At 33.4% G+C, this 115,343-nt stretch carries 101 protein-coding genes and 1 tRNA gene (2 of these 102 cut by a window edge); 52 read left to right on the top strand and 50 right to left on the bottom strand.

Annotated elements, in window-relative coordinates:
* From C8N41_RS07225 to C8N41_RS07190, 8 genes are all read right to left on the bottom strand, one after another.
* Positions 1-645: the 5' end (the start) of a TolC family protein gene (locus tag C8N41_RS07225; protein WP_115838718.1), read on the bottom strand. 777 nt of this gene lie to the left of the window's left edge; 645 of the gene's 1,422 nt are visible here — the first part of the coding sequence; it begins with the start codon at positions 643-645; the stop codon falls past the left edge of the window.
* Positions 646-709: 64 nt separating this feature from the next.
* The gene (locus C8N41_RS07220) at positions 710-1,381 is read right to left on the bottom strand and encodes an ABC transporter ATP-binding protein (RefSeq protein ID WP_115838717.1); all 672 of its coding nucleotides are present in this window, start codon (positions 1,379-1,381) and stop codon (positions 710-712) included.
* Positions 1,382-1,399: 18 nt separating this feature from the next.
* Positions 1,400-3,751 (bottom strand): ABC transporter permease, encoded by a 2,352-nt coding sequence (locus C8N41_RS07215; RefSeq protein ID WP_115838716.1) that lies wholly within the window; start codon positions 3,749-3,751, stop codon positions 1,400-1,402.
* Between the two features lie 150 nt (positions 3,752-3,901).
* Complete coding sequence (locus C8N41_RS07210; RefSeq protein WP_115838715.1) at positions 3,902-6,349, bottom strand: ABC transporter permease; 2,448 nt, start codon at positions 6,347-6,349, stop codon at positions 3,902-3,904.
* 59 nt (positions 6,350-6,408) lie between these two features.
* Positions 6,409-8,826, bottom strand: a complete 2,418-nt coding sequence (locus C8N41_RS07205) for an FtsX-like permease family protein (protein ID WP_115838714.1) — start codon at positions 8,824-8,826, stop codon at positions 6,409-6,411.
* Positions 8,827-8,850: 24 nt separating this feature from the next.
* Positions 8,851-11,250, bottom strand: coding sequence for an ABC transporter permease (locus C8N41_RS07200; protein WP_115838713.1), 2,400 nt, complete (start codon positions 11,248-11,250; stop codon positions 8,851-8,853).
* A gap of 168 nt (positions 11,251-11,418) precedes the next feature.
* A complete protein-coding gene (locus C8N41_RS07195; protein WP_115838712.1) occupies positions 11,419-12,096 on the bottom strand; it encodes an ABC transporter ATP-binding protein in 678 nt (225 codons plus the stop codon).
* A 106-nt stretch (positions 12,097-12,202) separates the two neighbouring features.
* Positions 12,203-13,453: an efflux RND transporter periplasmic adaptor subunit gene (locus C8N41_RS07190; RefSeq protein WP_115838816.1), complete on the bottom strand. Its 1,251-nt coding sequence runs from the start codon at positions 13,451-13,453 to the stop codon at positions 12,203-12,205.
* A 299-nt stretch (positions 13,454-13,752) separates the two neighbouring features.
* Here C8N41_RS07190 and C8N41_RS07185 point away from each other — a divergent pair, with 299 nt between their 5' ends.
* The gene (locus tag C8N41_RS07185) at positions 13,753-15,105 is read left to right on the top strand and encodes a sigma-54-dependent transcriptional regulator (RefSeq protein ID WP_115838711.1); all 1,353 of its coding nucleotides are present in this window, start codon (positions 13,753-13,755) and stop codon (positions 15,103-15,105) included.
* Entirely contained in the window at positions 15,095-16,438 is a 1,344-nt protein-coding gene (locus C8N41_RS07180; RefSeq protein WP_115838710.1) for a sensor histidine kinase, read from the top strand. Before C8N41_RS07185 ends, C8N41_RS07180 begins: the two co-directional genes overlap by 11 nt.
* Here the strand turns inward: C8N41_RS07180 and C8N41_RS07175 are convergent.
* The 3 genes from C8N41_RS07175 to C8N41_RS07165 form a co-directional block, all read right to left on the bottom strand.
* Positions 16,435-18,831 carry a protein-disulfide reductase DsbD family protein gene (locus tag C8N41_RS07175; RefSeq protein WP_249033248.1) on the bottom strand — a complete coding sequence of 799 codons (2,397 nt, stop codon included), beginning with the start codon at positions 18,829-18,831 and terminating at the stop codon, positions 16,435-16,437. The genes C8N41_RS07180 and C8N41_RS07175 overlap by 4 nt on opposite strands.
* A 144-nt stretch (positions 18,832-18,975) precedes the next feature.
* On the bottom strand, positions 18,976-19,386 hold the full coding sequence (locus tag C8N41_RS07170) for a rhodanese-like domain-containing protein (RefSeq protein ID WP_092444362.1): 411 nt from the start codon (positions 19,384-19,386) through the stop codon (positions 18,976-18,978).
* 14 nt (positions 19,387-19,400) lie between these two features.
* Complete coding sequence (locus tag C8N41_RS07165) at positions 19,401-19,718, bottom strand: rhodanese-like domain-containing protein (protein ID WP_092444364.1); 318 nt, start codon at positions 19,716-19,718, stop codon at positions 19,401-19,403.
* A 261-nt stretch (positions 19,719-19,979) separates the two neighbouring features.
* Between C8N41_RS07165 and C8N41_RS07160 the strand changes: the two genes are divergently transcribed.
* The 11 genes from C8N41_RS07160 (at position 19,980) to C8N41_RS07110 (ending at position 30,007) form a co-directional block, all read left to right on the top strand.
* A complete protein-coding gene (locus C8N41_RS07160) occupies positions 19,980-20,438 on the top strand; it encodes a MarR family winged helix-turn-helix transcriptional regulator (RefSeq protein ID WP_092444366.1) in 459 nt (152 codons plus the stop codon).
* A gap of 2 nt (positions 20,439-20,440) precedes the next feature.
* Positions 20,441-21,010: a YceI family protein gene (locus C8N41_RS07155; protein ID WP_115838708.1), complete on the top strand. Its 570-nt coding sequence runs from the start codon at positions 20,441-20,443 to the stop codon at positions 21,008-21,010.
* 319 nt (positions 21,011-21,329) lie between these two features.
* On the top strand, positions 21,330-22,730 hold the full coding sequence (locus C8N41_RS07150) for an anthranilate synthase component I family protein (protein ID WP_115838707.1): 1,401 nt from the start codon (positions 21,330-21,332) through the stop codon (positions 22,728-22,730).
* An 87-nt stretch (positions 22,731-22,817) separates the two neighbouring features.
* Positions 22,818-23,384 (top strand): anthranilate synthase component II, encoded by a 567-nt coding sequence (locus C8N41_RS07145; protein ID WP_115838706.1) that lies wholly within the window; start codon positions 22,818-22,820, stop codon positions 23,382-23,384.
* A gap of 118 nt (positions 23,385-23,502) precedes the next feature.
* Positions 23,503-24,495: an anthranilate phosphoribosyltransferase gene (gene trpD, locus C8N41_RS07140; RefSeq protein WP_115838705.1), complete on the top strand. Its 993-nt coding sequence runs from the start codon at positions 23,503-23,505 to the stop codon at positions 24,493-24,495.
* A complete protein-coding gene (trpC, locus tag C8N41_RS07135; protein WP_115838704.1) occupies positions 24,492-25,277 on the top strand; it encodes an indole-3-glycerol phosphate synthase TrpC in 786 nt (261 codons plus the stop codon). Before trpD ends, trpC begins: the two co-directional genes overlap by 4 nt.
* A 175-nt stretch (positions 25,278-25,452) precedes the next feature.
* Complete coding sequence (locus tag C8N41_RS07130) at positions 25,453-26,073, top strand: phosphoribosylanthranilate isomerase (protein WP_115838703.1); 621 nt, start codon at positions 25,453-25,455, stop codon at positions 26,071-26,073.
* Positions 26,074-26,139: 66 nt separating this feature from the next.
* The gene (gene trpB, locus C8N41_RS07125) at positions 26,140-27,327 is read left to right on the top strand and encodes a tryptophan synthase subunit beta (RefSeq protein WP_115838702.1); all 1,188 of its coding nucleotides are present in this window, start codon (positions 26,140-26,142) and stop codon (positions 27,325-27,327) included.
* A gap of 130 nt (positions 27,328-27,457) precedes the next feature.
* Positions 27,458-28,141: a cell division ATP-binding protein FtsE gene (locus tag C8N41_RS07120; RefSeq protein WP_092444382.1), complete on the top strand. Its 684-nt coding sequence runs from the start codon at positions 27,458-27,460 to the stop codon at positions 28,139-28,141.
* Positions 28,142-28,190: 49 nt separating this feature from the next.
* Positions 28,191-29,087, top strand: coding sequence for a glycosyltransferase family 2 protein (locus C8N41_RS07115; RefSeq protein WP_115838701.1), 897 nt, complete (start codon positions 28,191-28,193; stop codon positions 29,085-29,087).
* Positions 29,087-30,007, top strand: coding sequence for a glycosyltransferase family 2 protein (locus C8N41_RS07110; RefSeq protein ID WP_115838700.1), 921 nt, complete (start codon positions 29,087-29,089; stop codon positions 30,005-30,007). Before C8N41_RS07115 ends, C8N41_RS07110 begins: the two co-directional genes overlap by 1 nt.
* Here C8N41_RS07110 and C8N41_RS07105 read toward each other — a convergent pair.
* Both C8N41_RS07105 and C8N41_RS07100 read right to left on the bottom strand, forming a co-directional pair.
* Positions 29,992-30,399, bottom strand: coding sequence for a sugar 3,4-ketoisomerase (locus tag C8N41_RS07105; RefSeq protein ID WP_092444388.1), 408 nt, complete (start codon positions 30,397-30,399; stop codon positions 29,992-29,994). The genes C8N41_RS07110 and C8N41_RS07105 overlap by 16 nt on opposite strands.
* A 9-nt stretch (positions 30,400-30,408) precedes the next feature.
* Entirely contained in the window at positions 30,409-31,491 is a 1,083-nt protein-coding gene (locus C8N41_RS07100) for a glycosyltransferase (protein ID WP_115838815.1), read from the bottom strand.
* Between the two features lie 121 nt (positions 31,492-31,612).
* Between C8N41_RS07100 and C8N41_RS07095 the strand changes: the two genes are divergently transcribed.
* The gene (locus C8N41_RS07095; protein ID WP_115838699.1) at positions 31,613-32,746 is read left to right on the top strand and encodes a glycosyltransferase family protein; all 1,134 of its coding nucleotides are present in this window, start codon (positions 31,613-31,615) and stop codon (positions 32,744-32,746) included.
* Here the strand turns inward: C8N41_RS07095 and C8N41_RS07090 are convergent.
* The 6 genes from C8N41_RS07090 to typA all read right to left on the bottom strand — a co-directional run bounded on the left by C8N41_RS07090 (position 32,743) and on the right by typA (position 40,439).
* Positions 32,743-33,576: a phytanoyl-CoA dioxygenase family protein gene (locus tag C8N41_RS07090; RefSeq protein ID WP_092447714.1), complete on the bottom strand. Its 834-nt coding sequence runs from the start codon at positions 33,574-33,576 to the stop codon at positions 32,743-32,745. The two genes, C8N41_RS07095 and C8N41_RS07090, sit on opposite strands and share 4 nt — an antisense overlap.
* A complete protein-coding gene (locus C8N41_RS07085; protein ID WP_092444392.1) occupies positions 33,560-34,864 on the bottom strand; it encodes an O-antigen translocase in 1,305 nt (434 codons plus the stop codon). Before C8N41_RS07085 ends, C8N41_RS07090 begins: the two co-directional genes overlap by 17 nt.
* Before the next feature lie 10 nt (positions 34,865-34,874).
* Complete coding sequence (locus C8N41_RS07080; protein WP_092444394.1) at positions 34,875-36,185, bottom strand: O-antigen translocase; 1,311 nt, start codon at positions 36,183-36,185, stop codon at positions 34,875-34,877.
* A complete protein-coding gene (locus C8N41_RS07075; RefSeq protein ID WP_115838698.1) occupies positions 36,186-37,286 on the bottom strand; it encodes a DegT/DnrJ/EryC1/StrS family aminotransferase in 1,101 nt (366 codons plus the stop codon).
* Between the two features lie 178 nt (positions 37,287-37,464).
* On the bottom strand, positions 37,465-38,337 hold the full coding sequence (locus tag C8N41_RS07070; protein WP_115838697.1) for a GNAT family N-acetyltransferase: 873 nt from the start codon (positions 38,335-38,337) through the stop codon (positions 37,465-37,467).
* Positions 38,338-38,639: 302 nt separating this feature from the next.
* Entirely contained in the window at positions 38,640-40,439 is a 1,800-nt protein-coding gene (gene typA / locus C8N41_RS07065; RefSeq protein ID WP_115838696.1) for a translational GTPase TypA, read from the bottom strand.
* A gap of 209 nt (positions 40,440-40,648) precedes the next feature.
* On the opposite strand from typA, the gene C8N41_RS07060 reads away from it, so the two are divergent.
* The 4 genes from C8N41_RS07060 to C8N41_RS07045 all read left to right on the top strand — a co-directional run bounded on the left by C8N41_RS07060 (position 40,649) and on the right by C8N41_RS07045 (position 43,103).
* Complete coding sequence (locus tag C8N41_RS07060; protein ID WP_170137096.1) at positions 40,649-41,008, top strand: hypothetical protein; 360 nt, start codon at positions 40,649-40,651, stop codon at positions 41,006-41,008.
* Between the two features lie 159 nt (positions 41,009-41,167).
* Positions 41,168-41,713, top strand: a complete 546-nt coding sequence (locus tag C8N41_RS07055; RefSeq protein ID WP_092444402.1) for a hypothetical protein — start codon at positions 41,168-41,170, stop codon at positions 41,711-41,713.
* Positions 41,714-41,804: 91 nt separating this feature from the next.
* On the top strand, positions 41,805-42,623 hold the full coding sequence (kdsA, locus tag C8N41_RS07050) for a 3-deoxy-8-phosphooctulonate synthase (RefSeq protein ID WP_092444404.1): 819 nt from the start codon (positions 41,805-41,807) through the stop codon (positions 42,621-42,623).
* Between the two features lie 6 nt (positions 42,624-42,629).
* The gene (locus C8N41_RS07045) at positions 42,630-43,103 is read left to right on the top strand and encodes a GNAT family N-acetyltransferase (protein WP_115838695.1); all 474 of its coding nucleotides are present in this window, start codon (positions 42,630-42,632) and stop codon (positions 43,101-43,103) included.
* A gap of 70 nt (positions 43,104-43,173) precedes the next feature.
* Here the strand turns inward: C8N41_RS07045 and C8N41_RS07040 are convergent, their stop codons facing one another.
* Positions 43,174-43,773 (bottom strand): DUF1684 domain-containing protein, encoded by a 600-nt coding sequence (locus tag C8N41_RS07040; protein WP_092444408.1) that lies wholly within the window; start codon positions 43,771-43,773, stop codon positions 43,174-43,176.
* 436 nt (positions 43,774-44,209) lie between these two features.
* Between C8N41_RS07040 and C8N41_RS07035 the strand changes: the two genes are divergently transcribed.
* The gene (locus C8N41_RS07035) at positions 44,210-44,587 is read left to right on the top strand and encodes a VOC family protein (RefSeq protein ID WP_115838694.1); all 378 of its coding nucleotides are present in this window, start codon (positions 44,210-44,212) and stop codon (positions 44,585-44,587) included.
* A 9-nt stretch (positions 44,588-44,596) separates the two neighbouring features.
* A complete protein-coding gene (locus tag C8N41_RS07030) occupies positions 44,597-45,571 on the top strand; it encodes a YpdA family putative bacillithiol disulfide reductase (RefSeq protein ID WP_115838693.1) in 975 nt (324 codons plus the stop codon).
* A 43-nt stretch (positions 45,572-45,614) separates the two neighbouring features.
* On the opposite strand, the gene C8N41_RS07025 is transcribed toward C8N41_RS07030, so the two are convergent.
* Positions 45,615-46,058, bottom strand: coding sequence for an Lrp/AsnC family transcriptional regulator (locus C8N41_RS07025; protein WP_092444413.1), 444 nt, complete (start codon positions 46,056-46,058; stop codon positions 45,615-45,617).
* Positions 46,059-46,175: 117 nt separating this feature from the next.
* Here C8N41_RS07025 and C8N41_RS07020 point away from each other — a divergent pair, with 117 nt between their 5' ends.
* Positions 46,176-46,571, top strand: a complete 396-nt coding sequence (locus C8N41_RS07020; protein WP_092444415.1) for a hypothetical protein — start codon at positions 46,176-46,178, stop codon at positions 46,569-46,571.
* A gap of 1 nt (position 46,572) precedes the next feature.
* On the opposite strand, the gene C8N41_RS07015 is transcribed toward C8N41_RS07020, so the two are convergent.
* The 3 genes from C8N41_RS07015 to C8N41_RS07005 all read right to left on the bottom strand — a co-directional run bounded on the left by C8N41_RS07015 (position 46,573) and on the right by C8N41_RS07005 (position 51,492).
* Entirely contained in the window at positions 46,573-47,190 is a 618-nt protein-coding gene (locus C8N41_RS07015; protein ID WP_092444418.1) for a DEAD/DEAH box helicase, read from the bottom strand.
* Between the two features lie 55 nt (positions 47,191-47,245).
* Positions 47,246-47,785 (bottom strand): sigma-70 family RNA polymerase sigma factor, encoded by a 540-nt coding sequence (locus C8N41_RS07010; RefSeq protein WP_115838692.1) that lies wholly within the window; start codon positions 47,783-47,785, stop codon positions 47,246-47,248.
* Positions 47,786-48,075: 290 nt separating this feature from the next.
* Positions 48,076-51,492 (bottom strand): methylmalonyl-CoA mutase family protein, encoded by a 3,417-nt coding sequence (locus C8N41_RS07005; protein ID WP_115838691.1) that lies wholly within the window; start codon positions 51,490-51,492, stop codon positions 48,076-48,078.
* A 145-nt stretch (positions 51,493-51,637) separates the two neighbouring features.
* Here C8N41_RS07005 and purU point away from each other — a divergent pair, with 145 nt between their 5' ends.
* The 4 genes from purU to C8N41_RS06985 all read left to right on the top strand — a co-directional run bounded on the left by purU (position 51,638) and on the right by C8N41_RS06985 (position 56,832).
* Positions 51,638-52,492: a formyltetrahydrofolate deformylase gene (gene purU / locus C8N41_RS07000; protein WP_115838690.1), complete on the top strand. Its 855-nt coding sequence runs from the start codon at positions 51,638-51,640 to the stop codon at positions 52,490-52,492.
* A gap of 466 nt (positions 52,493-52,958) precedes the next feature.
* The gene (locus C8N41_RS06995; RefSeq protein ID WP_170137095.1) at positions 52,959-55,646 is read left to right on the top strand and encodes a T9SS type B sorting domain-containing protein; all 2,688 of its coding nucleotides are present in this window, start codon (positions 52,959-52,961) and stop codon (positions 55,644-55,646) included.
* Positions 55,647-55,812: 166 nt separating this feature from the next.
* Positions 55,813-56,523: a DUF4197 domain-containing protein gene (locus C8N41_RS06990; RefSeq protein ID WP_092444427.1), complete on the top strand. Its 711-nt coding sequence runs from the start codon at positions 55,813-55,815 to the stop codon at positions 56,521-56,523.
* A 111-nt stretch (positions 56,524-56,634) separates the two neighbouring features.
* On the top strand, positions 56,635-56,832 hold the full coding sequence (locus C8N41_RS06985; protein WP_115838688.1) for a Lacal_2735 family protein: 198 nt from the start codon (positions 56,635-56,637) through the stop codon (positions 56,830-56,832).
* 156 nt (positions 56,833-56,988) lie between these two features.
* Here C8N41_RS06985 and C8N41_RS06980 read toward each other — a convergent pair whose 3' ends face one another.
* The 3 genes from C8N41_RS06980 to prfA are packed head-to-tail and all read right to left on the bottom strand — an operon-like array spanning position 56,989 to position 59,717.
* Positions 56,989-57,777, bottom strand: a complete 789-nt coding sequence (locus C8N41_RS06980) for an ABC transporter substrate-binding protein (RefSeq protein ID WP_092444433.1) — start codon at positions 57,775-57,777, stop codon at positions 56,989-56,991.
* Between the two features lie 19 nt (positions 57,778-57,796).
* Positions 57,797-58,606, bottom strand: a complete 810-nt coding sequence (gene pyrF, locus C8N41_RS06975) for an orotidine-5'-phosphate decarboxylase (protein ID WP_092444435.1) — start codon at positions 58,604-58,606, stop codon at positions 57,797-57,799.
* Between the two features lie 34 nt (positions 58,607-58,640).
* The gene (gene prfA, locus C8N41_RS06970; RefSeq protein WP_115838687.1) at positions 58,641-59,717 is read right to left on the bottom strand and encodes a peptide chain release factor 1; all 1,077 of its coding nucleotides are present in this window, start codon (positions 59,715-59,717) and stop codon (positions 58,641-58,643) included.
* A 517-nt stretch (positions 59,718-60,234) separates the two neighbouring features.
* Here prfA and C8N41_RS06960 point away from each other — a divergent pair.
* Positions 60,235-60,894, top strand: a complete 660-nt coding sequence (locus tag C8N41_RS06960) for an ATP-binding cassette domain-containing protein (RefSeq protein WP_115838685.1) — start codon at positions 60,235-60,237, stop codon at positions 60,892-60,894.
* A gap of 4 nt (positions 60,895-60,898) precedes the next feature.
* Here the strand turns inward: C8N41_RS06960 and C8N41_RS06955 are convergent, their stop codons facing one another.
* The 4 genes from C8N41_RS06955 to C8N41_RS06940 form a co-directional block, all read right to left on the bottom strand.
* Entirely contained in the window at positions 60,899-61,903 is a 1,005-nt protein-coding gene (locus tag C8N41_RS06955) for a DUF3078 domain-containing protein (RefSeq protein WP_115838684.1), read from the bottom strand.
* A 10-nt stretch (positions 61,904-61,913) separates the two neighbouring features.
* Positions 61,914-63,092 carry an AIR synthase related protein gene (locus C8N41_RS06950; RefSeq protein ID WP_092444445.1) on the bottom strand — a complete coding sequence of 393 codons (1,179 nt, stop codon included), beginning with the start codon at positions 63,090-63,092 and terminating at the stop codon, positions 61,914-61,916.
* A gap of 423 nt (positions 63,093-63,515) precedes the next feature.
* Complete coding sequence (locus C8N41_RS16915) at positions 63,516-63,659, bottom strand: hypothetical protein (protein WP_157723991.1); 144 nt, start codon at positions 63,657-63,659, stop codon at positions 63,516-63,518.
* Positions 63,660-63,884: 225 nt separating this feature from the next.
* The gene (locus tag C8N41_RS06940; RefSeq protein ID WP_115838683.1) at positions 63,885-66,071 is read right to left on the bottom strand and encodes a glutamine synthetase III family protein; all 2,187 of its coding nucleotides are present in this window, start codon (positions 66,069-66,071) and stop codon (positions 63,885-63,887) included.
* A 180-nt stretch (positions 66,072-66,251) separates the two neighbouring features.
* Here C8N41_RS06940 and C8N41_RS06935 point away from each other — a divergent pair, with 180 nt between their 5' ends.
* Positions 66,252-67,265, top strand: a complete 1,014-nt coding sequence (locus tag C8N41_RS06935) for a glutamine synthetase beta-grasp domain-containing protein (protein ID WP_092444451.1) — start codon at positions 66,252-66,254, stop codon at positions 67,263-67,265.
* A 346-nt stretch (positions 67,266-67,611) separates the two neighbouring features.
* A complete protein-coding gene (locus C8N41_RS06930) occupies positions 67,612-69,450 on the top strand; it encodes a T9SS type A sorting domain-containing protein (RefSeq protein WP_115838682.1) in 1,839 nt (612 codons plus the stop codon).
* 305 nt (positions 69,451-69,755) lie between these two features.
* On the opposite strand, the gene C8N41_RS06925 is transcribed toward C8N41_RS06930, so the two are convergent.
* A complete protein-coding gene (locus C8N41_RS06925; protein ID WP_115838681.1) occupies positions 69,756-70,706 on the bottom strand; it encodes a calcium/sodium antiporter in 951 nt (316 codons plus the stop codon).
* 172 nt (positions 70,707-70,878) lie between these two features.
* On the opposite strand from C8N41_RS06925, the gene C8N41_RS06920 reads away from it, so the two are divergent.
* On the top strand, positions 70,879-71,238 hold the full coding sequence (locus tag C8N41_RS06920) for a BlaI/MecI/CopY family transcriptional regulator (protein ID WP_115838680.1): 360 nt from the start codon (positions 70,879-70,881) through the stop codon (positions 71,236-71,238).
* Positions 71,239-71,240: 2 nt separating this feature from the next.
* On the top strand, positions 71,241-73,343 hold the full coding sequence (locus tag C8N41_RS06915) for a M56 family metallopeptidase (protein ID WP_115838679.1): 2,103 nt from the start codon (positions 71,241-71,243) through the stop codon (positions 73,341-73,343).
* Positions 73,344-73,415: 72 nt separating this feature from the next.
* On the opposite strand, the gene C8N41_RS06910 is transcribed toward C8N41_RS06915, so the two are convergent.
* The gene (locus C8N41_RS06910) at positions 73,416-75,380 is read right to left on the bottom strand and encodes an endonuclease (protein ID WP_317124568.1); all 1,965 of its coding nucleotides are present in this window, start codon (positions 75,378-75,380) and stop codon (positions 73,416-73,418) included.
* Positions 75,381-75,935: 555 nt separating this feature from the next.
* On the opposite strand from C8N41_RS06910, the gene C8N41_RS06905 reads away from it, so the two are divergent.
* A complete protein-coding gene (locus C8N41_RS06905) occupies positions 75,936-76,088 on the top strand; it encodes an SsrA-binding protein (protein WP_092444463.1) in 153 nt (50 codons plus the stop codon).
* Between the two features lie 292 nt (positions 76,089-76,380).
* Here C8N41_RS06905 and C8N41_RS06900 read toward each other — a convergent pair.
* Positions 76,381-76,454, bottom strand: a tRNA-Arg gene (locus tag C8N41_RS06900).
* A gap of 85 nt (positions 76,455-76,539) precedes the next feature.
* Here C8N41_RS06900 and C8N41_RS06895 point away from each other — a divergent pair.
* From C8N41_RS06895 to C8N41_RS06870, 6 genes are all read left to right on the top strand, one after another.
* Positions 76,540-77,175, top strand: coding sequence for a Crp/Fnr family transcriptional regulator (locus tag C8N41_RS06895; protein WP_092444465.1), 636 nt, complete (start codon positions 76,540-76,542; stop codon positions 77,173-77,175).
* Between the two features lie 57 nt (positions 77,176-77,232).
* Positions 77,233-77,790 (top strand): YeeE/YedE family protein, encoded by a 558-nt coding sequence (locus C8N41_RS06890; RefSeq protein ID WP_115838814.1) that lies wholly within the window; start codon positions 77,233-77,235, stop codon positions 77,788-77,790.
* Between the two features lie 2 nt (positions 77,791-77,792).
* Positions 77,793-78,209, top strand: coding sequence for a DUF6691 family protein (locus C8N41_RS06885; RefSeq protein WP_092444469.1), 417 nt, complete (start codon positions 77,793-77,795; stop codon positions 78,207-78,209).
* Between the two features lies 1 nt (position 78,210).
* Complete coding sequence (locus tag C8N41_RS06880; protein ID WP_092444470.1) at positions 78,211-79,017, top strand: sulfite exporter TauE/SafE family protein; 807 nt, start codon at positions 78,211-78,213, stop codon at positions 79,015-79,017.
* A 70-nt stretch (positions 79,018-79,087) separates the two neighbouring features.
* Positions 79,088-80,494, top strand: coding sequence for an MBL fold metallo-hydrolase (locus tag C8N41_RS06875; protein ID WP_115838677.1), 1,407 nt, complete (start codon positions 79,088-79,090; stop codon positions 80,492-80,494).
* A 12-nt stretch (positions 80,495-80,506) separates the two neighbouring features.
* Entirely contained in the window at positions 80,507-80,797 is a 291-nt protein-coding gene (locus tag C8N41_RS06870) for a heavy-metal-associated domain-containing protein (RefSeq protein ID WP_115838676.1), read from the top strand.
* A gap of 53 nt (positions 80,798-80,850) precedes the next feature.
* Here the strand turns inward: C8N41_RS06870 and C8N41_RS06865 are convergent, their stop codons facing one another.
* Entirely contained in the window at positions 80,851-81,123 is a 273-nt protein-coding gene (locus tag C8N41_RS06865) for an ATP-dependent Clp protease adaptor ClpS (protein WP_092444475.1), read from the bottom strand.
* 62 nt (positions 81,124-81,185) lie between these two features.
* Entirely contained in the window at positions 81,186-82,019 is an 834-nt protein-coding gene (prmA, locus tag C8N41_RS06860; RefSeq protein ID WP_115838675.1) for a 50S ribosomal protein L11 methyltransferase, read from the bottom strand.
* A 68-nt stretch (positions 82,020-82,087) separates the two neighbouring features.
* On the opposite strand from prmA, the gene C8N41_RS06855 reads away from it, so the two are divergent.
* Positions 82,088-83,290, top strand: a complete 1,203-nt coding sequence (locus C8N41_RS06855) for a porin (RefSeq protein WP_115838674.1) — start codon at positions 82,088-82,090, stop codon at positions 83,288-83,290.
* Between the two features lie 59 nt (positions 83,291-83,349).
* Here the strand turns inward: C8N41_RS06855 and tpiA are convergent, their stop codons facing one another.
* From tpiA to C8N41_RS06835, 4 genes are all read right to left on the bottom strand, one after another.
* Positions 83,350-84,099 (bottom strand): triose-phosphate isomerase, encoded by a 750-nt coding sequence (tpiA, locus tag C8N41_RS06850; protein WP_115838673.1) that lies wholly within the window; start codon positions 84,097-84,099, stop codon positions 83,350-83,352.
* An 85-nt stretch (positions 84,100-84,184) separates the two neighbouring features.
* On the bottom strand, positions 84,185-85,258 hold the full coding sequence (locus C8N41_RS06845) for an ABC transporter permease (RefSeq protein WP_115838672.1): 1,074 nt from the start codon (positions 85,256-85,258) through the stop codon (positions 84,185-84,187).
* A 63-nt stretch (positions 85,259-85,321) separates the two neighbouring features.
* A complete protein-coding gene (locus C8N41_RS06840; RefSeq protein WP_092444484.1) occupies positions 85,322-86,416 on the bottom strand; it encodes a BT_3928 family protein in 1,095 nt (364 codons plus the stop codon).
* A 105-nt stretch (positions 86,417-86,521) separates the two neighbouring features.
* Positions 86,522-87,064 carry a DUF1599 domain-containing protein gene (locus C8N41_RS06835; protein ID WP_092444486.1) on the bottom strand — a complete coding sequence of 181 codons (543 nt, stop codon included), beginning with the start codon at positions 87,062-87,064 and terminating at the stop codon, positions 86,522-86,524.
* 95 nt (positions 87,065-87,159) lie between these two features.
* Here C8N41_RS06835 and folP point away from each other — a divergent pair, with 95 nt between their 5' ends.
* The 5 genes from folP (at position 87,160) to C8N41_RS06810 (ending at position 91,303) form a co-directional block, all read left to right on the top strand.
* Complete coding sequence (gene folP / locus C8N41_RS06830; RefSeq protein WP_115838671.1) at positions 87,160-87,984, top strand: dihydropteroate synthase; 825 nt, start codon at positions 87,160-87,162, stop codon at positions 87,982-87,984.
* Positions 87,985-88,046: 62 nt separating this feature from the next.
* A complete protein-coding gene (locus C8N41_RS06825; RefSeq protein WP_115838670.1) occupies positions 88,047-88,748 on the top strand; it encodes a hypothetical protein in 702 nt (233 codons plus the stop codon).
* Positions 88,749-88,946: 198 nt separating this feature from the next.
* Positions 88,947-89,729, top strand: coding sequence for a diadenylate cyclase CdaA (gene cdaA / locus C8N41_RS06820; protein ID WP_092444492.1), 783 nt, complete (start codon positions 88,947-88,949; stop codon positions 89,727-89,729).
* Positions 89,729-90,517, top strand: coding sequence for a DUF3667 domain-containing protein (locus tag C8N41_RS06815; protein ID WP_115838669.1), 789 nt, complete (start codon positions 89,729-89,731; stop codon positions 90,515-90,517). The genes cdaA and C8N41_RS06815 overlap by 1 nt, the downstream gene beginning before the upstream one ends.
* 3 nt (positions 90,518-90,520) lie before the next feature.
* Positions 90,521-91,303, top strand: coding sequence for a DUF3667 domain-containing protein (locus tag C8N41_RS06810; protein ID WP_092444496.1), 783 nt, complete (start codon positions 90,521-90,523; stop codon positions 91,301-91,303).
* Between the two features lie 8 nt (positions 91,304-91,311).
* Here the strand turns inward: C8N41_RS06810 and C8N41_RS06805 are convergent, their stop codons facing one another.
* Together C8N41_RS06805 and truA are read right to left on the bottom strand one after the other, a co-directional pair.
* The gene (locus C8N41_RS06805; RefSeq protein ID WP_115838668.1) at positions 91,312-93,081 is read right to left on the bottom strand and encodes an ABC transporter ATP-binding protein; all 1,770 of its coding nucleotides are present in this window, start codon (positions 93,079-93,081) and stop codon (positions 91,312-91,314) included.
* A gap of 36 nt (positions 93,082-93,117) precedes the next feature.
* A complete protein-coding gene (gene truA, locus C8N41_RS06800; RefSeq protein WP_115838667.1) occupies positions 93,118-93,867 on the bottom strand; it encodes a tRNA pseudouridine(38-40) synthase TruA in 750 nt (249 codons plus the stop codon).
* 100 nt (positions 93,868-93,967) lie between these two features.
* Between truA and C8N41_RS06795 the strand changes: the two genes are divergently transcribed.
* Positions 93,968-94,462 (top strand): metallophosphoesterase family protein, encoded by a 495-nt coding sequence (locus C8N41_RS06795; RefSeq protein ID WP_115838666.1) that lies wholly within the window; start codon positions 93,968-93,970, stop codon positions 94,460-94,462.
* A 237-nt stretch (positions 94,463-94,699) separates the two neighbouring features.
* Here the strand turns inward: C8N41_RS06795 and C8N41_RS06790 are convergent, their stop codons facing one another.
* Positions 94,700-95,110: a DUF4293 domain-containing protein gene (locus C8N41_RS06790; RefSeq protein WP_115838665.1), complete on the bottom strand. Its 411-nt coding sequence runs from the start codon at positions 95,108-95,110 to the stop codon at positions 94,700-94,702.
* A 216-nt stretch (positions 95,111-95,326) separates the two neighbouring features.
* Between C8N41_RS06790 and rho the strand changes: the two genes are divergently transcribed.
* A complete protein-coding gene (rho, locus tag C8N41_RS06785) occupies positions 95,327-96,994 on the top strand; it encodes a transcription termination factor Rho (RefSeq protein ID WP_092444505.1) in 1,668 nt (555 codons plus the stop codon).
* A gap of 76 nt (positions 96,995-97,070) precedes the next feature.
* On the opposite strand, the gene C8N41_RS06780 is transcribed toward rho, so the two are convergent.
* The 7 genes from C8N41_RS06780 to C8N41_RS06755 form a co-directional block, all read right to left on the bottom strand.
* The gene (locus C8N41_RS06780) at positions 97,071-97,529 is read right to left on the bottom strand and encodes an RNA methyltransferase (protein WP_092444507.1); all 459 of its coding nucleotides are present in this window, start codon (positions 97,527-97,529) and stop codon (positions 97,071-97,073) included.
* 125 nt (positions 97,530-97,654) lie between these two features.
* Positions 97,655-98,671 (bottom strand): helix-turn-helix domain-containing protein, encoded by a 1,017-nt coding sequence (locus C8N41_RS06775; protein ID WP_115838664.1) that lies wholly within the window; start codon positions 98,669-98,671, stop codon positions 97,655-97,657.
* 509 nt (positions 98,672-99,180) lie between these two features.
* Positions 99,181-99,321 (bottom strand): DUF5670 family protein, encoded by a 141-nt coding sequence (locus tag C8N41_RS17135; protein ID WP_249033247.1) that lies wholly within the window; start codon positions 99,319-99,321, stop codon positions 99,181-99,183.
* A 184-nt stretch (positions 99,322-99,505) separates the two neighbouring features.
* Positions 99,506-101,284, bottom strand: coding sequence for a CHASE3 domain-containing protein (locus C8N41_RS06770; RefSeq protein ID WP_115838663.1), 1,779 nt, complete (start codon positions 101,282-101,284; stop codon positions 99,506-99,508).
* 3 nt (positions 101,285-101,287) lie between these two features.
* Entirely contained in the window at positions 101,288-101,734 is a 447-nt protein-coding gene (locus tag C8N41_RS06765; protein ID WP_115838662.1) for a response regulator, read from the bottom strand.
* A gap of 21 nt (positions 101,735-101,755) precedes the next feature.
* Positions 101,756-102,304, bottom strand: a complete 549-nt coding sequence (locus C8N41_RS06760; RefSeq protein WP_092447716.1) for a helix-turn-helix domain-containing protein — start codon at positions 102,302-102,304, stop codon at positions 101,756-101,758.
* 209 nt (positions 102,305-102,513) lie between these two features.
* Positions 102,514-103,044, bottom strand: coding sequence for a lipid-binding SYLF domain-containing protein (locus C8N41_RS06755; RefSeq protein ID WP_115838661.1), 531 nt, complete (start codon positions 103,042-103,044; stop codon positions 102,514-102,516).
* Between the two features lie 303 nt (positions 103,045-103,347).
* Here C8N41_RS06755 and C8N41_RS06750 point away from each other — a divergent pair, with 303 nt between their 5' ends.
* The 7 genes from C8N41_RS06750 to C8N41_RS06720 all read left to right on the top strand — a co-directional run.
* Positions 103,348-104,937, top strand: a complete 1,590-nt coding sequence (locus tag C8N41_RS06750) for a DUF6377 domain-containing protein (protein WP_115838660.1) — start codon at positions 103,348-103,350, stop codon at positions 104,935-104,937.
* A gap of 277 nt (positions 104,938-105,214) precedes the next feature.
* Positions 105,215-108,163, top strand: coding sequence for a SusC/RagA family TonB-linked outer membrane protein (locus tag C8N41_RS06745; RefSeq protein WP_115838659.1), 2,949 nt, complete (start codon positions 105,215-105,217; stop codon positions 108,161-108,163).
* Positions 108,164-108,180: 17 nt separating this feature from the next.
* Positions 108,181-109,656 carry a RagB/SusD family nutrient uptake outer membrane protein gene (locus tag C8N41_RS06740; protein ID WP_115838658.1) on the top strand — a complete coding sequence of 492 codons (1,476 nt, stop codon included), beginning with the start codon at positions 108,181-108,183 and terminating at the stop codon, positions 109,654-109,656.
* 9 nt (positions 109,657-109,665) lie between these two features.
* Positions 109,666-111,405 (top strand): SusE domain-containing protein, encoded by a 1,740-nt coding sequence (locus C8N41_RS06735; RefSeq protein WP_115838657.1) that lies wholly within the window; start codon positions 109,666-109,668, stop codon positions 111,403-111,405.
* A 42-nt stretch (positions 111,406-111,447) separates the two neighbouring features.
* Positions 111,448-112,866, top strand: a complete 1,419-nt coding sequence (locus tag C8N41_RS06730) for a glycoside hydrolase family 30 protein (protein WP_115838813.1) — start codon at positions 111,448-111,450, stop codon at positions 112,864-112,866.
* A gap of 17 nt (positions 112,867-112,883) precedes the next feature.
* Positions 112,884-114,368 carry a glycoside hydrolase family 30 protein gene (locus tag C8N41_RS06725; RefSeq protein ID WP_249033246.1) on the top strand — a complete coding sequence of 495 codons (1,485 nt, stop codon included), beginning with the start codon at positions 112,884-112,886 and terminating at the stop codon, positions 114,366-114,368.
* 18 nt (positions 114,369-114,386) lie between these two features.
* On the top strand, positions 114,387-115,343 hold the 5' portion of the coding sequence (locus tag C8N41_RS06720; protein WP_115838656.1) for a T9SS type A sorting domain-containing protein. 36 nt of this gene lie beyond the right edge of the window; the window shows 957 of its 993 coding nt (coding positions 1-957); its start codon is at positions 114,387-114,389; the stop codon falls past the right edge of the window.

Here is a 115,343-nt window from a genome sequence, read left to right as displayed (position 1 = left end):
ACTTATTTTGGCATTATTTAAGCTGCTTTCAGCTACTAAGACACTGGTTTCATCGCTTGCCACTTGTCCTAGAATATCAGCGTAATCTGCAGGATTTCCTGATTCGTTATCGTAAAAATCTTGTTGAATTTTAAGCTGTTGTTTTGTTGTTTCTAATCGGGATTTAGCCAACTCTAATACATCTTTTGCATTTAAAACTTGAAGATAGGCCAAGGTGATATTCAATATTAAATCTTGTTGCGCTGCTTCAATTTCTAAGTCGGAAGCTTTTTTATTCAATCGATTTTGTTTGGCAGCATTTAATAATCGAAAACCATTAAAAATGATCATATCTAAACTCAATCCTAAGTTAGAAAAGGTTAATTCTTGATTGATATAAGCGTTGGTAAATGGGTCGATACTTCTGCCATCATTAACACCCAAATTAAAACTACCATTAAGACTTGGTAACACATCGGCTTTGGATTGTTGGTAATTTACTTTTGCTGAATTGGCTTGTAAATTGGTTGATTTTAAATCGAGGTTGTGCTCTAAAGCGATAGCAATACAATCGTCTAAAGTATAACTTTTGTTCGTTGTATTTTGAGCAAAACCAGCCCAACTCATCATTACAATGATGATTAATAGTATGAGTTTATGTATCATGATTATTGTATAATTTTATAAAACACCCCTAAAGTCCACTCAAGAGAAAATTTCAGTTAAATATTTATACTATTTTTCCATCAAGTAGATTAATAATTCTAGAACCATAAGCAGCATTACTTTCAGAATGTGTGGCTTGTATTATGGTGACTCCTTCTTTATTTAACTGAGCAAAGAGTTCCATGATTTCCTCGCTTTGTTTAGAGTTGAGATTACCAGTTGGTTCGTCTGCTAAAATGAGCTTTGGTTGTCCTATTAAGGCTCTGGCAATCCCAACGAGTTGTTGTTGCCCTCCACTTAATTGTATTGGGAATAAATCTTTCTTTCCTACGATATTAAATCGGTCTAGCATATCAGCAACCATCGCTTTACGTTCAGAAGATTTTACGTTTTTATAAAGTAATGGTGTTTCTATATTTTCGTAAACGGTGAGTTCATCAATAAGATGATACGCCTGAAACACAAAACCGATATATTCTTTGTAGAGTTTAGAGCGGTTTTTTTCTTTCATACTATGCACAGGTTCACCTAAAAAGGTATAACCTCCACCTGTAAAATTATCTAACATACCAATACAATTCAACAAAGTAGATTTCCCAGAACCAGAAGGTCCCATAAGTGAAATGAATTCACCTTCCTCTACATTAAAATTAATATTATCTAGTAATGTGACTTTATTGCTTCCTGAATTGACTGTTCTTGTGGCTTCGTTTAAGCTTACTAATATATTTTGCATTTTGATTGATGATTTTATTTATTCGGTTTTTAAACTATCCACAGGATTTGCAATTGCCGCTTTAATCGCCTGAAAACTTACCGTCACCATTGCAATTACAATAGCAACTATTCCAGCTATGACAAAAATCCATCCATTGATTTCTATGCGGTAGGCATAATTCCCAAGCCAATTATCCATAACATACCAAGCCACAGGAATAGCAATTACAATGGCAAGACCAACGAGTTTTAAAAAGTCTTTAGATAATAATTTTACAATACCAGAAACACTTGCTCCTAAAACTTTACGAACTCCAATTTCTTTGCTACGCTGTTCTGCGGTGTATGCTGCCAATCCAAAAAGTCCCAAACATGAAATAAGAATGGCCAATAAGGCAAAAAGCTGAGATAGCTTCCCAACGAGTTGTTCACTTTTAAATTTAGCGTTAAACGCATCATCTACAAAACTGTATTCAAAAGGAAATGCTGGGTTGTGTTTTTTCATTACTGCTTCAATTTTAGACAACACATCGCTAGTTCCTATTTTAGGATTTGTTTTTAAATACATATAACTCGCTTCACCATGGTAGTTAAAAAACATCACAGGATCACTTTGTCCATACATGTCATCAAAAAGGTAATCTTTTACAACACCAACAACCGTATACACATCTCCTCGATCTATCTTCTTACCAATTGCACTGCCTTGTCCCATCAGTTTAGCAAAGGATTCTGTAATTAAAACACTCGTACTGTCTTTTGCCATGTTTTCATAAAACCCACGACCTTCAACGAGTTCCATACCTGCAGTTTCCAAGAAATCGGAACTAATATATCTAAAGAAAATTAAGACGTCTTCTGTGTTTGTTCCGCCTGTCCACGTTAAGTTAGAACCATTATTACCTCCATTTAAAATCCCAGAATTATTTAAACCGACGCTTGAAACCGCACCTGTTTGAATTAAATCTTGTTTAATGACATCAAATTTTTGGATCATAGTTCCATTGACATTCAACGAAATCAATTGGTCTTTATCAAAACCTAAGTCTCTATTTTTTATATGTTGAAGTTGTTGATAGACTAAAATGGTACAAATAATAAATACGATTGAAATTGTAAACTGACCAACAACGAGTCCTTTCCGGATATAATTTGCAGAACCGTGTGTAACTTTTAGTCCTTTTAAAACCTCAACAGGCTTAAACGACGATAGATAAAAAGCAGGATACAGTCCTGCGATGATGCCGCACACCAAGGTAATTCCTAATAAAAATACAATGTGAAATGGTTGCGACAATCCTAAAACTAAATCTTTTTCTATAAGTAAATTGAATTGCGGCAACAACACAAACAGGAACAGTACACTCACTAAACTAGCTATAAAAGCCAGAATCAAAGCTTCTGAAATAAATTGAAAAATTAATCTTGTGCGACCAGAACCCATCGCTTTTCTGACTCCAACTTCGTTTGCTCGTTTTTCGCTTCGTGCTGTGGATAAATTCATAAAATTAATACACGCAATTAATAAGATAATTAAAGCAATGATAGTAAATAGTCTCACCGAATCTATGCGTCCACCAACTTGCTTTCCATTTTCAAAATGAGCTCTTAAGTGCCAATCTTTTATAGAATGTAAAAAAGCTTTTGAGTCACTATCTCCTGTTTTCTTCTCTAATAAACCTCTTACTTGTGCATCAACATCATTAAAATCGGCTTCTGGTGATAATTCTACAAAGGTATCGGCGAAAAAACTACCATAACCATTGGTCCATTCTTTGTCTCCACTCCAACGCTCAAATGGTGCAATCCAATTGATGGGAAATGTGACGTTTTTTGGAAGATTTTCAATCACTCCAGAAATTAAATAGTTCTCAGTATTATCTACTTTGAGTACTTTACCAATGGCCTTTGCATTTTTGCCATACAACTGTTCTGCCGTTTCTTGCGTAATAACGATGGCTTCAGGATTATTAAAAGCCTCTTTAGCATTACCTTCAACAAATTTTAAGCTAAATATTGTTATAAAATCTTCATCTACAAAACGTCCACCACTATTAATGGCATTATCATTTACAGAAAATAATAAATCTCTATGTTTAGTGCGTGATGCTTTAACAATTCCTGGAATTTCCGTTTTCATAGCTTCCGCAAATGGTCCTGGTGTAGAATTGAACGTTCGCCATTCTCCATCATATTCTTGATGCGTTGGCACATAATACACTTGATCTTGCTTTTCAAATTCCGAATCGAAACTCAACTCATCTTCAACCCATAGAAAGATTAAACTGGCACAGGTAATTCCGATGGCTAATCCGAAAATATTCAGAAAGCTATACCCTTTATTTTTACGTAACGTCCGGAATGCTATTTTTATATAATTTAAAATCATATTCTTTTTTTGACTGAATTAATTATTACTACTTATTATGTAGTGAAGATGATGCCAAAACCACAAAACACTAAAAATCAATTAATTAATTTTTATTTTAAAATCCATAGTGTTCGTTTTTGATACACATCTTGTTCGTAAATGAACAGTTTATTCTGAGCGTAAAGAATCCACAGGATTAGCATTTGCCGCCTGAAGCGTCTTTAGACTGATGACTAATAAGGCAAAGACAATCATAGCCAAACCACTCACTAAAAACACCCAGAAACTTATACTTGTTTTGTATGCAAAATCTTGTAACCAATTGTGAATGCCGTAATATGCAATTGGTGCAGCAATAACAAAAGCAATCGCTACCAAGATTAAAAACTCCTTACATAAGAGTGCATTAATCTGTAACAATGACGCTCCCAAAACTTTACGCACTCCTATTTCTTTTACACGACGGTTAGTGGTATAAATCACAAGTCCGAGCAATCCTAAACAGCTAATGAGAATTGACAAGCTTGTTGCCCAATTTAAAAGTTTGGACATCTTTTGCTCCCGATTATAAAACCGCTGAATGGTTTCATCTAAAAACTCTACGCGATAATCGTCTGTTTCTGAATAAACCGATTTATAAACATTTTCAATTTTTGAAAGTGTTCCTTTAAAATCCGCTGATGATTCATTTTGAAATGCGATATGAACAGCTTGAAACTGACTCCAATCTTGTTGATACCAGTCTCCTCTATATGCCATGGGTTTAATAGGGCTTCGCAAGGAACGTTGGAAAAAATCTGCCATAACTCCGACTATAGGCACACTTTGATCACCGAATAAAACTGTTTTTCCAATAGCTTCGTCGGGACTTTTAAACCCAAGTCTTTTTCGGCATGTCTCATTAATTACTAACTCTTTAACAGTATCATTTCTGATGGTTCGTCCTGCTATAAGATCTAACTCAAATACCTCAGCGTAATTGACGTCACCAAAAATAAATTGTAAGTCTATATTAACCTCATTGTCACCATTATTATAAGTAACTGAAGAACTATTCGTTGAAATAGATGCAGGTGCATGGCTTCCAATACTAATCGACTTAATTTCCGGAATAGCTCTTAATTTTTGGGCATAAAGCTCTTTTTTAGAAATTTCACGTTCCGCTCTAGGGCTATAAACAGACACAATAGCATCCGTTTTAAAACCCATATCTGTTTCTAAAAGAAAATTAATTTGTTGACCAACCAACAACGTAGCAATTACAAATACTTGAGCAATAGAAAACTGAAAAACCGTTAAGAATTTACGAAGTTTCACCTTTTTATTTCCGACAGCTAAATGATTTTTTAAAACGGCAACCGTGTTAAATTTTGAAAGTACTAATGCTGGATAAAAACCAGATAAAAATGTCACTAATAGTAATAGAATAGCGATACCAAGAATAATTATGGGTGATTTCATCAACTCATAACTTAAACCTTCTGGCACAAAATCTGAAAACACATTAATCAACCATCTAGAAAGCAATAGCGATAATACTGCAGACACTAAAACCAATAAAAAGGTTTCACCCATAAATTGACCTATCAGCTGTTTTCTAGAGCTTCCTAATGTTTTACGGATTCCTATTTCTTTAGCACGCTGAGAAGCTTGCGCTGTATTTAGATTGATAAAATTGATACAACCTAAAAGCAATAGAAATATCGCCACTAAAGCGAGATTTATAAGTAGCGATTTACTGGCCTGACCTTTAGACCAATCGTAAATACCATACTTTTCGTTGAAGTGAATATCTCCTAATGGTTGAAGTGTAAACTTTTGTTCATCACCATATTTTTTAGATTCCTCATCTTGGTGCTCCTTTGCTAAATCATCCAAACGATTTTGTATGGCTGATAAGTCGGCATTTGAAGTCACCTTTACAAATAGCTGAGACGCATCGTTGGTATTGTTCCAATTTTTATTAAGGAAATCGTCTCGCAATCGTGTTTGCAAAATTGTTGAATGCGAGATAAATTCTTCAAACACAAAATCTGTTCGTTCTTTAAAATTCTCAACAATTCCTGTAACTGTTATATGAAGTGAATCATTGTAAACCAAGGTTTTTCCAATAATATCTGAAGGTTTTGTATTTGGAAAATAATCAGCTGCTCGATTTTCGGTAAGAATAACATTATTTGGACTTGCTAAAATTTCAGATGTATTACCAGCTAAAAATTTATAATTGAAAATCTTAAAATAATTAGCATCTGCAAAAATGACGAAGTTGGGCCATTTAAATTCGGAATTTAATACTCTATTTTCAACTTTTGAAGGCCGTTCAATATAAAACCCACTAACGGTTTCAAAATTTGAATTCTCGGAAATAGCATCCTCCAATGCTAAAGTGACTCCTGGAATTGAAAAATTAGCTTCAGGACTCGTTAAATCGGTAACTACTCTATAAATACGATCCTTATCTTTATGAAATGTATCAAAGGTAGCATCGTAATAAATCATTAAACCAATCACAAAAGAGGCACTTAAACCAATGGTTAATCCAATAATATTTATTAGAGAAAACACCTTATGCTTCATAAGGTTCCTCCATGCTATTTTGAAATAATTTTTAATCATGATGTGTTGTTTTATAGCAAAATCCACAAGGTTTTAAACACCTGGCAGGTTGATGATGATTATTCCGTTCTTAAAGATTCTACAGGATTAGAGGTTGCCGCTTTTATTGTTTTTACAGCTATGGTTAACATGGCAATCACTACTGCGATGCCGCCTGCACCTAAAAACATCCAAATATTAAGTTCTATACGATACGCATAATTCTGTAACCAATTATGCATTGCCCACCATGCTATTGGCGACGCGATTAAAAAAGCGATAACGACTAATTTTAAAAAGTCTTTAGTCAGTAATATTGTAATAGCCGAGACACTGGCACCGACTATTTTACGAACTCCAATTTCCTTTTTTCGCTGTGCTACAATAAGCAAAGACATGGCAAATAAACCGATACAACTTAAGATTATAGCTAAAATAGAACCACTACCAATCATGGTAATCATGGTACGCTCATGTCGTAAGGTTCTATCAATATTTTCATTTAAAAAAGACCCTTGAAATTCGGCATTAGGTTCAATAGTATTCCAAGCTGCTTTTACATCGGTGTAGGCTTGCTCTAAATTTTGTGATGATACCTTAACGTATGCATTGCGCAAATTCCAATTAGGAAGCGCAAATAAGGTCATTGGCGCAATATTCTGGTCGAGTTCTTGAAAATTGAAATCTTTAATAACACCTACTACAGAATATACAGCATCATCTAAATCTATCTGTGAGGCTAAAATATCATCTTCATTAAGTTGCTTCGCCATGGCTTCATTGATAATAACCGAAAGACTATCACTCGCTAAGTTTTTTCGAAATGAACGACCTTCAATAATATTCAAGTCTAAGGTTTCAATATAATCGGCATCAACCACCACCATGTGTGTTTCTACACCGCGACCTTGATGTTCAAAACCCAAGACACTTGTAGAGCGTGAGCCATCTTTTCCTAAACCTAAAATGTTATTGGATGCTGTAACACTTACAATATTAGGTTTATCTTGAAGCGTATTTCGAAGTAATTCTATAGCTTGTTGATCGTTAAGTTGACCATTCAGAGGAAAAGCAATCACCTGATCTTTATTGAAACCTAAATCTTTAGTCCTCATAAATTCCACCTGATCCCAAAGTACAAGCGTACCACTAATCAGTAAAATAGCAATGCCGAATTGCAAGACCATTAAACTATTTCGCAAATGGTTTTTACCATTGACGTCGAGCTTCCCTTTTAAACTTTGTAAGGTTCCTAGGCGGCTCATTAATAACGCGGGATAACCTCCAGCAATTAATGTAATCAGCAAAACACTTAAAATAAGCACCAACAACAATGATGGGTTTAGTAAGGTTGCCAATGACGCTTGGGTTTTAAATAAGGTTTGAAAATAAGGCAGTAGAAACACAGCTAATAAAATTCCTAGTCCGATGGAAATTAAAAACACTAAAATGCTTTCACCCCAAAACTGAAAAAACAGCTGTTTTTTGTTTGCACCTAATGTTTTTCGCATGCCAATCTCACGCAAACGTTGCGCACTTTTAGCAATACTCATATTGATAAAATTCACACAAGCGATAAACAGAATTAAAGTTGAAATCCCCAAGACCAAATAAGGCATGGTACGACTTACTGTTACTGGACCTTGATTAAAATTAGCAAAACGAACATCTGCCAAAGGCAATAGTTTTAGTTGTCTATAAAGTCCGTCAGTATTTGGTTGAAACCCATCACGTTTAGCATTATCAATCTCGTTTTTGTAATGTAATTGCGTAAAATCTGTGGTACTCTTTTCAAATTGCTTAGGTTGTACACTTTCTGCAAGTTGCATATATACTTCATGGTTCTCCATGTCCCAACGACCGATTGTTCTAGCATAGGCATGTTCATTCTGGCTTTTAAAATTCAGAACGATATCAAATCCCATAGAACTGGTATTCGGAGAATCTTTTACAATTGCTGTAACCGTAAACGGTACTTGTTGCTCATCTCTTAGAATGCTAACCGTTTGTCCGATGGGCTCTTCATCTCCAAAAATACGTTTCGTAGCTAGTTCAGTCATTACCACAGAAGACTCTGACGCTATTGGATTTGTCTTATCACCTTTTATAATTGGAAAGCTAAACATGTTAAAAAAATCGGGATCCACATAAGCCGTACTCATACCGAATTGCTTGTCTTCTTGACTTAATAAGACACCAGTACTAACATAGCGCGTAATTTTCTCAACTCCCGCAACCTCATCTTTTAAAGCGGCAGCAAAAGGCTCCGATTTTGAGATGTTAGCTTCGACACCATTGGGTGTACTATCTTCAGAATACACCATATAAAGGGCGTCTCCATGTTCATGAAAGCGATCAAAAGACAATTGAAAAACGGCATACATCGCTAATAAAATAGCCACACCAAATGCTGCCGTAAGTCCAACCACATTAAGCACTGTAAACGTTCTATTCTTCCAAAGGTTTCTGAGTGCAATTTTTATATAATTTTTAAACATGATTGTTCGTTTTTTGATTGATGATTATTCGGTACGCAATGCCTTTACCGGATTAGAGGTTGCCGCTTTAATCGCTTGGAAACTTACAATGATTAGTGTAATGATTAACGCTCCAAAACAAGCAATAGCAAAGACATCCCAACTGACTGTGGTACGATAGCTAAATTTTTGTAACCATTGTCCCATAATATAATAGGCTAACGGAGATGCAATTAATAATGCGATGACCACAAGCGTGATAAAATCTTTTGAAAGCAATAACCATAACTGACTGATGGATGCTCCTAAGACTTTACGGACCCCAATTTCTTTAGTACGTTGTTCAGCCACAAAAGATGCTAATCCAAATAAACCTAAACAACTAATAAAAATCGCTAACACTGTAAATACTCTGGCTAAACTGGCAACGCGTTCTTCTGATTCAAACTTTGCTCCATATTCTTCATCTACAAACTGATAGTCGAAAGGAGTGTTAGGGAAGTTCTTCTTAAAGACACCTTCAATAAGCGCTAAATTTTCACTGGTGCTTTTTTCAGGATTAAGTCTTACATTATAAAACGCCGTATTATCTTCGCTATCAAAAACATACATCGCTTGTTTCACAGGACTGTAAGGCGATTGAATAATCATATCTTCAACAACTCCTACAATTTTTAAAGGTGGACTTGGATCTTCAGTATCAGAATCTCTAATAAATTTACCTATTGGGTCTATAAGTCCCATGTATTTCACAGCCGTTTCATTAAGTAATACAGCATTTGAATCTGAAGCGAATTCCCGAGAAAACCCACGACCAGCAGTAACTTTTAAGCCTAAAGTTTCCACAAATTCATATGAGACTGATGTATATGCTAAATCTTCCTGGAAATCAGCTGGCTTACCATCCCAAGTATAACCAGATCTATTAGACCATACATTAGTCATTGGCCCACTTGTACCCGTCATTTCTAAAGCACCTCCAGAGGCTATAAACTGATTCCTCATGACATCTTTTTTCCCGATAAACTCGTTACTCATAACTGGAATTTGAATGAGTCCTTCTTTATCATACCCAACAGGTCGATCTTTAGAAAACTGAATTTGATTCATCACCACTAATGTTCCTATAATTAAGGCTACCGAAACGGTAAACTGTGCGACTACTAAAATTTTTCGAGGCAAAGATGAATAACGACCAGATTTGAAGGTGCCTTTTAATACCGCAACTGGATTAAAAGATGATAAATAAATGGCTGGATAACTTCCTGCTAAAAATGCCGTAATAATTACAAAAGCCAATGAAATTAACCAAAACTGAAGATTTTCCCACGGAAAAACGATGGCTTTACTAGCCAAATTATTAAATCCGTTTAAGAATAACAACACTAATCCAAGTGCAACAATAAACGACAGAAACACAATTAAAAACGATTCACTTAAAAATTGAAAAATAAGCTGACTACGTTGTGAGCCAATCGATTTTCTAATGCCTACTTCTGTCGCTCGTTTTTCGGAACGTGCGGTACTTAAATTCACAAAATTAATACAAGCTAATAACAGAATGAATAAACCTATAATACCAAACAACCAAACGTTTTCAATACGTCCACCAGATTGCACTCCATTTTCAAACTCACTTCGCAAATACCAATCTTTCATAGGTAACAGGAATAATTGTGGATTAAATTGAGCTGTTTCAGATGAGGCATTTTTCTTTACATCACTAATTTTAGAGGTTACCACATCCATAGTCGTATTCTCGTTAATTTGCACAAACAGCTGAAATGAATTATTTCCCCAAGCATCCTTTGACAATTCTAACCAAGGCTGGGTTGTTACATAATGTTTCCATGGAATGATGTATTCCATATCGCTAAATGAGTTATTTGTTGGAATGTCTTTATAAACCGAAGACACAATTAAATCATCCTCATTATTCACTTTTACTATTTTTCCGAGAGCGGTTTCATTACCAAATAAAGACTTTGCAGCAGATTCTGATAACATAATTGAATTCTTCTCTTTAAGGCCATCTTTTACTCCCGAAATAATATCCAAATCCAACATAGCTGTTGCCCCTTCTTGCATTGCGTTTCCTGTTATGTAAATATTGGTTTCACCAAATTTCAGGTATCGCGGTTGTTCCCAAGATGACATCACAATATGCTTAAAATTATCAGTATGATCTTGACGTAAAGCAAACTCTAAAGGTCTTGGCACTGCAGGACTCGTATTAACATTAGCATTCATAGTTTGACTTTGAAAAACCTGAGCTATGCTACCTTTATCTTTAAAGTGATTATTAAAATTTAATTCATCAGTCACCCATAAACCAATCATAATCGTCGCTGCCATGCCAACAGCTAAACCTGAAATATTGATAAATGAATACACCTTATTTTTAATAAGATTCCGAAACGCTATTTTGAAATAATTTTTGAGCATGGCTTCTATGAATTACTGTTCGTTTTTTGATTGATTTGGCTTCGACACTTCAGTCGTAATTGATTGGTTGTTTTATGATTTACTGAAGTGTTTTCGGCCTGATTGATTGATTGATTGATTGATTGATCATTATATACCTACAAGGGTTTAAAAACCTTGCAGGATAGACTACGCTAATATATTCTCAGTTACTTTTTGTCCGTCTAACATTCTGATAATTCTATGACTGTACTTAGCATCGTGCTCACTGTGTGTTACCATGATGATGGTTGTTCCGGCTTCATTAAGATCTATTAATAAATCCATTACCTCGTTACCATTAGTACTATCCAAATTACCTGTTGGCTCATCGGCAAGAATTAGTTTTGGTTTGTTGACCACAGCTCTGGCAACAGCCACACGTTGTTGCTGTCCACCAGACAATTGTTGCGGAAAATGATTACGACGATGCATAATTTGCATTTTTTCTAAAACCGCCTCCACTTGCTTTTTACGTTCTGCTGGTTTAACACCTGTATAGATTAAGGGTAATTCTACGTTTTCAAACACCGTTAGTTCATCAATGAGATTAAAGCTTTGAAAAACAAAACCAATATTGTGTTTGCGTAATTCTGAACGCTTGCGCTCATTATAACCAGCGACTTCCGTGCCGTTAAACATAAAACTACCTCCATCAGGATCGTCTAGTAATCCCAAAATATTTAATAAGGTCGATTTCCCACATCCCGAAGGCCCCATGATCGCCACAAACTCACCTTCTTTCACATCAAATGATAATTTGTTTAAGGCTATGGTTTGTACTTCTTCGGTTTTATAGAATTTTTCTAGGTCTTTTATTTGTATCATCGTATAAGTTTTTATCTTGTAGCTTTGGCTATTAGCCCTTAGTTATTGGTTGTTAATTTTAGTCTTTTTTTCTATTCTTTATTATCTTGGTTCATGTCTCATGCTTCTATTTCAAAATCAACTCTTCCGTATCTCCAAAAGCATCATAACTAGACGTCACCACTTTATCTCCAGGATTTAATCCTTCTAAGACTTCGTAATATTCTGTATTCTGGCTTCCTAATCTTATGTTGACTTTGTACGCGGTATTTCCATCTTCGCTGACTTTAAACATCCAGTTCCCTCCTGTTTTTTGAAAGAAGCCACCTTTCGCTACTAACAACGCTTCTTTTTCTGCACTTAAGGCCACACGAATTTGCAAATTCTGACCTCTACGAATGCCTTCAGGCACTTCACCTACAAATTTCATATCCACTTGAAAACGACCATTGGTAACTTGTGTAAATACCTTTTTAATTTCTAAAGTGTAGGTTTTATTATTCAACACAAAGGTTCCGGTTTGACCATTATAAATTCTGGAAATATAATGTTCATCAATATCTACTCTTACTTTATAACCAGTGATCACATCGACTTGACCTAACCGTGTGCCTTTATTAATAGACTGTCCGATTTCAGCATCTAGCGACGTTAACTGCCCATCGATTGGTGCTCTCACCACCAAGTCCCCAACTTTTTTTCGCATCAGCTCTAATGCACTTTGAGTTCTAGCATATGAATTTCTAGCCTGATTGACTTCTAATTTTGATGAAATACTATCCTCTGATAATACTTGTTGCGCAAGTTTCATACGTTCCTTTTGGTACTCATAATTATTCTGAGACGACTCGTAGTCCATTCTTCCAATCGCCCCTTTTTCGTATAAACGTTTGTTTAAATTATAAACACGTTCGGCTTCAATGAGATTATTTTCAACATCAGTATATTGATTTTGGCGGTTAATGGTATTTTGGCGCGCTGCATTTTGAGAAATCTGCATTTGTGTCAATAAATTATACACCGACGTTTCCTGGTTAATAAGACTCAATTCCAAATCGGTATTAGATAATCTTAAAATTGGTTCTCCTTTTTTAAGCATGGCACCATCTTCAACAAACTTCTCTTCTACACGCCCACCTTCCAAAGCATCTAAATAAATAGTGGTAATAGGAAGCACAATACCGTTAACCGGAATGTTTTCTTGAAATACATTTTCACTGACTGTACTAATTGAAATTCGCTCTTTATCCACATTCAATTTTGAACCACCTGAGGTTTGAAAAATAACATACACGATTAAAGCTATTAATGCTAAAATCCCTAAAGCTAATCCTACTTTTTGATTTGAAAATTTCTTCTTTTGAATTGGAACGTCCATTTGTAATTTTTGATTTATATATTTTATATAGTGAAGATAATGCCAAAACATTAATATACTGAATTACAGCTTATTATATTTTTAGTCGAAATTAAAAGTGTCCGTTTTTGATACACTTTATGTTCAATAACGTACACTTTTGAAGGCTGTTAAAATTTAGGTTTTGTATTTTTTTTAAGCCCAAGATAAAATTGTAATATTGTAAACACATCCTTAAAATGAGTTCAATACGCTATTTCCGATGTATAACGTTCGGCTTTGAAAGGACTTCCTAATAAATAAACCTCGATTATCGAGAGATGGTACTTAAAAACGCTACAATATTAGTTATAGACGATGATGTTGATGTATTAACAGCATTGCGATTGCTATTAAAACCGCTGGTTAAAACTGTGGTTACGGAGAAAAACCCAAGTAATATTACCTCTCAAATAGCGCAAGCTAATTACGATATTATTATTCTAGACATGAATTTTAATGGCTTAGTCAATACGGGAAACGAAGGTATTTTTTGGCTGAACAAAATCCGACAGTTAAAACCAGAAACAGCTGTGATTTTAATGACCGCTTATGCTGATATTGATTTAGCCATACGCGGTTTAAAAGAAGGTGCATCTGACTTTTTAATGAAACCTTGGAAGAATGAAAAAATAGTAGAAACCATCACAACTATTCTGAGTCAGAAAAAATCGCAAAAGCTCTCAAAGAACCAGCTTCACAGCAATTCTGTTGAAATTATTGGCACTAGTGATGTGATGACGGATGTCTTTACAAAGCTCAAAAAAGTAGCACCAACAGATGCCAACGTTTTAATCCTTGGTGAAAACGGTACAGGTAAAGATTTAATTGCTCGTGCGCTTCATGATAACTCCAACAGAAAACACCAACCGTTTGTAAAAGTCGATGTTGGTGCTTTAACCGAATCATTATTCGAAAGTGAATTATTTGGCTATAAAAAAGGAGCGTTTACAGACGCAAGAGAAGACAGAAAAGGCCGTTTTGAAGCCGCCCATGGTGGCACTTTATTTTTAGATGAAATAGGAAATATTAGTTTGAGTCAGCAAGCCCGATTACTTACCGTCTTACAAAATAGACACGTGACTCCTTTGGGCTCAAATGACCCAATCCCTATTGATATTCGATTAATTTGCGCTACTAATATTAATCCTCAAATTTTAGCTGATGAAAAGCGGTTCAGGAAAGATTTAATATACAGGATTAATACGGTTGATATTGTGGCTCCTCCATTAAGAGATCGTGGTACTGATATTACTGAATTGGCTCATCATTTTGTAGCACAGTATGCCGAAAAATATAATAAAAATCCGTTTTCTTTTGATTCCGGATTTATCTCAAAATTAAAAAAACACGATTTTCCAGGTAATGTTAGAGAATTGCAATACGTTTTAGAACGTGCCGTAATAATGACCGATGGTTCGGTTTTAAAACCTGATGATTTAGTGTTTTCTTCAATAGAACGATCTACCTCAACTCCTAGCATATCAACTCAAAGCCTTAATTTAGATGACATCGAAAAAAATGCAATTCTCAATGTGCTTGAAAAAAACAAGGGGAATGTTTCTAAATCGGCCAAAGAATTAGGCATTACCAGAGCTGCATTATACCGAAGACTAGAAAAGTATGAATTATAAAAGCTACATCTTCTGGCTATTTTTTAGAATTCTACTTATCGTTGGTGCTATTCTCGGATTGTTATATACCATTTACAGTGATAAAACCTCACTTATTATTCTTTCAGGAATTGCCCTACTTTACCTATTGTTCAACACCTATTCCTTTGTAAAACGCCGTTTTGCGGCTATAGACGATTTTTTTGAAGCCGTTAAATATCGTGATTTTTCAAGATGGTTTCCAGAAGACAGAGGACCTAAAGACATTCGTTTTTTATATACGGGTTTTAACGAAATAAACCGAACCATAAAGGAAATCAACTCCCAAAACGAAGCACAATACGTGTATCTTCAAAAGATTTTAGAAATGGTAGATATTGGCATTATTGCGTATAATTTGGAATCTGGTGATGTCCTTTGGAGTAACGATTCTTTTGGCGAAACTTTAGACATGCCATCGTTTAAAAATATTCGATTTGTAGAAAACAGGAAACCCGAATTATTTACGACCATTTTTGAAACCTACCACAGAGAACCCAATTCTATCTCCATAGCACTTCAGAATGAAAATATAAAAATCTTAATTTCTGATACCGTATTTCAAGTTAAAGAGGATGCTTTTAAGTTAATTGTAATTCAGAATATCGATGATACTTTAAATAAAAACGAATCGGAATCTTGGAAGAAATTATTAAGTGTAATGACGCATGAAATCATGAATTCTATTGCTCCAATTTCATCTTTAGCAGATACACTTCAAAATAATTTACAACTCGCCATAGCTCATCCAAATGAGACACGTTTGGATTTAGAGGACATTAACGCCGGAGTAAAAACCATAAAAAACCGTAGTGACGGTCTTTTAAAATTTGCAAAAACCTATCGTAGCTTAAGCAAAGTAACACACCTCAACTTACAACGGGTTAAAATTGGAGATCTCTTTAATAACATTCAGCTTTTAATGGAACCTTCTATTAAAGCTAAAGCCATTGCTGTTTCTTTTGAGATTATTCCGCCTAAATTAGAATTAGATATAGACACACACCTCATAGAACAGGTGCTAATCAATCTTATTTTAAACGCTGTAGATGCCTGTAAAATGGCAAAACACCCTGAAATAAAGGTTGTAGCTTCCCAAAACCCAAATAGAGATGTCGTTATTAAAGTTATGGATAATGGCTCTGGAATTCCGAAAGCCATTTTAGAAAACATCTTTGTGCCTTTCTTTACGAGTAAAACCACAGGAAGTGGTATTGGCTTAAGCCTGTGTAAGCAAATTATGTTACTTCATAAAGGTAGAATTATTGTAAAAAGTGTGGAAGGTGAAGGTTCTGTTTTTAGTTTGGTGTTTTAATCCTTAAAATTCCCAATCCCTTCTTTTAACCATGCCTCATATTCTTCAATATCTGGCGTGTAAGCAACAGGTTCATTTAAGTTTTCTTCATTATGATCCATTAACACATAATACGGCTGCGTATTGGTTTTGTATTTAATGGTTTGCATTTCGCTCCATAGCTGTCCTTTATTTTTCAGTTTTTTACCTGGTCTTAATTTTGAATCTGGCGCTTCACCTTCAGGAAAATCTATTTGTTCATCCACATATAAAGAAATGAGAACAACATCATTTTTAAGTTTGGATAACACACTAGGATCTACCCAAACATTCTGTTCCATTTTACGGCAATTGACACAAGCCCAACCTGTAAAATCGAGCATCACAGGTTTCCCTACTTTTTTGGCATAAGCCAAACCTGTTTCATAATCGTTGAATGCGATAATATCGTGTGGCGCTAATAAATGTGCACCTTCGGGAACTTCAACCGTACCACTACCACCTTTTGAATTTCCTACACCATATGGAGATTCAGAATAATCTAATGGAGGCGGAAACGCACTTATAATTTTTAAAGGTGCTCCCCAAAGTCCTGGAATCATGTAAATCGTAAACGTCAGCGTTAATAAGCCAAATAATAATCGTCCTACAGAAATATGTTTTAGTGGAGAATCGTGTGGCAATTGAATTTTACCAAAAAGGTACAATGAAAGTGTTCCAAAAATCGCAATCCAAATGGCTATAAAAACTTCGCGTTCTAAGATGTGTAATTGCAATACTAAATCGGCCTGAGATAAGAATTTAAACGCTAAAGCCAATTCTAAAAACCCTAAAACGACTTTTACGGTATTTAGCCAACCACCAGATTTTGGTAATGAATTTAACCAACCCGGAAATGCTGCAAATAAGGCAAATGGTAAAGCGATTGCTGAAGAAAATCCAAGCATTCCTATAACTGGAGCAATACCGCCTTTAGAAGCCGCTTCTACTAGAATTGTTCCGACTATTGGTCCTGTACAAGAAAATGAAACAATAGCTAAGGCTAATGCCATAAAGAAAATACCAACAAGTCCACCTCTATCAGCTTGCCTGTCTGCTTTGTTTGCCCATGAGTTTGGCAATACAATTTCAAAGGCTCCTAAAAATGAAATAGCAAAAACCACTAATAATATAAAGAAGATAAGATTAAACCAAACGTTTGTGGCTAAAGCATTAAGCGCTTGAGCACCAAAAATCGCTGTTATTATTGTGCCTAGTAACACATAAATAACAATTATAGACAATCCATATATTATAGCGTTTCTGATGCCTTTAGCTTTAGATTGACTTTGTTTAATAAAGAAACTAACCGTCATTGGGATCATTGGAAACACACAAGGTGTCAATAAAGCCACGAATCCTGAGAAAAACGCAATAATAAAAATAGACCATAACCCTTTACTAGATTCATCTTCGCTAGACGCTGAATTTTCAACAATATCCGAAGAAGCTTTAACGGTTTTAGTTAAATCGAATTCTAAATCTACATACGTTGGAGCAGTACACTGTGTATCATCACAAGACATGAAACCTACTTCTCCGGTAACCGTTGTAACCGATACATCCGAAACTTTGATTTTCTGCCTAAACTCTGCCTTATCCTTAAAGTATTTAATCGTCATATCGAAGACCTTATCCATACTTTCTTCACCCTCTTCTTCTTGAGTGGTTCCTAAAAAGGTAATACCTTCTTTTTCTGAATAATCAAAACGAGTTGGTATTGGTCCTCCATCTTTAATATTTTGGGCATATAATTTCCAGCCGTTATCGATGTTAGCTGTTGCTACAAGTATAAGTTCTGTATCGTTTACTTTTTCAACTGAAGTACTCCATTTTACTGGCTCTAAAATTTTAGATGTTGCACCTGCACCAGTTAAATTTATAGCGGGTACTTCTACAGCTTCAGAAGCTTTATCGTCCTTCAACTTAAATTTAAGATCTACATATGTTGGTGGCAAACATTTCTCATCGTCGCAAACCATAAATTCTACTTCGCCTTCAACTAGCGATAACTCTTTATTTAAAACTTTAATGCGTTGTGAAAATTCGGCTTTGTTTTCAAAAAACTTAATACGCATTTGAAAAACAGGATCATTTACAGTGTGACCATCACTCTCGGTAGTTTCATTAATGAGTTCGAAATTGTCATTTTCTAAAAATGAAAAGCCCGTTGGAATAGGTCCACCCTCTGGTACGTTTTGAGAATATAAGTGCCATCCGGAATCAATAGTTGCTATAGACACTAGATTGTACTCTGTTTCTGAAATCTTTTCAACCTTAGTTTCCCATTTAACGGGATCGAAAACTTGAGAATTTATAGTGAAAGACATTAAAAACGCCAAGAGGCAAAACAGAAGTACTTTTTTAATATTCATGAACGACATGTTATGTTAATTTGCAAATGTAACAGATGTGTTTTTGTTAATACACTTACAGTCGTCTAATTTATAAAAATCTTAAGAATATTAGTAAAGAATTAGGGGTATAAAAAAACCGAACACTAGGTTCGGTTGGTCTACTTATGATTTCACTTTCAGGTTGAGTTTATCTGAGTGTTTCCATTTGGAAATACCTCCTTCTAAATCGTACACCTTTTCAAAACCTGCAGCTTTTAGTTTCTTAGCACATTTGGCACTTCTACCACCAGATTTACAATATAATAATACTGGTCTATCTTTATCGAGTTTTAAAATGTCCTCGTCAAAAGTCGGTGACATAAAATCTATATTCTGAGAATTGACGATATGGTTTTCTTTGTGTTCTTCTGGAGTTCTCACATCGACCAACTGCACGTCTTCTAACTCTAAAATAGAATTCATTTCCTCTGCAGTCACTAATTGAACTTCTCCATTATTTAAAGTTCTATTTAAACAGCTTGTACTGAAACACGCCAATACTATTAAGCAACATAGTGCAATTATTTTTCTCATCATTTCTAATTTAATTATTCCATAAATGCTACCTCACCTTGCCATTCGCTAAAGCCTCCTTCGAGATTATAAGCATTCTCAATATCTAATTGATTCATAATAGCACATGCTTGACCGCTTCTGTTTCCAGATCTACAATACACATAATAGTTCTTAGACTTGTCTAATTTTTCTACTTCGTAAATAAATCCTTGTCCTTTAAAAATATCTATATGAATTGCATTAGGAATGATTCCTTGATCAACTTCGTCTTGTGTTCTAACGTCTAAAACTACAGCATTCGTATCTGCCTCTAATTTTTTAGTCCATTCTTCTTGTGATAAATCAGCCATTTTCTGTGTTCTTAATTTTTAGCAAAATTAACATATCATTATGATATAGACGTAAAAAAATTAGAAGTGTTACAAAACATCATCATTATTTTATATTAATAATAGTGGATTTTACTTTATTTTTCAATAAAAGACAAAGATTATTAGCACGTTATGATTTTCATATCGTCTCCTTTTAAAATATTTCATGACTAAAATTTAACAAAATATTAATTTTAAATTCTAATATTTCACATACATTTGTACATACAACAATTGTATATGAAAGAATTAAATAAGATTTTAAAAACTAAAGTAAATTTACCTTTACCGCAAGCCACAGTAATACATCTATTTCACACCAACTCTTGGATGAAAGATGATTTGTTAACAGCACTTAAACCTTTTGATTTATCCATAGAGCAATTTAATGTCTTAAGAATTTTGCGAGGTCAGAACGGAAATGCCATCAACTTACAAGATATACAAGAGCGTATGGTAAGTAAAATGAGCAATACAACTCGCTTAGTCGATAAATTGATTAAAAAAAAATTTGTGAAGCGTACTATCTGTAAAACAAACAGACGAAAAGTAGAAATTGTTATTACAGAACTCGGCTTAGAACACTTACAAAAAGTGGATCCTACAATAGAAAGCACATCAACTGATATCACAAAAAACTTAACTCAAGAAGAGTTAATGCAATTAAACACCCTTTTAATAAAACTTAAAAACAAGTAATTATGAAAAACAGAAATTCAAAATTTGCCATGCTATTTATTTTAGCATTATCATTTATGTCCTTTACTGTATTAAAGGACAAAACCGTTAAAATTAAAGAGAGTTCTATAACCTGGAAGGGCTATAAAGTTGGTGGAGAACACACAGGTACAATTGATTTAAAAAGTGGTTCATTGATTTTTAATGGTTCAAAGTTAACCGGAGGTAACTTTGTAATTGATATGACATCTATTAACACCACGGATTTATCGGGTGACTACAAAGATAAATTAGATGGGCATTTAAAATCAAATGATTTCTTTGGTGTAGAAGAATTCCCTACAGCAACTTTAAACATCACTTCAGCTACTGGCAAAGCTGGTGTTTATAACGTTAAAGCAGACATTACAATCAAAGGAATAACCGAAGCTATCGATTTTGTAATGAACGTGAATGACGATACTGCAACGGCCAATCTTAAAATAGACAGAACAAAACATAATATTACGTATCAATCACCTTCCCTCTTAGAAACGCTAAAGGATAAAGCTATTTATGATGATTTTGATTTAAATGTAACGCTTAAGTTTTAAGTTGTTCTTAAATTAAAACACTAAATTTTACATTTGGATTCCTGTTTTCGTTAAATACACGTTAACAGGAGTCTTTTTTTTTTATAAAGTGTTTGAAATCTTAAATTTGATGTTTATATTTGAGGCGCATTATGAATATAAATACAAATCATACTTGGTGGTGGAATTTCTCAAACTTACGTTCGTGAACCATCCCTTGGTATGTATAACTTATATAAAAAAGGCTTGTCATTCACGACAAGCCTTTTTTGATTTTATAGCATTATACTAAAAATAGATTTCCATATTAACGAAGAGATCCAATTGAATTTGACACAAAATGAAAACATTTAGTTTAAATACACATTATAAAAAAATATTAGCAGACACCATTACGCCTGTAAGTATTTATCTTAAGATTAGAGATAAATTTCCTAATAGTATTCTACTAGAGAGTAGTGATTACCATGCCAACGACAACAATTTCTCCTATATATGTTGCAATCCTATAGCCTCTATAAAAGTGGAAGGAGATACGATTTTTCAAACCTATCCTGATGGAAGCTCTAAAAGTAACGCTATTCATACAGTTGGCGTCATTGAGGAAATACACAAATTCACCCAACGTTTTAAAGTGAATACTAAAGAAGACTTTAAGTTTATAAATAATGGCATATTTGGTTACACCTCATATGATGCAGTAAAACATTTTGAAGATATAGAGATTTCAAAAAAGGAGAACTCTATTACTATTCCCGAAATATATTACGCTGTTTATCAAAATATCATTGCCATAGATCATCAAAAAAATGAAGCTTATATTTTTGCGCATTGTTTCCATAGCGAGAATAATATAGACGAAGTATTACAATTAATTCAAACCAGACAATATGCTTCGTACGATTTTAAACCTAAAGGAGAGATTGAATCTAACCTTACGGATGACGACTATAAAGCCCATGTAGAGCTCGCTAAAAAACATTGTGGCAGAGGAGATGTTTTTCAATTGGTATTGTCTAAACGGTTTTCTCAAGAATTTAGTGGAGACGAGTTTAATGTTTACAGAGCTTTAAGAAGTATTAACCCATCCCCTTACCTCTTTTATTTCGATTACGGTAATTTTAAAATTTTCGGTAGTTCGCCTGAAGCTCAGTTAGTTGTTAGTGACAATAAAGCAGAAATTCATCCAATTGCTGGGACTTTTAAACGAAGTGGGAACGATTTAAAAGATGCCGAATTAGCAGAGGAATTAATTAAAGATAAAAAAGAAAATAGCGAACATGTTATGCTGGTAGATTTAGCAAGAAATGACCTCAGCAGACATGGTAGTAACGTTAAAGTTGAAAATTACAGAGAGGTTCAGTTCTTCTCTCATGTGATTCATCTGGTAAGTAAAGTAACTGGTAAAATTCACGACAATACTGATACCATGCAAGTGGTAGCAGACACATTTCCTGCCGGAACTTTAAGCGGTGCCCCAAAACATAAAGCTATGCAACTCATTGAAAAATATGAAAAAACTAGTAGAGGGTATTATGGTGGTGCCATTGGTTTCATGGATTTTAACGGCAACTTTAATCATGCCATTATGATTAGAACATTTTTAAGTCAGAATCATAAATTATTTTGGCAAGCAGGAGCAGGATTAGTAGCAAAATCTAATGCTGAAAGTGAATTGCAAGAAGTTTATAACAAGCTAGGTGCTTTAACAAAAGCGATTGAACAAGCTAAAGAGATTTGAATTAGCTGTCATTCCTGTATAAGCAGGAATCTATTTAAAAAATTGAAGTGTAATTAAAAAGATTCCCATTTGCATGGGAACATTAAGATGAAAAAAATATTAGTCATAGACAATTACGACAGTTTTACATACAATCTTGTACATTATTTAGAAGATTTAGATTGTGAGGTCACCGTAAAACGAAACGATAAACTAACTTTAGAAGAAGTCAATGCTTTTGAGAAGATTGTGTTATCTCCAGGACCTGGAATCCCTGATGAGGCAGGTTTATTAAAACAAATTATTAAAACCTATGCTCCAACTAAAAGTATTCTAGGAGTTTGCTTAGGCCAACAAGCTATTGGTGAGGTTTTCGGTGGCAGCTTAGAAAATTTAGATCATGTTTTTCATGGTGTAGCAACGCAAGTAAGCGTTTCTGTTGATGATGAGCCCCTATTTAATGGACTTAATAAAACTTTTGAAGTTGGCAGATACCATTCTTGGGTAGTTAATACCAATTTACCAGATTGTTTAGAAGCCACATCTTTTGACGACAACGGCCAAATTATGTCACTAAGACATAAGGTTTACGATGTTAAAGGTGTACAATATCATCCGGAATCGGTATTGACACCAGATGGAAAGCAAATTTTAAAAAACTGGGTAAATCAGTAAAAAATTAGCTATTGGCTGTTGTAAAAAAACTCAAATTAAGAATAAAGCAAAATAAACAGCAATAGAAAAAGAATAGAAATTACATTTAAAAAGATATGCCGTTGTACGGAACATTGATATGAAACAACTATTAAACAGACTCATTAACCAAGAAAGCATCTCTAGTGAAGAAGCCAAAAACGTATTGGTCAACATTTCTGAAGGAAAATATAACCAAAGTCAAATTGCATCATTCCTAACCGTATATATGATGCGAAGTATCACTACAGAAGAACTTCGAGGATTTAGGGATGCCTTATTAGAACTTTGTATTCCAGTAAATCTTGAAGATTATAATACCATTGATTTATGTGGAACAGGTGGTGATGCTAAAGACACGTTTAACATTTCAACCTTATCCTCTTTTGTAACTGCTGGTGCAGGCGTACATGTTACAAAACATGGCAATTACGGTGTATCTTCAGCGTGCGGATCGTCAAATGTAATGGAATATTTGGGCATTAAATTCACTAATGATACCGACTTTTTAAAACGAAGTATTGACGAAGCTGGAATATGTGTTTTACACGCTCCATTATTTCATCCAGCAATGAAAAACGTAGCACCAATCCGAAAAGAATTAGGCGTAAAAACCTTTTTTAATATGTTAGGTCCTATGGTAAATCCTGCTTTTCCAAAAAACCAAATGGTCGGCGTTTTTAATCTCGAATTATTGAGATTATACAGTTACTTATATCAAGAATCAGATAAAAACTATGCCATTGTGCATGCCCTAGATGGCTATGATGAAATTTCATTAACCGGAAAAACAAAGGTGATTTCTAATACCTCAGAAACCTTATTTGAACCGCATGAATTAGGTGTCAATCAATTTCAACAATCTGAAATCTTTGGTGGAAATAGTGTAAAAATGGCTGCAGAAATTTTTAAAAGTGTTATTAATTATCAAGGTACGGAGGCACAACATCAAGTGGTTTGTGCTAATGCCGGATTAGCCATTGCAACAGCCAAACAAATTTCTCATAAAGAAGGATTTGCTCTCGCAAAAGAATCCCTTGTAAGCGGAAAAGCAAAACAAAGTTTAGACAAACTAATTGAATTAAGCAAATGAACATTTTAGATAAAATAGTTATAGACAAACGGAAAGAGGTTAATCTCAAAAAAGAATTAATTCCTATTCAAGTTTATGAACAGCGCCCGTATTTCCAAATGAAAACGCGGTCTTTGTCTGAAAAATTACGAGCAAGTAATACTGGTATTATTGCGGAATTTAAACGCAAGTCACCTTCCAAGTCTGTAATTAATGACACGGCTTTAGTTGAGGATGTCGCCATCGGTTACGAGACTGCTGGAGTATGTGGTATGTCTATTTTAACCGACGAAGTTTATTTTGGAGGTACTATGGACGACTTAATGACTGCTAGAGAACATAGCGATCTGCCTTTGCTAAGAAAAGAATTTATCATTGATGAATATCAAATTATTGAAGCCAAAGCCATTGGTGCTGATGCCATTTTACTCATTGCAGCCATCTTAACTAAAGCAGAGATTAAGCAGTTTTCTGAATTAGCCAAAAGTCTGAATCTCGATGTATTATTAGAAGTTCATAACGAAGAAGAATTACACAAATCTATCATGCCTTCGCTAGACATGCTAGGTGTGAATAATAGAAATTTAAAAACTTTTGAAGTCAGTTTAGAAATTTCAAAACAATTAAGTGCATTAATTCCTGATGACTTCGTAAAAGTATCGGAAAGTGGCATAAGTTCTGTAGAAGCCATTAAAGAATTACAGCCTTATGGTTACAAAGGATTCTTAATTGGAGAAAACTTTATGAAAACGGATTATCCTGGAGCAAGTGCGACTCAATTTATAAAACAATTAAGTAAATAGGTTGTCATTCCGCACCTGATGCGGAATCCTCAATGAATATTAAAACTAATAGATTCCTGCCTTCTCAGGAATGACAAGAAGTAAACAAATAACGTTAAGTGACCTGCCTGGTCTTTATACATAATAAGTTAAAAAGTCGAATGCGAGATTGAGTTTCCCGCTTTCACAGAAATATATGAAACTAAAAATTTGCGGAATGAAATATAAGGACAATATAGAAGCTGTTGCAAATCTGCAACCCAACTATATGGGCTTTATATTTTACGATAAATCTGCTAGAAATTTCGATGCAATAATTCCAAAAATTCCAACATCGATTAAAAAAACAGGTGTCTTTGTAGATGAAAAGCTAGAAATTGTAAAAGAGAAAATAGAAAAATATAATTTACAAGCCGTTCAACTTCATGGACAAGAATCTCCTGAGTTTTGTGCAGCTATAAATGATGTTGAAGTCATCAAGGTATTTAGTATTAAAGATGAATTTAATTTTAATGTACTTAAACCTTATGAAGCGGTTTGCGACTACTTTTTGTTTGATACAAAAGGAAAATTACCAGGAGGTAATGGTTACACCTTCAACTGGAATATTTTAGAGCAATACCCATCTACCAAACCTTATTTTTTAAGTGGTGGTATTGGAATTAACGAAATTGAAAACATCATAGAATTTAAACAAAGTCCGGCTTCAAAATATTGTTACGCTTTTGACGTAAACAGTAAATTTGAAATAAAACCTGGATTAAAGAATATTGAAGAATTAAAAAAGTTTAGAACTCATCTGTCACTCCGCACCTAATGTGGAATGCTCAATGAAAATTAAAAAAATAATAGATTCCTGCCTTCGCAGGAATGACCAAGGCTTATGAAAAACACGTACAACATCAACGACAAAGGTTATTACGGAGAATTTGGTGGAGCATACATTCCAGAAATGCTCTATCCTAATGTAGAAGAATTACGTCAAAACTATTTAAAAGTTATGGCTGAACCCGATTTTCAAGCTGAGTTTAATCAACTTTTAAAAGATTATGTTGGTCGCCCTTCTCCTCTATATTTTGCCAAACGTCTTTCGGAAAAATACAACACCAAAGTGTATTTAAAACGTGAAGACCTCAACCATACAGGTGCTCACAAAATCAACAATACAATAGGGCAAATTTTGATGGCAAAACGTTTAGGTAAAAACAGAATTATTGCCGAAACAGGTGCCGGACAGCATGGAGTAGCAACCGCAACAGTTTGCGCCTTAACAGGAATTGATTGTGTGGTTTATATGGGCGAAATTGATATTGCACGCCAGGCCCCAAACGTAGCTCGAATGAAAATGTTAGGCGCTAAAGTGGTCCCAGCATTATCTGGAAGTCGTACATTAAAAGACGCCACAAATGAAGCTATTCGCGATTGGATTAATAATCCTGTGGACACCCATTACATAATTGGTTCTGCTATTGGTCCACACCCTTATCCAGACATGGTGACGCAATTTCAATCTGTTATTTCAGAAGAAATTAAATGGCAATTAAAAGACAAAGAAGGACGAGAAAACCCAGATTATGTCGTGGCTTGTATTGGTGGAGGTAGTAATGCGGCAGGATTGTATCATCACTTTCTAAACCATGAAGACGTTGGTATTATAGCTGTAGAAGCTGCCGGAAAAGGTATACATTCTGGTGAAAGTGCTGCGACTTCTGTATTGGGTAAAGAAGGTATCATTCATGGTTGTAAAACCTTGTTAATGCAAACTAAAGATGGACAAATTACAGAACCTTATTCTATTTCAGCAGGATTAGATTATCCTGGTGTTGGACCATTACATTCACATTTGTATAAAACAGGTCGTGGTGAATTTTATTCGGCAACCGATGATGAAGCCATGCAAGCCGGATTAGAACTTACCAAGTTAGAAGGTATAATTCCTGCCATTGAAAGTTCGCATGCTTTAGCCATTTTTAAACATAAAACCTTTAAACCTGAAGATGTGGTAGTGATTAGTTTATCTGGTCGTGGCGACAAGGATTTACAGAATTATATTGATTATTTTAAGTTGTAACTAACTAAAACTTGAAATCGAAGTTAAAGCTTCACAATGAAATATTAACAATCGGAATTTAGAATTTAGTTTTTGGAATTTGGTTTATTAGCAATACATTTACAATTACCAAATTATTTATAACAATAATATGTCTGAAACAGTTTTAGAACTTAGAGATGCTACGATTTATCAAGGAGATAGTATGGTACTTTCTAAGGTGAATTTTGAAATGAAAAAAGGCGATTTCGTCTATCTTATTGGTAAAACTGGAAGCGGAAAAAGTAGTTTTATGAAAACACTTTATGGTGATTTACAGTTAACTGAAGGTGAAGGTTCTATTGTAGATTTCAACTTAAAAACCATGAAGGAGAAAGACATTCCGTTTTTAAGACGAAAATTGGGCATCGTGTTTCAAGATTTTAAATTACTTCCCGATCGAACTATTAATGGCAATTTAGAGTTTGTGCTAAAGGCCACAGGCTGGAAAGAAAAAAACCGTATTAAAGATCGAATTGAAGTTGTGCTAGACAAGGTCGCAATGAAAACTAAAGGTTTTAAATACCCTCATGAGCTCTCTGGCGGAGAACAACAGCGTATTGCTATTGCTCGTGCTTTGTTAAATGATCCTGAATTGATATTAGCCGATGAGCCAACCGGAAATTTAGATCCACAAACCAGTGTGGAAGTTATGGAAGTCTTGCAAGACATTAATAAAAATGGAAATACCATTTTAATGGCTACGCACGATTATGCTTTACTTTTAAAATATCCGAGCAAAACCTTAAAATGCGACGAAAACAAAGTGTTTGAAGTGGTACAACGTAAGAGTTAAACCCTTAATATAACACTCTTAAGTGCTTTGTTAACCTTTGTAAAACCTTATGATTTCTGTATTAATACCTGTTTATAATTATAATGTTTCAGAACTCGTTTCCGTAGTACATAAGCAATTAATTATATCAGACGTTCCTTTTGAAATATTGTGTTATGACGACTGTTCTAATGATATTAAATTTCAGAAGGATAATAATATTATAAATACTTTTTCACATTCTGAGTATCATATTCTGCAAAAAAATATTGGACGAAGCGCTATTAGGAATAAGTTGGCTAAAGATGCCAAATACGATTGGTGTCTTTTTCTTGATGCCGATGTGATACCAAAAAACGACCATTTTATTGCGTTCTACCTACAATCAATTACGGCACGTTCTCAAATTATTTATGGTGGTATTTTATACCAAGATCAAACTGTATCCGCTTCACAAATGTTACGCTGGACTTACGGTCGAGAAAGAGAAGCCTTATCGGCAGAGGTGAGATACAGTAACACATATTTGAGTTTTTTAACGCTAAATTTCCTAATACATAAGGATGTATTTAACATCGTTCGGTTTAATGAATCTATTCCCAACTTACGGCATGAAGACACACTATTTTCTTACGATTTAAAAACCTCTAACATTAAGATTGAACATATTGACAATACAGTTTATCATCTTGGCTTAGAAGACAGTAAAACATTTTTAAAGAAATCTTTAGAAGCAGTAGAAGCTATAGATTTATTTGTTAAACAAGGTTTATTACCTGCGCATTACACCCGAATTACAAAACTGTATTCTCAAATAGAAAATAGTCCTATTTCAAAATTATTATCATTTATTTATCGTAAATATAATCGTATATTTAAGAGAAATCTGCTAGGTAAAAATCCTTCACTTTTAATATTTGACTTGTACAGATTAAGTTATTATTGCACTATAAACTCAAAACAATAATGTCTTTTTTCTCAGTAATCATATCCGTTTATAATAAAGAAGAACTCATTGCTCAGACCATTCAGAGTGTTTTAAATCAAACCTTTCAGGATTTTGAAATTATAGTCGTTAACGATGGTTCTACAGATAAAAGTGAGGCAATAATAAATAGTTTTAAAGACCATCGTATAAAATTATTTTCTATAAGTAATCAAGGTGCTTCTAATGCCCGGAACACAGGGATAAAAAAAGCAGCATCAGACTATATTGCATTATTAGATGGCGACGATACTTGGGAAACAACTTACTTGCAATACATGTTTGATGCTATCCGTAAATTCCCCGACCTAAAAATTTTCACGGCTGCCATAGCTCAAAAATATGAGAACAAAGTTATTTCTGTGCCGTATAGCTTCAAGCAAACTGAACTTTACGGTGTTTATGATTATTTTAAAGCCAGCCAGAAATACACACTTCTTACAAGTTCTAGTGTTGTTTTTAACATCTCTGTTATAGAAAAAAGTGGTTTTTTTAATACGTCACTTCTTACTGGTGAAGATACTGACATGTGGATTAGATTGGGACTTCATTTTCAAATCCTATTTATTAATAAGCTTTTGGCTTATTATCATCATGATATTTATAGTCTATCGAATACAAATTTTGATTTAGAAAAAAAACCAAATTTTGATGCTTATTTTGAACAAGAAAAAACCAATAGCTCTTTAAAAGGTTTTCTGGATCGTAATAGGTACTCATTGGCTATATTAAGTAAATTAAAAAATGATAATAAGCATTTTTTATATTACACTTCTCATTTAGATCTTAATAATATTAGTGTTAAACAACGCATGCTTCTTAAATCACCTAAATGGTTAATTCAGCTCTTAATAAAATTACAATCTTTAAAAGGTGAACGCTTAATTTACCCTAAGCACTGATTTTTAAAATCATCGTAATCTCTTATATATTCAGCTTCATTATATTCTGTAGATGCTAAAACCAAGCACACAGCACCAGAAGAAAAATTATCTATTTCGCGCCAGATCTGTGTTGGTATTAACAACCCTAAATTAGGTTTATTAAGCATAATTCGCTTTTTTGTTTTACCATCATCTACTAGCACTTCAAAACTTCCGCTTAATGCTATAATTACGGAATGTTGTTCCTTATGTGCATGTCCACCTCTATAACTATCACTAGGTACATCATACAAATAATACACCCGTTTTATGGCAAATGGAATGGTGTTCTTTTCTATAACCGCTAAAAAACCACGTTCATCATGCATTTTAGGAATACCTATTAATTTCACGTTACTTAGAGTACTCATCTGTCTTTTTTACTTTAAAATTGTTCGCCATTGTGCTGCTATATTCTCTTGTGAGAAATGAGAGACACTAGATTTAGAATTCTGTTTACAATGCAAGTATAAATCTTTATCTTCAAAAAGGCGGTTTATAGCAATTGCCAATGCATCTGAATTGTAATTTTCTATCAAAAGACCATTGTGATTATTTTGGATAATTTCATTAGGACCAGATTTACAATCTACAGAAATTACCGGAGTTCCCAATGCTAAAGACTCAATAATAGCCCTAGGAAAACCTTCATATTTACTCGTTAACACTGTAAATAATGCCGATTTAACTACTATAGTGGGATTAGGATTGTAACCCAAAAACTCTACCGAAGAGGTTAAATTAAGATCTTCAGTTTTGCTTTTTAAGCTTTCTAAATCTTTACCATCTCCTAAAATTTTAAGTTTAATATTTTGACTTGGTAAATTTGATTTTGAATACCCATCTAGCAACAATGAAATATTTTTTACATCGTCATCTAAACGTCCAAAAAATAAGATATAATTCTCACTAACTTCTGTTTCTGCGGTTTCAGTATTAATATTAATAGCATTGTAAATAGAAGTAACATTATTCAACCCATAATCTTCCTTTATTTTGTGGGCAATAAGTTTAGAAACACCAACAATTTTATAGGCGTTACTATAAATTAGTTTTCCTAAAAATCGATTAGGATTGATGTATAAGTTCACGTTATAACTTCGAACACAATAAATCGTTTTTTTAGGATTAAAAATAAATTGAGAGATTACATATTCTTTTATAAAACCAATTCGTGTTCTGTTATCTATAATATAATCAAAATTATGAGTTTTTAAATAGGCTTTCAAAATTCGTAAGCGTTGCCATCTTCCATAAGAAGTGTCATTTAAATCTTTAAGCTCGCCTAAATTGAGTAATTCTCCTTTAAAAGGAAACTCAATATCATTTAGTACACTCACAACATGGACATCATAACCAGTATTATAAAGTATCTGAGATAATAAGCCAGAAGAGCGCTCTGCTCCACCTTTACCTAAGGAGGACACCACAATACAGATCTTTTTCTTATTAGCTTTTAGCATTAACATTTATCTTTGAAACAAATGTAATGATATAAATGAAACATCTATATTTCAATGCTATTCTAACTAGATTATTCTTGAAATGTTCCATAACTTTGATTACAGTAATTAAAATCCACACATGAGAGTTTTATTGGTTGGCGAATACAATAGGTCACATAGATATTTAAAAGAAGGGCTGCAAAATTTAGGTCATGAAGCCATTGTTGTTGGCATGTGCGATGGTTTTAAAAAAGTAGATGTTGACATAGAAATAAATCAAAAATTTAGAATAGGTGCATTACAAAAAGTGAGGTCTTTAATAAAGCGTTTGTTTAAAATAGATTTGCATTTTATTCACGTCAAGAAGCAGCTCTTAAAGCTTAACAAGCAACTAAAAAATTATGATGTTGTACAATTCATAAATGAATCTTCTTTTCTCTGCGATGCTAAAGATGAACAAAACATCTTTGATTTATTAAGCGATTGGAATAAGAAAGTATTTATCCTATCGTGTGGTACAGACTACCCGAGTGTAAAATTTTCGTTTGATAAAAAATTCAGATACTCCATACATACTCCTTATTTTGAAGGCCGTGTAAAACCCACAGATTTCTCGTTAGGTCTAAAATATTTAACACCTGAATTTGTAAAATTACATCATCATATTTACAATAAAATTGAAGGTGTTATTAGTTCTGACCTCGATTATTACATTCCTTTAAAAAACCATCAAAAACATTTAGGAATGATTCCTCATGTTATAAATGTAGACAGCATACCTTATCAGGAACCTAATATAGAAGAGAAAATAACTATTTTTCATGGTATAAACAGAACAAACTATTACAAAAAAGGAAATGACATTTTTGATGCTGCATTAGATATAATTGAAAGTAAATACAAATCTGAAGTCAATATAATTAAGGTCGAAAACTTACCTTACACCGAATACATTAAAGCTTTTGACACTGCTCACATCTTATTAGATCAAGTCTATGCTTATGACCAAGGCTACAATGCGTTAGAAGCTATGGCAAAAGGTAAAGTAGTGTTTACTGGAGCCGAAAAAGAATGGGAAGAGTACTACGATGTAACACCAAATACTATAGTTATAAATGCATTACCTGATGCAAAGGATATTGCTTCTAAACTAGAATGGCTGATTGAAAACCCTGAAAAAATAATTGAAATATCTAAAAACGCACGCCAATTTGTAAAAACGCATCATAACCATATTGATAGTGCTAAATCATTTTTAGAAAAATGGTCTTAATTTTTTTGTTTCGGGAAACGGAGTTCTAGAGAAACTCTAGTAATATCCTCATTTTCATTTACAGCAGCTCCATGAATTAAAAAAGGAGAAAATAATAAGGCTTCACCTTCCTTAGGATTTGGTCTTGTCATCTTAATGGTTCCAGATTTTGTCTCTAAAATACAAGGCACATAATAAATATTTCCGTTAATTTTTGCGCCCTTACTTTCAGTTCTTAAAACTTCATTTTCTGGTATAAGGTGGCTTTTTGCGACCACTGGTAAAGACGATTTTTCATTACAACCTGCAATAGGTAGCCAAACATTGATAATATTTTCCCAATAACTCAAATAACCATCTCTGTGCGGTGGGTTTATATCCAAAGACTTTGGTCTACTTATCCTTATTTGAATATGTGATTTTTTTAGTTCCTCTACATAAGAAGTTAATTTGTAACCCAAAATATCCCCAAATCGCTTTGTCAATAAGTCTATATCAAAATCAAAATCTGAAGTTTCAAGATTACGAGTTATAGAAATTACCTGATTATGTAATGCATCTGTAGTAACAAGTTTATGATAATCCTTTAAGTCAAAGGTTTTATCATCTACAGTAACATTATTAGTCTTTAAAGCATCGATTATAATGTTTTTTACAGATTCTTGAAGCTTTAAAAAATCCTGATTTTCAAATGCTTTAACGGTATTAAAACCCTCATTTTCCCAAGACACTTTAGACAGAACATTATCTTTCTGCGGATAAAGCAATACGGATTTTCCCCAAAAAAAATCACCTTCAACCTCAAATTCAAAAGATTGATTATCAATAAATATTTTACATATTTTTTCCATCAGTTGAATTATTTTTTTGATTACTGAAATATATTTTAATGACAAAACATACCATTATAAAATAAAGAATATATCTCACAAAATGGGCAATGACAATCCCTTCTGTACCATAATATTGAATAAACACTTTAGACAGTACAAAAAATAATGCTAAAGAAGCTATTTCAGTAATTACAAAACTTTTTACCAAACGTTTAGCTAAAAACTGATGCGATAATACTAATGCACCTAACCTTATAAAATCGCCTAATAGCTGCCATTTAAACAAGGGCTCCATTCCTGTAAAATCAGGATAAATAAACTGTATAATATAATCTCTTAAAACATAAACGAGTAGCATCCCTAAACCAAAAATGGGCAAAATCGTTTTATAAATATTGAAGACTTCATTCTTAAATTCATACTTACTGTGAATGCTAGCAAACTTTGGTAGCACATAGAGCGTAAACAAACCTGTAGCAAATACCATATAATTTTTAGATATAAACGTAATGGCTGTCCAGTAACCCGCTTCATTAATATTGATTTCTTCTGCTACCAAAGTCCTAATATTTAACTCTATATAATTTAATAAAAATGTAGAAATAAAAGACATTAATGTAAATGCCAATAATTTATTTTTATAGAAAAGTTGAAAACCTAGCGACTTAAATTTTACATACGTTTTTAAGGTTTTACCAAATACAAACCCTAAAACGATTAACTGAATAACAGGCGCAAAGGCAATAGCAATAATAACCCCTTTTAATTCGGACGTAAATAATCCAATAACAAGCGCCACTGTAGCTAGCAGATAGCTAATAAGTTCAATTTTCGCGTATTTTTTGTAATCCGATAGCCCACTAACCACAGCATTGGCCACACGACTCATTGCTATAAATGGAGCAATTACAGCTAATAATTGAAAAATATAAATATAAGCCTGTGAGTTAAAGAGGTATTCGGACAAGTGGCTCGCTCCAAAAAACAATACAACCGCAGAAACGAGTGAACCAATTAAAGTAAAAGTGGTTACGGTAGAAAACACTTTAGAGAGTTCTGGCTGATTGGTTTTAAATTCTGCTACATATTTTACAACTCCGTTAAATGTACCTAAAGTAGTTGTGCTGGTAAGCATTGCCAAAATGTTTCTCACTTGACCAATACTAGCATAACCAGCCTCACCAACGGTAACAGCAAGTAGGCGTTGTACACCAGCAGATACCAGTAACCGAATAGTGATAACTACCGCATTAAGCGAAGTAATTTTAAGCACAATATTACTGCTAATAAACTTAGGAAGTTTCACGTGTTTGCTTTTAAAATTCGTCTATGCCATCTTCGTTAATAACACCAAACAACGAACTGCTAAATAGTAATACGATGATACCAAAGTACATAAAATAACTAAGACAATGTCCCATCACAGCACCTTGTAACCCAAATTCATCAATGAGATATATACTCGAAAAGTACATCATTATAAATAAAAATATTTCTAAAATTAAAAAATGTGCAAACATCTTTTTCGCTAAAAATTGATATACAATTACCATAGAAAGCACACGCGCTATATCTCCCAAAATTTGATAACCAAAAAGGTCTTCAACGGGTCTAAAATCTTCAGTAAACAATATATTAATAAGTAAAGACCTGCTGAGATAAATAAAAAGCAATATCACTAAAAACGGAGGCATAATCGTTTTATAAAAGCTAAAGGCTTCTTTTCTAAAGGCTTGTTTAGAATTTATTTCAGCAAAACGTGGTAAGATATATAGCGCCATCAACGAGTTAAAAAACATTAAATAGTAATCTGAAACCCGTGTCATGGCTGTCCAGTAACCAGCTGCTTTAATACCAATTTCTTCAATTAAATAATTCCTAATAATAATCATTACAATAGGTATTGCAATAGCACTTACTAGTGCCATAATCATATAAGGACTCAATTTATCAATAACGGACCAACTAACTTGAGTAATTTTAATTGAAGACACTAAACTTCGTCTAAACGCAATACCAACAATAGTAATTAATAAGTTGAGTGCAGGCGTAATTACAATAGCTTGTAATGCACCATCGATATTCTCTTGATATATTAAAAGTAACGTTACTAAAAGCCCCAAAATTTGTCCCAAAATATTTATGATCAATAAATATTTGTGCTTTGAGAACCCATTCATTATGGAAAACGCAAACATATTTAAGGCGTAAAATGGCAGAACAATCGCTAGTATTTTTATAATATAAGTGTAGCGATAACTCGATGAGAAGATGATATCGTTAATAACCTCGGCATTATAATAACATACAAATGCTAAAAGAACAGAAGAGAAAAAACCAAAGTAAAACACCGTAGATAATAATCTGGTAAGTTTAAGAACATCGTCTTTACATTGACTTATTAAACTTACAACACCTTTATAAAGTCCAGATATAGATAAGGATTGTAGTGCACTCATAAAATTTCGTAAGTTCCCGATAAGTGCCATACCAGGTGGACCAATATAAATAGCAATAAACTTAGAAACCAATATACCAGTAATTATTCTAAGACTAAGATTCGCTAAATTGAGATTAGCAGCCTTAACTAAAACTTCGTTATTAATATATTGAATAAGTTTTTTCAATTAATAGGTATTTAGAACATCTATTACCGTTTGAATCTCTAAATCACTCATTACAGGACTCATTGGCAAACTTATAACTCTTTTATGAATCTTTTCTGTTATAGGAAGTTTAAAATGTGAAAACTCTTTTAAGGCTTCCTGATGATGTGGAGGAATAGGATAATGTATTAACCATTCTACCTTGTTTTTATTTAAATATGCTGTGAAATCTGATCTATTTTCAACTTCGACCACAAAAGCGTAAAACACATGATTCTTAGAGCCATCATAGAAAGGTAACTTTAGTTTTGAGTTAGTAATACCGTCCAAATATCGTTTTGCTATGTCTTGACGTCTTTGATTATCGAGATCTAACGATTTTAATTTAAGGCTTAAAAATGCTGCCTGCATGTCATCTAAACGACTATTATATCCAATCGTTTTATTAGTGTACTTTTCTTGGCTTCCGTAATTGCGCAACAGTTTTACAACCTCAAATAATTCTGAATCGCTAGTGGTAACCGCACCACCATCTCCGAGTGCTCCTAAGTTTTTAGTAGGATAAAAACTAAAGGCTGCGGCATGAGATAAGTTTCCCGCTTTTCGGTTATTTAAATTTGAAATTGCTCCATGTGCCTGAGCAGCATCTTCTATTAACAACAAATTAAAATCTCTAGCTATTTTTTGAAAACTATTTACATCTGCTAATTGACCATACAAATGCACCATTATTACAGCTTTGGCTTCTACAAAAACAGCTTTATCTGTATGTACTGAAATGGTATAAGTATCTGGGTCTGGCTCTGCCAAAACAGGAACCAGTTCTGCATGCAACACGGACAAAATTGTTGCTATAAATGTATTTGCAGGTACAACTACTTTGTCGCCTCTATTCAGTTTACCAAGGGCCACATAGCCCTTTAATATTAAAGTTAAAGCATCTAGACCATTGCCTGTAGTTATGCAAAATTTTGTACCGCAATAGTTTGCATACTCATTTTCGAAATGAGTAACATTGGGACCTAAAATAAAATGAGCATTCTCTAAAGAATTACGAAAAGAGGTTTCTAGCGCATCGCGAAACCGATTATTGATTTTATATAAATCTAAAAACTTAATCATCAATATAAACTTGTATAAACATTTTTCACATGGCTATCCTTCAGAATTCAAATAAACCTTTGAAATATAAAACAACAATTATTTAAATTAAAACTTTAAGTCGTTATATTTCAATAAGATTTCAACTATGGCTTATTCTATAGGACTTAAAACAACTTAAATTAGAGGCCGTAAAACTTTATGTTTTTGAAATATGCAAATCTTTATAAATAGCGGTATTCACAGTATAGGTGTTTGCTGTAAAACTTCTAGCACCACAACTTTCTTTCCAAAAAATAAGACCTTCATTTATTTTACTTCCATTGTCTTCACTAGAAATATTAAAATCAAAATAACGCTTATCGTCACACATTTTATTAATGATAAAATCGTAAGCGAGATCTAAGCTACCATAAGTGTTTTTATCCAAGTTACCAGATACATACTGAGGGTGAACCGTTGTTTCAGTTAAAAATACGGTTGTGCCTGCCACAACTTTTCCATCCTTATAAATATTAACTTGTTTAATATTCTGTGGAAAGCGAGATGCTAATAGTTCTATTTCTTCTAAAGAATGGACCGGTTTAACACCGTGTTTGTTTTCTAAATTAGGAATTAATACCTCTTTCCAAAAATCTTTAAAATTTGTATCTACTTTTAGTTCAAGACCAGAGCGCAATGCTTTATTAATCCCTTCTCTTCTGTTTTTTTGAAAGCGTAATTTATGTGTATAATCAATAACCATTAACACGTCCTTTTTTACTAACTGCGCATTGGCTTTATACAGAAAATAATCTAATTCATCTGAAGGCATTTTATTATAAAAGGTTGGAATCACCTTTATTTCTAAAGTTTTCAAGCCTTCATTTTCATAAAATGATAGCATGGCCTTAAACGCCTCAAAAGCATATAAAAACTTGGATTTATCTTGAAGCACAAAACTACCATAAGTTAAGCCTTGATGAGAAATCACCTTGTCACCAACCTTATTAGCAGGAAGCAATGCATAGAGTTCATTCTCTTTGTAAATCATCACTGAATAATCAGTAAAACGATGATTGTGATAATCCATAAAGCCACGTTCAAATAAAAATGTGGCATTTTTAGCCGTCTTTACAAATGCATCCCACTCCGATTGTAAACTAGAGTTATATTTTGTTACTGAGAAAATAATACTTTTAATTTAGTTGGACTCCAAAGTAAATAAAAAACTGTGAGTTTAGATTATTTATACAGAGTAAATATTAAAGAAATGCAGCTGACACTTCCTAATCGGTAAAACTTAAAAATGGAAGAGGTAGTGTGAAAAACAAAAAAAGAGAAACACTTTTCAGTATTCCTCTTTTCTCAATCTATATTTTTTAACAATATCTGTTACAAATTCTTATTTCGCTTACGATCTACTTCTTTTAAATAGATTTTACGTAATCTCAAGTGATTTGGTGTTACCTCAACATACTCATCTTTCTGAATATATTCTAAAGCTTCTTCTAAAGAAAACTTAATTGCTGGTACAATCTTAGCTTTATCATCTGCACCAGAAGAACGTACGTTACTTAATTTTTTAGTTTTAGTAACATTAACAGTCATATCATCTTGACGAGAGTTTTCTCCAATAACCTGACCTTCGTAAATATCTTCACCTGGATCTACAAAAAACTTACCTCTATCTTGTAACTTATCAATAGAATAAGGAATGGCTTGTCCGTTTTCCATAGATACTAATGATCCATTTTGACGTTCTGGAATACCACCTTTTAATGGCTTGTAATCCGTAAAACGGTGCGCCATAATAGCCTCACCTGCCGTTGCTGTTAATAATTGATTACGCAAACCAATAATACCACGAGATGGTACTATAAATTCACAAACCATACGATCACCTTTAGCTTCCATACTAACCATCTCACCTTTACGCATAGTCACCATTTCAATGGCTTTACCTGAAACATTTTCTGGTAAATCGATGGTTAATTCTTCAAAAGGCTCACATTTTACACCATCAACTTCTTTGATGATTACTTGTGGCTGACCAATTTGAAGTTCGTAACCCTCACGACGCATCGTTTCGATTAAAACCGATAAGTGTAATACACCACGACCAAAAACCATAAATTTATCTGCACTATCAGTTTCTTCAACACGTAATGCTAAATTCTTTTCTAGCTCCTTAGTTAAACGGTCTTTAATATGACGAGACGTTACAAACTTTCCGTCTTTTCCAAAGAAAGGCGAATCGTTAATGGTAAATAACATACTCATTGTTGGCTCATCAATAGCGATGGTTTTTAAACCTTCAGGATTTTCGAAATCTGCAACCGTGTCACCAATCTCAAAACCTTCTAAACCTACAATAGCACAAATATCTCCAGTTTGTACTTCTTCTACTTTTTTACGACCTACACCTTCAAAAGTATGTAGTTCTTTAATTTTGCTCTTTACAATAGAACCATCTCTTTTTACTAAAGAAATTTGTTGGTTCACTTTTAAGCTACCTCTTGTTAAACGACCAATTGCAATTCGTCCTGTAAAAGAAGAAAAGTCTAAAGAAGTAATTAACATTTGCGTGGTACCTTCTTCAAATTTTGGTTCAGGGATATGCTCAATCACCATATCCAATAAAGGCTCTATATTTTCTGTTTCGTTTTTCCAGTCGTCACTCATCCAATTGTTCTTTGCAGAACCATAAACCGTTGGAAAATCTAACTGCCACTCTTCAGCACCAAGTTCAAACATTAGGTCAAAAACTTTTTCGTGTACTTCATCTGGTGTACAGTTTTCCTTATCTACTTTATTAACAACCACACATGGTTTTAATCCTAAATCGATAGCTTTTTGTAACACAAAACGTGTTTGAGGCATTGGCCCTTCAAAAGCATCTACTAAAAGTAAAACACCATCAGCCATATTTAATACACGCTCTACTTCTCCACCAAAATCGGCGTGACCAGGAGTATCAATAACATTAATTTTAGTGTCTTTGTAAATAACAGAAACGTTTTTTGAGGTAATTGTAATTCCTCTTTCACGTTCTAGATCATTATTATCTAAAATAAGATCTCCTGTGTTTTCGTTTTCACGAAACAATTGACAGTGGTACATAATCTTATCTACCAATGTAGTTTTACCGTGATCGACGTGTGCAATAATTGCAATATTTTTAATCTTAGCCATAACTGATGCTGATTTTTAAGCGTGCAAATGTACGGTTAATTCTTCTTTTTTCGTTAATTATATGTTATAATTTCAATATCAAGTAATTTGAACCCGTATCTTACGTTAAAATATTGATTAACAGATATGGCCTACCCTACAACACAATCTCTAATTAGGCTATTACAACTGCGCTTATGCAGATTGATCTGAACCTTAAAATTTACCAGATGAATACGCTTCGCAAATACACAAAATTTATTCCTTACCTCTACTTTCTGTCGGTAATTATGTATTGGTTTACAACAGTTAATGCCACTGAAGGTGTCTCTGCTTATCCTATTTTATTGTTTAGTATACCATTCATTTGGCAACTTGTAAAACCGAGTAGAAAATTAAATTTTTCATTAGGTATTGTATTTGTCTGCCTCTCTTCGTATCTCATTTTAGCCTATGTATTCGATTTATTACACATTATTCATTGGTCTAAAACATCTCGAAAGATTCTATTTTACGGCGGACTCTTAGTGGTTGGTAATTTTGTAATGTCGCTTTGGATTGTTAGAAATAGCATTAAGAAGGTTTTTTAATTGCATTTTGAAGAGTTTACCGAAAAACTAATTAGCAACTCTCAAATTAATATACTAAAGTGCTAAGCATCTATTTTTTAAAGCTTAATAATCAAAATCATCGTTTTGTTTTAAGCTTCAAAATCCTATCTTTACAGTTCACCACTTAAGTTTAAAGCTTTGAGAACAATTCCATTTGTAAATTTTAGAATACTAAAACAATGTATCTGCATCGTATGCCTCTCTACATTATTTGCATGCCCTTCTGATGATGATTGCACTAAGACAATTACTATTCCGCAAACGTATTTCGTCGGCAATCAAAGCTATATTCAAGAAATCACGCAAGAAATTCCATGTGACCAACAAGAACCTTCGGAGCCAGGAGAAATCATAGAACCTCCTGTTTTAGAAAATTTTACTTATGAAATACTAAGTTTCAATTATGAGCCTTACACCGATAATAACACAACCCTAGTCCAATATGAAATTCAACTTAATAATCATAATGATTTTGCGGTAACTGGGATTCCATATTTGACTAGAATTGATGGTAATTTTGAAGTATCTGGACCGATTTCAACAGATGCAAGTGAACCCTGTTATGAAATTTCAGCGAATTCTAGTTGCGTATTATCTTTTAATCAAGAATATACAATAGACCCAAACATTCCTCCATCATCTACGTTTCAAATAGTTAATGTAGAATATGTTGTAATAAACTAAAATTTCAGCTTTAAATCTTGTGACTATTTGACTCACAAAAGTTATGGTTATATAGTATATTTGCACACTAAACATACTCATAAATACCGTTATGGATTTAACATATATACCTAAAATAAAACACACTAATTCTAACAACTTTTTTCTACTCTGTGGTCCATGTGCCATCGAAGGTGAGGATATGGCCTTACGTATTGCTGAAAACGTTGTAAAAATCACCGACAACCTTAAAATTCCTTACGTCTTTAAAGGCAGTTTTAAAAAAGCAAACCGTAGTAGAATTGATAGTTTTACAGGAATTGGAAACGAAAAAGCATTAAAAATTCTTAGAAAAGTTTCAGAAACTTTTGATGTCCCAACCGTAACTGATATTCACGAAGCGTCAGATGCTGCTATGGCTGCAGAATATGTAGATGTGCTACAAATTCCGGCTTTTTTAGTCCGACAAACCGATTTAGTGGTTGCTGCTGCTAATACTGGAAAAGTAGTGAATTTAAAAAAAGGACAATTTATGAGTCCTGAGGCCATGAAACACGCCGTACAAAAAGTTAAGGACGCAGGCAATGAACAGGCTTGGATTACAGATAGAGGCACCATGTTTGGGTACCAAGACATGATAGTTGATTTTAGAGGTATCCCAACCATGCGCCAATATGCACCAACCGTTTTAGATGTTACACATTCACTTCAACAACCTAATCAGAGTATCGGAGTCACTGGTGGTAGACCAGATATGATTGAAACTATTGCGAGAGCCGGAATTGTAAATAATGTCGATGGCTTATTTATTGAAACCCACTTTGATCCTGCTAATGCAAAAAGTGATGGTGCTAACATGTTGCATTTAGACAACCTAGAAGGATTGTTAAGTAATTTAGTGGCTATTAGAAAAACTGTAAATAGCTTATAAGACATTTTGAAAAAGACGGTAGAAATAAGACCAGCAACACAAGAAGACATCCCAGAAATTACAGCACTTTTTAGGGCTACAATTCCTTATGTGACTTCTAAGCATTTTTCCGAAAAACAGATGAATGTTTGGGCATCTGGAGCAGATGATATCGAAGCTTGGGAAAAACGCATTCAAAAACTCTATTTTATTGTGGCCCAAATTGACACGACTATGGTTGGTTTTGGGTATCTTAAAAACGGTAATTTTATAGAAGGGCTATATGTACATAAGGACTATAAACGTCAAGGTATCGGCTCTAAGTTACTACGTATAATGGAATCGCAAGCAATGATGAATGATTATGACGTTTTAAAATCTGATATCAATAAAACAGCTATACCATTTTTTGACAATAGGTATTTTGAAGTCATCAAAAAACACAAGAAAAATTATAAAGGTGTCATCTTTGAAAACTATTTAGTTGAGAAAAATTTATAACACCTTATAAATAGCATTTTAGCATTTCTATAACTCATTGTATACAATAAACTGTGAGGCAAAATTTCTTTTACTTTTTAAAAGCTTTAACTCCTGCTTCAACAGCCATATCAACGTAATTTGCACGCGGTACAATTGGGCAAGAATACTTTTCATTATATGCACATAATGGGTTATATGCCGAATTAAAATCTATTTCTATAATGTCTCCTTCCGGAATTTCTAAATCAATATAACGTCCACCTCCATAGGTTGAAACTCCATTAGTATGATCTAGAAATGGTAAAAACAAGTAATTTTCAAAACCTTCGGTTTGCATTAGTTCTTCACCTTGGTAAGCATTTAATTGATAGGTCTGCCCTTTTAATTCAAAAGTTAAAACTCCCAAAATCCGTTCTTTAGATAAACGATCTGTACTGGTTTTCATATTAAACCATTTACTATCTGGTGTACGCTTTAATGTTGCTGTGACCACATAAGTAGAATCATAAGGAAAGAAATCTAAGCCTTCAAAATTTTTTAAATCTTTGGATTTTAACGGAGATCTTGAGGCATCTTTAAACTCGGCATTCATTTTTCTCTGAAATGGCGTTTCCCCTTTAATCATCTTTTTATTTTCAGTACAACTAAAGGTAAATAGAACTAAAATATATACTACTAAATTCTTCATTTCAAATTGATTTAAAAATCAAAAATACAATTAATGTTTATATACAGCGTGCTAATTTTAATATTTGAAATGCGACATATAACATATTTAGAAACAAAAAATGCATCGTACAAATCGCATTTTAAGAAGTGTTGTTTCATCTAAATATTTAAGGTTTATTTCGGTATTTTTATAATAAGACTAGTATTTTTAACTTCAACCAATTTGATAGGTTTGTCTTACATTGATACCTTTGTTTTAAGAACAACAAAAAAGATTTCTATAGAAGTTATTTAGCATTATAAGCCATATTTTTTACTTTAGTTTTTATAATAGAACTAAAAATAAAGATGGACTAATAAGACTATTCAGCTCAAATCAATTGCGCCATCATGGATTCTTAGAATTTATTAGCCTCTATCACATGGTTACTTAATCTTATAAAACGCAATTTATAATGAACTTAAATCAGATTACAATATTATCATTTGATACAAGAACATCTGTAAGATTTTATAAAAAACTAGGACTTAAACTCATCGTTGATGCTTTACCAAGATATGCACGATTAGAATGCCCAGATGGAGAGTCTACCTTTTCTATTCATCACACCGAAGACTTAATCATTAATAAAGGGGTAACCCTCTATTTTGAAGTTGAAAACCTATCTAAAACAGTTTTAGAACTTCAAGAAAAAGGTATTACTTTTAATTCTGAAGTTAAAGAACAATCTTGGCTTTGGCAAGAAGTACACCTCAAAGATCCTGATGGTAACCCAATCATCATTTACCATGCAGGAAAATATCGTAAAAATCCACCGTGGAGAGTTAATTAAAAACAGCATATGGAAACAACACATATAGATATAGTCATTATAGGAGCCGGACCAATTGGTATCGCTTGTGCACTAGAATGTAAAAAACGAAACTTAAATTATATTGTCCTCGAAAAAGGTGCCTTGACTAATTCTCTGTTTAATTACCCATTAAACATGACCTTTTTCTCAACATCAGAGAAATTAGAAATCGACAACATACCATTTATAAGTAATAACCCAAAACCCACACGGAATGAGGCTTTAGAATATTATAGACGTGTCACGACCTCTAATGCTTTAAAAATTAATCTCTACGAAAACGTACAAAAACTTAATAAAACAGACTATGGGTTTAAGGTTGTTTCTGACCTCAACACTTATATAGCGAAGAAAGTTATTATTTCTACAGGGTTTTATGACATCCCTAATCTTTTAAATGTAGAAGGAGAACATTTACCCAAAGTATTTCATTATTACAAAGAAGCACATCCGTTTTTACTGCAAGATATTGCCGTTGTAGGAGCAAGTAACTCTTCTGTAGATGCAGCTTTAGAAATTTATAGAAAAGGCGGAAACGTTACCATGATAATTAGAGGAAGTGCGATTGGAGAACGTGTAAAATATTGGGTAAAACCAGACATCATTAATCGTATAGAAGAAGGAAGTATTAAAGCCTATTTTAATTCTGAAATTGAAGAAATAAAAGCAAAAGAAATTGTCATAAAAACTCCAGATGGTCAAAAAACTATCGCTAATGATTATGTAATTGCACTCACAGGCTACAGACCAAACCTATCGTTTTTAGAAAACGCAGGTATAGCGCTCTCTAAAGATGGTAAATCCATCCCAAAGTATAATTCTATCACCATGGAATCTAATGTGAAAGGATTGTATTTAGCTGGTGTTATTTGTGGAGGTCGAGAAACGCATAAATGGTTTATTGAAAACTCTAGAATACATGCTAAAATCATCGCAGAACATATCGCAGAAAACCTAGCGTAATTATAAAGGTGCTTTAACTTGTAAAATAAATCTAATTGTAGGTTTATTTTACAGGTTTTACTTCACTGTATTTTACAACATGAGAAAGTACAATTTGGGTCTTAGTTTCCCCATAACTAATCAATTGGTCTATAAAAATTTCTAAATGTTTTTGATTTTTTAAGACGACTTCCATAACAATGTTTTCATTACCCGTTATACGATAACAATTTACAACCTCATCGTAGGTTTTAACCTTTTCTAAAAACGGCTTTAACATACCCATAAAAGCTCTTAGCGTAATTAAGGCTTTCAATTGATAACCAGCTTCAAATGGAGATACAAACGTTGTATAGCCTTGAATAATTTCAGCATCCTCCATTTTTTTTATGCGCTCAGAAACTGCAGGCGAAGTTATACCAACACGCCTTCCGATTTCTGCATTAGACATACGTGCATTTTGTTGTAAACACTTTAAAATCTTCCAATTTAAATTATCAATGCTCATTTAAAGAAAATTAACTAAAATTATTTAAAATTTAAAGTAAATATACAAATTGACTTTAAATACTAAAGATAAATTTAAAATTTAGTTCTTAATTTCGTTACAATTGCTATTAATATTATGAGTTACCACCTACCATCTCATTTGTCTGATTTGCCTATTTACAAAAAGGCCATAGATATCATTGTACTCTCACGAAGTATATCGACTTATCTCAATCAAGATTTGGCGTATTTAAATACAGATGGTACGGAAGATAATAATATTTATTTCTCAGGAGATATCGTTCAACAATCTACAAATTTAGCACCACAAATTATAAGTGCACAACAAGAATCTTGTTCTCATAAAAAAAGTAAACACCTCGAAAGTTTAGAGCGTTTAACAACAAGACTTTATATTAATTGTAAAAGGCTAGAGAAATCTAATAGTAATGGGAAAGATTACTTACCAATTCTGCGTGGTGAATTAAAAAAATTCAGAAAACTACAACGTACTTGGATGTTAACGCTTTAAGTTACTTCTTCTTGGCAACGATGTGCGCATTACTCATAAAGTTATGTTGATAATTTTTAATCTTAGAATACATCTCATCGGCATTAATTATAAATTGACATTTACTAAGACTTTCGGATAATCTTAAAATAAGATTGTACGCATTATTTCGACCTAAATAATCGGCATCTTCAATAGCAAACAGTTGCACTTCGCCTAAGTGTATACCATTTAAAAAATATAATTTACTCAATCTAGCAGGAGAAGCAATGACGATATCTTGTCCAAAATATACCTCGTTTTTCTGCTTTTCAATATCGTACTCATCGTAAAGCGCATACACCCTTAAATCTGTATTTTTTGTAAATTTTTCAAATTCTTCTTTTAAAGCAAGAGCGTCAATTTTATCTTTTACAACTATTATAGCGCGTGGAGAATCTTCAAACGCCTGCGCTTTTAATTTGTGAATGGTGGCAATAATTAGTGCGGTAGTTTTTCCACTCCCTTTAGGTGCAAGCACATAAGCATCAGAGCCTCCCTTTAAGATTGGCAAAACTTTTTTCTGAAAGGCATTTGAAGTTTCAAAACCTGCATTTTCTAGAGACTCCTTTAATAAAGGGTGTAATTTTTTGAAAGACATGATTGCATTTATTTATGCGTAAACTTATTGCTTACTAAGAACTACAAAGATACCATTAATGGCATACTTTACAGTCGGCTTTGTCTTGAATTTCTCCAACTAAATGATCGTCATCATTCATCTTAAAACCACAACAATCCATAAACCCTTGTGCTATTTGCTTTCTTGCGCGTTGAATCTGAGACTTTACAGTAGGTAAAGACAAATGCAATTGATTGGCCACTTCTTGTTGCTTCATGCCTTTTATATCGGATAAAAACAAGGGATCTCTATACTTTTTAGGTAAGTTTTTAATGATTCCTCTTAAACAATCTTGTTCCGTATGCTCTTGAGGTTCAGCATCAAAATGCACCTCTACAGCTTCTACAGGCAATTCTAATTTTCGTTCTCTAAAATAATCTAAAACCGTATAGCGTGCTATAGAAAACAACCAAGACTTTAGTTTGTGATCATCTTTTAACGTATGCAATTTAGTATGCACTTTTATAAATGTTTCTTGAAGAATGTCTTCTGTAATATCTATGTGTTTTACCTTACTTAAAATAAAGTATTTTACATCGTCTGCATACATTCTCCACACCTCTGTTGTAGTCATATCTTAATTTAAATAAAATTAGTTCGGATACAAAAATTATACCCGAACTAACATTAGTTTAACAATTACAACCTGAGCATGCGCAGCTGTCACAGGTGCACTCAAAACAATTTCCTTTTGCGCAACCATTACAATCGCACGTGCATTCTTTATTTTTCATAATATCTATTTTTATGTGTTCATATAATAGACGTAATAATTCTAAAAAAGATGCAAAAAGATGTTATTATTTTTCAAAAAACAGATCAACAATCCATTAATTTGACTTATTACTACTGAAATGAAGCTACTTACATATTTCTACGATACTGACCTCCAACCTCAAATAAAGCCGAAGTAATTTGGCCTAATGAACAGACTTTACAGACCTCCATTAAAGCTTCAAAAATGTTTTCGTTATTAATAGCCTTCGTTTGTAAGTCTCTTAATAATGCGTTGGTATCATTTGATTTGTGTAGATTTTCTAATGTTTTAATCTGAAACTGCTTCTCTTCTTCTGTAGCTCTAATCACTTCCGCAGGTTGTACTGTAGGTGACCCTTTACTACTTAAAAAGGTATTAACACCAATAATTGGGAATTTACCATTGTGCTTTAACGTTTCATAATACAAACTCTCTTCCTGAATTTTAGAACGCTGATACATGGTTTCCATAGCACCCAAAACACCACCTCTTTCTGTAATTCTATCAAATTCGAGTAATACAGCTTCTTCTACTAAATCTGTTAATTCTTCGATAATAAACGAGCCTTGAATTGGGTTTTCGTTTTTATTTAGTCCTAATTCTTTATTGATAATAAGTTGAATTGCCATTGCTCGACGAACCGATTCTTCGGTTGGTGTTGTAATAGCCTCGTCATAAGCATTGGTGTGCAACGAATTACAATTATCGTAAATAGCATATAAAGCTTGAAGCGTTGTACGGATATCATTAAAGTCAATTTCTTGTGCGTGTAAGCTTCTTCCTGATGTTTGAATATGGTATTTAAGCATTTGCGCTCTCGCATTGGCTCCATATTTATGCTTCATGGCTTTTGCCCAAATTTTACGTGCTACACGACCAATAACAGCATATTCTGGATCAATACCATTAGAAAAGAAAAACGATAGGTTAGGACCAAATTTATTGATATCCATTCCTCGACTCAAATAGTATTCTACGTAAGTGAAACCATTAGATAAAGTTAGGGCTAGTTGTGTAATCGGATTGGCTCCTGCTTCTGCAATATGATATCCAGAAATGGAAACTGAATAAAAATTACGCACATTATTCTCAATAAAATACTCCTGTACATCACCCATTAATCGCAGTGCGAATTCAGTTGAAAAAATACAAGTGTTTTGTGCCTGATCTTCTTTTAAAATATCGGCCTGAACGGTTCCTCTTACTTGTGCAATGGTATTCTTTTTAATGTCTTCATACACATCTGCTGGTAATACTTGGTCACCAGTAACACCTAAAAGCATCAACCCTAAACCATTATTTCCTTCTGGTAATTCTCCATTATAAGAAGGACGTTCTTTATCTTTATAAAGTTTAGCAATTTTTGCTTCAACTTCTTTTTCTAAGCCATTTTCTTTTATATAAATTTCACATTGTTGGTCAATGGCTGCATTCATAAAAAAGCCTAATAGCATTGGCGCAGGACCATTAATAGTCATACTAACCGATGTCATTACATTAGCTAAATCAAAACCTGAATACAGTTTTTTTGCATCATCTAAACAACAGATTGAAACTCCTGCATTTCCTATTTTCCCATATATATCCGGACGTAAATCTGGATCATTACCGTAAAGCGTTACACTATCGAAAGCCGTTGATAAACGCTTAGCTGGCAATCCTGCACTAACATAATGAAAACGTCTGTTGGTTCTTTCAGGACCACCTTCTCCTGCAAACATACGTGCAGGATCTTCTCCTGTACGCTTAAAAGGATATAAACCTGAAGTGTACGGAAACTCTCCTGGTACATTCTCTTGCAAGGTCCAACGTAATAAATCTCCCCAAGCTTGATACTTTGGTAACGCTACACGAGGAATTTGTAGGTGAGACAACGACTCTGAATGGGTTTCAATCTTTATTTCCTTATCTCTTACCTTAAAACTATAAATAAGGTCCTTGTACTTGTTAACCTTCTCGTCCCAACCCGTAATGACTTCCCAGTTATAAGGGTCTAAATTTAGTTTCACACGGTCGAATTCAGCAATAAGCAATTTTACAAAATCTTTATTCTCAACCGCAATTGTATCTATCTCGTCACTAGCAATTCCGGCTTTATCCAATGCTGGTTTAGCATCTAAAACAGATTCTAAGGTTTTATAAATACCATAGAGTTTCTGAGCCACTTCTACCTGCGAAGCCGCGGTTTTGTCATAAGCACGATTATTCTCTGCAATTTCAGATAAGTAACGTGTTCTAGAAGGTGGAATAACAAAAATCTTCTCACTCATTTCTTTTGAAATTTCGAAAGTAGATTTTAGTTCTGACTGAGCTTTTTCCACCAATTTATCCATAATAGCTTTATACAACGTATTCATACCTGGATCGTTGAATTGTGAAGCTATCGTTCCATAGACAGGTAAATCATCTTGGTGAACATCCCAAAGGTTATTGTTACGCATATATTGCTTTTTCACATCGCGCAACGCATCCAATGAACCGCGTTTATCAAATTTATTAATAGCTACTAAATCGGCAAAATCGAGCATGTCAATTTTTTCTAATTGTGTTGCTGCTCCAAATTCTGGTGTCATAACATAAAGTGACACATCAGAATGTTCTATAATTTCGGTATCTGATTGTCCTATTCCTGAAGTTTCAAGAATAATTAAATCGTATTCCGCTGCTTTTAATACCTCTACAGCTTCGTTTACATATTTAGACAAAGCTAAATTAGACTGACGCGTTGCTAAACTACGCATATATACTCTAGGAGAATTAATAGCATTCATTCGAATACGATCTCCTAAAAGTGCACCTCCAGTTTTTCGTTTTGAAGGATCAACGGACACTAAACCAACAGTTTTTTCGGGAAAATCGATTAAAAATCGTCTTACTAACTCATCTACTAAAGACGATTTCCCAGCTCCACCAGTTCCAGTAATTCCAAGTACAGGTGTTTTTGAATTCTTATTTTTGGTATGAATAGCTTCTAAAGTCTCTTTTGCAACCTCAGGAAAGTTTTCAGCTGATGAAATTAATCGTCCAATGGCTTGTGGATTTTTTTCATGAAGTTTTTTGACATCAACATCTAATACATCTCCTAATGCGAAATCCGATTGTTGAACCAAATCGTTAATCATCCCTTGTAATCCAAGTGCTCTACCATCATCGGGAGAATAGATTCTGGTAATTCCATAATCCATTAATTCTTTAATTTCTTCAGGTAGAATTACTCCACCTCCACCTCCAAAGATTTTAATATGACCTGCTCCTTTTTCTTTGAGCAAATCGTACATATATTTAAAATACTCGTTATGGCCACCTTGATAAGACGTTAATGCAATCGCATTTGCATCTTCTTGGATGGCGGTATTTACCACTTCTTCTACACTTCTATCATGACCTAAATGTATCACTTCTACTCCAGTAGATTGAATAATACGACGCATAATATTAATGGCAGCATCATGTCCATCAAAGAGAGATGCGGCTGTTACTATACGGACTTTATATTTTGGTTTATAAGGTGCAACTTGTTCCATTCGTAAAAATCTAGCTTATTTAGGTGGCAAATTTAAGGAATATTCAAAAATTTAAGGCATCAATCTATAAATATCTAAAACTTAAAGAAACTCCTTAAAGCTTTCAATTTTAATTAATTTTATCAATTCATTCAAGATTAGTTTTATGCATAAAATCACCTTACTTATTCATTGCGCAGATCAACCCAATATTATTGCTTCGGTGACTAACTTTATGGCCTCTAATGATGGAAATATTGTTTATATCGATCAGCATGTTGATAGAGAACAAAACATTTTTTTTATGCGTTTGGAATGTGAGTTTTCTTTAAACACATTTTCACTTGAAGAATTTAAGCAATCATTTCAATCTGTATTAGCTGAACAATTTCAACTGCATTGGAAAATGTATTCAGCAGAAAGAAAACCAAAAATGGCTTTATTCGTTTCAAAGTACGACCATTGTCTATATGATATTTTAGGACGTTATAATTCTGGAGAATTATGTTTAGAAATTCCTTTTATTCTCAGTAATCATCTCGACTTAAAACCTATTGCTAATAGTTTCAATATTCCTTTTTATCATGTTCCTGTAACTAAAGCAACAAAACATGAAGCCGAACAAAAACAATTAAAATTATTAGAAACGCATCAAATTGATTTTATTGTGTTGGCACGCTACATGCAAATTGTATCTGAAACTTTAATTGACAAATATCCTAACCGCATTATAAATATTCACCATTCCTTTTTACCTGCTTTTATTGGTGCTAAACCGTATCATTCGGCTTATAAACGCGGTGTAAAAATCATTGGTTCAACAAGTCATTATATTACGGAAGAATTGGATGCAGGACCAATTATTGCGCAAGATGTAGCGCATGTTACACATACATTTTCAATTAAAGACTTAATAGCAAAAGGTCGTGATTTGGAGAAAATTGTATTATCTAATGCTATTAAACTCCATGCTAATAGAAAAGTGATGGTTTATAATAATAAGACTATTATTTTCTCTTGATTCGTATTATCATAAAACATAATATTCTATTTTATATATCTTAGAAAGTTTAACTATAACATTTGGTTATATAAAGTCTCGCAAAGGTTAATTAAAATAAAAGACATTTTAACAGTCAGATTAAAAATCTTACCTACCTAAATATACTATTATATATTTTAACGTAAAAAAAATGTAATATAAACGGTTATTATAGAAAATTCCCATTCTAAGTATTATCTTGCTATATCTCCAGTATTAAACGAATAAATAATAAAATTATTGATAATTTTTACATCATTATTAAAAACAAACCAATAAACTAGTTTAAAGTCATATAACAATATAAAAATGTCAGTTCATGGAATTTAGTAATTTACTAAAAATTAGAATTTCTAATTACACCAATCACTCTCTTTTCTCAAAAAAAACATATCGTAATTATTTTCTCATTTTTCATAGTTTTATAATAATTTTTATGTGTTTAATGAGTTTTATTTCAAATTCTCAAAACGAAACCAATAATTGGATTTTTGGAGAACGCGCTGGCTTAAACTTCACTGCCCAACAAGACCCTCAAGTCATATACAATAGTCAATTAGTTGCCCCAAGAGGTTGTTCATCTATCTCTGACAGAAATGGTAATCTTTTAATTTACACTAATGGAGATATGATATTTAATAAAAACCATAACATCATGTCAAATGGAATTCTTGTTTCTCTCGATAACGTTCCAGGAGCACCTCCTCCACTAGTCACAAATAGGGATTTTGATCAAAACTCTATTATAGTTCCAATTGCTAATAGCAATATTTATTATGTTTTCACACTTGGACCAAATGGTTTATATTATTCCATTGTTGATATAAACCTTCAAAACGGACTAGGAGAAGTAACCATTAAAAACATACCTTTATTCACAGAAAATGGAGTGGCTAAAATTTCTGCAGTACATCATGCAGATGGAAAATCAATATGGTTAATGACAACCAAAAAAAATGATGATAATCAATTTACGTCATTCTATGCTTATAAAATAAATACAAATGGAACTATTAATGATCCTGTTATCAGCAATAACATGGGTTATAAGGGTGCTATGGAAGGTTCAATAAAATTTTCTCCAGATGGAAAAAAATTAGCTTGTGCCAATTTTCAATTAGAAAACGTACAGAACAATCTTACAACTTTTGATTTCAATAATGAAACAGGCGTATTGAGTAATAAATTCAATCTTCAAACTTCTTTTGTTTTTTTCGAAGTTGTAACAGCTTACAGTGTTGAATTTTCACAAGATTCGAAATATCTATATGCCAATTTACTTAGACAGCCAATGCAAGGTGAACCAAGTAGTACCAGAAAACACTTGTTATACAAATACGATTTAAGCTTAGTTAATCCTGCCGGTAATTTAGAAGTACTATATGAAGAATCTGATGCACCCGATAATGGTATAGCAACGTTACAACTAGCAAATAATGGTAAAATTTACAGAGCTATAAGCCAAAGTTCAAGCATCGGAACGGATTATGTAGGTTTTATATATAATATTGATAATGAAGAAACTCAATCAACTTACGCTCATAATGCTATAAATCTAAGTGCAAACGAATCTAGATTAGGGCTTCCAAACTTTATTCAATCGTATTTTAGAACTAGAATTTTAACTAAGAAAGGCTGCATAAACAACCCTGTTTTTTTTGAAGTGGATACTTATGCTGAAATTACAGCAATAGAATGGGATTTTGGAGATGGAAATACATCCAATGTAATTTCTCCTACTCATACATACAACTCAATTGGGAATTTTGCTACTTCAGTTACAATAACGATTAACGATCGTCAAATTACAGTTTATAAAAATATTATAATTAACCCACTTCCTGATTTAATTCCTAATCAGCAATTAATTCAATGCGATAACGATACCGACGGTATAGCAACTTTTAATCTATATAACATTCGTGAGAAAATTTCTACCTCAGTATCAGAGGAAGAATTATTTTTTTATAATAACCTTGCTGATGCAGAGCAAGATAGTAACCGTATTTCCAATCCTGAAAATTATACGAATATGGTTGTTAATGAAGAAATTTTTGTGAGAGTTGTTAATAAAAATGAATGTTTTTCAATTACTTCATTTTCGCTGAGTGCAATTCTAATTGAAATTGAAGGTCTAGAAAACATCTATACCTGTGAAAACTCTGATTTTATTGACGGTAACTCAGAAGGAAGATTTTCTATAAACTTAGTTAAAGCTAATATTCAAAATCAGCTTGATATATTAGACCCAAATACCATTACTTTATTCCCTTCATTTTTAGAAGCACAAACCACACAAAACGAAATTTCTCGTGATCAATTTATATCTGGTTCAACTACATTATGGGTTCGTTTAGACAATACAGATATCTCATGTGGTGGTATTGCGCCCATATCTTTAATTGTTAATTCGACACCTATAATTGCTCTTGAAGACAATTATGTTTTATGCGGAAGTAATCCAATAATATTAACGGGAAATGCATCTAATCATAGGTATGAATGGCTAAATAGTAATAATCAAATTATTTCAAATCTGAGACAATTTATATTTAACAACACAGGGACTTATACACATATTGCTTACAAAACAGAAAATGGAATAGAGTGTTCAAATTCTAAAACGTTTATTATAGAAAACATCGAATCACCCACTTTTAACACCGTAGAAATATCACCTTCTTTAGGTCGTACTAGCAATGTTACTATACTGGTAGACGGCAGCAATGATTATGAGTTTTCATTAGATGACATAACCTATTATGGCAATTCTAACGGCTATACATTTAACAATATACCTGCTGGAAAATACACAATTTTTGTCAGAGACCTTAATCAATGTCAACCTACAATACAAAAGGAAATCTACATTATTAGCTACCCTAACTTTTTCACACCAAATAATGATGGAATAAATGATTACTGGAGAATTAAAGGTATAAACAGCAATGACATAAAGTCTATAAAGATTTTCAATAGATATGGAAAAGTTATGTCTCACCTACTAAAGTCAACTAATTATATATGGGATGGTAAATATGGGAATCAACTGCAACCAACAAACGATTATTGGTTTGAAGTAACCTTTATTTCAGGCGAAAAGCAAACAGGACATTTTACTCTTAAACGGTAGCTCATATATAAGTTAACAATAATTAATTTTAAAAAAATTATTTCCTAATGCTATCAATCTTTATGGGAATAGAAGAGTGATAAATTTTAAATTTAGAAACTGCATAAAAATGAAACTATTATATATTTTATAAATTACCTTTGCTAAAAATTGTAAAACCAAAATTATGATTAAAAGAATTTTTGCCCTATTAGTAGTTTTCAATATCATGGCTTGTGCCGAACTGCAGCAAGTTGTAGATTCGTTACCACAAGGTACCAGTGATGTTCTAGGGAATGCTGACATTGCAGCAGGACTAAGAGAAGCTTTAGATAAAGGTATTGATAAACAAGTAACAAAATTAACAGCTGAAGACGGCTTTTTTAAAAATGAATTGGTAAAAATCGTTTTACCAGAAGAACTACAAAAAGTTGATACTGCACTTCGTAAAATAGGATTAAGCAGTTTAGCTGACGAAGGTTTAAAAGTACTTAACAGAGCTGCAGAAGATGCGGTTTCTGAAGCAACACCAATTTTTGTAAACGCTGTTAAAGACATTACTTTTGATGATGCTAAGAATATACTTTTAGGAGAAGATGATGCTGCCACATCCTATTTAACGTCAAAAACGCAAACTGAGCTTTACAATAAGTTTAAGCCTGTTATTAATAATTCTTTTAGCAAAGTTGGAGCAGATCAAATATGGTCTAATTTAATTACCAAGTACAATAACATTCCTCTTACAAACAACGTTAACCCAGATTTAACGGATTACGTAACACAAGAAGCTTTAAAAGGAGTGTATACCATGATTGCGGTGGAAGAAAAAGAAATTAGAACTAAAGTCTCTTCGAGAAGTACCGATTTATTGAAAAAAGTATTTGCCCTCCAAGATTAATCTACTTAAATTAAAACTACTTATACATTGTTATCGTTATTTTTCTGAATAACAACCAATTATTCTAGCTAAATTTTAGTATCTTACTAACGTAGGTATTAAAATTTAGCTTTGTATAATTCAGATTACATATTAAAAAGGAGAAAAAAACTTAAAAAAAAGTATATTCAACTTATTGAAGATGCTTATAATTTAAGACAAACCGATCACGCCTTAAGTGATTTTTCTGAATACAAAGCCAATAAAATTCTTTACAAACTTAAAAAGTTAGAATTTGTTGTCAATAAGCCAGATATTGAATTACAGTAACTTGATTAAGCCACATTTAATTATATCCTAACACTAACATAACTTACAGATCAAGTTAACTTGCCATCTTTGCAGTGCAAAAGATTGAGTTAGTTAGATCTTAGATTAGGATAGTTAGTTATAAAGTCGGTATTGTTGTTAGGTATCGACTTTTTTTTATGTGCTAGGGTGAAGTGTTTTAAAATACTGATACGATTTTAATAGCCGACTGCCATACCACGAAAACAGCTCACCATCTACAATTTTCACGGTCTTTTCTGGAAATTTCTTCTGAAATTCTAATACATGTTCTGCTTTAAAGGGAAAAGGTTCACTAGATAAAAAGATGGCGTCTATCTCATTTAACTCCGAACTCTCTATATCAATTTCAGGATAACGCTTTTGTGCTTTAAATCCATTTTCAAAACCAGCTTCGTTAATCATAACATCTATAAAGTTATTTGATGCTGCAACCATCCAAGGCTGTTTCCAAATAAAATAAGCCACTTTTAATTTTTCTGTATTTTGAAATTTCTGTTTAAAGGCTTCGCGTTCTAATTGCAGATTTTTTATTAAAGTTGAAGTCGTTCTTTCAATATTAAACATTTTTCCATACATATGAATCAACTCATAACAATCTTCAAGGTTATAAATATCACTAATATGAATAGGAGCAATTTCTTTTAAACTATCAATAATCTCTTTTGTGTTTTCCTCCTTATTACAAAGAATAATATCTGGCTGAAGTGCTATTATTTTATCAATATTAATTTGTTTTGTACCGCCAACAACTGCCTTAGACATTCTAAGATGCTTTGGATGCACACAAAACTTCGTTACACCAACAATGGCGGACTCCAAACCTAAATCGACTAACAACTCGGTTTGTGATGGCACTAACGAGATAATTCGTTTGGGTGTTTTTTTGAGTTGGCTCTCTCTTTTGAGTTGGTCTATGTACGTCATACTTCCTTGAAATGACAGTTTACAATTCAGCAGCCATCTGCAACTGTAATTCCTCAGCTTTCTGAGCAGCAGCTTCTGCAAAATTTTCATCTTGTGAAGCGTAAATAATGCCTCGAGACGAATTTATTAACAGACCTACCGAATCATTCATGCCATATTTGCAAACCTCTTGAAGGTTTCCACCTTGGGCGCCAACACCAGGTACTAACAAAAAGCTATCTGGAATAATTTTTCTAATATCTCCAAGAAATTCAGCTTTAGTGGCGCCAACGACATACATTAAGTTTTCAGAATTGGCCCAAGATTTAGACGTTTCTAAAACCTGTTTATATAACTCTACTCCATCAACTGTTTTTGTTTGAAAATCAAAAGCTCCTTGGTTAGAAGTTAAAGCTAAAAGAATCGTATGTTTATCTTTAAATGCTAAAAAAGGTTCTACGGAATCTTTTCCCATATATGGTGCAACCGTTACACTATCGAAACCTAAATCTTCGAAAAACGCCTTAGCATACATGGTGCTTGTATTCCCAATATCACCTCGTTTGGCGTCAGCAATGGTATAAATTTCAGGATGATTATCGTTGAGATAGTTGATTGTTTTCTCTAAAGCTTGCCAACCTTTTATACCGTAAGCTTCGTAAAATGCTGTATTAGGTTTGTACGCCACACAAAGGTGATGTGTCGCATCAATAATAGCCTTATTAAAAGCGAAGATGGGATCGTCGCCTTTTAGTAAATGCTTTGGAATTTTATTTAAATCGACATCTAATCCTATGCAAAGAAAGGATTTCTTTTTTTGGATTTGGTCTATAAGCTTTTGTGTGGTCATAGTATAAAAAAAGCCTCAAAAAAGAGGCTTCAATTTAAATTTCATCATCATTAGCCTTTAACAACTCAGTGTTTTCAGCTAACATTAATTCGTCTATTATTTTTTGAATATCACCGTTAATGATATTTGATAAATCGTAAAGCGTTAAACCAATTCTATGATCCGTAACTCGTCCTTGAGGATAATTGTAGGTTCTAATCTTAGCAGACCTATCACCAGAACTCACCATACTTTTACGCTTTTCAGAATCTGCGGCTTGTTGCTTCGCTAATTCTAAATCGTATAAACGCGAACGTAATACCTTTAAGGCTTTTTCTAAGTTTTTATGAGATGATTTCTGATCTTGACAACTTACAATCATTCCTGTTGGTTCGTGATGTAACTTAATAGCCGAATACGTTGTATTTACCGACTGACCACCAGGACCTGTAGATGTGGTGCGTTCAATACGAATTTCTGTCATGTCTAATTCATAATCAAACTCTTCGGCTTCAGGCAATACCATAACCGTTGCCGCACTAGTATGCACACGACCTTGAGTTTCGGTTTGTGGTACACGCTGCACACGGTGTACACCAGCTTCAAACTTTAAAGTGCCGTAAACATCTTCACCAGAAACTTCAAAAATAATTTCTTTAAATCCACCTGAAGTACCATCACTTTGACTCACCACATCAACTCTCCAACCTTTATCGCTACAGTATTTAGAATACATTCGGTATAAATCACCTGCAAATATACTAGCTTCGTCACCACCAGTACCAGCTCTTACTTCCACTACAACATTTTTAGCATCGTCTGGATCTTTAGGAATTAACATAAATCGAATCTCTTCCTCTAGCTTAGTGATGGTTTCTTTAGCTTCTTCGAGCTGCATCTTAGCCATCTCAACCATTTCGGCATCAGAGCCATCGGCAATAATTTCTTCAGCTTCCGAAACATTATCTAAGGCTTCTTTATATATTTCTCCTTTGTCTACAATTAATTTAAGGTCTTTGTATTCCTTCATCAGCTTGGTGTAGCGTTGCTGATCTGATATAATATCGGGTTGAATGATAAGGTCATTTACCTCATCGAAGCGTTGTTTTATTATCTGTAATTTCTCTAACATCTCTCTTCAAAAATTGGATTTCAAAAATACAATTTTTTTAAGATATAAGGCCGCTTCACTTTTAGAATAAACAACAAAGCCCCATTAGTTTTAAACAACTAAATTACAAGCATTTACAAAGTGTCAGAAATCCTTCAACATGACTACAATAAATTTAGAATAATTAGACACTAAAATATATTTTAAAAATAAAACGCATAAAATTAGCGTTAGCTATATAGTATGTATCGATTCCTAGCTATACTTACATTTTATAGACCGTTTGTGGTTTGGTCGTTTATTGTGAATGCTATAATTGGATTTTTTAATCCGGTTATAGTACCTGCATTAGTGACAAAACTATTTCTTACGGTTTTTGCATGGTACTACGTGAGTGAAACTCGTAATAAAAGAAAATTAACTTTTTATAAGAATTTAGGTATTTCGAGCTTAAAACTTTTTTTCGTGCTTTTTATTTTAGATAGTATCTTAACCGTTATTTTCCTTACCATATTTAAGGAATTCACCTAATTATAATATGAAATTTGAATTAGACAATGTTGAACTTTACTTTAAAAATAAGCGGATTTTACAAGGTATTTACCTTAAAGCAGAAACAGGATACGTTACTGCTGTATTAGGCAGAAATGGCTGTGGTAAAAGTTCTTTACTCAACATTGCGTTTGGAAACTTAAAACCCAAATACATGTTAGTTAGAATAGACAACAAACCACTATTGAAACCTTTATACACCACAAAACGCGCAGTATATTTACCACAGTACCATTTTATCCCAAGTGATGTTACTTTGGCGTTTGTGTTTAAATTATACGTAGTTGATTGGGTTGTATTTATTGAAAGTTTTAAAGCTTTTGCTAAATATAAAAAGTCTAATTTTAAAGTATTATCAGGTGGAGAAAGACGGATTGTTGAAACCTATATTATTCTAAAAACTAAAAGTGAAATCGTATTTTTAGACGAACCTTTTTCTCATTTATCTCCTTTACACATTGACACGGTAAAACAACTTATTAAAACAGAGAAAAAAGAGAAAGTGATTATAATTTCAGATCATATGTACCAACACATCATTGATGCCTCGGATTGTATTTATTTATTAAATAATGGCACCACAAAAAAGATTAATCAGCTCTCAGAGCTTGAGGATTACAAATACCTAAGTGAAGGTACGTTGTAAGCATTTAAGAAGATGAATTATTTTTTATTATGTTATCTAAATCCACAACCACACCAACACCTAAAATTTGTTTCCATTGCAACTTTGGACCAACAATAACATTTTCTTCGTTAGTGATTTCGTTGGTTTCAACTTCAACTTTAATATCATCATCGTATCTAAGGTGAGAACCTAAAGTAGCTTTAACAAATTTATTAACTTTCATATCTAAGTTAAGTTCCCACTCTAAATCTATATTTCCGAAACTATTTATATAATCGGTATACAAACGCAACAAGCTGGTGATTTTAATATTTTCGAATACTTCTTCTTCGTACTGATTAGTTAATAAAATCCCCAATTCTTGTTTTACCTTTTTTCCTTCTCTAAGAAGGTTACCCTCTAGGTCATAAATTGCCGGATCTACTCCAAAAGCTCCTCTATTAGCTAAATCTCTATCTAAAACAAAAGTGGTTTTTAGAGTAATTGGAGAGGCATAGAATGACATACGCTCTATAAACCGACCATATTCCATACCTGTACCAAAAAACATATAACCTGGTGCTAAAAATTTAGATATAGGAGTATCTCTATCTGGGTAATTATACCCTTTAGCCAACTGCGAATTAAAGCTGAACTTTGCCGAATAAAACCAATTACTTTTAGGATCTTTCTCTAGACCTACGTTAGAAATAACCTCAATGACATCTTCCGTTTTTCTAACATTTAATTCTTCCTGTTTATTTAAACCATAACGAATATTAAAATTAGAATTCCAATACCATTTTTCTTGCTTATATTTTGCTTCAGCCTTACCTGTTACGATTCCTGAAATAGAATTGGTACCACCAGAATTCCAATTTGTGAATGATACTTGGTTAAGATTTAAGCCAACTTCTTTTTTAGTTCTCCAACCTAACTGTATAGGTTCATTTTTCTTCTTTTGAAAGTACAAAGAATCTGGTTGCGCAAAAAGCACACTAGAACATAACACAAACACACTAAATATAAACCAAGAATAGTTTTTCATACTTAAAAAATTAATATGTAAATGTACCGTACTCACTAGCAATGGTCAATTGCTTTTTGTCGGACGCTTCTACACGTCCAATAATTTTAGCATCAACATTAAAAGATTTTGAAATTTCAATAATAGCATCTGCAACCTCCGGTTTTACATACAATTCCATACGATGGCCACAATTAAACACTTGATACATTTCTTTCCAATCCGTTTTAGATTGTTCCTGAATGAGTTTAAATAACGGCGGAACTTGAAACATATTATCTTTCACAATATGAAGTTCATCTATAAAATGAAGAATTTTTGTTTGTGCACCTCCACTGCAATGTACCATACCATGCACCGTATCGCTATTATATTTACTTAGAATTGCTTTTATAATTGGCGCATATGTACGAGTTGGTGATAAGACTAACTTACCCGCATCTATCGGTGCATTTTCAACAGTATCAGTCAGTTTAGTTTGTCCGGAATACACTAAATCTTCTGGCACAGCAGCATCATAACTTTCCGGATATTTTTTTGCTAAATATTTAGAAAACACATCGTGTCTGGCAGAGGTTAAACCATTACTTCCCATTCCTCCATTATATTCAGTTTCATAAGAGGCTTGACCAAAAGACTCTAAACCTACAATAACATCACCAGCAACAATATTTGCATTATCTATAACATCACTCCGTTTTATACGTGCGGTTACAGTAGAATCTACAATAATAGTTCTTACTAAATCGCCTACATCTGCTGTTTCACCACCTGTAGAATGAATCGTAACACCAAATGATTTTAAATCTTCTATTAAATCTTCTGTACCGTTAATAATCGCCGAAATGACTTCACCAGGAATAAGATTTTTATTTCGCCCAATTGTAGATGATAACATTATATGATCTGTGGCACCGACGCATAACAAATCGTCAATATTCATAATTAAAGCATCTTGAGCAATACCTTTCCAAACTGAGATATCTCCAGTTTCTTTCCAATACATATACGCTAATGATGATTTTGTACCTGCTCCATCTGCATGCATTATTAAACAATAGTCCTCATCATTGGTTAAATAATCTGGAACGATTTTACAAAATGCTTTTGGAAATAACCCTTTATCGATATTCTTTATAGCATTATGAACATCTTCTTTTGACGCTGAAACACCTCTTTGCGCATATCTTTTACTCACCGAATTACTCATCTTTCAATTTATTAGTATTGGTGTTGCAAAAGTAAGGATTGCGTTTAATTATAAGGAATGATTAAGTTGGAATTAATAACAGTTTTCATTTTTTTTCTTAACTCCTCTTTTTTTCGATTGCCACCAAAGTAGAGATTAAGACCTAAACCGGCCATTAATAATCTGTCTTCTGTATCACCTAAAGCAAGATTATCTAAGTGACTGTCAGTAAAAAATAGTTGCATTCCCCTAAAAGTTGAAGTCCAACACGTTCTATTAATAGAAACCCTACAAATCATAAACCTTTAATTATCAACAAGAAAAGTCGAAATAAAAAAATGTTCATGTCAGAAAACATTAATTTTGAACAAAAAAAAAGATAAAACCGAGTTATCGATTTTATCTTATAGATTTAATAGGTAAAAATAACCTAACAATTTTGTCTTAATTTTTAAGATCTGTTGGTAGCTTTACTTGGATACTTGCCACATTATCATTGCTGACATTATTCAATTCATCCGAATTGTCTTGAGACAAAATAAGCGTCGCCCCAACAAGAATTGCTACACTAAGTAGTAACTTTTTCATTTTTACAAATATTGATTAATAGCCCTACAAAAATACGAAATAAACGTATCGTTAAATTGACTAAACTCAATTATTTAACCTGTTTCTACTACCTTTTCGACAACTCGTTTAATGTCATCGACAAACTACACAAAAGTCCAATTTATCGCTTTTTAGACTACGTATATATACGTATTTCGTCGGATGAAATTACCGACGAAATACATTACTATTTTATAGCCACTATCATTTAGTAAACAAAAGCTCTCTATATTTTGTTAAAGGCCACAACTCGTCATCAATCATTATCTCTAACTTATCGCAATGGTATCTAATATCTGCAAATAAAGGTTTTACCCGATTGCAATAGCCATCCGCTCGCTTTTCTAAACTAGCTTCTTTATTACAGACTTTACGCGCCTCTGTCATTTTCGTAACAGTAGTATTAATCGTTTCAATGTGCTCTGAAATTTCTTTTATAAGAACTAGTTGGGCTTTAGCAAAGTCTTTAAACTGGTCACCGTAAATTGTTTTTAGACCAGTAACATTCTCAATAAGTATATTTTGATATCTCACCGCTGTAGGCACTACATGGTTTCTGGCAATATCACCAATGACTCTACTTTCAATTTGAATGTGATGAATATAATCTTCCATTTCAATTTCATAGCGCGCTTCAGATTCCACTTTATTCATCACGCCTAAGTTATCAAAAAGTGCTATCGTAGATTTGGCTTTTTTAATCTGTAGAGCCTCTGGTGTGGTTTTATTATTACTCAATCCACGTTTTTTAGCTTCCTTCTCCCAAGCTTCACTATACCCATTACCTTCAAAAAGAATAGCTTTAGAAGTTTTAATATACTCACGTAAAACATTAAAAATAGCATCATCCTTTTTCATGGATTTGCTGTTAATCAGTTCATCTACCTCAACTTTAAATTCTTTTAACTGATTAGCTACAATTGTACTTAAAACCGTCATTGGTTTAGCACAATTTGCTGTAGACCCTACAGCTCTAAATTCAAATTTATTACCTGTAAAAGCAAATGAAGATGTTCTATTACGATCTGTATTATCTAATATAACTTCAGGAATTTTTCCTACCACATTAAGTTTTAAATCCGTAATTTCTTTAGGCGATAATTTCCCTTTAGTTACGGTTTCTAATTCACCTAACACTTTTGTAAGTTGATCTCCAATAAAGATTGAAATAATCGCAGGAGGCGCCTCATTAGCCCCCAAACGATGATCGTTACTGGCAGATGCAATAGCTGCTCTTAACAACTCTTCATGGGTTTGTACAGCTTTAATTGTGTTAATAAAGAACGTTAAAAACTGTAGGTTACTCATTGGTGTTTTACCTGGAGCTAAAAGATTGACACCAGTGTTTGTAGACAAACTCCAGTTATTATGCTTTCCAGATCCGTTAACACCTGCAAAAGGTTTTTCGTGCATTAATACTGTAAAACTATGACGTTTTGCGATTTTCTGCATAATATCCATCAATAATGAATTATGATCAACAGCCAAGTTAGCCTCTTCAAATATGGGAGCTAATTCAAACTGATTAGGCGCCACTTCGTTGTGCCTTGTTTTAACCGGAATTCCTAGAAGCATACATTGATGTTCTAAATCGCGCATATATGACATCGCTCTTGCAGGAATGGTTCCAAAATAATGATCATCTAACTGCTGACCTTTTGCAGGCGAATGGCCCAATAAGGTTCTTCCGGTTAATAAGATATCTGGTCTAGATATGGCTAAAGCTGTATCAATTAAAAAATATTCTTGCTCCCAACCTAATGAAGTTCTGACGCTTTTTACGTTTTTATCAAAATATTTACATACGGCTACTGCTGCATTATCAACAACCTGCAAGGCTCTCAATAAAGGTGTTTTAAAATCTAAAGCTTCGCCTGTATAGGATACAAAAACAGTTGGAATACATAAGGTTTTATCGTAAATAAAAGCAGGTGATGTTGGATCCCATGCCGTGTACCCTCTTGCTTCAAATGTATTTCTTATTCCACCATTAGGAAAACTAGATGCATCTGGTTCTTGTTGAACTAATTGGTTTCCTCCGAATTTTTCGATGGCAAGCCCATCTCCGATCGTTTCAAAAAACGCATCATGCTTTTCTGCAGTGGCACCTGTTAGAGGTTGAAACCAATGCGTATAATGTGTAGCTCCTTTAGATATCGCCCATTCTTTCATTCCGGTTGAAATATGATCTGCCACAAGACGATTAATCTTCGTCCCTTTTTCTATGGCTTCTAACACGCTATTTAAAGATGTTTTAGTTAAGTATTGGCGCATGGCGACCTCATTAAATACATTAGAACCAAAAATTTCTGATCGACGTTTATCTTCTTTTATTTTTAATGGTTTTCTTTTTAAAGATGCTTTTACAGCATGAAATCTCAGTGTTGACATATTGTTAATTTTGAAGTTCAAAAATACAAAATATTTAAAAATTCTCAACGTACCCCTAAAAAAATAGGGTCATTGACAAAAATCACATTAATAACCCATAATTTACCCTCTATTTTTTGATGCTAACAAAATAAAAGCAATATTTGTGTCTTATTATAAACTACTAATACAAACACAACAATGAGTAAATCAAAACTAGAGTACATTTGGTTAGATGGCCACAAACCAACTCAAAATATGAGAAGTAAAACTAAAGTTGTTGAAGACTTTAGCGGAAAATTAGAAGATTGCGAAATTTGGTCTTTTGATGGATCCTCAACGGAACAAGCTTCTGGTGGTGCTTCAGATTGTTTATTAAAACCAGTTGCTATATATCCAGATCCTGTACGAAAAGATGGCTATTTAATTATGTCTGAAGTTTTAAGCGCTGATGGCACACCTCACCCTTCTAATGCAAGAGCTACGATTGACGATGACGATGATGACTTCTGGTTTGGTTTTGAGCAAGAATACTTCCTAATGGATTCTAAAACAGATTTACCACTAGGTTTCCCTAGAGGTGGTTTCCCTGGCCCACAAGGTCAATATTACTGTTCTGTTGGAGGACGTTATACTTGGGGACGAGATATCGTTGAAGAACATGCAGATTTATGTATCGAAGCAGGATTAAATTTTGAAGGTATTAACCAAGAGGTCGCTCCTGGACAATGGGAATTTCAATTATTTGCTAAAGGCGCAAAAAAAGCAGGTGATGAAATTTGGATTGCTAGATACCTATTAGACCGTTTAACTGAAAAATATGGTTATTATATTGAATACCACCCAAAACCTGTTAAAGGTGATTGGAATGGTTCTGGTATGCATGCTAACTTCTCTAATTCATTATTAAGAACTTGTGGTTCTAAAGAAATTTATGAAAAAGTATGTGAAGCCTTTAGACCTGTAACAAAAGAACATATTGATGTTTACGGCGAGTTTAATGATGAGCGTTTAACTGGTGATCATGAGACAGCATCTATAGACGACTTTAGTTATGGAGTTTCTGATAGAGGAGCTTCTATCCGTATCCCTATTATTACTGTAGAGAAGGGCTGGAAAGGCTGGTTAGAAGACAGAAGACCTGCTTCTAATGGTGATCCTTATAAAATTGCAGGAAGAATTATTAAAACTGTAAATAGTGCTAATGTAAGCTAATCATTAGACCTTATACATATAAAAGACGTTTAGAACACCTGTTCTAAACGTCTTTTTTTTTACTGCACTCTCCTTAATATAATATAGCTCGCAGATACGTTTTAATACGCTACTCAATTCCGTATTAGTGTTTTGTTTATATACCACCCAAAAACGAATTAAAACTCTAAATAACTAAAACTGTTAGAAGCACATCCTAAGCAACCTATCCGTTCATCGATAAAACTCACTGTTCAAAGCAAACACATTCACTTTATCGAGTTTTGAATGTGAGTCTTCGTGTTTTTTGTACTGTAATTAACCTCTTCCATAACTTTACGGTGTTATTAACCATATTTAGATACTTATGAAAAAAATTACCCAACGTATGCTTCCTGTTTTATGTGGAGCAGTTATTTTTATGACAACGGATTTGAACGCTCAAAACAATTCACAAGATAGCTGTAACGCTATTGAGGTAATTGAGTACTCACAAGGTATGAATTCGAGCGGAAACACAATAAGCGCTGATCGTTCTGACGTGAATGCAGCATTGAACACTCCAGACAAATCAAATGCGGCTGGAGGCTTTTATTCTTTAGGTATAAACGGAAGTATTACATTAGGTTTAGGTGGCGCTGTTTACAACGAGCCTGGAGCTGATATCGCTATTTACGAAACATCTTTTAGTGGAGATGATTGTGGACATAGCGATGATGAAAACGCTTTAGTTGAAGTATCACAAGATGGTTCTACATGGCTAAGGTACGGTACCGTTTGTCGCGATGGACTTGTAGATTTAGACGGCTTAAACTTAGATTATGTTACTCAAATCAGAATTACAGATATGACAACAGGATCTGGTGACGGTTACGATTTAGACGGTATTGAAGCTGTAAATGAGTGTAAAGAAATTCCTACTGTATGCTATGGAGCAGCAGCTATTGATTACGTCCCTGGACTTGACGTAACGGGAGCACCTTTTAACGTGGCAGAACGCATGGATACAAATAAAGCATTAGGTGAACCAGAAATGGACGAGACTAATAACTTTTTATCATTAGGTTACGGTGGAGAAGTTACAATAACTTTTGATGGTGTTGTACACAACAATGCTGGAGCTGATATCAAAGTTGTAGAAACAACATTCGGTTACGATTCTTTTACAAGCTACCCAGAGTCTGCTGATGTGTATGTTTCTCAAAATGGTATTGATTTTTATTATATTGGAGCCGTTCTTACCGCAGAAGCTGCAGATTTAGATATTAGTAATGCACCAATTGCTTTAACTTACATTTCTGAAGTTAAAATCGTAGATACAACACCTAGCGATTCTGAATCCTCAGATGGTTTTGATTTAGATGGCGTAGTTGCCTTAACGGGTTGTAATGAACCAATTGACCCAACACCAGCTGGATGTTACCCTGTGGATTACTTTAACTATGTTGAAGGAACGACAAAAAACGGTGGTGTTATTGATGCGATTAGAACTGAAACTCCGGAAAACACACTTGGTGTACCAGAACAAACAGATGAGTATGTATTTACATCTCTTGGCTACGGTGGAGAAATTACATTGACTTTTGGTGGTGCGGTTTACAACCAAGATGGCCCAGATTTAGTTGTAATTGAGACAACATTCCAAAATACTTGGGGTTGTGACACGTATAAAGAATTTGCTGATATTTACGTTTCTGCTGATGATATTAACTATCACTATGCAGGTACAGTGTGTAAATCAGATAATGCCATTGACATTTCAGATGCTGGAGACTTCGATTTTATTTATTATGTAAAAGTTGTAAACAACAACGAGTTATCATCAACTGAAGATGCCTATGATCTTGATGGTGTTATTGCCGTAGGAACTTGTGAAAGCTTTAATTATGCGACTTACGCTCAAGCGCACTACAACGCCTTAAGCGTAGAATCACCAAGTGCTGAAGAAATTGGATTTAGAACTTATCCTAACCCAACAAACGGAACTTCTTATATTGAATTCACACCAAAAGTAACAGGCGATGTTCTTATCGAGGTGTTTGATATAAATGGTCGTAACATTGGCCAAGTATTCAATGAAGAAGCTTATCCTGGTAAAATGTACACAGCTGAATTTAATACTAACAATTTATCTGCAGGACTTTATATCTATAAGGTTACAACAGGGAATTCAAGCATTACAAAGAAATTTATTCTTACTAAGTAAGAATAAGCTGTAATAGTCACTGACTTTACCTAATAAAAAAAAGCCATCTGAGATTTTTACTTCAGATGGCTTTTTCATTTAGCAGCAATTCAATTTTTAAAGTTTCAAATCTAACGACAACTTATTAGTTGGTTGAAACTCGAGAAAAAATAATTTTCACATCTCCATAATTTATTAGCAGTAATACAAATTTGAAGTGAAGCTTTAGCTAAGTACTTTAGTATTTTGAAATGTAACTATTGATATTAAAATTTGTGTCGTTGCGACGGTATTTACAAACTAAATTTTACACCGAGAAAGCTCTTCTATATTAAAGCTAAATATATAAAAATCATATACGCACCAAAAAGCAACATGCCTTTTAGACGACCAATCTCGAAGCGTTTAGGTATTAAGATTAATGGAATCAAAATCGCAGCAAAACCAATCATCCAAATGATATTAGTTGAAAGTATTTCTGGAGTTGCCGGATTCACCGTTATCGGTTTTATAATTGCTGTGAGCCCTAAAACAGATGCGATATTAAAAATATTAGACCCAATTAAGTTTCCTAATGACAATGCTTTTTCTTTTTTTAACGCTGCAACCACAGAAGCCGCTAATTCTGGTACACTTGTACCAATAGCAATTACTGTAACCGAAATGGCATAATCACTAATTCCTACTGTTTCTGCTAATTGCTCAGCTCCTTCAACCAACCATTTAGAACCAAAATACAAGCCAGCAGAACCAATCAATAACCACATACCTACCTTAAAGTTAGATACCACAGCTAAAGCGTCATCTACTTCTTCGAGATTAGCCTTTGTGGATTTTCGTGAGCTTTTAATCAATAAATACAAAAACACCGTTAAAGCCACAAACAAAATCATTCCCTCCATTGCCGTTAGCACGTTGTCATTCCACAAAAAGTAATACAACATAAAAGACACTAACATCATCATAGGCCAATTAAACTTGTAAAAATCTTTATCGACAGCTAACGGAGTAATAATAGCAGTAATTCCAAGAACCAAACCAATATTAGCAATATTAGACCCAATAACATTACCGAGAGAAATATCTGATACTCCATCTAATGCCGCTTGCAAACTCACTAACAATTCAGGTGCAGAAGTTGCAAATGACACTACAGTCATTCCTATAACTAACTTTGATATTTTTAGTTTAAAGGATAAACCTACAGCCGCTCTCACTAAAAAATCACCACCTACCACTAACAACGCCAATCCCACAATTACCAAAAATACACTCATTCGCTATCTAAATTTTTAATTACTTATTTTCTATTAAAAGCGCAAAGATAATATTTCATACTCACACCTACTAAAACTATATATTACGTTATAAAACTATTGCTCTAGTTGTATAACTATAAAAATAGTTATACATTTGACTAATCCAGTTTAATCATTGATTTTTTTAACCATGCAAAAATTAACCAATAAAGAAGAAGAAATAATGCACATTTTATGGAAGCTAGAAAAAGCTTTTGTAAAGGAAGTATTAACAGAGATACCTGGCGATAAACCACATTATAACACGCTTTCTACGATTATACGAAATTTAGAAGAGAAAGGATATGTCAGTTATAATGCCTATGGTAAAACACATCAGTACTACCCTATTGTTACGAAGGAAGATTATAAAACAAAATTTATGAATACAGCTATTGAAAATTATTTCAATAACTCTTACAAAAATGTTGTTTCCTTTTTTGCCAAAGAAGAAAAAATAAGCGTTGATGAATTAAAAGAGATTATTGCATTAATAGAAAACAAAAAATAATTATGGAATATCTATTAAAAGCATCAACTGTAATTGTCTTGATGTATTTCTTTTTTCACATTTTTCTGAAGAAGGAAACATTCTTTGAGCACAATAGATGGTTTCTCTTAACTGGATTACTACTTGCATTGATACTTCCACTAATTGTAATTCCTATTTATGTACCTATACCACCTATTGTAACTCCAACTACAACATTTATATCTGCTGCACCATCTAATTTAGTGGTAACAGAACCTGCTGCTACGTTTAATTGGCTAAGCCTTATCCCAATAGTTTACGGTATTGGATTGACGGTATTTGTCATTAAATTTATATTACAATTTAGTTCGTTAATTTTACTTCTGCTTAAAAACCCAAAGCGGAAAGATCAACAGTACACGTATGTTATTGTAAACAATAAAATCTCACCATTTTCATTTTTTAAATGGATTGTTTATAATCCTGATGCTTATAAAGCGGAAGAGCTTCAACTTATAATAGCTCATGAGAAAGTTCACGTTAACCAATGGCATTCTATAGATATTCTACTAACACAATTAGCCTGCGTTATTTTTTGGTTCAACCCGTTAATATGGTACTACAGAAAAGAGGTACGGCAGAATCTCGAATACATAGCTGATCTTAATTGCCAAAACAGTCCTCAGACTAAAAAGGACTATCAACATTTATTATTAAAAACCAGTGTTGCAAATCACAGCACTTTATTATCCAATAATTTTTATAACTCATCAATTAAAAAACGAATTCTTATGTTAAACAAATCGCGATCAAATAAAAAAAATCAATTCAAGTATCTGTTAATTCTTCCGCTTTTAGCTGGTTTATTAATGAGTATGAATACTAAAGAGGTTTATATTGAACATAACCTAACGACCAAATCAAATAGCAATATCCTTGAACCTGTAGTTACCAAAAACACTTCAGATGTAAACCTAGAGGGTATGACTAATGTCTTCGAAAAGAAAGGTATTCATAATGACGATAATTATGAGGTAATTGATGAACAAGAGACACCTAAGGATTCTATTATATCAGAGCGCTTAAAATTAAAGTTCACAAACCAAATGAATGACCAGCGTTTATCACAGTTCGAAACACTTTTAAAGCCGTATGGTGTTTCAATGAAAATTAAACGCATCAAACGTAATCATGAACATAAAATTAGCGATTTAAATATTCAATTTAAATCTAAGAATAGCATTGCGAATCATAAAGCAAAAGATAAAGATGGTATACGACCTTTCTTTTTTGAAATGACAAATGAAGAGATTAGTATAAACACTTTGCAAGAAGCCGTGCAAATTGAAGAAACTATCATGGTCTATGACCTCAAGGAACCGTCCTCAAACAAGACCTCAAATGATACTTTATACTATAAGATAGTACGACCTTCTACCCATATACAAGACTCTATTTACATGTCAATAGATTCATCCGAAGTTAAACGCTTATCTAAAGAAAAGTCTGATTTATATTATGAAGGAGGTAAAACTTTAAAGGTTAATGATTCAAACGAAGAATTCTCCATTCACCAACCAGCAACTAACTATAAGATTATTACTAATTCTGGTAATCTAAACCCAAAACCCTTAGTGATAGTTAACGGAAAAGAAGTTTCGTCGAACTTTTTAAAATCTATTTCTGCTGAAATTATTGAAAGTATGACTGTTATAAAAGGTGATGACGCTCTATCAAAGTATGGAGAAAAAGGTAAAAATGGCGTCATTGAATTAATAACAAAAGAAAGTGTGGCTGTCACAAAAAAAGACAATCCATGGAAAATTGGCAGAACAGAAGTATCGAGTGTCACTTTTATAGATGATGAGGATCCTTCAAAAAATGCAACTATTGCTTATATTTCAAAATACACACCAGATACTGTTTTAGAGGACCATAAAGTGAATCTCGAAAAAATAGGAATTACCGTTAAATATTCAAAATTAAAACGAAATAAAGCTGGAGAAATAACAAGTATTAAAATTAGTCTTGAGAATAAAGAAGGTAGCAAAACAAGTGCAACATGGAAAGATAATGATGGTATTCAAAATATAGAATATGGTATATCTGAAGGCAAATTAATTACAAGAACAAAACAACCTTAGTATAACCTGAACAAAAATAAAAAGCCAAACTAAAATCATTTAGTTTGGCTTTTTTATTTAATAAGTCTTAGATTAATCTACAAGAACTTTCTTAATCACAGAACGGTTATTGCTCGTTAATTTTAAAAGATATAGTCCTGAAGTAACATCTAAATTTATATAATCTTGAACAGACCGGTATTGTGCTAAAAGTTTACCATCTATAGAATAAACGTCCACATCTGCTTCAGCATTTAATCCCGACAAGTAAACACGTCCTGTGCTAGGATTAGGATACAAAACAACCTTCAACGCTGTGTTATCAGTAATATTTAGAGGTTGATTCCATGTCTCACCTATCATATCACCCCAAATATATTCAATCATATCTGGTTGATCTATAAATGGATTTCTATTAAATTGCCAATTGTAAACCACATTATTTCTATTCATCTCAAAATCATCTGGCGGATCATTTCTATGCCAATATAACAAGGTCGCTAAGTCACCGAATTCTCCAACATTACCTTCAGGGAATCCATTAACAATCTCCAAACCGTTATAGCGTACCGCCATATAAAATACGCTTCTTGCCACATCACCTTTAAATTTACCGGCTGTTCCGCTGGGACCATTATATTCACCGTAAAATTGGTTATTACGCGTACTATTTTCTGGTCCATCTGCAGCCCTTAACGCATGTGCATCACTATTACCATGGCGTAATGAATCTGCTTTTGTTGTCCAATAAATATCAACTCCATCTGCAATTTCATCTTCTTCTATACTATAAAAACCTCCACGCGATCTCGGAAATGTATGTTCCCTATTCCACTTCCCTGTATTTACTGAACTCGTTTGATAATCTAATTTAGGTCTACCTTCTTCTAAATAAACTAACCACACCTCATTACTATTTTCTGGGTTCTGGTCTGCTTCCTTTAAAATATCGATTACATCAGCGTAAGTCTGTGCTCTAACGATTGTAGGGTCTGCAATTATATTTTGCAAAGCTTGTCTTAATGTTTCATCAGCCAAGCCATCTAAACTATTGTAATAACCATTAGGTTGCGTACTTTCTACAATACCATAGGTCGGTTCTAAAGGCGTTCCCCAAGCAGCCATAGTAAAATCATTATCTACCACTCTAATATCAATAGCTCCATTTGATGCTACAATTGGTTCTTCTAAATCTAAAAATCGAATAAGTATAACCTCATCACCTTCATCTAAACTGTCATCAACTGTTGTAATTAAAGTTGAAGCTGTATTTTCACCAGAAGAGATGGTTATATTGGTATTCCCTGTAAAATCTGAAGTATTAAAACCATCATTATCTAAACTAATATTAAAGTTTAAATCTGATGTTACGTTAAATTCTGCGGTAAATACTATTTCGAAAGTATCCCCTTCGTTAAGTTGTGTATTATTTACAGAAATAGCAATCGGATTGATTACCATACCACCACCATCATTTTCTCTTCTTGGTGTTGGTGTGGCTGCAGTAAACGTAACGACACCCATATCATCAACAAAACGCTGAATAGATTTAGGATTAGCATTGGTTCCATTATCATTATACTGAGTGGTTTCTCCTAGTTTAGTTAATAATCCTGTAGCATCAGAATCATTTGTTCCATAAACCATAGCATCTATTAAATTGGTTTCCGTTGCTAAGGTATCTTCTGGAAAATCTTCTACCGATGCCTGATAAATCCCTACCGCATCTGGACCATTTTGTATTACATTTTCTGACATTATAGATTGCGGAAAAGGGCTCACATTTACACTTCCTACCACTAATAAACCGTTAATATCAGTAGTTAAACCATTTAAATCATAAGCAAAGTAACTCCGATCACCACCACTACTCGATCCATTAAAGAATACCAAGATGTAACCATCAGTAGAAAAGTTTGGCGTTTCAGATTTTATCTCAATAAATTCATGTGTATCTATACTAGGAGTATCTGCATCTAATTCGTTAATCACTAAAACTTGAGACCAACTCAAGCCTGTAATTAAAAGTAATACTACTATAGTAATGTTCTTCATCATATTATTTTTTGTGTAAAGATAGTTTTAAAATTAAACACCGTTGTTATGTTATAATTAAATACAAAAATTTGTCAAATTAAAACATGAAATATATCATAAGACTCCAACTTCAAAAAGATGAAAATCGCAAAAAATGATATTCTAAGGATAAAACTGCTCTACGATTTACAAAACAGGTTACAAAAACCCCTACAAACCTACTAATATGGAAGTATAACTTAATATTTATATTACAAATAAAAACAAAACTATAGACAAGTCACAAAATAACGAAACACAAACTATTCTTTTAGTTATAAATTAGAATGCAAATTCGCGGATTTATTCAAAATCATTTGGAAGACACTTGCTCAAGGTTATATATTGAAAACTCAATCAAACAAACGAAGTATTTAACTAACCTTTAAAACCAAAACATTATGATGACATTAGCAAAATTAATTATTGAACTTATTTTAGCAATAATCTAATTACAACCCACCAACCAAACCATGTAGAACTTAGTTCTAGAATAAGTTTTACTATTTTTGTTAAAGATTTATTATTCACTATACAATGAAAAACAAAATCTTTAAGCTTTTGGCTAAACTAAACAAAGCCATACTTCCTTCTTACTCCAAAAAACAATTAGACCTTAGTAAAGCGTCTAAATTGCAACTGGCTATAATTGGCTGGCGTGCTTATGTTACTAAGCAAGCGCTTGGCTAGCTTTTGATTTTTTAGATTATGCACGCTAGAATCTACTGCAGACATAAGATTCCTTAGCGCTTTCTTATCGTCTAATTACCTTGACTATTTTCCAATATCACACTCAAATTTTAATATCATTATATATTATTGATACAAGACGCCAGCATTAGTCGTCATTAAAATTTATATTATTGAAAAACAACCTAAAAACAACATTTCTACACTGAAAATGCTAATTATTGAACTGAAATTTTAACTTTTATAAATAAAAAAAAGCCCATTTCAGTAAAGAAATGGGCTTTTTGCTCTGTGACCTCGACAGGATTCAAACCTGTAACCTCTTGAGCCGTAATCAAGTGCGCTATTCAGTTGCGCCACGAGGCCTTTTTAAGTGGGTGCAAATATAATACATTTATTAAATCATAGCCAAATAATTTATTTCAAATTTTTAAATTAGTATTTTTGAGCTATGATTTCTAAAGAACTCTTAGAGCCATTTCAATACTTATTCGATTCCGAAATAATCGAAAAAATCGCTGATGTGGCGTTTCTAAAAACTTTTCAAAAAGCAGATATCATTATAGATATTGGTCAAGACCTTAATTTTATTCCACTTTTAATTAAAGGAAATATTAAAGTTTTAAGAGAAGACAATGATGGTGATGAACTTCTACTTTATGTTTTAGAGTCTGGTGATACTTGTGCCATGTCTTTAACATGCTGTATGGTAAAATCTGTAAGTAAAATACGTGCTGTTGCGGATGAAGATGCCACTGTGATTATGATTCCGATAGCATATATGAAACTGTGGTTTGATACTAATGACAGTTGGCGAACTTTCATCTTACAAAGCTACCAAATACGTTTTGACGAAATGTTAGAAACTATTGACACACTGGCTTTCATGAAAATGGACGAACGTTTATTTAAGTATTTAACAGATCATGTAAAACTTTCTGCGTCTACTAATTTAGAAATTACACATCAGGAAATTGCAGAAGACTTAAACACCTCTCGTGTGGTTATTTCACGTTTATTAAAACAATTAGAACGTGAGAAAAAAATTGAACTCGGCAGAAATAAAATTCTGGTATTAGAATTTTAGCAACTTTTAACCTAAAGTCTTAATCACATAACTCTATTTTTGTATCAAATGAAAATTATGGAATATATCTTACAACCGTGGCCGTGGTATATCTCTGGTCCATGCATTGCAATTGTGATGTTTCTACTGCTTTATTTTGGAAGAACCTTCGGAATGTCCTCAAACCTTAGAACCATGTGCGCTATGGGAGGTGCTGGTAAACGCGTTGCTTTTTTCAATTATGATTGGAAAAGCCATAAATGGAACCTCATCGTAGTTCTCGGAGCCATCGTCGGTGGTTTTATTGCCCACTTCCTATTATCTAATCCCATTGACATTGCGCTTAGCGATGCTACAGTTACAGACTTAAAAGCATTAGGCTTTACAGATGCAGGACAACATTTATTACCACCAGAATTATTTAGTTGGGATGCTGTTTTTAGCTTTAAAGGATTAGTAATTTTAATTAGTGGAGGTTTTCTCGTTGGGTTTGGCACTCGCTATGCAGGCGGTTGTACTTCTGGGCATGCCATAACAGGATTGAGTAGTTTACAATTACCATCATTAATTGCTGTTGTTGGATTTTTCCTCGGAGGGCTTATTATGATTCATCTTATTTTTCCAATACTATTTTAATTATGAGTAAGTATATAAAGTTTTTTATGGTTGGCATTTTCTTCGGAATTGTTTTAGTAAAATCCGAAGCCGTCTCTTGGTATCGCATTTATGAGATGTTTAAATTTCAATCCTTTCATATGTATGGTATTATTGGCACAGCAGTTATAACAGGAATTATATTACTTAAGCTATCTGAAAAACGAAGAATCAAAACTACCGAAGGGACTTCATTAAGAGTTCCATTAAAAGATCGTGGTTTTACGCGCTATATAATTGGTGGAAGTATTTTTGGCTTGGGTTGGGCACTCTGTGGAGCTTGCCCTGGTCCCATGTATATCTTAATTGGAACCGGAGTTTGGTCCATATTAATTGTCATTGCTGCTGCCTTGTTAGGTACCTACGTTTACGGATTATTAAAAGATAAATTACCACATTAAAATGGAATTTATAGAAATTATTGGATACGTTGGTGCTTTAATTGTTGGTCTTGTTTTAGGCTTAATTGGAGGTGGTGGCTCTATTTTAACCGTTCCTATTTTGGTCTATTTCTTAGGTTTTAGTCCAATCGTTGCTACTGGTTATTCCTTATTTATTGTAGGAAGCACGGCTTTAATTGGCACGTTACGTAACATTAAAAAAAATACCATAGATTTTAAAACAGCGCTCATATTTGCCATTCCTTCCATTCTCACAGTATTTTTAGTACGTCGTATAGTGATTCCTAATTTGCCTGAAGTGTTATTTTCTATCGGTGATTTTTCACTGACAAATTCACTTTTTATCATGTTACTTTTTGCCGTAATCATGCTTTTGGCAGGTTGGTCTATGATTAAATCTAAAGTCATTAATAGCGACGATACCATTAACAACTTTGATAACACCCATTATTTTGCCATTGGTACACAAGCCATAGGTATTGGAGCTTTAGCTGGTTTAGTAGGTGCTGGCGGAGGATTTCTCATTGTACCTGCGTTGGTATTATTAGTTAAACTGCCAATAAAAAAAGCCATCAGCACATCATTATTTATAATAGCCATTCAATCGTTAATTGGATTTTTAGGAGATATAAATAAAACCACTAATATCGATTGGACTTTTCTTGTAACATTTACCGTAATATCAATTGTTGGCATTTTTATTGGGCTAGCATTGTCTAAGAAAATTAGTCCTAAAAAATTAAAACGCGGATTTGGCTATTTTACCATCGTCATGGCTATTTATATCATGTTCAAAGAACTGTTTTAACACACTTTGTGATAATTATCACATTTCAAAAAACGAAGTTTCGTAAATTTGTATTTCAAATAATTTAAGAATGAAAATAGAACAACTCTATACAGGCTGTTTAGCACAAGGCGCATATTATATTGAATCTGAAGGTGAAGTCGCAATAATTGATCCACTAAGAGAAATTCAGCAATACGTTGATAAAGCCAAGGCTAATAATGCCAACATTAAATATATTTTAGAAACTCATTTTCATGCCGACTTTGTTTCTGGCCACGTAGATTTAGCTAAAGAAACGGGTGCAACAATTGTATTTGGCCCAGGTGCAATTACAGAATATGATATTCACACAGCTAATGACGGCGAAGAACTGAACGTTGGAAAGCTAACGATAAAAGTTTTACACACACCAGGACACACCTTAGAGTCCGCAACATATTTATTAAAAGACGAAAACGGAAAAGATCATGCTATTTTTTCTGGTGATACGTTGTTTTTAGGTGACGTAGGGAGACCAGATTTAGCGATTAAATCTGATTTAACGAAAGAAGATTTAGCAGGCCTGTTATTCGATTCGCTTCGAAATAAAATTATGCCACTAGCTGATGATGTTATTGTATATCCTGCTCATGGTGCTGGTTCGGCATGTGGAAAAAATTTAAGCAAAGAAACCGTAGGTATTTTAGGTGAGCAAAAACAAACAAATTACGCGCTACGTGCAGATATGACTAAAGCCGAATTTATAAAAGAAGTTTTAGATGGTATTGCACCACCACCACAATATTTTGCTAAAAATGCCATGATGAACAAAATGGGGTATGACACGTTTGAAACCGTTTTAAAAACAGGAAATGTGCCACTTAACCCAAATGAATTTGAAGCTTTAGCTAACCATGAATCCGCGTTAGTCTTAGATGTCAGAACCCAAGCTGATTTTATAAAAGGACATATTCCAAATTCTATATTTATTGGTTTGAATGGTGGCTTTGCTCCATGGGTTGGTGCTTTAATTAAAGACATTAAACAACCCATTGTTTTGGTGGTTCCTGAAGGTAAATCTGAAGAAGCTGTTACGAGACTCTCTCGTGTGGGTTATGATAATACGCTAGGCTATCTTGAAGGAGGTATAGAGGCCTGGAAAGCTGAAGGAAAAGATATCGAAACTTTAGAATCGGTAACGGTAGATGAATTTGCTAAACGAGCAAAAACAGAGACGCTTAATATTTTGGATGTTAGAAAGGATGGAGAATACGTATCCTCACATATTGTAGATGCGCAACATCTATCGCTAGACCTTATCAATGAAAAAATGAACGAAGTAAGTAAGGATAAAACTTATTATGTGCATTGTGCAGGTGGATACCGCTCTGTAATTGCTGCTTCTATATTAAAAGCGAGAGGTTTTCATAACCTGATAGACGTTGACGGTGGATTTGCAGCCATAAAACATACCGATATTGAGACAACAGATTTTGTTTGTCCTTCAACCTTATAAAATTAAAACACCATGAGAAACACTGTTAAAATACAAAATTTAAAATGTGGAGGTTGTGCTAATACTATTGTAACCCAATTATCCAAGTTAGATGGCATTTCTGAAGTGAGTGTCAATAATGATACGGATGAAGTGTCTTTTACAACTGCATCTGAAACTGACATAACTACTGTAAAAAATAAATTATCACATTTAGGTTATCCTGTTGAAGGGGATGCTAATTCATTACCGAAAAAAGCCAAGTCATTTGTGAGTTGTGCCGTTGGGAGAATGTCCAAAACAGATGATCATTTATCGTCTTAAAATAAATCTATTTAAAACAATAAAAAATCCCACCATAAGTGGGATTTTTTTTATTAAACGATTTCTGCACTAAGTCCTGCCTGTAAAAGCTTAGAGCAACGAGGCTCTAAATCTTCATAAGGCCCAGTCTTCACCGTGCATTTTCCTTTATAATGTACTAACAAAGCACATTGCTCTGCTTGTTCAGGCACATGGTCGCAAGCATAGATAAGAGTATCGATAACATGATCAAACGTATTGACTTCATCATTAAACAATACAATCTCATTTTGTTTTACTTCTTCTTCCTTTAAAAGTAGTTCTTCAGAATATTTTTCTTTCGTCATAGTGGATATCTTTTTAAGCAATTCTTATACGCTTAGTCTCACAGACTCTCTTTTAATTACTACTAATTTATAAATTTTAATGAAACCCACTGCCCTTTTTGGATAGTTTCATCCAATTTTAACATCTGTTTATTACAAGCTTCACTAATCATAGGTATATCTTGTTCATAAAAACCGCTTAAAAATAAGGAACCGTTTGTATTTAAACTTTTAGCATATTGAGGTATATCTGCTAATAATATATTTCTATTAATATTAGCAATTATACTATCGTAAGTTTTACCTTCTAACAACTTTACATCTCCCTCGTACACCGAAATATGATTACAATTATTTCGCTCAACATTTTCTAAACTATTTAAGTAACACCAATTATCAATATCAATTGCATCGAGTTTAGACGCTCCTACTTTTTCGGCTAATATTGCTAGAACACCTGTACCGCAGCCCATATCTAAAACTGTTTTGTTCGTAAAATCGTTTTGTAAAATATGCTGAATCATCATATGTGTTGTTTCATGATGCCCTGTTCCAAAACTCATTTTCGGCTCAATAATAATATCGAACTTTGCGTCTGGTTTTTCATGAAATGGGGCACGTACTGAAACTAAATCATCCACGACAATAGGATTAAAATTTTTCTCCCATTCTTCATTCCAGTTGGTTTGCTCAATCTCTTCAAACGTATATGAAATTTCAAATTCATCTGAACTTAAAATATAAATAGTATCGAGAATACGTTCATGCCATTCTTCTTTTTGAATATAAGCTATAACACCTTCTTCATTTTCAACAAAACTCTCAAATCCCGCATAACCCAATTCAGCAATTAATATCTCAACAGCCGGCTGCAACGGACTTACTTTAAACGTGTAACCTATATATATTTCTGACATCTATTTTTTTTGCAAATTTACTAATCCTTAATTTAGTTACTCTTATTTTTGTGTCAAATTTAAATGACATGAAAAAATATATTGTTGCAGTTGTTTGCGCCATCTTATCACAATTATCTTTCGCTCAAGACACTAACGACATAAAACTTTCTGCTTTACCATATTACAGTTATGGAAAAGGTTTAGGCATAACGTCGCCCGACAGTATTTTTAAACTCAACATTCGTTTTAGAATGCAAAACCGATTTACTTCTTTATACAATGAAAATGAAGAAGATGGTTATGAAGCCATGATTAGACGTTTACGATTACGTTTTGATGGTTATGTCGGTGATCCTAGTATTATTTATGTGATTCAATTATCGTTTTCACCAAACGATGTTGGTGCCATTGAAGATGGTGATAACCTTAATATCATAAGAGATGCAATTGTATTTTACCGACCAGACGAACATTGGAATATTGGCTTTGGACAAACAAAACTCCCTGGAAATAGGCAGCGGATTAATTCTTCTGGCGCTTTACAACTTACGGATCGCTCTATCAACAACTCCCGATTTAATATTGACAGAGATTTTGGGCTACAGGTTTATTATTTAAATGAATTGGAAGACACGTTTTCTTACAATATAAAAACCGCTATTAGTACCGGAGAAGGACGAAATTGGACCAAAGAACCCGATAATGGATTGGCTTTTACAGGTCGTTTAGAACTCTTTCCTTTTGGTGCTTTTGAAAGTAATGGAACACTATTTGAAGGGGATATAAAACGAGAAGAGACACTTAAACTTATGCTATCTGGTGTATACCACATCAATAACAAAGCAAGAAGAACGCGTGGTACTATTGGTGATGACTTATATGAACAACGCGATATACAAGCGTTATTTATAGATGCCATTATGAAATATAACGGTTGGGCTTTTCAAACCGCTTATATGCAGCGCACTGCTGACGATCCTATTACTATAAACCCTGAAGATGCCTTAGAATCTAGATATGTATTTGCTGGCCATGGATTTGATGCTCAATTAAGTTATATTTTTCCAAGTAATTATGAACTTGTGGGTCGTTACTCTTACCAAGAACCACATAAAGATATTGAAGTCTTAACGCCACAAACTAATCAATACAGTCTTGGACTTACAAAATATATTTGGGAACACTCCTTAAAACTACAAGCAGAAATTACTAACACCGAACTCAATTATGTAGATGCTAATACGGTTAACAATTGGTATCTGAGATTTCAAGTTGAAATAGGTATTTAAGCAAAAAAAAAGCTAACGGTTAAGTTAGCTTTTTTTATATTGAACAACTAATGTTTTACTTAGAAAGCATTAACTATAGCATAAAAATCTTCTGCTTTAAGCGCTGCTCCTCCAATTAGTCCACCATCAACATCTGGCTTTCCAAAAATTTCTTTAGCGTTATTTGGTTTTACACTTCCACCGTATAAAATTGATACAGATTCTGCGACATCATTACCATATTTATCCGCTAAAGTTTTTCTAATAAAGGCATGCATATCTTGTGCTTGCTCAGGACTAGCAGTTTCACCTGTTCCGATAGCCCAAACAGGCTCATAAGCTAAAACGATATTTTTGAAAGCATCAGCCTCTAAATGAAATAATGCATTTTTAATCTGACTTTCAACAATACCTTCATGGTTTCCTGACTTTCTATCTGCTAATTCTTCTCCAAAACAAAAAATAATACGCATATCATTAGCCAAAGCAGCATCAACCTTTTTAGCCAAAGATTCGTCTGTTTCATTAAAATACGCACGACGTTCGCTATGACCTAAAATTACGGTTTCAATACCAATACTTTTTAACATACTTGCACTGATTTCTCCGGTATAAGCTCCGTTTTCAGCAAAGTGCATATTTTGAGCAATAACCTCAATAGACTCTTGTCTTAACGATTCAAACGCTTGCCATAAATTGGTAAACGTAGGTGCGATCATAACCTCAGCATCCGATGTTTTGTTTTGCTTTAATAGTTCTGTTATTAAAAGTTCCGTTTGAGGTAAATCGTTATTCATTTTCCAGTTTCCGGCTACGATATGTTTTCTCATAATATAAGTATATTGATTTTTTAATTTTAGTACACAAAAATAACACAATAAAGGTAAAGGTAAATTGACAATTATCAGTATTTCATTACGATAACTTCACCCTAGGATCTAACCATGCATAAATGACATCTACAAAAATATTTATTATAATAAATATCATGGCGATGACCAAAACAGCTCCCATTATTACAGGCAAGTCTAAGGTGTTTAGTGCATTTACAATTTCTTTACCTAAACCATTCCATCCAAAAATATATTCTACAAAAACGGCACCAGCAAGCATAGACGCAAACCAACCAGAAATTGCAGTAACTACTGGGTTTAAAGCATTTTTAACAGCATGATTCTTAATAACCTGAAACTCACTTAAGCCCTTTGCTCTAGCGGTCCGTATATAATCTTGATTTAACACTTCTAACAACGAATTACGCATTAGTTGAATCACAACCGCTAATGGTCTAATTCCTAAAACGATTGCTGGAAGAATAAGATTTTTCCATTGTATTTGCATGTTTTCTCCAAAATCATCGAGTGCATATAAACTACCTGTCATTTCTAAATTGGTGTATTTGTGTAACACAAACCCAAATAACCAAGCAAATAGAATAGCACTAAAAAACGATGGTACACTCATGCCAAACGTACTTAAAACCTGAATTGTTTTATCGATCCAAGTATCCTTATATAAAGCTGAAATAATACCAAAAACGACTCCGAGTAGTATAGCAATTATAATTGCAGAGATTGCCAAAACAAAGGTATTTGGAAGCGTTTCTCCTATAACCTGAGACACTTTTTTACCTTGCTTTGCAAAAGACTCTCGTAAATAAGGCATTTTAATTACAGTCGATGTATTTCCTACACTAAACAGCGTTGTTGCGGTATATTTCTTAGGTGCTAAATAGGTATAATTTGTTGGTGTTTTAGAATGGAATGAAATCGGAGATAAATCGTTAAGATAATAAAGAAACTGTGTACTGATGGGTTTATCAAATCCGTATTTTTTCTTTACAGCCAAAACTTGTACTTCGGATTGGTTTTGCCCCAACATCATTTTAGCCGGATCACCGAGCTTATTAAACAAAAAGAAAATAACCGTTATAACACCAAACAAGGTGACAAATGCATAGAAGACTTTATGAAGTAAATATCTTACCAAAAACTGTTAGTTGTTATGATTTATCGAGTAACAATAAGCCACGGTAGGCTTAGCGTTACTATATTACAATGTTATATCTTCAAGGTCATTCCAATGGGCTTTTTGTGTCACTGTACCTTTATTTAACACAATAACTCCTGGATTGGCTCTAACAATAGTTTTTACCACTTTTTCGTCGCATAAATAAATATCAAAATTTAAATTGTAATCAGATTTTATCTGTGCTTTATCCTCTGGACCCGAAGACGATAAACCTATTACAGTATAACCGTTTTTTATGGCTTCATCAGAAAATGATTTAAGCTTACGCATGCCTTCAGCTTCCCCTTTCATTACATTGTACATTGTTATCATTATCAGTTTCTCCTTTTCCATAAAATAGGTGGTAAGATCTTCTTCATCCGATTCTATAGAAAAATCTTGAATAGCAGGAACATAACCTTCATCAATGGTTTTAGTTTCTACTCCAACATAGTCTCCATCTACACTTGGGTAACTTCCGTTGGTAACAAATTCTTCTTCTTCTCCATTAACATTAAATGTCCATGTATATTCTAAAATAGGTTTTTGAGCATCTTCAGGAACAGCCATTTCTTCAGGTAAGTTTTTACCAATTGCATAAGCTCTAAAATCTATTGATGGCAAGTGCATTAATACATGATAGCCAAACCAAAGTGACGAGATAAAGGCAACTAGTGCAATAACCGTTGTTGGTAATTTAGAAAAAATAGGTTTTATATGTTTTACACCAGCAAACAAGATAAGTATCAATACTAGTAAGACAATATCTTTTGTAAAACTTTCCCATGGTGTTAATTTTAAAGCGTCACCAAAACAACCACAATCTTTAACCTTATCGAAATACGCCGAGTAGAAAGTTAAAAATGAGAAAAACACTATCATCAATAACAAACTCCAAACCGTGAATTTTGGTTTATAACCAATTAATAAAAACACACCTAACACCACTTCAAATACCACCACAATAACAGAAATCCCTAAGGCATATGGAATTAAAAATTCGAGATTTAAGACATCTGCGCCAAAATACTCTTCCAACTTATATGAAAACCCTAAAGGATCATTAAGTTTTATAAATCCTGAAATGATAAATAATATTCCTGTAAAAATTCTACTAAGTTGTACGATGTATTTCATGTTTTTACTGTCGTTCCTGCGAAAGCAAGATTCTATTTTAAGTTTGTTTTTCTATTTATCTAAATATCCCGTCGATTACGCTGAGCGGATTATATTTATCACAACTCAATCTGCTTCATTTAGATGAATCATAGCAAAAATTGCATAATTAATCATATCCTGATAATTGGCATCTATACCTTCACTTACAATGGTTTTTCCAGCGTTGTCTTCAATCTGCTTTACACGTAATAATTTTTGTAAGATTAAATCGGTTAGAGAACTTACGCGCATATCTCTCCAAGCCTCACCATAATCATGATTTTTATCGAGCATTAATTGTTTTGTTACCGCAATTTTATCATCATACAATTCACTCGCTTCGTCAGTGTTTAAATCGGGTTGATCTACAACACCTTTTTCTAACTGAATTAAAGCCATAATGCAATAATTTATAATCCCTATAAATTCACTAACTTCTCCTTCATCTACTTTTCTAACCGAATTTTGTTGTAGCCCTCTAATACGCTGAGCTTTAATAAAAATTTGATCTGTTAAAGATGGCAATCTTAAAATGCGCCAAGCACTGCCATAATCACTCATTTTATTTACAAAAAGCGCTCTACATTTAGCGACAACAGCATCGTATTGTTTTGAAGTATCTTGCATCTATTATGTTATAATTTCCGTAAATTTCGCATAAATAAATTAGAAGTTCAAAGTTTGACGTTTAAAGTTTTCTTAACGCCTTTTTTAGAGTAAATATGAATATAAATTGCAAAGGACATTTAATCAATTTATCCACACCAAAAGTGATGGGAATACTGAATGTTACACCAGATTCATTTTTTGATGGTGGCCAATATAAAAATGAATCTGAGATACTAACAAAAGTTGAAACGATGCTAAACCAAGGAGCTACTTTTATTGATATTGGTGGCTACAGCTCCCGACCAAATGCTGACGAGGTTAGTGAACAAGAAGAATTACAACGTGTGGTACCCATAGTAAAATTAATCTTAAAACATTTTCCTAAAGCATTAATTTCAATTGATACATTTAGAAGCCATGTTGCTGCACAAAGCATTGAGGCAGGTGCTGCACTTATTAACGACATATCGGCTGGGAAACTAGATACAAACATGCTACCTACTGTTGGCAAATTGGGTGTACCTTATATTATGATGCATATGAAAGGAAACCCTAAAACCATGCAGCAGCTCACGGATTACCAGGATTTAACAAAAGAAATCATCGCTTATTTTGCTGAGCGTATTGCTGCGGCTTACCAAGAAAAAATTAATGATATTATTATTGATCCAGGTTTTGGATTTGCAAAAACCGTTGAACAGAATTTTGAATTACTCAATCAACTCGAATTACTTCAACTTACCGACCAACCTATTTTAGCTGGAGTATCTCGAAAATCCATGATATACAAAACCTTAAACTTAACCTCTAAAGATGCCCTCAACGGTACAACCGCATTACATATGGTTGCCTTACAAAAAGGTGCCAAAATTTTACGGGTACACGACGTTAAAGAAGCCGTGGAATGTGTAACGCTTTATAATCAGCTACAGAGTTAGTCTAAGACCTTGCAGGCCTGTCTTATAAAATAAAGAAACAGAATATTAAATTACAACAAAGAATGCGCTATATCTATTTACTAATTATTCTATCCCTATTTAGTTGCAACAACGAACGCACTATACTGCTTCCTGAAATTGAAAATGCTGACATCACAGAAGTCTTAGACGTCTCACCTGCCTATATTTTTTATGATGAATCACAACCCGACTCAACATTGCTTAACCGTAAAAACCTCATCATTACCACCAATTGGTTAGTGAATGTCGATAAACGATTAACATTACAGCAAGCCATTCCACATATTAAATTCTTACAAGACAAAAAGCGCAATGCAGAAATGCATAAAAATGAAGATGCTAAAAATTATTTTACATGTCATGACACCAGTATTGGGAATTTGGGTTTTTTGGAGTTTACGGATGTGGTATTTAAAGAAAAATTCAAAATTGATACAGTATATCATAAATACAATATGCCAACCGAAGAAAACTTAAAAAGAATTGGAGGATTTCATGCTAGTTCAACAATTCCATTAATCTTCAAAGACGGTAATCACTTTAAAATAGGTGAACAAAACTTAATTATCGATGAGCTAAAAAATGAGCTTGATAAGTTGACGGAAATAAATTTTATTGGAATTCATTTACAGCTCTATTTCAATAAAAATTTATCTTTTCAAGACTATATATCGATTAAAAGAAAAGTAAATTCTTTAACATCAGATTTAATTTCGATGGATTTTAACGAATTCATTTACTAAGACTTTAAACATTTTGCTAAGACACCCCTAAAGTCCCCTCAAGGGGACAATAGACAAATTAAACTTTCTTGGATTGTTCCCCTGAGTGGACTTTAGGGGTGTAGGAAATTTTAATAACCAAACAAAACCGCTCTAACAATTACATTTTTTTCTTCACTACTAAACATAAATTCTTAAATTAGCAGAAACACCAGCCTTTTGGAAAACTTACAACTTTGGGATTTTAGATTTATAGACTTTGTAGATGTCTTCCTCGTAGCCATCTTACTCTATTACATCTACAAACTTGTAAAGGGCACAGTTGCCATCAATATTTTTATCGGTATTCTTATCATTTATTTTGCTTGGCGACTTACGGATTACCTCAATATGCATATGCTTTACAGCATTTTTGATGGTTTTATGAAAGTTGGAATTATTGCTTTAATTGTAGTATTTCAACCTGAAATTAGAAAGTTCCTTTTAATGGTAGGATCTACTAATATTGGAGGTAAACGAAATCTTTTTAAAAACTTTAAGTTTCTTAAAAACGATGATCAAACCACAACAGATGTCGATGCTATTATTAACGCTTGTAATAAAATGGGAGCTTCTAATACAGGCGCATTGATTGTCATTGAACGTAACAACAACTTAGACTTCTTAACCAATACAGGAGACGAAATGAATATTTTAGTGTCTCAACCCATAATTGAAAGTATCTTTTTTAAAAATAGCCCATTACACGATGGAGCTATTATTATTGACAATAATGTTGTAAAAGCGACACGTGTTATTCTTCCTGTTAATAACGAAAAAAATATTCCTGAGCGTTTTGGGCTACGTCATAGAGCTGCTATTGGCATCACTGAAAAAACGGACGCGGTTGCACTTTGTGTAAGTGAAGAAACGGGTCAAATCTCTTATATTAAAAATGGAGAATTTGAAATGTTTAAAAACACCGATGAACTCACGCAAAAAATTAAAGAAGATTTAGGTTAGTGAATTGCAAAAACTGCCATAACACACTAAGAGATACCCAAAAATTCTGTGATGAATGTGGAGCTAAAGTCATCTATAACCGGTTAAAACCTAAGATAATTGCACAACAGATTAATGAACAGTTTATTTCTATAGATAATAAATTTTTGCTCACATTTATAGATTTATTTAAAATACCCGAAACCGTTATTGTTGGGTATATCGACGGCACACGAAAAAAATATATCGATGTCCTTCAGTATTTTGCCATTGCCTTAACATTAGCAGGTATTCAAGTGTTTTTAATCAACACATTTTTTAAAGATGCCTTAAATTTTAATGCCGATTTTGTACATGGTCTGGGAAACCTACCAGAAAATCAACGTCATCCAATGGCTGATTTTAATTCAGATTTTTTCACCAAATACCAAGGATTAATCTACATTTTAGGAGTTCCAGTTTCGGCATTAGCAACTTGGTTGGTTTATTTTATGTTTGGAAATAAGCGCTTTAATTTTACGGAACACCTCGTAATTAACCTATATTATTCAGCTCAAATTATCATATTAACAGCTTTCTTTAGTATTCTATTCTTAGTCACTGGTATAAACTACCTCATTGTATCTACTATTCTTGGCTTACCAACATTTATATATTTAGCTTACGTACTAAAGAAAATATTTAAGGAAGATTTCTGGAATACATTTGCCAAATTTTTGGTTGTAATGTTTTTATATTTTATCATTTATTTTGTGATAATTATAGTCGTATTTGCCGTCTTATTTATTAGTGGTTATTTAAATATTTAATTAGTGAATTGTAAAAACTGCCATACGGATTTATCTGAAAAAGATAGTTATTGCAACCGATGTGGTGGGAAAGTGATTAGAAACCGTTTGTCTGCCAAAAACTTATTTGAGTATATCAGTGAAACATTTTTGAATTATGACAACGCCCTTGTATTGACTTTTATTCATCTCGTGTCTAAGCCAGATGTCGTTATCTCTAGCTTTATTTTGGGTGTAAGAAAGAAATACATTAACCCAATAAGCTTTTTTGGACTTTCCTTAACATTCTCAGGCATTTCATTATTTATCATTAAGAAATTTTATCTAGAATATTTAGATTTCTCCAATTTATTGAACGGAATAAAAGGTTCGCAAGAAATAATGAGCTCAACATCGCGTTCCATTTTAGAATACAATTCTTTATTTTACTTTTTATTAATTCCGTTTTTTGCTTTAATTTCTTGGGTTGTATTCTTGGATAAAAAGTACAACTTTACCGAACATGTAGTTATCTACTTTTACTCAATGTCACTATTAAGTATTATATCTGTTTTTGTGGCTCAACTGATATTATTAGTAGTTCCGCAACACTACTTTATGTTTTCAATGTTCATTTATCCAGTAATGTTTATCTATCACTGTTTTATTTTAAAAAGGATATTTAAGCTAACAACCGGTAACCTTATGCTTCGATCGCTTATCTTTTTTGGATTATTCTTTGTATTATATGTTGTAATTTCAATATTAGTATTTGCACTAATGCTAGCAACAGGAATTGTAAATCTAGAAGATTTTAAGCCGCAATAAGATTACCTCTAAGCGACTTCCTCCTTTAAAAATTGAACCTCATAAAGGTTTTTATAATAGCCTCTTTCTTTTTCTAATAGAGTTTGATGCGTTCCAATTTCAACAATTTCTCCATTATCCATTACAATAATTTTATCTGCTTGCTGAATGGTTGCTAGTCGGTGTGCAATAACAATCGAAGTTCTACCTTTAGTAATTTTATCTGTAGCATCCTGTATCAGTTGTTCGGAATGTGAATCTACGGAAGAGGTCGCTTCATCTAATATTAAAATACTAGGGTTAGTGACATAAGCTCTTAAAAATGATATTAACTGACGCTGCCCAGAAGACAACATTACTCCGCGTTCTTTAACGTTGTAATGATACCCATTTGGAAGACTCGAAATAAAATCATGAATTCCGATAGCCTTCGCAGCTTTTATTACATCAGATTCTGTGATATTAGCATTATTTAAAGTGATATTATTAAGAATGGTATCAGCGAATAAAAACACATCTTGAAGCACAATAGCAATCTGACTTCTAAGCGAACTTAGCGTCATATCCTTAATATCGGTATCATCAATTTTAATCGTACCAGAATTAATATCGTAAAATCTATTTAATAAATTGATTATAGTAGATTTTCCGGCGCCAGTTGCGCCCACAATAGCAACAGTCTCGCCTGCTTTTACGTTAAATGAAATACCTTTTAAAACCTCTTCATCGCTGATATATGAAAATCGTACATTATTAAATGCAATAGATCCTTTAAAATGATTGGCTTCAATAGTTCCCAAATCATCAATATTAGAGGAGGTATCTAAGACCTTAAACACACGATCTGCAGCCACCATTCCCATTTGAAGTGTATTGAATTTATTTGCGATTTGATTGAGAGGTCTAAATAACATAGGAATAAACATAGTAAAGGAAATTAACTCACCTAAAGTGGTATCTCCTGTGCCAGATACAGCATTAAACCCTCCAACTAAAATAACCATAGCCAAGGTTAGTGATGCTAAAAATTCTGCAATAGGAAAGAAAATAGAATTGTACCAAACTGTTTTTAACCACCCTTTTTTATGACGCTCGTTAATGGTTTTAAATTTCTTAAACTCTGTATCCTCACGTGTAAATAACTGTAAGATTTTCATCCCAGTAACCCGCTCTTGAACAAATGAATTGAGATTAGATACCTCTGTACGTACATCTTCAAAAGCGCGTTTCATATATTTTTGAAAAATATTAGTCGCAAATAAAACTATCGGTAGTGTTAAGAATACAATTAAACTCAGTTTTAAATTAATAAAAGACATAAACGTGGCCACGACCAGCATCTTTAAAACATCACTAAAAATCATAAAAAGCCCTTGACCAAATATATCTGCAATACGCTCCATATCTGTGACAGCCCTTGTAATAAGCACACCTACAGAAGACTTATCAAAATACGTCATTTTAAACTTAAGCATATGTTTAAATAATTTTACACGTATATCTCTCACTACAGATTGCCCTAACCAGCTAGCATAATAAATGAATAATAATTGTGATACCACTTCCAAAATCAATAATCCTAGCATTATAACCATATAGATTACAAAACCATTATATTCTTTGTTAGCAATCTTAACATCTATAGCTTCCTTTAGCACATAAGGTCTAAATGCGCCAAATAACGCTAAGCCAATAACACAGATTAAGGACACAATGAAAATTGCACGATAAGGTTTTACGTACTGAAGTAATCGTGTAAATAACGATGTATCAAATATTTTTTTTTGTTTTTTGGTCATAACTATTCTCCAATGGTATTGAAAACGACTTTCAATTTAACTATGTACTCTAATCGTTTCAGGATATACAATTTTCACTAAATACAATCCATGTGCAGGCACAGAAAACCCAGCTTCACTTCTGTTCTTTGATGCAATTATAGCATGTAATGTTTCGGGTTTCATTTTTCCTAAACCGACATTAAGCATTGTACCCACAATGGCCCTAACCATATTTCTTAAAAACCGATCTGCGGTAATAGTAAATATAAGTTGCTCGTTTTGCTTTGTCCAATATGCTTCTTTAATATCACAATTATACGTCTTTACATCTGTATTACTCTTAGAAAAACATTGAAAATCTTTATACTTAAATAATATTTTGCAAGCCTCATTCATAGCTTCTACATCAATAGGTAATTGCACCTGATAAGCAAAATCATAATCAAATACATTTTTTGATGTAGAAATTTTATAATGGTACGTTCGCTCGGTAGCATGAAATCTAGCATGTATATCTGATTGAACTTTAAACACATCTGCCACCGCAATATCTTTTGGCAGAAAAGAATTGAGTTTATACACAATATCTATGGACTTAAAATCACCGTCGTAATCAAAATGCGCAAACATTTGCGACGCATGTACGCCAGCATCTGTTCTACCTGCTCCCATTATAGCGATATCAGTATTTAATAGAGTTGAAAGCGCTTTTTCTAATACTTCTTGTACAGAAATAGCATTGGGCTGATTTTGCCAACCATGATAAGCTTTACCATTATATGAAAGTTCAATAAAAAATCGCAATAGAAATCTTACTTTTGTTAAAGTGCAAAGTTACTGTTTTAGTTGCTAAAGAAATCCTAAAATATAAAGGTCTACTTTAGCTATTTTCCATTACATCTATATGAAAAAAATACTCCTATTATCTGATACTCATAGTTACATCGACGATGCCATTTTAAAGCATGTAAAGCAGGCCGATGAAGTTTGGCATGCTGGTGATATTGGTGACTTAATAGTTACGGATAGCATACAAAAATTAAAACCATTAAAAGCCGTGTATGGCAACATTGATGACGCTAAAGCCCGAGCAGAATTCCCATTGCATCATCGATTTATGTGCGAAAGCGTTGATGTTTGGATAACGCATATTGGTGGTTATCCTCCTAAATACAATATTAAAGTGAAAGAAGCTTTAGTTGCCAATCCGCCAGATATTTTCATCACAGGACATTCTCACATCTTAAAAGTAATGCCAGATAAAAAACTTAACCTTATACATATGAATCCAGGAGCAGCAGGTAAACACGGATTTCATAAGGTAAGAACAATGCTTCGTTTTAAAATTGATGGTAAAAATATTAAGGATTTAGAGGTCATTGAATTTGAAACTCGGTAATTTGTCAATACACTAATTTTAGAGCATTTAACACCATCTACTAATTCTTAAATAATTAATACCATTCCAATAAGTATCAGTAGTGATGTGTTTTAATTTGAAGGAAGGCATTTATGGTCTTCAATAAAAATCTAAAACGATAAAAAAAACGAATCTATTTTTACAAAAAGAAATGATAAAAAAAACCCAGACGGCAGCGTCTGGGTTTTTCACACTAATACTACTAAGATTTTAGGTCTATCGTAATCGATCTACAGATTTTACAAGATCTTCATCCTTTTTAATAGCCTTGTTAGCCAAGACCAAACACACAATAGAAAAAACAGGAAGAAGAACCCCAATACCTTTCTCAGAAACGTTAATTTCTCCAGATAAGTTTAGAGATTGATATACAAAGATTCCTAGTAAAATAAAGTTTAATATTATATTGAGTCGTCCCAAAACAAATTGAGATTTCCTATTATTAAATCTAAATATTGATATCAAAGATAACAAAGCTGAGCCTAAAAACAGACCTAAATATAAATAATTATCTAGGGCATAAATTTTAACACCTTCATTGTTTGTCCACAAATGAAACACAAATATTAAACCCGCCGAAATAACAGCAGCTAAAAATAAATACAAGGTTTGAATGCGTTGAATCATATCTTTTACTCTAAAAGCTATGCAAAATTAGGAGTTTATTTTTAAAAAGATAGAAATTATTTTAAAATAAAATCGTATTATTGCAATAGAAAGAAGTAACGTACTGAGTTGCATCCTTCTAATCTTCCAAATTAATCTCACTTTTTTTCTTTTTATTTCATTTAGAAAACATTGAATTAATAATATCAAAATTATAATACATATACAACATACAGAATGTTTGAAATTTCTCAGTTAAAAGCTAAAAAACTTCCTGAATTACAGGAAATAGCGAAACAACTAAATGTACCTAAATACCGTACACAAAAAAAATTAGACTTGGTATATCAAATTTTAGATTACCAAGCTGCAAATCCAGATGCGGTAGACACTAAGGTAGCAACTGAAACTACATCTTCACCAAAGCAACAGGACACTAAACCTGTTAAAAAACGGGCTAGGATTCAACAAAAACCTAAGGACAATAAAGAGCAAAAACCAGCAGAGTCTACAGATAAACAAGCTGATACTAAAGCCAAGCCTCAGGAGCAGAAGAAAACCAATACTCGCAAACCTCAGGAGCGCAAGACACAAGACACAAAATCTAAAGTAGAAAAACCTACTAACGATAAACCTAACAATAAACCACAAGAACAAAAACGTCCTAATCCGCGTAAAGACGACAATAGACGTCAAAACAAAGACAACAGACAGCAGCGTTCTAAAGATGGCAACAAAAATAACGGTAACAAGGATAGCAGAAATCGCTACCGCGAACCCGATTTTGAATTCGATGCTATTATTGAAAGTGAAGGTGTTTTAGACATTATGCAAGATGGTTATGGATTTTTAAGATCATCGGATTATAATTACTTATCATCACCAGATGATATTTATGTCTCGCAATCGCAAATTAGATTATTTGGATTAAAAGTTGGTGATACCGTTTTAGGAAATGTGCGTCCGCCAAAAGAAGGTGAAAAATATTTCCCTTTAATTAAAGTGAGTAAAATTAATGGACAGAGTCCTAATGTAGTTAGAGACAGAGTGGCTTTTGAACATTTAACACCTTTATTTCCGCAAGAGAAATTTAATATTGCTGAAAAGCAAGCAACAATTTCTACGCGTATTATGGATCTGTTTGCGCCAATAGGGAAAGGACAACGTGGTATGATTGTATCGCAACCAAAAACAGGTAAAACGATGTTACTTAAGGATGTTGCAAATGCTATTGCAGCAAACCATCCTGAAGTGTATCAAATGATCTTGTTAATTGACGAACGTCCTGAAGAAGTTACAGATATGCAACGTAACGTTCGTGGTGAAGTCATTGCATCTACGTTTGATAAAGAAGCACACGAGCACGTAAAAATTGCTAATATCGTTTTAGAAAAAGCAAAGCGGTTGGTAGAATGTGGCCACGATGTTGTAATTCTTTTAGATTCCATTACACGTTTGGCAAGAGCTTATAACTCGGTACAACCCGCTTCTGGTAAGATTCTTTCTGGTGGTGTTGATGCCAATGCACTACACAAACCAAAACGTTTCTTTGGTGCTGCACGTAACATTGAAAATGGTGGTTCTTTAACAATCATTGCTACAGCTTTAACAGAAACAGGTTCTAAAATGGATGAAGTAATCTTTGAAGAATTTAAAGGAACAGGTAACATGGAGCTTCAGTTAGATCGTAAGATTTCTAACCGTCGTATTTTCCCTGCTATCGATTTAACGTCATCAAGTACCAGACGTGATGATATTTTACTAGATGCAACAACCATACAAAGAATGTGGGTAATGCGTAAATATCTAGCAGATATGAATCCGGTTGAAGCTATGGAATTCATCAATGACCGTTTTAAACAAACTAGAAATAATGAAGAATTTTTAATTTCTATGAATGGTTAAACCCTATTAAAATGTATTATAAAAAAAACCTTGAATTAATAATTCAAGGTTTTTTTATGCCTAATTTTTAAAGGAATTATATTCTTGGTTTAGCAATACCTCTATCGTACATTACAATACTTCCTGCTACAGCGACATTGAGACTTAATTGTGATTTAAACTTTATTAAAAAATGGCTTTTTTCAATGGCCAAATTAGACAAACCGTGGTCCTCTGCTCCCAACAAATAGACACATCGTCTCGGATGATTAAAGGTTTCTAAGGGTACAGCATCTTCCGTTAATTCTACTCCCACAAGACGTGCACCTTTTGGCAAGTTATTAAAGAATTCTTCAAACGTATCATAATGAAAATATGGCATTGACTTTACAGCATTATGCGTGTCACAAGCCTGCTTAGCGTATCTGTTACCTATAGTAAAAATAAAACTCGCTCCGAGATTCTGAGCAGATCGCCAAAGCACACCAAGATTTTCTGGGGTTTTCCCATTCTGAATTCCTATACCAAAGAATTCGTTTGTAAAATTGTCATTCATAAATCAAAAATAGGAATTTCATTGCAACCCTTCAGGAAATTTACGCCCCATTACAACGTTAAAGAGGTTGTTAAAATATTAATGAAATATTCTAACAACCTCCTGAAAATAATCTAACATATATATTATGCTGTTGCAGCTAACTTAATGTTTTGTTTATACTCAATTGGTGAGCATTTATATTGTTCCTTAAAAATTTTAGAAAAATAACTTCTGCTTGAGAATCCGAGAGAATACACTATTTCCGAAATATTTAAATCTGTATTCTTAATAAGCTCTTCTGACTTTTTAACGCGTACATATCTAATGTAATTATTTAAAGTCTTACCGTGCATTAACTTAAATCCTTCTTGCACTTTAGCTGGACTAATAGAAATCTTAGCCGCTAGCTCTATAACGCTTAAGTTAGTTTCTGGAAAATTGTTGATATAATCCGACAGTTCCTTTATTTGTTTCAGTTCAAAACCTGTAAGCGAACCTGTTGGGTTTTGAGAGCTCTTAAGATCAAATGAATGTTGTTCAATTTCTCTTGCTAAGATTACATTTACCATACCTTGAATTAATAATGTTCTTACAACACCACTTTGTTTAATGGCTTTCAATTGCTTAATATGATCTGCTATTTTTAAGTTATAAGATCCGATATAACTGTAGTCTTTTTTATTGTTTTGAATAAAAATTTCAGACACCATTTTGTTAATTGGATGTTCTCTAGAACTTGTTTTAGATGTGTTTACTGAAATAATCGTTGCGTTTACATAGATATCTTTATAAAAGCATATGTGATTTTCATTGGTGGTTATATTTGCAGATATCCCAGTTTGAAAGGTTTCAATCGTTTTATAATCATTTGAATTTACAAAGGCATGAGATAGTTTACCTTCCGTACAGTATAAGAAGTTAGCTACAGCACGTTGTGGACTTTTAATATTGAACTTTACATCTTCTTTGAATTTTATATCAAATTCTACAAAAATGGTATCTCTTTCTAATTCAATGCCTCTAATGAATCCTTTTCCTAGTCCATTATCAATATAAAGTTCTCCTTCATTAAGCTGCGTAGTGTAAGATCCTCCAATGGTATTCTTTAATGTATTAAACATTGTTTGAAGATTGTTGGCTTTAATTTCTATAGTTTTCATGATTATTGAATTTTTGGTTAGACAGTATAAATTATATAAGTTCTAATAGGTAAGCTTGTTAAGGCTGTAACGCTATAAGTGGTTAACTTAAATGGTCTTTTTGGCGCTTTCCATAGTATTCAATTTTGAATATCCTATTTCTGAACTCGCAACTTTAAATTTGTTTTTTGGAAAAATTCTTCCAACTCTTGAAAATTGCTTTTGTAAATGTTTAGTTGATATTTTCATGGTATAATTGATTAGGTTAATTTTCTTGATACAAAGTAACGACCTCTTTAGGCTTAGCATGTTATACAATTCCTTTCTTTTGTTACATAATTCCGAAATATTGTTAAACAACCCCTAAAATAGAAGGAGTTAGCTACATACACAGTGCTCATTAATCACTATTAACTAATGGCTATACATATTATAGTTAGAAGCATTAATAAGATGTAGAACTTGAAAATTAAAAAGGTAACTAAGGAAAGGGTATTATAGTCTTCTTTAGAAATAAGAAGCAGCAAGACCTATTTTCTGTTAAGCATTATAAGGAGTATAACTGCTAATACCAACAATAAATGAATAACTGCAGATAAAGCATACACAAAGAATCCTATGGCCCAGAGGATAATTATAAGTACCAAAAAAACATAAAGAAAAGTCTTCATTGTAGGAATTAATTTAATATAAGGGCTTTAACTCAATTTAGAAATTTACTAAAACAGTTTTTAAAAGTTAGAGCAAGAATAACATGCGGAGTAAAAACTGTAACAAATATGTAGAATTAGATATAGAAGATGTTATACAATTACCAGAAATGTTTATATTATTTTAAGTAAGAGTAAAAATTAACTACTTTAAGAATGGCAAATAAATAATAAATGTAGCGCCTTTATTAGGCTCACCTTCAGCGATAATAACACCTTTATGGTTTTCAACAATCTTTTTACAAATGGCCAATCCGATACCTGTACCAGAATACTCTGATTTGCCATGTAACCTATTAAAGAGTAAAAATATTTTTTCGGCATACGGTTGCTCAAAACCAATACCATTGTCTTTAAATGTTATTTTATGATGGTATTTGTATAGTGAATTTTGAATCTGTTTTACATTTCTAGATAGCACTTCTTCATGCGTAATTTCTATTATAGGAGGCACATCTTCTTTACTATACTTTAAAGAGTTGCTTATAATATTGATGAACAATTGCTGAATTTGAAATGAGATTACCTCCATCGTCGGTAAATCATCACATATAATTTTAGCTCTCTTTTCTTCTATACTATCTATGAGCTCTGTCTTGGCATGCTCTAATAGTAGATTCATATTTGTTTTTAAATATTCTTTTTCTGAAGTATTAGTTCTAGAATACTGCAACAAATCTTCAATAAGCATACGCATTCTGGCAGATGCAGACTTCATACGTTGAATATAAATTTGACCACTTTCCGAAATACGATCTTTTTCCTTGGCTTCTAATCGCGACATAAACGTCTGAATTTTTCGCAAAGGCTCTTGTAAATCATGACTTGCCACATAGTTAAACGCAGATAGTTCTTTATTGGTGCGTTCTAACTCTTGGTTGCGCTGTTCAATAATTCGGTAGTTTTCAACTTCATTGGTAGCATCGACAGTAACACCAAATATCTTCTTCTCACCATCGGTTTCATCCATCAACTTTGAGTAGGCCTTTAGGTGTTTTATAGTGCCATCCTTATGCACCACTCTAAAACTTGTGAATGGCAATTCACCTTCCTTCATCATTAGGTTAACACGGTGCCCTAAGTTGGTGAGGTCTTCTTCGTGTACAAATTTATAAAAGTTAATTAAGGTAGGCTCAAAGCTTTGCGGTTCTTCACCCAATAGGCGATACAAGTTATCCGAGAATTCAAATTCATCCTCTTCAATATACCAAACCCAAGTACTAGTATTACTAACAATTTCGGATTGCTTTGTAAGTTTTTCAAAAATTTCTAATTCGGTATTACTCTCCTTTAAAGCTTTTAAATCTGTGGTCATTTTTATATAAGCCAAGAGCAGAATAACTAAGGTTACAATTAATAAACCGTAAAACAACAAAGGCGTGAGGCCTATTTTGCCTTGACTAATTTCTTGGTTTTGAACTAAAAGACGCTGTTCTAAGTCTAACATTTCGGATATATCGGAACGAATAGTATCCATTTGTATTTCACCTTCATGTAATAAATACAATAAATCCTTGGTTAATACTTCACTATCATTAACTCGCGCAAAAGATTTGCTAAAATTTTCAAAACGTTTTTGAATATCACTATTTAAGTCCTTTAGTTTGTCTACCTGTTTACTATTAGGAACAATTAATGTGTCTAACTTTTCAAGGTTATTAGATATTTTTTGCAGACTCTCTTCATATGGAGTAAGAAAAAGCGAATCGTGAGTTAATAAAAAGCCTCTATGCCCTATTTCGGCATCTTTAAGGTTAGAAATAACTAGCTCTAATTCACTTCTCAGCGAGTAATTATCTTTTACAACTTCTGAGGCTTTAGAGAGTTCGCTAATATGCTGATAGGTATATCCTCCTATACATAGAATTACAAAAAGACCTGCGACAAAAGCGGTTCTGAGGTATCTACTAGAAGGTGTTGGCATAGGTTATAGTCTTAATAAAAAGTTCTCTTTATTTAAGCCGCTGGTATGATACTGCCAATTGGTAGTGACGACTTCTGAAAGTACTTTTTTTAGTTTTTCAAAATCATTAGGTTTTTTAATATAGACATTAGCACCTATAACAAAAGTGTTTTCAATATCTTCTTCAGATGCTGATGTTGAGTAAATAGCAATCGCCATATCTTTAAAGCGTTGAGATGCTTTAATCTCTTTTAAACATTCTAATCCCGATTTCTTTGGCATATTGAGATCTAGAAACAATAAGTTTGGAATCGCATTATTAGAATCATCTAAATAATCCATTAACTCTATACCATCCTTAAAAAGTGACACTTTACTTTTCACTTTCAACTCTTCAAAAGCCTCAGTAAAAAACAATCTGTCGTCTTCATCATCATCAGCCAAGGCTAAATTAATATAATCGCTATTCATTTATACAAACTTACAGTTAGGTTAATTTATTTGTTTTCGTTTTGCAATAATACGCTGAAAAGCTGACGGAGTAATACCCGTTGTGTTTTTAAATTGTCTACTTAAATGGGCTACACTAGAATAGTTGAGTTTAAAAGCTATTTCAGTTAGCGAAAGCTCCTCTTTTGTAAGTAATATTTTAGTGTATTCTATTTTCTGTAAAATAATAAAATTTTCGATAGAAGTATAAGTGACTTCAGAAAATAAATTAGACAGGTAGCTATAATTCTCATTTAGCTGCTCTGCTAAATATACTGAAGTCTTTACGTTGATATCTTTTTCATTAAAGACCATATCTACTATAACATCTTTTATTTTTTGTATCACAATCTTTTTAGGATCCTTTACGACATCGATTCCAAAATCATTAATATCATTATAAAATAAATCCAGTTTTTCCTCTGATACTTTATCTAACAGCTCTATTTCACCAAACGCTGTTTGCTGATACTTGAGCTGATGCGCTTCCAATCGCTGTTCTAAAACAGCATTGCAAACTTTGGTAAAATCAAATTTTAACAATAATTTCATTGTATAGATTTGCGCTTAAGGTTGAACAATGGAATAATAATTCAAATTTACTGCTAAAATTCACATTTTTCACCATATTATTTTACTGAATTCATAAAATACAAATAACATACGGGTTACATTTAATTTAGAATTTAACGTAACGTAAGAAAGCCGATTATAAAATCGGCTTTTCTGAGATTATATTTTAGCTATATGTAGCTATATGTCTAAAATTCTGAATACTTAAATTTTTGACCTCCAACAGAAACATCTGCCATAGCACCAGCTTTCGATTTTACAAAAGTGATAACTCCGTCGTTATAATTGGCTTTTTTACTTGCTCCTTTATCTACAATAACCGCTTTGGCTTCTGCAGAAAACTCAAAGTTTCCTTGTTTAAATTCATTAAGAGCCTCTTCTGTTTCAAAGAAAATTACTTGCATATAAGCTTCTCCACCTGCTTGTAGTCCGATATCTAGTTTTTTCATATCAGCCATACCTTTAGGCATACCATTTTCATATACAACACCATTACCTGATGCTGCACCGACAACCAATGCTCCTTCTCCAACATTAGGAAATACAACATAACCAGATGAATTGTTAAAGAATTTCTCTAAGCCAATATCCGACTTCTTTAAAGTTGAAATTGCTTTTTCGGCATCTTTCATAACACGCCTATCATCGTTATTTTGGGCAAATGCAAACACTGTTACAAACATTAACGCCATCGTTACTATAAAGTTTCTAATTTTCATAATTTTAAATTTATTGATTAAACATTTATTTTATGTAAAGGGTCACAAACACATTATTTTAAGAGTGCGCTGTAACTCTTACTTTCTTACCGTAAAAGTATAGGTAAGGGCTAGAATTAATTGATGCAAAACAATAGATTATTGATGCTATTAGTGAAAACATAAAAATAACAGACGCCTATTTTTTATATCTCCTAAACCTTAATTACAATAAAGTTGTTTAATTTTATCTTCTCGAAGCAACTAATTAATAATAAATTGAAGTTCCTATCTCTTTTCGTATTTCTAATTTGTGTACAAGGCATGTACGCCAACCAAAGTTTAGATTCACTTGTATCTGCTTTAGAATCTAAAATGGATAAACGAGACGTTTTCGATCAACAAAAAGAAGAACGTATTAAAATTCTTAAAGAGAAAGCCGCTTCAACAACAGCTTTACGAGAAAAGTACTTAATCTTAAATGAAATTATTGATGAATATGAATTTTATAGTTTTGACAAAGCTTTAGAATACCTTGAAAAAAACATTAAAATTGCCGAAACTCTTAATGACGACATTTTCCTTAACAAATCTAAATTATCATTAAGTCTTTTACTTGTAGACTCAGGTCGTTATAAAGAATCAATCGATGCATTAAATGAAATAAAACGCGATTCTCTACCTGCTTCATTAATCAATAATTATTATATAGCTTATAAGGAAGGATATTCTGGCTTATCCTATAACACAACTGTTGTACGAAGTAAGGTTAATTATTCAGAATTATATACTGCTTACCAAGATTCACTTTTAATAAGATTAGATCCTAATTCTGAAGAGTCTCTACGTCTGAAAGAAAAGCAATTTAGAGATAGCCGACAATTACCTGAAGCATTAAAAATTAACTCTCAACGTCTTACAAATGTACAAATGGGCTCTAGAGGTTTTTCTTTAATTACTTTTGAAAGATCATTATTATACGAACTAAAGCACGACAAAGTAAATCAGAAAAAATACCTTATCCTGTCTGCTATGTCAGATATTGAAGCATCAGTAAAGGATAGTGCCTCCATGGGAGTTTTAGCAAGTATCATGTTTCAAGAAGGAGATATAGAACGTGCTCATCGGTATATTAATTTTTCGTTTGATGATGCCGATTTTTATAATTCACAATTACGCTACGTCAACATCGCTAATAATTTACCGATGATTACTAAGGCTTATAACGAGAGGAGTGCCAAACAGAAAGAGAAACTTAAAAACTATTTAATCTTTATAAGTATACTCGCTGGTTTTTTAAGTCTTGCCATTTATTTAGTTTTTAAACAAGTTAGAAAAGTTGCTGATGCCAGAAATAAACTAAAACTAGTAAATGAGCAACTACAAGATTCTAACTTAAAATTGAATAATTCAAATAAAGAATTAAAACAACTCTATTTAGAACTTTCAGAATCCGATAAAGTAAAAGAGTATTATGTGGGTACATTTTTAAACCTCTATTCTGAATACATCGATAAATTAGATGCGTATAGGAAACTTGTCAGAAAATATATCGTTACAAATAAAACCCAAGAGCTTTTAGAACTTACAAAATCTAAACAAGTGGTTGGTGCGGAAATAAAACTGTTTTACAAAAATTTTGATGAATCCTTTCTTCATATTCACCCTAATTTTATCGCTGAAGTTAATAAACTCTTAGTTCCAGAAGGGCAATTAATCGTAAAAAAGGGAGAAGCGTTAAATACAGAATTGCGCATTTTGGCTTTAATTAGATTAGGGATTACCAACAGCTCTAAGATCTCAAAAATTTTAAGATATTCTGTAAATACCATATATAATTACAGAGTAAAGGTTAGAAATAACGCCATTGGCGACCGAAATTCTTTTGAAGACAAAGTAAAAAATCTAGACTAAAATTACATATACGGTAATTTTACCCTTGCAATTTTGTCAAATTCACACACATTTTACTACTTTTTTTCAAACATAATCTACCTTTTTCACAATCCCAAAAAGACACAACAAACTAAAAACAAGACGATTAATAAAAAATCACGTCTCATTTTTACTACTTTTTTACTACACGTCATTGTTTAACGCTCCATTATGTAATTAATTTGTAGAAGATGTAAACCCAGTATTAAATCTGCGATAATTTACATCAACACTAAATAGCCATAATAAATAAACAATGAGTAGTATTAAAGGAATACAAAAGACAGTAATTCTATTAGCTATGCTGGTGATATCTACCGTGCATGCTCAAGAAAAAACAATTAGTGGTAATGTTACAGATTCAGGTGGACTTCCAATACCTGGTGTTTCAGTTATTATTAAAGGTACAACAACAGGTACAACAACAGATTTCGATGGCTTTTACCAACTAAAAGGATCCTATACAGACACTTCTATTGTAGTATTTTCTTACATAGGAATGACTACAGTAGAGCGCCTTGTTGGCACCGAAGATGAAATTAACGTGGTCTTAGAAGAAGATCTACAAATGCTTAACGAAGTTGTTGTTGTAGGTTACGGTACCCAAGAGAAAAAAGATATAACAGGATCGGTATCCATTGTAGATTCGGAATCCTTTGAATCTCGGCCAAATACGCAAGTCGGCTCATTATTACAAGGGCAGTCTGCTGGTGTGCAAGTGACGTCTAATTCAGGGAAACCTTCTGCCGGATTCAGTATAAGAATTAGAGGTACCAATTCTATTAATGCAGGTAGCGAACCACTTTATGTTGTAGATGGCGTCCCTACAACCGATACCAGATCTATAAATCCTTCAGATATAGATAGCATTTCTATATTAAAAGACGCCTCTTCAACAGCTATTTATGGAGCGCAAGGTGCTAATGGTGTCGTCTTAATTACAACAAAACGTGGTACCACTGACAAGCCAAAGATTAGTCTCGATACTTACACAGGTTTTAACGAAGTCTGGAAAACAATTTCTGTACTTAACGGAGAACAATACAGAGACTTGATGACCGAAATGGGATTAACTACAGATTGGGACAGTTATACAGAACGTACAGATTGGCAAGATGAAATTTTCCAAAGTGGGTTTTCACAAAACTATCAGCTTTCATTATCTGGAAGAAGTGATGGCACTAATTATTATGTTTCTGCTGGCTATGTCAGTCAAGAAGGCGCCATTAGAAGTTCTGAACTAGACCGTTCTAACTTTAAAATCAATTTGGATCAAAAAGTAACCGATTGGTTAAAAATTGGAACCAGAATTGCATACACGTCCTATAGAGACGTCGACATTACAGACAATACAAATGTTAATTCTGGTGGAGTATTGTTAGGTGCATTAACCACACCCTCAATTATTGGTATTTATAATGAGGACGGCAGCTTTACGAGTAATCCCTTTCAAAATTGGGAAAACCCTTTATCTAGTACAGATGGTAGCGAGCGCGAATATAATAGCCAACGACTATTAGGAAACATCTATTTAGATGCAACATTTCTAAAAGATTTCACCTATAGATTTAATTACGGTATTGACAACAGTAATGGTATTTACGATTTCTTTCTAGACCCTTTTAGAACAGGTTATGGAAGAGCTTTAAATGGGCAATCTATAAATACAACCAATAGCACCAAATACTATATCGTAGAAAACACACTTAACTACAAGAAAAACATTAATAAACATAATATTGAAGTACTATTGGGCTCAGTAAATCAAAAGTACTTATGGGAAAATAGCTCTATAGAAACTCGAAACTTTGCGAGTGAATCTGTAACCACACCAAATGGCGGTTCCGAAATATTTGGAGCTTCAGCTACTAAATCTGAAAAATCAAATACCTCATTTATAAGTAGACTAAATTATGCCTTTGATGACAAGTATTTGTTAACCGCTAATTTTAGAGCAGATGGCTCTAGTACATTTGGTCCCGATGAACGCTGGGGTTACTTCCCTTCGTTTTCCTTAGGATGGAGAGTTTCTAATGAAAACTTTCTAGAAAACGTAGATTTCATCAGCGATTTAAAAATCAGAGCAGGTTGGGGAATTGTTGGTAACGACCAAATAGGTAACTATGCCTATTTAGGTACTGTTGGTAGTGGTGCTAATTATCCAATTGGAGGTGTCGCTCAACCAGGCACATATCCTGGTACTATAGAAAACTTGTCTTTAAAATGGGAAGAGTCTGAACAAACTAATGTGGGTATAGATATTCAGTTTTTAGATAATAGAATAGGATTTACAGCCGACGCTTATGTAAAAAACACCTCAGACTTGCTTTTAAATGCACCTTTACCAACCTCTACAGGCTTTAGCTCTGCCATTCAAAATATCGGGGAATTACAGAATAAGGGATTAGAGTTTACACTTAACACAAAAAATATACTATCAGATAAATTTGAATGGTCCTCAGGCTTCAATATTTCATTTAACGAAAATGAAGTTACCAATTTAGTTGGGCAAGAATTATTACAAGGAAGTATTGCAGGACGCGGAGAAGCCACATTAGTTAAAGAAGGCTTACCATTAGGCACATTGTACGGTTATATTTTTGGAGGGGTTGATCCTACAACAGGAAATGCTTATTATATTAATCAAAACGGCGAATCAACGTTTACACCAGATGCAGATGATCGTGTAATTATTGGAGATGCTAATCCTGATTTCTTTTATTCCGTAACGAATACAATTTCATATAAAGGTTTTGACCTATTTGTGTTTTTGCAAGGCTCACAAGGCAATGACATTCTCAATGCTACCAGAATTGAATTAGAAGGTATGTCTGACCCTAAAAACCAGTCTACAGAAGTTCTAAATAGATGGAGACAACCAGGTGATATTACTGATATCCCAAGATCTAGTTTTGGTAACACAGATAATTCAAGAATCTCAACACGCTTTGTAGAAGATGGTTCTTACCTAAGATTTAAAGCCATTACCTTGAGTTATAATTTTCCTGAATCTATGATTCAACATGCCAAACTAAGCGCCTTAAAACTTTACGTTACTGGTGAAAACATGTTTACCATCACCAACTATTCTGGTTATGATCCTGAAGTAAATTCATTTGGGTCGAGCAATACCGTTAGAGGAATTGATTTTGGTACATATCCACAAACTCGAAACCTCATCTTTGGTATGAGTGTTACATTTTAAAAATATTCTCAGTTATTATGAAATACAATAAATATTTAATTACCGTATTACTTTCAATCTCAATATTTTCATGTGAAGATTATTTAGATTTGAAACCTATTTCAGAAGAAACAAGTGGCAATGCTTATGAGTCTGCCGGTCAGATTGAAGCCGCACTTGTTGGAGCATACGAATCGTTTCAATCAGCAGAATATTATGTTTGGGACAATATTTTACTTCAAGATGTAAGGTCTGATAATGCTTATGCAGGTGGAGATAATCCCGAAGTTTTTCAATACGATTATTTGGAGATTACTCCAACCCATTCAAGATTATTTACACATTGGTCTAATTTGTATAATGCCATTTCTAAAGCCAATTTAGTGATTGAACGTGTGGATGGTATTTCAGACCCATTACTTACCGAAGAACGAAAACAACAAATTAAAGGTGAAGCTCTATTTCTTAGATCTTACCACTATTTTACATTGGTAAAACTTTGGGGCGGTGTTCCTTTAATCACAAATACCATCGTAGCAGTAGATCCTGGAAGTGTAAATATTCCTAAATCTAGCGTTGAAGAAATCTATTCACAAATTACAACCGATTTAGAAACTGCTGCAAGCCTATTGCCAGACACCTATGGAAATGATGCTAGTGTAAATAAAGCCAGAGCAACTTCTGGAGCAGCACACGCGTTAGCAGCCAAAGCATACGCGCAACAACCTACTCCTAATTATGATGCTGTATTAGATCATATAAATGCCGTAGAAAGTAGTGCCGCTAACTACGCGCTGATAGATTACAATAATCTTTTTGATGGCAATAATTATAACAATGCCGAATCTATTATAGAAATTCAGTATTTGGGTGGTGTTGAAGGCAACTATGGTCCTCAACTACTATTACCACCATCCGTCTCTGGCGACTCTTGGCGAAAATTTGTTACTCCTTCTCACGATTTAATAAATGCGTTTGATGAGCAAGGTGATGATGTAAGAAAAAATGCCTCTGTACTTTTTGAGGAAGCACCTTGGGTTGATGAGTTTTGGGAAAACAATCAAGGCAGTGCTATTCCTTTTAGTTACAAATGGAAACATGCTGATGGTTGGGCTAGCGCTGATCGTCAGTATTTATTACGATATGGTGATATTGTTTTATTAAAAGCTGAAGCACTCAACGAATTAGGACAGTTAGAATCTGCAGCTACCGAAGTGAATAGAATTAGAAACAGAGTGTCTTTACCAGACTTAACTCCAGAGCAAAAAAGCTCTCAAAGCGCACTAAGAACTACGATTTTAAAAGAACGTCGTTTAGAATTATTTCAAGAAGGACATCGCTGGGATGATTTGGTTAGATATAATGTTGCCGTATCTACAATGAATAATTTGGTTGAAATAGACTTAAGAAATAACAGCCCTGTAAATTATAATATGACCGAAGCAAAAATACTATTGCCAATTCCACAACAAGAATTAGATAGAAATACAGCATTGACTCAAAATCCTCTATAAAAAACAGTTATGAAAAAAATATATAAACACCTTTTGCTTTTTGCTATAGCTTCTATGGCTATAACCGGATGCGAAAAGGATGAAAACATGCAACCCGAAGGTCAATGGGACTTAATCGCACCAACGATTACGCTTCCAGCCGCAGATCAAAGTATTATACTAGATCAGGAAACACCTAACGAAACTATAACCTTTAGTTGGGAACCTGCAATTTCTACTGCAGGCTATGCCATTACTTATGCAGTGGTTATAGACACTTTGGGTTCCACTAATTTTGATACGCCAATTTTTGAAGTCGCATCGAGCAATTCTGGAAGTAGCACATCTGCCGTGGTATCTTTCGCAGAAATAGATGAAGCCTTATCCGTTTCTGGCTATACTGCAAACGAAAGCACTCCATTAACATGGGCTGTAAAATCGATGAGTTTGAGTAAAACAGCATACACTTCTCAAACCATAGACATCACACGTTTTGAAGATGAAGTTATCCCAACCAGATTATACATTTCGGGTACAGCTACAGAAAACGCTAATAATCTATCTGAAGCCATTCAACTAAAACGTTTAAATAATTCTGAAGGTAACCCTTCCAACATACATGAAGTTTATACGAGCTTAACCGCAGGAAATTCGTTTAAATTTTACAGTGAAAATACTTTACCAGCACATCAATACGGTGGATCTGATGGAGAACTGGTTAAATCTGGATTACCAATTACAGCCACAGAAAATGGGGTTTATAGAATTACCGTAAATCTTGACGATAACACATATAGCCTATTAAAAATAGACTATTGGAGCATGGTCGGCCAGCCAATTAATGGTGGTTGGGGAGGAGATGAACCACTCTCTTACCAAGGCAATAGTATTTGGAGTGCAACTATTGAGCTTGTTGATGTTGGCGGCTTTCTTTTCCGAGCAAATGGAGATTGGTCTTATTTATTAAAAAGTATCGTAGGCGCACCAAGTTCATTAATTATGGAATCTCAGGCAGCAGACCAAGGTGTCGAATTCGAAGATATTCAATCTACCCAATTAGGAACTTTCCTAGTCACTCTAGACCTATCTGCAAATGGTTACACCTACACTATTGAAGAAGATACCTCTACACCTCCTACTCCACTTACAACACCAGATCAATTGTATTTATTTGTCAATGGCAATATGATTGAAGAGCTTGCTAAGGATGGTGATACGTTTACCAACAGCGCATACCTCGCACTTCAGGTTGGCGATGTTGTCTCTTTAAATACGGCCTCAGATGGTTCTGGAGACACATTTACAAGCACAATGAGTATTGGGTCGACAACTTCACCAGATGCCGCTTTGGTTAGCGAAGGTGCAACATTAACTGCTGGTCTGGGAGACATTGTAGTGGATAGAGATCAAGCCTATGGATTTACAATCAATTTTGCGAATGCAAATTTTCAATGGAAATATTACAATTTATTCCTGTTCCATTGGGATGAAATTAACCAAGGATGGGATAATAGAAATGAATTTTTAATGACTTATGTCCACCCTAACAGTTTTACGCTCACAGAAACACTTTCAGCAAATTATGACATGAAGTTTTTCTCACCATGGGATAATGATTTTGGTTCTGAATCTCCGAGCGAGCTATCTGGAACAATTACCAATGGTGGTGGTTCTAACATAAGAAATATATCTACAGATGGCACTTATACAATTACAACTATGATAAGTGACGATTACGCAACAGGTACATACGAATTTGTAGCCCAATAAAAAACGATGATAACAATGAACATTAGTATAAATAGCACAAACATGAAATTAATTTTAATTCTTCTAACTTTTTTAGGAGTAGCACAAGGATGCGATGATACAGATAACACGTATTACCCTCCACCAGAGCAATCAGAGGTAGGAGTAAATTACTATTTAACCACACCAGATCAGTCCAACTTATTAGCATTACAGACAAATAATATATTTCCATTATCAGATAATAACAATTTTACAATAAGTGTCTCTGAAAGTACCACCTATCAAGAAATGGATGGATTTGGGTATACATTAACAGGAGGAAGTGCTGCGTTAATTAATAGTATGTCTACTTCTGCAAAAGAAAATTTATTACAAGAGCTTTTTGGCACAGGTGAAAACAGTATCGGAGTCAACTATTTAAGAATTAGTATTGGATCCTCGGATCTAGATGCCACAACCTTTAGTTACAACGATTTACCTGCCGGACAAACCGACGAAGATTTAACTAGCTTTTCATTGCAACCAGATATGGCAAATCTCATTCCCATATTAAAAGATATTACAGCCATAAATCCAAATATAAAAATCTTAGGTTCACCTTGGTCTGCTCCAACTTGGATGAAAACAAACGGCTCAACTATAGGCGGTGAACTCTTACCTCAATATTATGACACCTACGCGAACTACTTTGTAAAATACATCGAAGGCATGGCTGCAGAGGATATTACTATTGATGCCATCACTATTCAAAATGAGCCAGAAAATCCCCATAATAATCCAAGTATGGTGATGACTGCGGAACAGCAAAAAACCTTTATTCGAGATCATTTAGGACCAACATTTCAAGCAGAAAACATTACAACTAAAATCATTCTGTTCGATCATAACTTAGATCACCCTGAATATCCGATTTCAATTTTAAATGATGCGGCTGCTAAAAGTTATATCGACGGTTCTGCGTTTCATTTATACGCAGGTCAGATCGATAATATGTCTTTAGTTCACAATGCGCATCCTGATAAAAATGTTTATTTCACGGAACAATGGGTTCAAGCGCCTGGAGATTTTTATTCAGATATAAGATGGCATATTAGAGAATTAATTGTTGGAGCACCAAGAAACTGGAGTAAAACGGTTTTAGAATGGAATTTAGCTGCAGATCCAAATAGTAATCCGCACACAGACGGTGGATGCACCGAATGCCTAGGCGCCATTACTATTGACGGAAATACTGTAGAAAGAAATCCTGCTTACTACATTATTGCTCATGCCTCAAAATTTGTTCCGGCTGGTTCTGTTAGAATAGAATCTAATTATTCTACAGAATTCCCAAATGTAGCTTATAAAACGCCTGAAGACAACATTGTGGTCATTGTATTAAATAATTCTGATACACAAAAAACATTTAACCTAAACACACCTCAAGAACCCATTACAGCGATACTACCAGCAGGATCTGTTGGAACTTTCGTATGGTAAACTAAATACACTACTTAATGATGATAAAAAAAATCATATTCGGCTTAACCGGAATCCTACTAGCTTCATGCGATAACGACATAGATAGTACTAAAACAACCGCAAACACAGAATCCAAAACTAAGAACAGTGAGGTTTTTACACCAACACAAGCCACACTGTATACCACGGCAGAAAACACAACATTACGATTATCTAACCAAGGAGTATCAACATTTACCGAAGCCACACAGCCATTAGAAACCGATATTGCTGTATTTGTAAATCCTAATAAAAGTTTTCAATCCTTTATTGGTATTGGTGGAGCAATCACAGATGCTTCTGCTGAAGTCTTTGCAAAATTAAGTGCTGATAAACAAAACGAATTGCTTAACGCGTATTATAGTGAAGATGGAATTAATTACAACATCATTAGAACCAGTATACACAGTAGTGATTTTGGCTCAGAAAGTTTTACATACATTGAAGAAGGGGATGCCGATTTAAATACATTTTCTATAGAAGCCGATAGAAAATTTAGAATTCCTATGATAAAAAGAGCGACGGGATTAATCGGTGACGATTTAATGTTTTACGCTAGTCCGTGGAGTCCTCCTGCTTTTATGAAAACCAATAAAAACATGCTTCAAGGTGGAAAATTACTACCAGAATACAATCAAAACTGGGCTAATTACTATGTAAAATTTATAGAGGCTTATGAAGCTGAAGGGATCCCTGTTTGGGGAGTCACTCTTCAGAATGAACCAATGGCAACCCAACGTTGGGAATCTTGTATCTATACCGCTGAAGAAGAACGCGATTTTCTAAAAAATTATTTAGGACCAACATTTGAAAAAGCCGGCTTAGGAGATAAAAATATTGTGGTTTGGGATCATAACAGAGATTTAATCTCGCATCGTGCTAATGTTATTTTTGAAGATCCTGAAGCTTCTAAATACGCTTGGGGAATTGGGTTTCACTGGTATGAAACTTGGACAGGTGGTGATGCTAAATATGACAACCTAGGGAGTATTAACGAATCCTTTCCAGACAAAAATTTATTATTTACGGAAGGGTGTCAAGAAAAATTTGACGCTACAGCGTACCAAAGATGGTCTAATGCTGAACGTTACGGCAACTCTATGATTAACGATTTTAATCATGGCACAGTAGGTTGGACCGATTGGAATATACTATTAGATCATACTGGCGGACCTAACCATGTTCAAAACTTCTGTTTTGCACCAATCCATGCAGATACTAGAACTAACGAACTGATTTATACACCTACCTATTATTATATAGGTCATTTTTCAAAATTTATTCAACCTGGCGCAAAACGTATTAGCACTACCACCAGTAGAAGTACTATTGAAAGTACTTCATTTCAAAATCCTGATGGCAAAATTGTAACTGTTGTCATGAATAAAACAGAAGCACCTATTGACTATAAGCTCATTGTAGGTACACATGAAATTACATATAAAATTCTGCCCCATGCAATTCAATCTCTAATTTATTAATTTTTAAATCACATTATTATGAAAAAAAATTACGTTAATTATTTGATGGCTTTTTTTGTACTGCTATCATATCAAGCTTTTTCACAAGTAGATGTTACCTTTAAAGTAGATATGTCTTCGGAGACAGTGAGTGCAGACGGAGTACATGTTGTAGGATCTATAAACGGATGGAATACCACAAGCAATCCACTTACACAAGAGGGATCTACAAGTATTTATTCTGCCACGATACAAGTCAATCCAGGTTGGCATGAATTTAAATATCTAAACGGTAATGCTTGGGGAACAGAAGAAGCCGCAAATTTGCCATGTGCTGCGTCAAATGGTAACCGATTTCTATTTATTAACGAGTCGGGGGAAGCTGTAAACTTAACTCCAGTACCATTTGGTGGATGTAATGACACCTCTACAGGATTTACTACCACATTTAATATTGATTTATCTAATGAATCTTCCTTATCCGAAAATGGAGTTCATATGGCAGGATCATTAAATGGTTGGTCTACAGATAATTTACAGCTTGTTGACCAGACAGGAGGTATTTACAGTGTTGAACTTAGATTACCCACTCCAGCAGATTACCCTGTAACTTACGAATATAAATACCTTAATGGTAATGCTTGGGGAACAGATGAAACACCAGATGCATCATGTGAATATGTTGTAGAAAACAACAGACTCATCACTGTAACTAGTTCAGGAAGCGTAATAAATGATGTATTTAATGGTTGCAGTACCGTACTAGGTTTAGAGGCTGTGAATGTTGCAAACCCAATACGATTAGTATACCACAAAAATACCAGATCGATTGAATTCTTTAATTTAGATACTACAGCTAATATCACTTCCATACGCGTATTTGATATAAATGGTAAGCTTATTAAAAACAAGCAGCAAAAAGAAACACTTTCAGGCGAAACTATTAGCTTTCAGTCGGATACAAATGGTATTTATTTTGTTCAGATTGCTAATAAT

The organism is Winogradskyella sediminis, from assembly GCF_003387355.1.
GTDB classification, from domain to species: Bacteria; Bacteroidota; Bacteroidia; order Flavobacteriales; family Flavobacteriaceae; genus Winogradskyella; species Winogradskyella sediminis.
This window is presented reverse-complemented; position numbering and strand designations above follow the sequence as displayed.

Bases quoted from the DNA above. Each gene is read 5' to 3' on its own strand.
- C8N41_RS07220 (WP_115838717.1), bottom strand. From the start codon at position 1,381: ATGCAAAATATATTAGTAAGCTTAAACGAAGCCACAAGAACAGTCAAT.
- C8N41_RS07215 (WP_115838716.1), bottom strand. From the start codon at position 3,751: ATGATTTTAAATTATATAAAAATAGCATTCCGGACGTTACGTAAAAAT.
- C8N41_RS07210 (WP_115838715.1), bottom strand. From the start codon at position 6,349: ATGATTAAAAATTATTTCAAAATAGCATGGAGGAACCTTATGAAGCAT.
- C8N41_RS07205 (WP_115838714.1), bottom strand. From the start codon at position 8,826: ATGTTTAAAAATTATATAAAAATTGCACTCAGAAACCTTTGGAAGAAT.
- C8N41_RS07200 (WP_115838713.1), bottom strand. From the start codon at position 11,250: ATGCTCAAAAATTATTTCAAAATAGCGTTTCGGAATCTTATTAAAAAT.
- C8N41_RS07195 (WP_115838712.1), bottom strand. From the start codon at position 12,096: ATGATACAAATAAAAGACCTAGAAAAATTCTATAAAACCGAAGAAGTA.
- C8N41_RS07190 (WP_115838816.1), bottom strand. From the start codon at position 13,453: ATGGACGTTCCAATTCAAAAGAAGAAATTTTCAAATCAAAAAGTAGGA.
- C8N41_RS07185 (WP_115838711.1), top strand. From the start codon at position 13,753: ATGGTACTTAAAAACGCTACAATATTAGTTATAGACGATGATGTTGAT.
- C8N41_RS07180 (WP_115838710.1), top strand. From the start codon at position 15,095: ATGAATTATAAAAGCTACATCTTCTGGCTATTTTTTAGAATTCTACTT.
- C8N41_RS07175 (WP_249033248.1), bottom strand. From the start codon at position 18,831: ATGAATATTAAAAAAGTACTTCTGTTTTGCCTCTTGGCGTTTTTAATG.
- C8N41_RS07170 (WP_092444362.1), bottom strand. From the start codon at position 19,386: ATGAGAAAAATAATTGCACTATGTTGCTTAATAGTATTGGCGTGTTTC.
- C8N41_RS07165 (WP_092444364.1), bottom strand. From the start codon at position 19,718: ATGGCTGATTTATCACAAGAAGAATGGACTAAAAAATTAGAGGCAGAT.
- C8N41_RS07160 (WP_092444366.1), top strand. From the start codon at position 19,980: ATGAAAGAATTAAATAAGATTTTAAAAACTAAAGTAAATTTACCTTTA.
- C8N41_RS07155 (WP_115838708.1), top strand. From the start codon at position 20,441: ATGAAAAACAGAAATTCAAAATTTGCCATGCTATTTATTTTAGCATTA.
- C8N41_RS07150 (WP_115838707.1), top strand. From the start codon at position 21,330: ATGAAAACATTTAGTTTAAATACACATTATAAAAAAATATTAGCAGAC.
- C8N41_RS07145 (WP_115838706.1), top strand. From the start codon at position 22,818: ATGAAAAAAATATTAGTCATAGACAATTACGACAGTTTTACATACAAT.
- trpD (WP_115838705.1), top strand. From the start codon at position 23,503: ATGAAACAACTATTAAACAGACTCATTAACCAAGAAAGCATCTCTAGT.
- trpC (WP_115838704.1), top strand. From the start codon at position 24,492: ATGAACATTTTAGATAAAATAGTTATAGACAAACGGAAAGAGGTTAAT.
- C8N41_RS07130 (WP_115838703.1), top strand. From the start codon at position 25,453: ATGAAACTAAAAATTTGCGGAATGAAATATAAGGACAATATAGAAGCT.
- trpB (WP_115838702.1), top strand. From the start codon at position 26,140: ATGAAAAACACGTACAACATCAACGACAAAGGTTATTACGGAGAATTT.
- C8N41_RS07120 (WP_092444382.1), top strand. From the start codon at position 27,458: ATGTCTGAAACAGTTTTAGAACTTAGAGATGCTACGATTTATCAAGGA.
- C8N41_RS07115 (WP_115838701.1), top strand. From the start codon at position 28,191: ATGATTTCTGTATTAATACCTGTTTATAATTATAATGTTTCAGAACTC.
- C8N41_RS07110 (WP_115838700.1), top strand. From the start codon at position 29,087: ATGTCTTTTTTCTCAGTAATCATATCCGTTTATAATAAAGAAGAACTC.
- C8N41_RS07105 (WP_092444388.1), bottom strand. From the start codon at position 30,399: ATGAGTACTCTAAGTAACGTGAAATTAATAGGTATTCCTAAAATGCAT.
- C8N41_RS07100 (WP_115838815.1), bottom strand. From the start codon at position 31,491: ATGCTAAAAGCTAATAAGAAAAAGATCTGTATTGTGGTGTCCTCCTTA.
- C8N41_RS07095 (WP_115838699.1), top strand. From the start codon at position 31,613: ATGAGAGTTTTATTGGTTGGCGAATACAATAGGTCACATAGATATTTA.
- C8N41_RS07090 (WP_092447714.1), bottom strand. From the start codon at position 33,576: ATGGAAAAAATATGTAAAATATTTATTGATAATCAATCTTTTGAATTT.
- C8N41_RS07075 (WP_115838698.1), bottom strand. From the start codon at position 37,286: ATGATTAAGTTTTTAGATTTATATAAAATCAATAATCGGTTTCGCGAT.
- C8N41_RS07070 (WP_115838697.1), bottom strand. From the start codon at position 38,337: ATGGATTATCACAATCATCGTTTTACTGATTATTCAGTGATGATTTAC.
- typA (WP_115838696.1), bottom strand. From the start codon at position 40,439: ATGGCTAAGATTAAAAATATTGCAATTATTGCACACGTCGATCACGGT.
- C8N41_RS07060 (WP_170137096.1), top strand. From the start codon at position 40,649: ATGAATACGCTTCGCAAATACACAAAATTTATTCCTTACCTCTACTTT.
- kdsA (WP_092444404.1), top strand. From the start codon at position 41,805: ATGGATTTAACATATATACCTAAAATAAAACACACTAATTCTAACAAC.
- C8N41_RS07040 (WP_092444408.1), bottom strand. From the start codon at position 43,773: ATGAAGAATTTAGTAGTATATATTTTAGTTCTATTTACCTTTAGTTGT.
- C8N41_RS07035 (WP_115838694.1), top strand. From the start codon at position 44,210: ATGAACTTAAATCAGATTACAATATTATCATTTGATACAAGAACATCT.
- C8N41_RS07030 (WP_115838693.1), top strand. From the start codon at position 44,597: ATGGAAACAACACATATAGATATAGTCATTATAGGAGCCGGACCAATT.
- C8N41_RS07025 (WP_092444413.1), bottom strand. From the start codon at position 46,058: ATGAGCATTGATAATTTAAATTGGAAGATTTTAAAGTGTTTACAACAA.
- C8N41_RS07020 (WP_092444415.1), top strand. From the start codon at position 46,176: ATGAGTTACCACCTACCATCTCATTTGTCTGATTTGCCTATTTACAAA.
- C8N41_RS07015 (WP_092444418.1), bottom strand. From the start codon at position 47,190: ATGTCTTTCAAAAAATTACACCCTTTATTAAAGGAGTCTCTAGAAAAT.
- C8N41_RS07010 (WP_115838692.1), bottom strand. From the start codon at position 47,785: ATGACTACAACAGAGGTGTGGAGAATGTATGCAGACGATGTAAAATAC.
- C8N41_RS07005 (WP_115838691.1), bottom strand. From the start codon at position 51,492: ATGGAACAAGTTGCACCTTATAAACCAAAATATAAAGTCCGTATAGTA.
- purU (WP_115838690.1), top strand. From the start codon at position 51,638: ATGCATAAAATCACCTTACTTATTCATTGCGCAGATCAACCCAATATT.
- C8N41_RS06995 (WP_170137095.1), top strand. From the start codon at position 52,959: ATGAGTTTTATTTCAAATTCTCAAAACGAAACCAATAATTGGATTTTT.
- C8N41_RS06990 (WP_092444427.1), top strand. From the start codon at position 55,813: ATGATTAAAAGAATTTTTGCCCTATTAGTAGTTTTCAATATCATGGCT.
- C8N41_RS06980 (WP_092444433.1), bottom strand. From the start codon at position 57,777: ATGACGTACATAGACCAACTCAAAAGAGAGAGCCAACTCAAAAAAACA.
- pyrF (WP_092444435.1), bottom strand. From the start codon at position 58,606: ATGACCACACAAAAGCTTATAGACCAAATCCAAAAAAAGAAATCCTTT.
- prfA (WP_115838687.1), bottom strand. From the start codon at position 59,717: ATGTTAGAGAAATTACAGATAATAAAACAACGCTTCGATGAGGTAAAT.
- C8N41_RS06960 (WP_115838685.1), top strand. From the start codon at position 60,235: ATGAAATTTGAATTAGACAATGTTGAACTTTACTTTAAAAATAAGCGG.
- C8N41_RS06955 (WP_115838684.1), bottom strand. From the start codon at position 61,903: ATGAAAAACTATTCTTGGTTTATATTTAGTGTGTTTGTGTTATGTTCT.
- C8N41_RS06950 (WP_092444445.1), bottom strand. From the start codon at position 63,092: ATGAGTAATTCGGTGAGTAAAAGATATGCGCAAAGAGGTGTTTCAGCG.
- C8N41_RS16915 (WP_157723991.1), bottom strand. From the start codon at position 63,659: ATGAAAAAGTTACTACTTAGTGTAGCAATTCTTGTTGGGGCGACGCTT.
- C8N41_RS06940 (WP_115838683.1), bottom strand. From the start codon at position 66,071: ATGTCAACACTGAGATTTCATGCTGTAAAAGCATCTTTAAAAAGAAAA.
- C8N41_RS06935 (WP_092444451.1), top strand. From the start codon at position 66,252: ATGAGTAAATCAAAACTAGAGTACATTTGGTTAGATGGCCACAAACCA.
- C8N41_RS06930 (WP_115838682.1), top strand. From the start codon at position 67,612: ATGAAAAAAATTACCCAACGTATGCTTCCTGTTTTATGTGGAGCAGTT.
- C8N41_RS06925 (WP_115838681.1), bottom strand. From the start codon at position 70,706: ATGAGTGTATTTTTGGTAATTGTGGGATTGGCGTTGTTAGTGGTAGGT.
- C8N41_RS06920 (WP_115838680.1), top strand. From the start codon at position 70,879: ATGCAAAAATTAACCAATAAAGAAGAAGAAATAATGCACATTTTATGG.
- C8N41_RS06915 (WP_115838679.1), top strand. From the start codon at position 71,241: ATGGAATATCTATTAAAAGCATCAACTGTAATTGTCTTGATGTATTTC.
- C8N41_RS06910 (WP_317124568.1), bottom strand. From the start codon at position 75,380: ATGATGAAGAACATTACTATAGTAGTATTACTTTTAATTACAGGCTTG.
- C8N41_RS06905 (WP_092444463.1), top strand. From the start codon at position 75,936: ATGAAAAACAAAATCTTTAAGCTTTTGGCTAAACTAAACAAAGCCATA.
- C8N41_RS06895 (WP_092444465.1), top strand. From the start codon at position 76,540: ATGATTTCTAAAGAACTCTTAGAGCCATTTCAATACTTATTCGATTCC.
- C8N41_RS06890 (WP_115838814.1), top strand. From the start codon at position 77,233: ATGGAATATATCTTACAACCGTGGCCGTGGTATATCTCTGGTCCATGC.
- C8N41_RS06885 (WP_092444469.1), top strand. From the start codon at position 77,793: ATGAGTAAGTATATAAAGTTTTTTATGGTTGGCATTTTCTTCGGAATT.
- C8N41_RS06880 (WP_092444470.1), top strand. From the start codon at position 78,211: ATGGAATTTATAGAAATTATTGGATACGTTGGTGCTTTAATTGTTGGT.
- C8N41_RS06875 (WP_115838677.1), top strand. From the start codon at position 79,088: ATGAAAATAGAACAACTCTATACAGGCTGTTTAGCACAAGGCGCATAT.
- C8N41_RS06870 (WP_115838676.1), top strand. From the start codon at position 80,507: ATGAGAAACACTGTTAAAATACAAAATTTAAAATGTGGAGGTTGTGCT.
- C8N41_RS06865 (WP_092444475.1), bottom strand. From the start codon at position 81,123: ATGACGAAAGAAAAATATTCTGAAGAACTACTTTTAAAGGAAGAAGAA.
- prmA (WP_115838675.1), bottom strand. From the start codon at position 82,019: ATGTCAGAAATATATATAGGTTACACGTTTAAAGTAAGTCCGTTGCAG.
- C8N41_RS06855 (WP_115838674.1), top strand. From the start codon at position 82,088: ATGAAAAAATATATTGTTGCAGTTGTTTGCGCCATCTTATCACAATTA.
- tpiA (WP_115838673.1), bottom strand. From the start codon at position 84,099: ATGAGAAAACATATCGTAGCCGGAAACTGGAAAATGAATAACGATTTA.
- C8N41_RS06840 (WP_092444484.1), bottom strand. From the start codon at position 86,416: ATGAAATACATCGTACAACTTAGTAGAATTTTTACAGGAATATTATTT.
- C8N41_RS06835 (WP_092444486.1), bottom strand. From the start codon at position 87,064: ATGCAAGATACTTCAAAACAATACGATGCTGTTGTCGCTAAATGTAGA.
- folP (WP_115838671.1), top strand. From the start codon at position 87,160: ATGAATATAAATTGCAAAGGACATTTAATCAATTTATCCACACCAAAA.
- C8N41_RS06825 (WP_115838670.1), top strand. From the start codon at position 88,047: ATGCGCTATATCTATTTACTAATTATTCTATCCCTATTTAGTTGCAAC.
- C8N41_RS06805 (WP_115838668.1), bottom strand. From the start codon at position 93,081: ATGACCAAAAAACAAAAAAAAATATTTGATACATCGTTATTTACACGA.
- C8N41_RS06795 (WP_115838666.1), top strand. From the start codon at position 93,968: ATGAAAAAAATACTCCTATTATCTGATACTCATAGTTACATCGACGAT.
- C8N41_RS06790 (WP_115838665.1), bottom strand. From the start codon at position 95,110: ATGATTCAACGCATTCAAACCTTGTATTTATTTTTAGCTGCTGTTATT.
- rho (WP_092444505.1), top strand. From the start codon at position 95,327: ATGTTTGAAATTTCTCAGTTAAAAGCTAAAAAACTTCCTGAATTACAG.
- C8N41_RS06780 (WP_092444507.1), bottom strand. From the start codon at position 97,529: ATGAATGACAATTTTACAAACGAATTCTTTGGTATAGGAATTCAGAAT.
- C8N41_RS06775 (WP_115838664.1), bottom strand. From the start codon at position 98,671: ATGAAAACTATAGAAATTAAAGCCAACAATCTTCAAACAATGTTTAAT.
- C8N41_RS17135 (WP_249033247.1), bottom strand. From the start codon at position 99,321: ATGAAGACTTTTCTTTATGTTTTTTTGGTACTTATAATTATCCTCTGG.
- C8N41_RS06770 (WP_115838663.1), bottom strand. From the start codon at position 101,284: ATGCCAACACCTTCTAGTAGATACCTCAGAACCGCTTTTGTCGCAGGT.
- C8N41_RS06765 (WP_115838662.1), bottom strand. From the start codon at position 101,734: ATGAATAGCGATTATATTAATTTAGCCTTGGCTGATGATGATGAAGAC.
- C8N41_RS06760 (WP_092447716.1), bottom strand. From the start codon at position 102,304: ATGAAATTATTGTTAAAATTTGATTTTACCAAAGTTTGCAATGCTGTT.
- C8N41_RS06755 (WP_115838661.1), bottom strand. From the start codon at position 103,044: ATGAAAATTAGAAACTTTATAGTAACGATGGCGTTAATGTTTGTAACA.
- C8N41_RS06750 (WP_115838660.1), top strand. From the start codon at position 103,348: ATGTACGCCAACCAAAGTTTAGATTCACTTGTATCTGCTTTAGAATCT.
- C8N41_RS06745 (WP_115838659.1), top strand. From the start codon at position 105,215: ATGAGTAGTATTAAAGGAATACAAAAGACAGTAATTCTATTAGCTATG.
- C8N41_RS06740 (WP_115838658.1), top strand. From the start codon at position 108,181: ATGAAATACAATAAATATTTAATTACCGTATTACTTTCAATCTCAATA.
- C8N41_RS06735 (WP_115838657.1), top strand. From the start codon at position 109,666: ATGAAAAAAATATATAAACACCTTTTGCTTTTTGCTATAGCTTCTATG.
- C8N41_RS06730 (WP_115838813.1), top strand. From the start codon at position 111,448: ATGAAATTAATTTTAATTCTTCTAACTTTTTTAGGAGTAGCACAAGGA.
- C8N41_RS06725 (WP_249033246.1), top strand. From the start codon at position 112,884: ATGATGATAAAAAAAATCATATTCGGCTTAACCGGAATCCTACTAGCT.